This window comes from Shewanella sp. S1-49-MNA-CIBAN-0167, assembly GCF_040310145.1.
Taxonomy (GTDB): domain Bacteria; phylum Pseudomonadota; class Gammaproteobacteria; order Enterobacterales; family Shewanellaceae; genus Shewanella; species Shewanella psychromarinicola.
Window position 1 is genome coordinate 57,672 of sequence record NZ_JBEOPO010000005.1, and the last position, 87,538, is coordinate 145,209.

General features: G+C 41.5%; 68 protein-coding genes, 2 pseudogenes and 2 riboswitches (1 of these 72 running past the window's edge). Of the genes and pseudogenes, 37 read left to right on the forward strand and 33 right to left on the reverse strand.

The annotated features are described in order from the left end of the window. Window positions 1-138: the beginning of a two-component system response regulator ArcA gene (arcA, locus tag AAEZ00_RS03490; RefSeq protein WP_101032909.1), read on the reverse strand. 579 nt of this gene lie to the left of the window's left edge; the window shows 138 of its 717 coding nt (coding positions 1-138); its start codon is at window positions 136-138; its stop codon lies beyond the left edge, outside the window. Between the two features lie 675 nt (window positions 139-813). On the opposite strand from arcA, the gene AAEZ00_RS03495 reads away from it, so the two are divergent. From AAEZ00_RS03495 to AAEZ00_RS03505, 3 genes are all read left to right on the forward strand, one after another. Then, window positions 814-1,257, forward strand: coding sequence for a DUF3293 domain-containing protein (locus AAEZ00_RS03495; RefSeq protein ID WP_351075598.1), 444 nt, complete (start codon window positions 814-816; stop codon window positions 1,255-1,257). 273 nt (window positions 1,258-1,530) lie between these two features. Then, window positions 1,531-1,703: riboswitch (Lysine riboswitch) on the forward strand. A gap of 134 nt (window positions 1,704-1,837) precedes the next feature. After that, window positions 1,838-3,244: a lysine-sensitive aspartokinase 3 gene (gene lysC, locus AAEZ00_RS03500; protein WP_267898630.1), complete on the forward strand. Its 1,407-nt coding sequence runs from the start codon at window positions 1,838-1,840 to the stop codon at window positions 3,242-3,244. 319 nt (window positions 3,245-3,563) lie between these two features. Continuing rightward, complete coding sequence (locus AAEZ00_RS03505) at window positions 3,564-4,679, forward strand: succinylglutamate desuccinylase/aspartoacylase family protein (protein ID WP_124014143.1); 1,116 nt, start codon at window positions 3,564-3,566, stop codon at window positions 4,677-4,679. A gap of 159 nt (window positions 4,680-4,838) precedes the next feature. On the opposite strand, the gene AAEZ00_RS03510 is transcribed toward AAEZ00_RS03505, so the two are convergent. The 10 genes from AAEZ00_RS03510 to AAEZ00_RS03555 all read right to left on the reverse strand — a co-directional run bounded on the left by AAEZ00_RS03510 (window position 4,839) and on the right by AAEZ00_RS03555 (window position 15,457). Next, window positions 4,839-5,975, reverse strand: a complete 1,137-nt coding sequence (locus AAEZ00_RS03510) for a site-2 protease family protein (RefSeq protein ID WP_101032906.1) — start codon at window positions 5,973-5,975, stop codon at window positions 4,839-4,841. Between the two features lie 215 nt (window positions 5,976-6,190). Beyond that, complete coding sequence (locus AAEZ00_RS03515; protein ID WP_124014144.1) at window positions 6,191-6,562, reverse strand: DUF4144 family protein; 372 nt, start codon at window positions 6,560-6,562, stop codon at window positions 6,191-6,193. Window positions 6,563-6,598: 36 nt separating this feature from the next. After that, window positions 6,599-8,266: a flagellar assembly protein A gene (locus AAEZ00_RS03520; protein ID WP_124014145.1), complete on the reverse strand. Its 1,668-nt coding sequence runs from the start codon at window positions 8,264-8,266 to the stop codon at window positions 6,599-6,601. A 185-nt stretch (window positions 8,267-8,451) separates the two neighbouring features. Next, window positions 8,452-9,489 (reverse strand): methyltransferase, encoded by a 1,038-nt coding sequence (locus AAEZ00_RS03525; RefSeq protein WP_124014146.1) that lies wholly within the window; start codon window positions 9,487-9,489, stop codon window positions 8,452-8,454. Between the two features lie 87 nt (window positions 9,490-9,576). Continuing rightward, window positions 9,577-10,869, reverse strand: a complete 1,293-nt coding sequence (locus tag AAEZ00_RS03530; protein WP_372491495.1) for an alkaline phosphatase — start codon at window positions 10,867-10,869, stop codon at window positions 9,577-9,579. Between the two features lie 83 nt (window positions 10,870-10,952). Further along, complete coding sequence (gene gshB / locus AAEZ00_RS03535) at window positions 10,953-11,906, reverse strand: glutathione synthase (RefSeq protein ID WP_124014148.1); 954 nt, start codon at window positions 11,904-11,906, stop codon at window positions 10,953-10,955. A 41-nt stretch (window positions 11,907-11,947) separates the two neighbouring features. Then, the gene (gene rsmE / locus AAEZ00_RS03540; protein WP_101032900.1) at window positions 11,948-12,688 is read right to left on the reverse strand and encodes a 16S rRNA (uracil(1498)-N(3))-methyltransferase; all 741 of its coding nucleotides are present in this window, start codon (window positions 12,686-12,688) and stop codon (window positions 11,948-11,950) included. Window positions 12,689-12,738: 50 nt separating this feature from the next. Continuing rightward, complete coding sequence (locus tag AAEZ00_RS03545) at window positions 12,739-13,440, reverse strand: endonuclease (RefSeq protein WP_232772211.1); 702 nt, start codon at window positions 13,438-13,440, stop codon at window positions 12,739-12,741. A 137-nt stretch (window positions 13,441-13,577) separates the two neighbouring features. Next, window positions 13,578-14,186, reverse strand: coding sequence for a SprT family zinc-dependent metalloprotease (locus AAEZ00_RS03550; protein ID WP_101032899.1), 609 nt, complete (start codon window positions 14,184-14,186; stop codon window positions 13,578-13,580). An 86-nt stretch (window positions 14,187-14,272) separates the two neighbouring features. Next, window positions 14,273-15,457 carry a PA0049 C-terminal domain-containing protein gene (locus AAEZ00_RS03555; RefSeq protein WP_124014213.1) on the reverse strand — a complete coding sequence of 395 codons (1,185 nt, stop codon included), beginning with the start codon at window positions 15,455-15,457 and terminating at the stop codon, window positions 14,273-14,275. Between the two features lie 173 nt (window positions 15,458-15,630). On the opposite strand from AAEZ00_RS03555, the gene AAEZ00_RS03560 reads away from it, so the two are divergent. Further along, on the forward strand, window positions 15,631-15,951 hold the full coding sequence (locus AAEZ00_RS03560) for a hypothetical protein (protein WP_351075585.1): 321 nt from the start codon (window positions 15,631-15,633) through the stop codon (window positions 15,949-15,951). 409 nt (window positions 15,952-16,360) lie between these two features. Here AAEZ00_RS03560 and AAEZ00_RS03565 read toward each other — a convergent pair whose 3' ends face one another. After that, window positions 16,361-17,272: a LysR family transcriptional regulator gene (locus AAEZ00_RS03565; protein ID WP_351075582.1), complete on the reverse strand. Its 912-nt coding sequence runs from the start codon at window positions 17,270-17,272 to the stop codon at window positions 16,361-16,363. Between the two features lie 129 nt (window positions 17,273-17,401). On the opposite strand from AAEZ00_RS03565, the gene AAEZ00_RS03570 reads away from it, so the two are divergent. The 3 genes from AAEZ00_RS03570 (at window position 17,402) to fusA (ending at window position 26,054) form a co-directional block, all read left to right on the forward strand. Continuing rightward, window positions 17,402-21,955 (forward strand): ATP-binding protein, encoded by a 4,554-nt coding sequence (locus AAEZ00_RS03570; protein ID WP_124014218.1) that lies wholly within the window; start codon window positions 17,402-17,404, stop codon window positions 21,953-21,955. A 143-nt stretch (window positions 21,956-22,098) separates the two neighbouring features. Next, entirely contained in the window at window positions 22,099-23,568 is a 1,470-nt protein-coding gene (locus AAEZ00_RS03575; protein ID WP_124014219.1) for a diguanylate cyclase, read from the forward strand. A 392-nt stretch (window positions 23,569-23,960) separates the two neighbouring features. Then, a complete protein-coding gene (gene fusA / locus AAEZ00_RS03580; protein WP_101032891.1) occupies window positions 23,961-26,054 on the forward strand; it encodes an elongation factor G in 2,094 nt (697 codons plus the stop codon). Between the two features lie 108 nt (window positions 26,055-26,162). Here fusA and AAEZ00_RS03585 read toward each other — a convergent pair whose 3' ends face one another. Further along, on the reverse strand, window positions 26,163-27,047 hold the full coding sequence (locus AAEZ00_RS03585) for a LysR family transcriptional regulator (RefSeq protein ID WP_101032890.1): 885 nt from the start codon (window positions 27,045-27,047) through the stop codon (window positions 26,163-26,165). 92 nt (window positions 27,048-27,139) lie between these two features. Between AAEZ00_RS03585 and AAEZ00_RS03590 the strand changes: the two genes are divergently transcribed. Then, window positions 27,140-27,277 carry a hypothetical protein gene (locus tag AAEZ00_RS03590; protein WP_351075574.1) on the forward strand — a complete coding sequence of 46 codons (138 nt, stop codon included), beginning with the start codon at window positions 27,140-27,142 and terminating at the stop codon, window positions 27,275-27,277. Window positions 27,278-27,394: 117 nt separating this feature from the next. Here the strand turns inward: AAEZ00_RS03590 and AAEZ00_RS03595 are convergent. Then, window positions 27,395-27,574 (reverse strand): annotated as a pseudogene (locus AAEZ00_RS03595) (helix-turn-helix domain-containing protein); the annotation flags it as partial. Between the two features lie 106 nt (window positions 27,575-27,680). On the opposite strand from AAEZ00_RS03595, the gene AAEZ00_RS03600 reads away from it, so the two are divergent. Then, window positions 27,681-27,818, forward strand: coding sequence for a hypothetical protein (locus AAEZ00_RS03600; RefSeq protein ID WP_164839409.1), 138 nt, complete (start codon window positions 27,681-27,683; stop codon window positions 27,816-27,818). A gap of 167 nt (window positions 27,819-27,985) precedes the next feature. Here AAEZ00_RS03600 and AAEZ00_RS03605 read toward each other — a convergent pair. Next, a pseudogene (locus tag AAEZ00_RS03605) lies at window positions 27,986-28,126 on the reverse strand (LysR family transcriptional regulator); the annotation flags it as partial. 93 nt (window positions 28,127-28,219) lie between these two features. Here AAEZ00_RS03605 and AAEZ00_RS03610 point away from each other — a divergent pair. After that, window positions 28,220-28,372 carry a hypothetical protein gene (locus tag AAEZ00_RS03610; RefSeq protein ID WP_335687566.1) on the forward strand — a complete coding sequence of 51 codons (153 nt, stop codon included), beginning with the start codon at window positions 28,220-28,222 and terminating at the stop codon, window positions 28,370-28,372. A 135-nt stretch (window positions 28,373-28,507) separates the two neighbouring features. On the opposite strand, the gene AAEZ00_RS03615 is transcribed toward AAEZ00_RS03610, so the two are convergent. From AAEZ00_RS03615 to serA, 7 genes are all read right to left on the reverse strand, one after another. Next, window positions 28,508-28,939, reverse strand: a complete 432-nt coding sequence (locus AAEZ00_RS03615) for a nitrate reductase cytochrome c-type subunit (protein ID WP_124013999.1) — start codon at window positions 28,937-28,939, stop codon at window positions 28,508-28,510. A 98-nt stretch (window positions 28,940-29,037) separates the two neighbouring features. Further along, window positions 29,038-31,521, reverse strand: coding sequence for a nitrate reductase catalytic subunit NapA (napA, locus tag AAEZ00_RS03620; protein WP_101032888.1), 2,484 nt, complete (start codon window positions 31,519-31,521; stop codon window positions 29,038-29,040). Between the two features lie 731 nt (window positions 31,522-32,252). Then, window positions 32,253-33,431 carry a lipocalin-like domain-containing protein gene (locus tag AAEZ00_RS03625; RefSeq protein WP_124014000.1) on the reverse strand — a complete coding sequence of 393 codons (1,179 nt, stop codon included), beginning with the start codon at window positions 33,429-33,431 and terminating at the stop codon, window positions 32,253-32,255. Then, the gene (locus tag AAEZ00_RS03630; protein ID WP_124014001.1) at window positions 33,428-36,001 is read right to left on the reverse strand and encodes an ABC transporter permease; all 2,574 of its coding nucleotides are present in this window, start codon (window positions 35,999-36,001) and stop codon (window positions 33,428-33,430) included. The genes AAEZ00_RS03625 and AAEZ00_RS03630 overlap by 4 nt, the downstream gene beginning before the upstream one ends. Window positions 36,002-36,006: 5 nt before the next feature. Continuing rightward, on the reverse strand, window positions 36,007-36,714 hold the full coding sequence (locus AAEZ00_RS03635) for an ABC transporter ATP-binding protein (RefSeq protein WP_101032885.1): 708 nt from the start codon (window positions 36,712-36,714) through the stop codon (window positions 36,007-36,009). Between the two features lie 183 nt (window positions 36,715-36,897). After that, window positions 36,898-37,860 carry a tRNA-modifying protein YgfZ gene (gene ygfZ / locus AAEZ00_RS03640; protein ID WP_124014002.1) on the reverse strand — a complete coding sequence of 321 codons (963 nt, stop codon included), beginning with the start codon at window positions 37,858-37,860 and terminating at the stop codon, window positions 36,898-36,900. 166 nt (window positions 37,861-38,026) lie between these two features. Then, entirely contained in the window at window positions 38,027-39,256 is a 1,230-nt protein-coding gene (gene serA, locus AAEZ00_RS03645; RefSeq protein WP_101032883.1) for a phosphoglycerate dehydrogenase, read from the reverse strand. A 180-nt stretch (window positions 39,257-39,436) separates the two neighbouring features. Here serA and AAEZ00_RS03650 point away from each other — a divergent pair, with 180 nt between their 5' ends. The 4 genes from AAEZ00_RS03650 (at window position 39,437) to AAEZ00_RS03665 (ending at window position 42,260) form a co-directional block, all read left to right on the forward strand. Beyond that, the gene (locus AAEZ00_RS03650; protein WP_101034750.1) at window positions 39,437-40,057 is read left to right on the forward strand and encodes a DUF2238 domain-containing protein; all 621 of its coding nucleotides are present in this window, start codon (window positions 39,437-39,439) and stop codon (window positions 40,055-40,057) included. A 485-nt stretch (window positions 40,058-40,542) separates the two neighbouring features. Then, on the forward strand, window positions 40,543-41,211 hold the full coding sequence (locus AAEZ00_RS03655) for a helix-turn-helix transcriptional regulator (RefSeq protein ID WP_101032882.1): 669 nt from the start codon (window positions 40,543-40,545) through the stop codon (window positions 41,209-41,211). A gap of 164 nt (window positions 41,212-41,375) precedes the next feature. Next, a complete protein-coding gene (locus AAEZ00_RS03660; RefSeq protein ID WP_101032881.1) occupies window positions 41,376-41,813 on the forward strand; it encodes a PaaI family thioesterase in 438 nt (145 codons plus the stop codon). A gap of 204 nt (window positions 41,814-42,017) precedes the next feature. Then, entirely contained in the window at window positions 42,018-42,260 is a 243-nt protein-coding gene (locus tag AAEZ00_RS03665) for a YgjV family protein (protein WP_101032880.1), read from the forward strand. A gap of 724 nt (window positions 42,261-42,984) precedes the next feature. Here the strand turns inward: AAEZ00_RS03665 and AAEZ00_RS03670 are convergent. After that, a complete protein-coding gene (locus AAEZ00_RS03670; protein ID WP_351088341.1) occupies window positions 42,985-44,469 on the reverse strand; it encodes a CYTH domain-containing protein in 1,485 nt (494 codons plus the stop codon). Between the two features lie 236 nt (window positions 44,470-44,705). Between AAEZ00_RS03670 and AAEZ00_RS03675 the strand changes: the two genes are divergently transcribed. The 4 genes from AAEZ00_RS03675 to putA all read left to right on the forward strand — a co-directional run bounded on the left by AAEZ00_RS03675 (window position 44,706) and on the right by putA (window position 50,993). Beyond that, a complete protein-coding gene (locus AAEZ00_RS03675; protein ID WP_351088342.1) occupies window positions 44,706-45,386 on the forward strand; it encodes a TIGR00153 family protein in 681 nt (226 codons plus the stop codon). A gap of 25 nt (window positions 45,387-45,411) precedes the next feature. Next, entirely contained in the window at window positions 45,412-46,680 is a 1,269-nt protein-coding gene (locus AAEZ00_RS03680) for an inorganic phosphate transporter (protein ID WP_101032877.1), read from the forward strand. Between the two features lie 139 nt (window positions 46,681-46,819). Next, the gene (locus tag AAEZ00_RS03685) at window positions 46,820-47,401 is read left to right on the forward strand and encodes a TIGR04211 family SH3 domain-containing protein (RefSeq protein WP_124014005.1); all 582 of its coding nucleotides are present in this window, start codon (window positions 46,820-46,822) and stop codon (window positions 47,399-47,401) included. Window positions 47,402-47,798: 397 nt separating this feature from the next. Continuing rightward, on the forward strand, window positions 47,799-50,993 hold the full coding sequence (putA, locus tag AAEZ00_RS03690; protein WP_351088343.1) for a bifunctional proline dehydrogenase/L-glutamate gamma-semialdehyde dehydrogenase PutA: 3,195 nt from the start codon (window positions 47,799-47,801) through the stop codon (window positions 50,991-50,993). 177 nt (window positions 50,994-51,170) lie between these two features. Here putA and AAEZ00_RS03695 read toward each other — a convergent pair whose 3' ends face one another. Beyond that, window positions 51,171-51,470, reverse strand: a complete 300-nt coding sequence (locus AAEZ00_RS03695; RefSeq protein WP_335687581.1) for a hypothetical protein — start codon at window positions 51,468-51,470, stop codon at window positions 51,171-51,173. Window positions 51,471-52,018: 548 nt separating this feature from the next. Between AAEZ00_RS03695 and AAEZ00_RS03700 the strand changes: the two genes are divergently transcribed. Together AAEZ00_RS03700 and AAEZ00_RS03705 are read left to right on the forward strand one after the other, a co-directional pair. Then, window positions 52,019-53,362, forward strand: a complete 1,344-nt coding sequence (locus AAEZ00_RS03700) for a Na+/H+ antiporter NhaC family protein (RefSeq protein ID WP_101032873.1) — start codon at window positions 52,019-52,021, stop codon at window positions 53,360-53,362. 497 nt (window positions 53,363-53,859) lie between these two features. Then, window positions 53,860-54,567 carry a pseudouridine synthase gene (locus AAEZ00_RS03705; protein WP_351088353.1) on the forward strand — a complete coding sequence of 236 codons (708 nt, stop codon included), beginning with the start codon at window positions 53,860-53,862 and terminating at the stop codon, window positions 54,565-54,567. Window positions 54,568-54,586: 19 nt separating this feature from the next. Here AAEZ00_RS03705 and AAEZ00_RS03710 read toward each other — a convergent pair whose 3' ends face one another. Together AAEZ00_RS03710 and AAEZ00_RS03715 are read right to left on the reverse strand one after the other, a co-directional pair. Further along, window positions 54,587-56,743, reverse strand: a complete 2,157-nt coding sequence (locus tag AAEZ00_RS03710) for a S46 family peptidase (protein WP_351088344.1) — start codon at window positions 56,741-56,743, stop codon at window positions 54,587-54,589. A 220-nt stretch (window positions 56,744-56,963) separates the two neighbouring features. Next, on the reverse strand, window positions 56,964-58,166 hold the full coding sequence (locus AAEZ00_RS03715; RefSeq protein WP_101032870.1) for an aromatic amino acid transport family protein: 1,203 nt from the start codon (window positions 58,164-58,166) through the stop codon (window positions 56,964-56,966). A gap of 258 nt (window positions 58,167-58,424) precedes the next feature. Next, window positions 58,425-58,536: riboswitch (yybP-ykoY riboswitch) on the forward strand. 95 nt (window positions 58,537-58,631) lie between these two features. On the opposite strand from AAEZ00_RS03715, the gene AAEZ00_RS03720 reads away from it, so the two are divergent. From AAEZ00_RS03720 to lysS, 8 genes are all read left to right on the forward strand, one after another. Further along, window positions 58,632-59,186: a TMEM165/GDT1 family protein gene (locus AAEZ00_RS03720; RefSeq protein WP_124014010.1), complete on the forward strand. Its 555-nt coding sequence runs from the start codon at window positions 58,632-58,634 to the stop codon at window positions 59,184-59,186. Between the two features lie 11 nt (window positions 59,187-59,197). Beyond that, window positions 59,198-60,607: a multidrug transporter subunit MdtD gene (gene mdtD, locus AAEZ00_RS03725; protein WP_124014011.1), complete on the forward strand. Its 1,410-nt coding sequence runs from the start codon at window positions 59,198-59,200 to the stop codon at window positions 60,605-60,607. A 400-nt stretch (window positions 60,608-61,007) separates the two neighbouring features. Beyond that, entirely contained in the window at window positions 61,008-61,388 is a 381-nt protein-coding gene (locus AAEZ00_RS03730) for a SpoIIAA family protein (RefSeq protein ID WP_101032867.1), read from the forward strand. A gap of 475 nt (window positions 61,389-61,863) precedes the next feature. Continuing rightward, a complete protein-coding gene (gene ohrR, locus AAEZ00_RS03735) occupies window positions 61,864-62,355 on the forward strand; it encodes a transcriptional regulator OhrR (RefSeq protein ID WP_124014012.1) in 492 nt (163 codons plus the stop codon). A 328-nt stretch (window positions 62,356-62,683) separates the two neighbouring features. Beyond that, window positions 62,684-63,835 (forward strand): chromate efflux transporter, encoded by a 1,152-nt coding sequence (gene chrA, locus AAEZ00_RS03740; RefSeq protein ID WP_124014013.1) that lies wholly within the window; start codon window positions 62,684-62,686, stop codon window positions 63,833-63,835. A gap of 132 nt (window positions 63,836-63,967) precedes the next feature. Continuing rightward, window positions 63,968-65,632 carry a methyl-accepting chemotaxis protein gene (locus tag AAEZ00_RS03745; protein WP_101032864.1) on the forward strand — a complete coding sequence of 555 codons (1,665 nt, stop codon included), beginning with the start codon at window positions 63,968-63,970 and terminating at the stop codon, window positions 65,630-65,632. 248 nt (window positions 65,633-65,880) lie between these two features. Next, window positions 65,881-66,979 (forward strand): peptide chain release factor 2 gene (prfB, locus tag AAEZ00_RS03750; RefSeq protein ID WP_164839407.1). Its coding sequence is split into 2 segments (ribosomal slippage): window positions 65,881-65,955 and window positions 65,957-66,979, totalling 1,098 coding nucleotides; the frame shifts between segments, so codons are not numbered across the junction. A gap of 55 nt (window positions 66,980-67,034) precedes the next feature. Beyond that, window positions 67,035-68,537 (forward strand): lysine--tRNA ligase, encoded by a 1,503-nt coding sequence (lysS, locus tag AAEZ00_RS03755; RefSeq protein ID WP_101032862.1) that lies wholly within the window; start codon window positions 67,035-67,037, stop codon window positions 68,535-68,537. A 109-nt stretch (window positions 68,538-68,646) separates the two neighbouring features. Here the strand turns inward: lysS and AAEZ00_RS03760 are convergent, their stop codons facing one another. From AAEZ00_RS03760 to AAEZ00_RS03780, 5 genes are all read right to left on the reverse strand, one after another. Then, a complete protein-coding gene (locus tag AAEZ00_RS03760; RefSeq protein WP_124014014.1) occupies window positions 68,647-69,075 on the reverse strand; it encodes a PaaI family thioesterase in 429 nt (142 codons plus the stop codon). 59 nt (window positions 69,076-69,134) lie between these two features. Beyond that, complete coding sequence (locus tag AAEZ00_RS03765) at window positions 69,135-70,844, reverse strand: FAD-dependent oxidoreductase (protein WP_124014015.1); 1,710 nt, start codon at window positions 70,842-70,844, stop codon at window positions 69,135-69,137. Between the two features lie 40 nt (window positions 70,845-70,884). Further along, the gene (locus AAEZ00_RS03770) at window positions 70,885-71,328 is read right to left on the reverse strand and encodes a transcriptional repressor (protein WP_101032859.1); all 444 of its coding nucleotides are present in this window, start codon (window positions 71,326-71,328) and stop codon (window positions 70,885-70,887) included. Window positions 71,329-71,373: 45 nt separating this feature from the next. Next, window positions 71,374-71,655 carry a DUF134 domain-containing protein gene (locus AAEZ00_RS03775; protein WP_101032858.1) on the reverse strand — a complete coding sequence of 94 codons (282 nt, stop codon included), beginning with the start codon at window positions 71,653-71,655 and terminating at the stop codon, window positions 71,374-71,376. Between the two features lie 222 nt (window positions 71,656-71,877). Next, window positions 71,878-72,885 (reverse strand): WD40 repeat domain-containing protein, encoded by a 1,008-nt coding sequence (locus AAEZ00_RS03780; RefSeq protein ID WP_232772084.1) that lies wholly within the window; start codon window positions 72,883-72,885, stop codon window positions 71,878-71,880. A 215-nt stretch (window positions 72,886-73,100) separates the two neighbouring features. Here AAEZ00_RS03780 and pyrC point away from each other — a divergent pair, with 215 nt between their 5' ends. Next, a complete protein-coding gene (gene pyrC, locus AAEZ00_RS03785; RefSeq protein ID WP_124014202.1) occupies window positions 73,101-74,138 on the forward strand; it encodes a dihydroorotase in 1,038 nt (345 codons plus the stop codon). 113 nt (window positions 74,139-74,251) lie between these two features. On the opposite strand, the gene AAEZ00_RS03790 is transcribed toward pyrC, so the two are convergent. Beyond that, window positions 74,252-77,686 (reverse strand): EAL domain-containing protein, encoded by a 3,435-nt coding sequence (locus tag AAEZ00_RS03790; RefSeq protein WP_351088345.1) that lies wholly within the window; start codon window positions 77,684-77,686, stop codon window positions 74,252-74,254. A 587-nt stretch (window positions 77,687-78,273) separates the two neighbouring features. Between AAEZ00_RS03790 and AAEZ00_RS03795 the strand changes: the two genes are divergently transcribed. Continuing rightward, the gene (locus AAEZ00_RS03795) at window positions 78,274-78,717 is read left to right on the forward strand and encodes a DUF2057 family protein (RefSeq protein ID WP_351075530.1); all 444 of its coding nucleotides are present in this window, start codon (window positions 78,274-78,276) and stop codon (window positions 78,715-78,717) included. 209 nt (window positions 78,718-78,926) lie between these two features. On the opposite strand, the gene AAEZ00_RS03800 is transcribed toward AAEZ00_RS03795, so the two are convergent. Beyond that, on the reverse strand, window positions 78,927-80,375 hold the full coding sequence (locus AAEZ00_RS03800) for a DUF4892 domain-containing protein (RefSeq protein WP_351075527.1): 1,449 nt from the start codon (window positions 80,373-80,375) through the stop codon (window positions 78,927-78,929). A gap of 285 nt (window positions 80,376-80,660) precedes the next feature. Between AAEZ00_RS03800 and AAEZ00_RS03805 the strand changes: the two genes are divergently transcribed. From AAEZ00_RS03805 to AAEZ00_RS03835, 7 genes are all read left to right on the forward strand, one after another. Next, entirely contained in the window at window positions 80,661-81,098 is a 438-nt protein-coding gene (locus AAEZ00_RS03805) for a hypothetical protein (protein WP_351088346.1), read from the forward strand. Between the two features lie 83 nt (window positions 81,099-81,181). Further along, on the forward strand, window positions 81,182-81,832 hold the full coding sequence (locus tag AAEZ00_RS03810) for a hypothetical protein (RefSeq protein WP_351088347.1): 651 nt from the start codon (window positions 81,182-81,184) through the stop codon (window positions 81,830-81,832). 217 nt (window positions 81,833-82,049) lie between these two features. Then, complete coding sequence (locus AAEZ00_RS03815; RefSeq protein ID WP_351088348.1) at window positions 82,050-85,061, forward strand: hypothetical protein; 3,012 nt, start codon at window positions 82,050-82,052, stop codon at window positions 85,059-85,061. Between the two features lie 3 nt (window positions 85,062-85,064). Beyond that, the gene (locus tag AAEZ00_RS03820) at window positions 85,065-85,553 is read left to right on the forward strand and encodes a hypothetical protein (RefSeq protein WP_351088349.1); all 489 of its coding nucleotides are present in this window, start codon (window positions 85,065-85,067) and stop codon (window positions 85,551-85,553) included. A 176-nt stretch (window positions 85,554-85,729) separates the two neighbouring features. Next, on the forward strand, window positions 85,730-86,020 hold the full coding sequence (locus AAEZ00_RS03825; RefSeq protein ID WP_351088350.1) for a hypothetical protein: 291 nt from the start codon (window positions 85,730-85,732) through the stop codon (window positions 86,018-86,020). After that, the gene (locus tag AAEZ00_RS03830) at window positions 86,013-86,450 is read left to right on the forward strand and encodes a hypothetical protein (RefSeq protein WP_351088351.1); all 438 of its coding nucleotides are present in this window, start codon (window positions 86,013-86,015) and stop codon (window positions 86,448-86,450) included. The genes AAEZ00_RS03825 and AAEZ00_RS03830 overlap by 8 nt, the downstream gene beginning before the upstream one ends. A gap of 123 nt (window positions 86,451-86,573) precedes the next feature. Beyond that, window positions 86,574-87,281, forward strand: coding sequence for a hypothetical protein (locus AAEZ00_RS03835; protein ID WP_351088352.1), 708 nt, complete (start codon window positions 86,574-86,576; stop codon window positions 87,279-87,281). Window positions 87,282-87,538: the final 257 nt, after the last annotated feature.

Consider the following 87,538-nt stretch of genomic DNA (forward strand, 5'->3'; position numbering starts at 1 on the left):
GTTTTCTTGCATGGCTCTATGCATTTCTGCGCCGTCATTGGCTTCGGTGACAACATAGCCTTCAGCTTCAAAAATACTGCGCAATGTATTACGAGTTACTGCTTCATCTTCAACAATTAAAATGTGCGGATTTTGCATAATATATACCTGATTTTATAAAATTCGATTCTAGCCACGGTGTGCTAATAGATTGCAATAGCGCGTTAACATATGCGCTATTATTCCGATATTTTTGGGTGTTTATCTATGTCTACCCTGAATTAAACACTCTCTATAAACTCGATGACGTAACGCTTAATGCGGGTTACTGAGTCTGCTTGCGTTAACTAATTGCCATTACGCTAAGGTACGCGTTTACACTTATGCATGATGGTGTAAAAAGTGGTGTAAAATTTGTTGCACCTAGGCTTACTTACTATGAATGCCATTTAGAAAGATAGTTCCTTCCTGTCGCAAACTTATTTAATCGTATTAATGTTTTATCAAATGTAGAACAAATTTAGTACGACTGTAAACTTTACATCAATAAATCTTCACGCTCACAACAATATATGCTGAGATTTTCAGGTGTATGTAGCCAACTTTGCTACAATGATTTAATAGTGCGTGATGCTATTGTACTCGTTTTAGGCATTTGTTAACAAATTAAATGTTAAAAAATTAATATAACAGTCAAGTATATAAAAGATTAATATTACTAAGTTGATAATAATAAATGATTTTTAAGTATTAAACTGGTGATTAGATCGCAAATCTTTTCGATATCTAACCTAATTGTTAGACTCATTTTGGCTTAATTAACGAAAAAATATTATGGAAAATGTTATCGATACATTGTGGTATGAATATCAAACGACTCATTTTTTGTTCACCCAACGCCTTTCTAATGATTTCCCATTTGCTATAGTTACCGCTCATAACCCCCGGGGGACTAGCCTCTCACCGAGTCAAAATCGTTTACTTGATCATCAGCTTCAATCTAAAATCCAACAGTATAATCGGCCCTATCGTGCCTTAATCGGTGCGGCCGCTGATTGGTCACATATGGAAAAAAGCTGGGCAGTTTTTATTGATAAAGAACAGGCTGTTGAGCTAGGAAGAGAGTTAAATCAACATGCAATTTATTACGTTAATCAAGGTTTGATATCTCTGGTTGCGTGTCTTGATACCATCAAACCTGACGTTGAAATGGGCGCATTTAATCAGCGATTACGGCTGGTTAATGAACTGCCAGAGATTAGTTTCTATACTGGATGAGCGCTGGGTTAATTTAGAGCGCTTAATCGCTACTGAATGTTTTGAGTCATTAATCGAGACAATAAAATATATATTGTCTCGATTAATTGCGTTATTTGGTTTTTTTTGCGTATATATTGGCTTTTTTCTAATATAGAACAATGACAGATCCGCTATCGCTACGACAGATTATCTAACAACAAAGATATTTTTATCAAAACAGTGTTTTTTTACTGGGTTTGTTGATTGACTTGTTAGGGCATTTGTTGCTATTTTCATCAGCTCTCCTTCGGGAGAAACAGAAGAGGAGCGTTAACTAGGTAGTAAGTGAGAGGATGCCAGTCCGATGACAACTTATGATGGAGATTAGCGCCGAGGTATCAGTTTGTTTGGCGAACATTGATATCGGTCGTTTAGGCTGAATCCTAACGATTGTCACCTTTTTTTGGTGGAGAGCTTCTGGTGATGATTGCTGTTTCCCTTCTATAAGGGTGCGTTATCTTAGCACCAGGCTCTTCGAACGTAGTGTGTTCGGAGCGTATATCATGTTAGTAAATCACGTCTTATTTTCTAGTCTTTGGCAAACTGCGGAGGCATCAGTATGAGCATTATCTCTGAAACTGTTGTTCTTGAAACCGTGGTGCCTGAAATAGCCACATCAGAATTAGTCGTAGCCAAATTTGGCGGTACGTCGGTTGCTGATTACGCCTCTATGAGTCGTTGTGCCAATATTGTCTTGGCTAACCAAGCCACTCGTCTCGTGGTGGTGAGTGCCTCCAGTGGTGTCACCAATTTATTAGTTGAGCTGACTCAAGCTAATGTCAACGATGAACGACGACTAGTACTCCTTAAGCAAATTGCTCAAATTCAATATGCGATTCTCGATGAATTAGGCCGTCCACAAGACGTGGCGGCCAGTATTGATAAAATTCTGAGCCGAATGTCAGTATTAAGTGAATCGTTAGAACTTGATCGCAGCAAAGCGATTATGGACGAATTGCTGTCAACGGGTGAGCAATGTTCATCGATTTTATTTTCAGCGGTTATTCGGGAAAAAGGCACCGCTTCAAATCATTTCGATGTGCGTCAGGTGCTGCGTACCGACAGCTATTTTGGCCGTGCAGAACCACAGATTGAAGTCATTTCAACGCTTGCTGGTGATTTTTTAAAACCCTTACTTGCTCGTTATATCATTGTCACCCAAGGATTTATTGGAGCTGATGACAGTGGCCGAACCACAACATTAGGCCGTGGTGGCAGTGATTATTCGGCGGCATTACTGGCTGAAGCGCTCCGTGCCACAGCGGTTGAAATTTGGACCGATGTCGCCGGTATTTATACCACTGATCCACGGCTTGCCCCTAATGCGCGTCCCATTGCCGAAATTAGCTTTAATGAGGCGGCTGAGATGGCCACCTTTGGCGCTAAAGTATTGCATCCCGCCACCATTTTACCGGCTGTGAGACAAAAAATTCAGGTGTTTGTGGGATCAAGTAAAGCCCCTGAAATGGGCGGAACTTGGATCCGCCATCAAGTAGACGATACCCCAGTATTTAGAGCTGTGGCATTGCGCCGCGATCAAACATTACTTAACTTGCATAGCTTACAAATGTTACATGCTCAGGGTTTTTTAGCAGAAACGTTTGCGACTTTAGCTCGACATAAAATTTCGGTGGATCTCATTACCACCTCTGAAGTTAACGTGGCATTGACCTTAGATAAAACCGGTTCTGATTCGAGCGGACACGGCTTGTTAAGTGAGTCATTATTGCAAGAGTTATCGCAGCATTGTGGTGTTCGCGTCGAAGAGAACTTAGCCTTAATCGCCATTATAGGTAATCGTATTGCATCGACTGCGGGTGTTTGTAGTCGCGTATTTAAGGTGCTGGAAAACCATAATGTAAGGATGATTTGCCAAGGCGCCAGCCCACATAATTTATGTGTCCTAGTGGCAGAGTCGGAAGCGGCGCAAGTGGTTAATGCCTTGCATCAAAATCTGTTTGAGTAATACCAATCCTATTAAATATGCGATCTTTCAGCGGGAGTTCAAAGTGCTGTAGGCAAGGCAGATGATTGAAGCGAATAGTTATTCTCGGTAACAAGCTCCTGCGTTACTCTACCTCCAGCATCCATGCCGTCGTATTTTGAAAATATCTAACGAAGCATAAAGTACTTTGAAACCCGCCAGAATGGAGTCTCTCAGGTATTCCACTTCTGTGTTGCATCGATTTAAAAGGGAACAACCATTTCTACATCAATGCGCCTTGAATTGAAAAACCTGAGAGACTCTGAACTGACCAGATATTTAATGAGATTGGTATCATCATATGACTAAAGCAATACAATCGTCAGTGCAGGTCGGAGAACTGGCGACGGGGCAAGCATTGACCGTGCCGTTATATACATTCTCTGGCAGTGAGTTGTTTTCGCCCAGCGTTTATATTCAGGCCAATGTTCATGGTGCCGAAGTGCAGGGAAATGCAGTGATTTATCAACTGATGACCTTGTTAGAAGGTTATCAAGTACTAGGTGATATTACGCTTGCGCCATTGGCCAATCCATTAGGGATTAATCAAAAGAGTGGTGAGTTTACCTTAGGACGGTTTGATCCGATAACTGGGGTGAATTGGAACCGAGAGTATTTTGATCACAACATCAAGGTGCAAGCTTGGTATACCGAGCATCAACATTTAAACGATAATGAACTGTTTCAGGCTTATCGTTCAATGTTGGTTGGAGCTTGTCAGGCTCGATTGGAGCTCCCTTTTGGGCTCTCTACCGGTCATCGGTTGGCTGTGAGTTTACAAACCATGGCACATCAAGCAGATATAGTGCTTGATTTACATACTGGGCCTAAGTCGTGCAAGCATTTGTATTGCCCTGAGTATGATGCGGATGCGGCGAGATTTTTTTCGATCCCATACACGCTGATTATGCCTAATAGTTTTGGCGGAGCGATGGATGAAGCCACGTTTTGTCCATGGTGGCAGTTAACCGAATATGCCGCGAGCCAAGGTCGTGAGTTTTCGGTACCCGTGTCTGCATTTACCTTAGAGCTCGCCAGTCAAGAACGAATTGATTTAGCCGACGCGTTAGAAGATGCCAAAGGCATATTGGCTTATTTAAGTTATCGTGGTGTGATTGCTGAAAAAGTCACTCCAGCAGATATGCCTCGATTTGGTTGTTACTTATGTGACTACAAAAAGTTTCATGCACCTAAAGCTGGTTTAATCGAATATCGCGCGGTACTGGGTGAGCCGTTAGCAGCAGGGCAACCATTGGTGAATATTTTACGCATTGATCTTTATGGCACTGAACAGGCTTATCAAGCCATTAGTTTACCCATGGATTGCGTGCCAATTTTACACTTTGCTTCAGCGTCAGTTCACCAAGGGACTGAACTGTATAAGGTGATGACCAAGGTGTTTTCGATAACCCACTAATGTGATGTTATCAACCCCCCGTTTTGATACTAAATCCTCTCGGTGTTGCTTTGTAAAACAGCTATAATAATGCCTGCATATTGCAGGCATTATTATTATCCGTTTTGAGTTCTCTGAAATAGAAACGTTGTAATAGGAACTCATTATATGGGCGGTTAATTAGCTGCCTAAAATCTGCAGTGGAATGGCCAACATCTCGTCGCCTGAAGCGGCAAAGTACCAAATAATACCTACTAAGCTTGCCACTGTGAGCAAATACCATACGGTAGAGAAAATTTGTCCGTAACGATCTAAGGGTAATAAATGGCTTTGGTGGCGTCCACGCCATTCGACAATGATTTCGATACTGCCAATAAGCAGCAAAAAGCCGAGAAGCGCTAAGCCTAAGCTATAGCTGATAAAGACCCCTATAGCGGCACCCGCGGCACAGGCGACCAGGCCAATTAAGCTGTTCATGGAGAAGCTAATACTTTTCAGAATATGGCCGCCATCAAGCGGTAAAATGGGCAGTAAATTAAATAGATTTAGCAGGGCATTGAATGCCGCTAACCCAGCAAAGAATATGTTACCTGTTATCCAATAAAGTCCGACACAAATAATTGATAAAATCAGCCCAAAAGTGGGGCCCATAATTGAAATATACACGTCTTGCCAACGGGTGTTGATCCGCTCATCACTTAACGCTAAGCCACCAACAAAAGGGATTAAATAGATACCTTTTGTTTTCATACCGAAATGCTTCATTGCTCGAATATGACCGTATTCATGGAACATTAAGCAACCGATGAGTGCTAAGGCAAATTGAAATGAAAATAGCCAAGAATAGGCTGCAACACTAGCTCCAGCAAAAAGGACTTTAACCACTTTGGCACTTTTTAACAGTTTAAAACCTAATGATGCAAGTCCAACAACACTGATTTTTTGAGTTTTTACCGCGGCGACTTCAGGGGTTTGACGTTCAATCTCTTCAACGGTTCTTTGCCCTTGGGTGATGGTTTCATCATCAATTAATAAGCAGTAATCAAGCTGGAATGGCTGCCAGTTAACATCGATTTCTAATCGTACTGGAAGTGAACCAATACTTGGCTTAACGGTTTCGTCATCGTTAGTATTGGTTTCAGTCGGGACGGATGTGTGCGTTGTCAGTTCAAATGAATGGATATGAAAGGCTTGGTCGGAAGCACTCGCAGACTTTTGCGATACCAGTTGATTGTCCCAATAAAGTTGCTGCCAACCCGCAATCGAGCCTTCTAATCGCAGACGTTTACCTAGACATTCAATATTTAATAATTCCATTAAGGATTCTCTGGGGTTATGGACGTTGAGCATCGGGCATTTTGCCAGAGCGATGTCACTAGCTCAATGGGTTCGACAATTATATTCGTTAATCTTAATTTTAATCTTAGGTTTATGACTGAGTGATTAAGCTAAGCATTACGTCGGTAAGGTTAAGGTTGATAACAGTAAAAACGCTGTGATATGGGCTGTTATCTAAAGCGGAAGTCACGCTTTTAATAAAGCTGTTCTAATTCGGCAACGGTGGCGATACCTTGTTCAACGGTCGTAAAGATTATCTTTGCACTGCAACAATGGCCTTGAAACTGGCCAAATTGACGGACAAGAGGCAACATTTGCAGTACGTTCATTTGCTGGTCTTGTTTCACCAAGTAGGGGAGTTGTGCCACATTATTGTTGGCAACGTCGACTTGTTCAGCGGTTTCAATGTGGTAAATGCAACCTGCGGTGTCGATCAGTTTATCGTGCAAGCAGACGGTAAATTGATTGGCGCAAATAAAGCTTAACCAGTCTTGGTGGTTTGCCAGATACATTAATTCATCATCTTGATCAAATTGCAGTATGGCGGGCCAATGTATGTGTTGCATAGTTACCTGTAAATCAATGTGGGTTGGTTTAATCTGCTAACGGTTGCTGTAATCGTATGAAATTTCTTGATTCACATTTTTAACAACACATGAGGCATGTTCGCGTTGGGTGCGATTAAACGCATTGCCAATATGAATTTCCACGTTATTAAAAATGTATTTTTCTGCTTTGATAAAGTAATTATTATAGTAATTTTCTACTTCAATAAGATTTTGATTATATTCTACTTCTTCCTTTGTTTGCTCCTCGGTCATCTGCTTCTTTTGGTCAAGCATCATTTTGACTTGCTCTACCATACCCGCATCACTTTGCCATTCAGCTTTGGGGGGCAATTTACGCAGTCTGGCCTCGAGTTCTAATCCGGCGACAACCATGCCTTTGATGCCGGCATCCAGTTCTTTGAGTTGTAGCTTTAGTTCACCTTGATGCATAGCACAAAATAGTTCGGTTTTGGTACTGGCTTTAGCGCCAAGCACAATAGCCCTAATCCCCTTTGCCGCGGTGGCTTTACCGCCGACTAAGTCACCGCGTCGTGATTGAGCATCACTGACGGTAATGCAGCCTCCTGACGTTGAATGACTGTGTAACAACTGTTTAGTGACTAAAATATTGCCCTGTGCTTCTAGATGAGAATATTGTACAAATTGGGCACAAATTTGGCCGGTGGCGGTAATCTTGGTACTGAGCTCTTGGTCTTTAATTAACCGACCAATGATGCCTTTGCTGACAATAACGTCACCTTGCGCTTCAATGGTGGCTGAGTCAACAAACCCCATGACGGTAACATCACCACTGGCTTTGACTTCCATCCCTTCATGCACATCGCCGGTAATTAAAATACTACCTTTAAAATTCACATGGCCAAAGCGAACATCAACATCTTTAATTTGCAGTATATCGTCGACTTGCATGCCTTGACGGTTTTCAACCGGTTGGCCTGGAACTGTGGCGATGAGTTTGTTTGGATCCTTAGGGTGTAAGCCGGTGCCTGTACCGGGCTCCATGGGTTTGTCTTGACCTGTGATTTGTTGCAGTACATCACCATGGATATTGAATCCTGGGCTACCAGTGGTTGCTGGGGTCTTAATCATTAATATATCGGTGGGCTTAACGGTAATTAATGCGCCTAAATTACGCATATCGACCGAGCCGTCTTCACGTTCTTGAGGTTGTAATAAACGTTCTCGCGCCAGAGCTACCTTACGGGTTAATGTGGCATTTTCGCCATTCACTGCCGCTTTACCGCAGGCGATAACGCCCTCACAGCATTCCCCTGGTGGTAAAATCGATAAGCGTTGCATTAACCCCATAATGTTAGGTTTACTTAAGCCCATTTTAATTTTTTGATTTTTGAGGGTATTAAGTACGTCTGATAGGGTGATGTCTTTACCGCCCCAAGCTGAGGTGATTTTCATACTAGCTTGCATTTTATCGTCATTGATATTGATGTCCACTGCACCATCTTTACGTTCAGCTATCGCAAAAAACAGTTCGTGATCCCCTAGATTTTGGCCGCAAAGCGCATTGACTTCAGTGACCGCTTTATTAATGGCAGGGGCAATGGGAAACAACATTGCAAAAGTTGCCTGTGTTAGTAAGGCGTTGATATCCTCTTCTAGCACGGGACCATGAGTATTGGGAATTATGCGTAATTCGGCTTTACTTTTATCTGCGCTTAGTGCGATTAGTGAAGGCTCTAACATAGCATCCTTTGTTGTTATTTTTATATCAGATCAATACTGGAAATAAAATAGTAACGACATAAATTCAAAAATGTTTACTATTTTACCTTGCAGTAAATTTAGCCGATTTTAATCTCCATTTCCAGCAGTAAGCTCGCTTTGTTGTCCATAACTGAAGCTGTGTCACGGGAGGTTCGATCTTGGGATTAACGTTGATGGAGATATAATTTGTACTTATTGTTTTCAGCCAACACATTCACTTTACCAAAATGAGTCGCAATGGTATCAGCATAGGGCAGGTGGCGATTAGCAACAATTTGCCAGACGCCTTTAGGCGCCAAACTGATTGCGCTGGATTTAACAAACTGGGTCGCAATGTCGGTGGTGCTGGTTAACCCATCATGAAACGGTGGGTTGGAAATAATGCCATCAAATTTACCGGTAATTTGATTAAATCCGTCAGAAGGATAGATTTTTGCGTGCATATTATTGGCTGCAAGGGTTAATTCACATGACAGCAATGCCATCGCATTGATATCAATACATTCCATGGCTAGCTTTGGATTGGCTTTTAGCAATGCCGCCGTAATGACCCCTGCACCACAACCAAAATCGAGGACTCTGCCGTGTAAGTTGTTTGGTAAATGCAACAGTAATAGTTCGGTGCCCTGATCGAGACGCTTTTCACTGAAGACCCCTACCACATTGCAAATTTGCAGTTTACCTTGTGGTGTATCTAATGAATATTGGCTTACCCAATCACTGATTGATAGCCTGGGTGCTACTTGAGTTAAATAACTGACATACACTAAACAATGACGGGCATTATCTTGTTTGATGGGGGGGGAGTAATAATCAGGCGTGAGTTTATCAATTGATTTAATCCCACCTTTATTCTCACCCACAATCATTAATTGGCCGTCGATACGTAAATGCTGCGCCGCAAGTTGCAGTAAGTAACCCATTAACGGTTTAGCTTTTGCAAAGTAAATAATAACCGTGTCAAATTTTGTATCAACTAATGAGTCAGGCAGCTGATGGCCAAAATAGCACTGCAATTTATTATTAGCATAGGATGACAATGTTAGGTGATGATTAAAATCCAGCGCTAGGGCAGTGACATTCTCTGCAAACTCAAGACATTGATGCGCAAAAGTATCAGCTTCATAGTTGAGCACTAACACATTATGTTTATGAAAATATTTGCTGTTTCTAATTAAGGCTTGAGAAGGATTTGTTAACACGTCGGTTGCTCATAATGCTAGTGATAAAATACCTGCTGATATTAACACAATCCCCACTTTGATAGCGGGGATTGTGTTAGGCAGCAATTAAGGCGTTTGTACCGATTGTGGTAATAAGCTAAACATTTTATTGGCTATATCAACATTGTCTTGATGGCCACTAAACAATCTGGCGCCGGGGCCCGCTGCGAATACCTGAACATCCATGGCGGTATGGCCGCCACTTGTCCAACCGGTATTAGATTGAATATCAATTAATTTTCGCAGTGCAATAGCAAGTGGCTCATTACCTTGCATACGTGCAGTTTGCAATTGACTGTATTCTACTTCGCTTGGGGTAAACCCCAATAGTGTTGCGGTTATGGTCTGCCAATCCTCTGCGGCAATAGCACGCGTGGCAATCACATCTGGGCTAGCTTGAACCTTATGCAGTACTTCAGGATGCCATTCGTATTTGTCGTGTGCGCCCACTGACAACCCACCGGTATTATGATCGGCTGTCACAACCATCAGGGTGTCTTTACTTTGACGAACAAATTGTTCAACCACTTCAATTGCGGCTGCAAACTCATCCATTTCACCCATCGCGGTAGCAATATCGTTACTGTGACCCGCCCAATCAATTAAGCTGCCTTCTACTAATAACACAAAACCTTGCTTATTTTGCGACAGTAAATCGAGTGCCTTTTGCGTCATATGACTGAGTTTATGCGCTTTTTTATCATTAATCCCCCAAGGTAACTGTACATCGGCAAATAGCCCTAATACTTTCGGGTGATGAACCGACTCAAGTTGGGAGAGTTCACTAATGTGTTGGTAACCTTTAGCGGTGAACTGCTCAAGCAATGTTGGGGTGAAATATTGCTGGCCACCGCCAAGGATGACATCAGCATCGGTGGTTAAATAAGCCTGTGCGATATCAATATAATTACTACGACTTTCATTGTGAGCAAGAAATGCCGCAGGTGTAGCATGGTTTACTTGGGAGGTAACCGCTACGCCAGTTGACAAGCCTAATGCTTTTGCTCTTTCCATTAAGGTTGTCAGTGGGCGTTTTTCGGTATCAACGGCAATAGCACCATTATAACTTTTGACCCCAGTAGATAATGCGGTTGCCGATGCCGCCGAGTCGGTTACATAACCACTGACAGAAGCAGGGTAAGTGCTTGCCATACCAACGAGTAAGCGATCAAAAACCGTTTGTTCAATCTCTTCTGTCTCAGGGTTATCTTTATAGTAACGATAGGCCGTGGTGTAAGCAGGTCCCATACCATCGCCAATCATAATAACAATATTTGTCGGTCTTGAAGGACCGACAGTCGGCACATTATTACTGGTTGTGTTGGCCTCAATAGGCGAAATAACGACTTCATCAGCCATTGCACCCGTTACGACCAAGCTAGAGACCAATAATAATCTGCTAATTATTCGTTGGTAGGTAGATAGAAAATGCATGATTAATCCTATTTCTGCTGATTGATACGGGCTTCGATGGCATCCATAAGCATGCCGGTAATGTCAACGTCATATGCGGCTTCAATTTCTCTAATGCAGGTTGGGCTGGTGACATTGATTTCAGTTAACTTATCACCAATGATGTCTAAACCAACAAAAATAAGGCCTCGTTTTTTCAATTCTGGACCAATGGCGCGGGCTATTTTCCAATCACTTTCTGATAATGGCTGGGCTACTCCACTGCCGCCAGCCGCTAGGTTGCCACGGGTTTCACCTTTCATCGGGATACGCGCTAATGCGTATGGAACCGGTTCACCGTCAACCACTAAAATACGCTTGTCACCTTGAGTTATCTCAGGGATAAAGGCTTGAGCCATTGCGAACTGCTGGCCATAACTGGTGAGCGTTTCGATAATGACCCCGACGTTAGGGTCATCTTTTTTCACTCTAAAAATAGACGTGCCGCCCATGCCATCTAATGGTTTTAAAATAATATCTTGCTTCAATTGGTGGAACGCTCGAATACGTTTAGCATCACGGGTCACAAGAGTGTCTGGCGTAAACTCAGAAAACCATGCTGTAAACAGTTTTTCATTGGCATCACGTAAGCTTTGAGGCTTGTTAACGATTAATACGCCTTCTTCTTCCGCCCGTTCCAGCATATAAGTGGCGTAGATGAATTCGGTATCAAATGGTGGATCTTTGCGCATTAAGATCACATCAAGATCTGCCAACGGGGTATCAATTGACTCGCCTAATGTAAACCATTGGTTAGCATCTTGCTTTACCGATAATTCACGCATGTTGGCCATGGCTTTGCCGTTGACCATCGCAAGATCATGCATTTCCATATAAAACAATTGGTAGCCACGTGCCTGTGCGGCTAATAACATCGCGAAGCTGGTATCTTTTTTGATGTTAATGTCGCTAATAGGGTCCATAACAATGCCGAGCTTAATCATGTGTTTATCCTTAATAATATCCAAGATGATATCGGTTTGGGTTAACCAATATCGCCAAATTTAACTTGTAATGCAGTAATAGCAGTCAATGATGCGGTTTCTGTACGCAGCACTCTTGGCCCCAATAAAATATCGGTAAAATGCTCAGTTTCGGTCATGGCAATTTCTTCGTCAGATAAGCCGCCTTCTGGGCCAATTAATAATCTTACTTTGTGGTGTTGATCGGTTAACTGTAAGCCATTAATGCCGTGTGAAGCTCTTGGGTGTAAATTCAGTTTTAAGGCTTCGGTAGATTCTTCACACCATTGCGCCAATGTCATTGCAGGGCGAACAACCGGTACGATACTGCGGCCAGATTGTTCACAAGCACTGACGACAATTTTTTGCCATTGTTGTTGTTTTTTCTCTAAGCGATCACCATTAAGTTTGACACCACAACGATCTGAAAATAAGGGTGTAATCCTTGTTACGCCTAGCTCAACCGATTTTTGGATCGTAAATTCCATTCGGTCACCACGAGAAATTACCTGACCTAAGTGCAAGTCTAATGTTGATTCGTTGTTGTTAGCTTGACAACTTAAGACGTTGACAGTGATGGATTTTTTACTTATTTCAATAATTTCAGCTAAGTAATCATTACCATCACCGTTAAACAAGCTGATGTGGTCCCCCATACCCATTCGCAATACTCGGCCGATATGGGCGACACCATCCTCATCTAATTGAAGCGTTTGCCCTTGTTGTAAATTGTCTAGGGGCTGAAAAATGCGTGGGACTCTCATCAGTGTTGACCTTATTTAACCAATTGTTCAAGGGGGAGCTTGATCGTCAATTAACGAACTAAGCCGTTATTTTGGCATTGTTTGAATACAAAATCATTATGATTACCTTGGTTAGCAGCGATTAAGGTATCACGTTGGCATTCCGTGGCGCTGATTGGTTGCATTTTGTTCCATGCGTTAAACAACTTTTGTTGGCTATTACTGATTTGCAGACCATAGGTTTGTTGCATATAAAGGTAAGTTCGAGCGATAGGCCCTCTTGCTTGTTTGGGGGGTTGTGCTTTGCGGCCTTTAAAGTCGATAATCATTTTACACTGCCCGTATTGATCCGCTTTTCCGCCCCAATCACTAAAACGAAAATTGCTGCGATCACCGTTCACCTCACCTACAGCAGGAACAAGATTGTGTAAATCGGCTGCCATTTTTTTAAATGCAGCATTATTTTTATTGCAGTTTTTTCGACCACCGTCTTGCCAGCATTGCAGTTGATGACCAAATTCCCATGCGGGAACCACATGCTCCCATTCGATACGGTTGGCTCTAATGATTTGTTTTCTAACTTTATAACCACAGCTAGCATGATCCGCTTGCCATAATTTTCCTGCGATGGCGATATCGCAGCCGCAATAGAAGGTGCTGAGTGGTAAGTGTTGTTGGTAAATCTTTTTAGCCATTTTTTTGGCTTGACCGAAACTGCTGGAATGTTCTGCCGCGATAAGTGTGGATGAAAAAATGCCGCACAGAAGCGACACCCAAAAGAACCAAGAGAGTGTGGATGATAAGCGCAAAATAAACCCTAAAATTAACAAAAAACATCATTACAGTGCAGGCTTAGCCTGTCATTTTGGCTGATGTTAATCCATCGCATGCGATGACGCAATTGATAATGTTAGGTGCTAAAAGGGGTTAATGTTTGTTGGCAACGGCGACAGCGATATTGAGTCTGGCCTCGCACAATTCTGTTGTGACGTCTTATGGTTAATTGCACACTGCCACAACCGCAAAAATATTCAAATTGTTGACCACTGACGGACTGGATATTGAGTTGGTGAGTGGTCTTTGGCGTAATACTAAATGTTGTCATCATGACGCTTTGCCATTCTTTACCGTGAGGTTTTACTTTACCAAATAGATGGAAACACACCAAATGGCTAATTTCATGTGGTACCACTTCGTTAATAAAAATATTTGGATTTTCAGTTAGTAAAACAGGATTGAAGCGCAGTTTATTGGTTTGTAAATGCGCCGTCCCCGCGCTTTTTCCGCGTAAGCTAAAATGTACGCTCGGACGAGGAAATTGACGTTTGAAATATTGCTCTGCTAATTGGTAGTCTGCTTCGACTTTGGCCAATATCTGCTGTTGTAACGGATCGCTAACGGCAGTGTTTGGCGATTGGTGGGTTCGAGGCCCTACTGATAACGAAGACCCCTTTGTATGGATGTCTTGCGTTAGCGCTTGGTGCGCGCGCTGGGTGAGATTGAAGATATTTTTAAACATGATGAAATGCTTCACTTACCTACACGAATATTCAATGAGAGACTCAAGCAAGCAAAGCATAGACATTTTATATTAGTCTTTTGACATTACAGAGTGCTCGCCGCTGCGGCTATCATGGCACGAATTTGCTCGACGATGTCTGACTCTACTTGTGAGTCGTAGCCTTTAATACGTGGAGTATGAATGTGTCCTACGGGTAAGTTCAAGTTAAATTGGTCTCGAAGTAAAATACTGCGATAGGAAATTTCATTAGATAAATAGCCCCCACCAGAACCTTCAACTGAAATTTCATTTTGTAATTCAGCCAGTGATGATGCCTTAAATTGCCCCCTAGATAAGGTGTTAATTTGATGATTGTCATTGACGCTCCAATGACCTTTAACCGCTGCCATTGCTTCAACGGGCAGAGAAAATTGCACAAACTCAGGGCCATTTAATTTTCCATCGGAAGAAGTGCCACCGTTAAATAACGGCGCTTTAGGATTGCTGTGACTGGCGCCGGTTAATACATTTAAATTGTCTGGTGCCTCTGCACTGCGGTTACGTCCAGGAAAACGTTCGATATCGAAATTTTCCCGGCCCATGCTAATGGTAAAGACCATGTCGACACTGTTTTCACGATAAAAGGGCGTGAGTAACGATTCGATAATACCATTGTCGAAATCGCTAAATCTCACAGGGATCATCACGGTTTCTATCTGTGCTTTTTTACCATTAATCTCAAAACGATAGCCATCAAATGCTAAAGCCGCTAAGCCTGATGGATTACTTTGGCCAATATTTCTATCAAGAAAAAAGGGATCGAAACCGGTCACTAAAATATTAATTTGGGTATCGGGTAAAAATTCAATATCGCTAAAACCGCGAGACGATTTCTCAACCGCTTTGACCAAAATATCACGTTGCCAGTCGGCAACATTAAATCCGACTCTTTCTTGCTTTAGAACGTTACGCATACTTAGACGGCTCCAGTACAACGAGCGATCGTCACTGTGCCCCGATTGTACATCGCGTACGGCTTGCTGCCATAACCTGTGTCCTTGATGCGCCGCCATTTCGGTAACGGCTAACTCATCATTGGATTGGGCTAACTTGACCTCTAAAGTATCACTGATAGCTTGATAACGATTAACCACCTGCGGCATTGTTTGCCCAGCCTTTGATACACGCATCTCTTCAATGTTTTTTTGGAGTTGTCCTGCATTAACTGCATTCGATAGCGTGGCTAATACCAATGAACTTAACATTATAAAAGCGCTGTGTTTAATCATGATGGTTCCTTTAGGGCCCTAGATATCCATATTGGGGTTATGTTTAACGATGTTACTGCCCGCTAGGCTAGGTAACGGTTATTCTAAGTGACAGTTATAACACAGTTGTTTCGGCTATTTAATAGCACTTTGAATACTTGTACACGTGTAGTTCATTTTTGAGTGGTGGATTTATGTTGATAATTTGTTTGGCCGTTAAACTTTACCGTGAGGTTAATTATCTTGATTACAGCGTGGGATTAGCTTGTGCTGTTTCCGAGCGAATGAGTTTGAGTATGAGCTTTAATCAACGGTTTTACAGTAAAGCTAAACAAAGACCAGAAGGTGGAGAGTGGCGGGAAATTCCTCGAACTGACACCAATACCGCGAATTTGGGTATTGGCGCTACCTTAGCCTTGTCACCTAATTTATCCATGGTGACCTCAATAGGCTCCGGGTTAACTGAAGACTCCCCAGATTATCAAATTAGCGTGCGATTGCCTTATCGTTTTTAATTTAGTAAAAGGAATTGGCATTCTTTATCAGTCAATCGGTATCACCTCAAGCGGCCTATTTTAAGCCGTTTGAGGTGATATACCCAAACGATTTCGAAATGCAGGATTGAGCATGTCCAGAAGTGGCAGCGTTCAAGGTGCTAGGAATAGGGCTCCTACGGCTGCTAGAGCGACCTTAGGTCTGCTAGGCTCTAACAATAGGGGGCCTGCTGCTAGATCCTAGGACCTAAAACCTAGCACCTAGAAGGAGCGAAGCACCGCCCTCTGGCGAGCTTGCGAGTTCCTAGAACCTATAAGTCGCGAAGCGACGTTCTCGGTAAGGTGTCACCATTATCTTATATCACGGCCTGGTTCAGTTATCCTACGGGAGCGCTGAAACGAGTATGCTGAAATGGCTTAGTGTATACCCTTAACTCATCATTGAATGCAATGATTCTTGGCTGGTATAACGTTTGGTGAAAAAGTCTAAAAAAGCACTAATGTTGCTGGCTAATTGGCGCCGACTTGAATAAACCCCATAAACTTTAAAGGTTTCCATTGGCCATTCTTGTAAAATAGGCACTAAGCTCCCCGTTGCGAGTTCTTGCTTGCAGCTCGTGTTAGATAGCATGGCAATGCCATAATTATCCAACGCTAAGCGTTTTACCATACTGGCGCTGTTGACTCGTACTTTTCGTTTAAAGGTCGCCATTATTTTACGATTGCCTTTTCCTAATGGCCAAATGGGGGCCGATAAGGTGGTGCCAAGTAAAATACCGTTGTGCTGGGTTAACTCTTGCGGTGTAGCAGGGCTACTGAATTCTTTTATATAACCAGGGCTAGCGACCAGAATAGGTTGGCGTTCAAATAACAATCGAGCAACAAGATCTGACGACTGTAATGGACCATATTTAATGGCAATATCGTAACCTTCACCCACAAGACCGACATCACTGTCAGTAAATTGAATATCCAGTTCTATATTGGGGTAAAGACGCATAAAACTTGAGCATAAATGGCCAATGACATCTTGTGAAAATGACACCGGAATTGCTATCCGTAACGATCCAGAAATATCATTATGGGTGTTTTCAATAGTGGCTTTGGCGGCTTCAATTTCATTGCTAATGGAATCACAGTGTTGAAAAAATAACGCGCCAACTTGGGTCAGACTTAAATTTCGGGTGTCTCTTTGGAGTAGTCGCACTCCGAGTTGTTCTTCTAATTGAGCAACTTTTCGACTAATGGTTGATTTAGGTTGTCCGATCTCTCGGGCTGCTTGAGAGAATCCTTTTGCTCTAACAACGGCTGCAAACAGCATCATACCGTTCAAATCGGGCATTCAAACCTCACTGTCTCAATTATGGAACAAAGCGTCCAAGCTAGTTTATATGGTAATTTACCCATTAACAAAGTTATATTTACGAGCTAAAAAAAATTTTCAGAGGCTATATAAGCAGAGGATCTAAGGATGACCAGCAAAAAGCAGCCCGCTAACAAGACTCAAGCACTATCGGCTGACCCACTTTTCTTACAAGCAGAACACTTGGCTAAAGATTTTTCATTATTTCCTGCTCATAACAAGCAGAGTGTATCTCAAGAAGTAAAAGGATTATTAACTGAAGATGCAATTCAATCAAACTTAAAAAGTTTGGCATCTTTAGATGTTGATGGTTATGTCAATAAAGTTATTCAACCCACTTTGGATAAAAACCGCCCTGGCGCGAAGCGTATGATCGCGGACTTAAAAGGCAAGATTATTGCTGAAAGTCATATTGGACCGTTTTATCGTGCTGAAGTGGAATTAAACTTTGGCACTCGTACTCGTCGTATCGGTTTTATTGCCCAAGAGCGCACGACCGCAAACGGTGCGTGGATGCCAGAACATCATCTTGCAGCATGTAAGGCGATCCGTCATTTTGCAGAATTGTCGATGCCAATAGTATATTTAATTGATACTCCTGGTGCCGATGCTGGTGAAGTTGCTAACAGCCAAAATCAAGCTCATACCATTTCGAAAGCCATCGCTGAAAGTGCTAACGTTGGTGTACCGACAGTCGGTATTGTGATTGGAGCGGGCTATTCAGGTGGTGCGATTCCATTAGCTGCAGCCAATATTTTATTATCTGTACGCGACGGTATTTTTAATACTATCCAGCCGCAAGGCTTACAAAGCATTGCGCGTAAGTACAACTTGTCATGGCAAGAATGTGCTAAGTCTGTCGGGGTATCGCCAGAAGAGCTTTATACCGCGGGCTGTATTGACGGTATTATCGATTTTACGCCATCAGATAAAGATGAGCGTCAGCATAATTTCCGTCGCGCGATTATCAGTGCTATTGAAGCCGTTGAACGTGCTGCGATGGATTTTGTACGCGAGTCTGCTGATTTAAAAGAACATTATGGTCGCAGTTTACAGCGTTTCTTAGCACCGTCGGCTAATTTACTTACGCTTGAAAATAATACCCGCTTGTCTGTCGCCAATAACCCGACTATGTACCACAATATTTTTGGTAGTGCATATCGATATCTGCGTTATTTGACGTTACGTAGCCGTATTCATTCAATCTCACAAGAACAGTATGGTCGCTTGTCAAAAGTGAGCGTGCCAGAAGGTGATTTGTTAGCGCGTATTAAGCAAGAACAGGAACGCGTGTTCCAAGCGTGGTTAACCAACCCTGACAAGTTAGTTTACGATGAAGAACTGAATAAACTATGGGGTACGTTTAGCGCTAAACGTAAAGATATTTCTGCCGAACGTAACGTGATTACACGTTTTATTTTGGGTGAACCAAAAGAGAACTACAAAAAAGCACGTAAAGCACTGTTATTTAATATTGGTTGGTCGTTATACCATCGTTGGAAAAGTAACGCTGCTAACAATTTCAACGGTTTAATTAAGCATTTAGAGTCATTGCCTAAGTCTACAACACAAGCTCCATGGCCTGAACTTAGTCAGCTTACTGTGCTGGACATTGTCGTTAATGACGAATTACGTGAAGACTTTATTTGGCAGTGTCATAACGTGCTTATCTTCAATGCACTTTATGACAATGTGGTCGGCAGTTTGGCGTCAATTTCCAAAGAAGCCATGATGTCAAAAAGTTTGTCTCGTGAATCAGTGGACAAGTTACTCCACAAATCGATTGATAATGCATTATCTAATAGTGATAACGCTAACGACAAGAGCAAGTTCTATAAGTGGTTAAAATACTTTATGGATCAATCGAATCGTGCTGAATTGTTAACGCGTGTAGAGCAATGGAAGAGTGTCGGTTTCCCACAACTAAACGATTCGCTTTTCGTTATCTTAACTTATTTCTTCGAGCGCTTATTACCAGAGTACTTTGATAGTGAAGACGAGCACGATAAATACACGGGGACGATTAACCCTGTACGTATTGGTCGTCGTAAGGATTTTTGGAACCGTTTAACCATGGGTTACCAAGACTTACTTATCCAAAAAGTACTTCGTGAAGAGAAAAAGCAAGGCAAGATGGGCTGGGAAAATATTATCAAACAGTTCTTTACTCAGTTTGATGAAATTGATGCCGATAAAATGTCAGCTAACTTGCTTAATTTCCCCGGTTTCCGGTTATCGATTGAAGATGCTATTGATAGAAAGATCCGCCCTTGTGGTTTAATTACCGGTCTGGCTGATTTTAAAAATAACGGCAGTAAGTTACGTGTAGGTGTTGCGGTTTCAAATACGGCATTCCAAGCGGGTGCATTTGATATGGCCAGTGCTGAAAAATTCAGTTCACTATTAATTGAATGTGCGAAACGTAAATTACCGGTCATTTGTTTTATCAGCTCTGGTGGCATGCAAACGAAAGAAGGTGCTGCGGCATTGTTCTCTATGGCGGTAGTGAATGACCGTATTACGCGCTTTATTCGTGATAACGAATTACCGGTATTGATGTTTGGTTTTGGTGATTGTACAGGTGGTGCTCAAGCCAGTTTTGTCACCCATCCTTTAGTGCAGACGTACTATTTATCTGGTACCAATATGCCGTTTGCTGGTCAAATGGTGGTACCTGCGTACTTACCATCAACGGCAACATTGTCGAACTATTTATCTAAAGTGCCAGGTGCAATGACGGGGTTAGTCCATAATCCATTTAGTGATACCTTAGACACTCAGTTGTATGGTATTGATCCACTCATGCCATTACCGACGATGAAAATAGACGAAGTGATCAGCAAAGCATTGTCTACCTTAGTGCCTGAAGTGATTGAGTTAGAAAAAGTCATTGAACAAGACGATCCTCGTGCATTGATGAAGCCTATTAATAAAGTGCTGGTGCATGCGCGTGGTTGTACGGCCGTTAAATTAATCCGTAAAGCACACGACAACAACATTAATGTGGTGTTGGTGGCCTCAGATCCGGACATGACATCTGTTCCAGCAGATATGCTTAAAGACACTGATAAGCTTGTATGTATTGGCGGTAATACCTCAGATGAAAGTTACTTAAATGCTTACTCAGTATTAAAAGTTGCTGAGTATGAAAATGTTGACGCGTTGCACCCAGGTATTGGCTTCTTATCAGAAAGTCCACAGTTTGCGGCGTTATGTGTCAACAATGGGGTTAACTTTGTCGGTCCTAGCGTGCATTCAATGACCACTATGGGTAACAAGTCTAACGCTATTCATACTTCGCAAGCGCAAAATGTCCCCGTTGTGCCAGGTAGTCATGGTATTTTGAGTAACGCAGAACAAGCGGTCAACGTAGCGTCTGAAATTGGTTATCCAGTGCTGTTAAAAGCGGTCCAAGGTGGAGGCGGTAAAGGTATTCAGGTCGTTAAACGTCCTGAGGACATGATTGGTTTCTTCCAGAAAACCGCGACGGAAGCCGCTGCTGCGTTTGGTAATGGTGACTTGTATTTAGAAAAATATGTTACCTCATTGCGCCACATTGAAGTCCAGCTACTGCGTGATCAGTTTGGTAATAGCAAAGTATTAGGTATTCGTGACTGTTCAGTACAACGTAACAACCAAAAAGTGATTGAAGAATCAGGATCAACCATGTTGCCTGAGGAGCTGAAACAACGCGTGATGGAATACACTCGTGCGTTAGGTGATGCTACCGATTACATGGGCGCTGGTACTGTTGAGTTTATCTATAACTTAGATGCAAACGAAGTGTACTTTATGGAGATGAATACTCGTCTTCAAGTTGAGCATCCGGTGACGGAAGCGACATCGGGTATTGATATTGTTAGCGCGCAGTTTGATATTGCTGCGGGTCGTTCAATTGAAAAACTACAGCCAGTTGACCAAGGTTACGCTATGGAAGTGCGTGTGACGGCGGAAAAAGCGGCACTCGATAGCCATGGTATTCTTCAGCTTATTCCTAATCCAGGTAACATCACTGAATGTGTATTGCCTGAGCGTGATGATGTTGAAATTATTTCGATTGCAGCAGCTGGCAAAGAAGTATCGCCATACTATGATAGCTTAATCGCACAGATCATTATCCGAGGTACTGACCGTGCTGATGTGGTGGCTAAGATGTATGCGTATCTTGATAGCGTAGTGATTAAAGGGATTGCGACTAACATTCCATTGCTGAAGCTTATCCTTAAAGATCCCACCTTCAATGAAGGGGTGTATGACACTAACTACTTGCCACGTTTAATGGCAGAGTTGGACATTCCAGCACTGATTGCTGAAATGGAAGCGGCTGCAGAAGCGATTAAGGTTGATTCTGAATCATTACGTGTTGGCGAAAGCAACGAATTGAAAGTATTGGCACAAGGTGCGGGAATTTTCTATACCTCCCCAGCACCTGGTGAAGCAGACTTTGTTAAAGAAGGTGACATTGTCACGGTTGAGCAAACATTGGCATTGATGGAAGCAATGAAAATGTTCTCTCAATTGACCCTAGCGGGCTTTAATCGTCAAACGGGTGTGTTATATCCTGAAGATCAAAAGTATCGCATTGAACGTATTCTGAATAGCAATGGCCAGCAAGTTTCACAAGGTGATCTCCTGTTTGTGATATCGCCTATCGAAGCGTAATACGTACGATTGATTGTTGAGTAAAATACCCGCTATTTAGCGGGTATTTTTTTGTCATACTTTTGTATGTTGTATTACACTAAATAGCATATTCACTTTCCTGTTCAACTATATTGTTGAGCCATAATTGTTGGATCATACTATTGAGAAGATTGAGCTGGCTTGAGTTCTCTAGCGTATTATTGGTAACGCTGTTGATATTCATTAATTTGATTAACACTAAGCATGCCAGTGCTTCGGTGCCCGAGAGCCAGTCTTTTACCAACTCAAAAAACCGTAATATCATCCGCTATTGTGTTGATCCAGATTGGTTACCTTATGAAGCCATTATCGATGGCCGTCATACTGGTATTTCATCTGATTATTTAGCATTATTAACAGATTATACCGATTTCACTTTTGTGTTAGTGCCTACCTCGTCTTGGCGACAGAGTTTAGAATTACTTAAAAAAGGTGCATGCGAGTTAACCCCCATTTTAAATCAAACACCCAAACGCGACGCATATCTCTCTTTTAGCGATATTTTTTTTAAATCGCCAAATGTCTTGGTGTCATTAAAATCCCAACCTTTTTTACAAGGATTTGAAAATATTGGTGATCGCTTATTGGCTATACCCAAAGATTATCGTCTAGTGGAATATATCCAACGATTTTACCCCACTATCAACACCATATTGACTGATAATGAGCGACAAGGATTGGAGAGAGTTGCTAACGGTGAGGCGGATGTTTTTGTAGGATCGATGTTTTCTGTTAACGCCTATATTCAACAACACGAGTTAACCTCGCTAAAAATAGCGGGCTGGGGTGGTCCTGAAGATGAGTTACGCATTGGCGTTACTCATGCAAAGCAAGATTTGCTGCCACGAATTAACGCTGGACTGGCAAAAATTTCCCAAGCTGAGCATATTTCAATTTATAAGAAATGGCATAATATTACTGTTATTGAAGACATTGATTACAGCCTAGTGATCCAAGTGGTGACTGCTCTGGGGATGTTTATTTTATTTCTACTTTACCGAACCATGTGTGTCAGCAAGTACAATGTTCATTTAGAAGTAAACAACAAGCAATTACAAAAATTACAATTAGAACTTGAGGAAAAAAATAGTGATCTCGATTTTTTGGCTCAACATGATCCACTGACAAAATTGTATAATCGTCAATATTTTAACCAAACTTTTTTAGAGGATGCGAGGCAACCTCAGGAAAAAACACCTCAGAACAACAATATCAGTTTGATCATCATGGATATCGATTTTTTTAAAGCGATAAATGACATGCATGGACATGCTATCGGCGACAAAATTTTGGTTCAAGTAGCACAAGTGCTACAAGCTTCAGTAAGAGAACTTGATGTTGTGGCAAGGTGGGGCGGTGAAGAGTTTGTGGTCGTTTGTCAGCATGTACAGTTGCACGATGCCGCAGAGCTTTGCCAACGAATTACCGATGAGCTTACTTATTTTCATTTTTATAACAATATTAACGTGACCTGCAGTTTCGGGATTGCCTTGCTGGGTGATAATGAACCGATCCAAGCTTGCTTTGAACGAGCCGATGCGGCGTTATTCAAAGCGAAGCAGTCTGGACGTAATCAATATTGTAGTGCCTAGATAAAAATACCCTATTGATTGATGTTTGTGGCCTTAGCGAAACTCATTTTATGGGTTAATAAATACTTATTTGTTGTCGTGGTATGTTCATTGTCAGCATAATATTGGCCTAAAAATGTCGATTTACCCATTTAGGCTACAATTTTACATTTTTAGTTGAAATTACTGAGGCGATTAAAAAATAAACTATTATTTTTTAATCGTTTGTTTTATATCTTATTACTGGCATTTATTGAGTTTTTTTTTGCTAAAAACAAATAAATATTGCACCAGCTATTTGCGCCCAGCAAGGTTCCAATTTACAATATGCGCCTTAATAACCTGATGTGCGGTGTGTAGGTCCTTTTTCGCATGCTCCGTCTACTTCTTAAACTAATCATTAAAGTTGAATCATGACCGAATTATCCAAATACAGAAACATTGGTATCTTCGCTCACGTTGACGCGGGTAAAACCACGACCACCGAGCGTATCCTTAAGCTAACCGGTAAGATCCATAAGATCGGTGAAGTACATGATGGTGAATCAACCACAGACTTCATGGAACAGGAAGCTGAGCGCGGTATCACCATTCAGTCAGCAGCAGTAAGCTGTTTCTGGAAAGACCACCGTTTTAATGTTATCGACACTCCAGGCCACGTTGACTTCACTGTTGAAGTTTATCGTTCGCTAAAAGTGCTTGACGGCGGTATCGGTGTATTCTGTGGTTCAGGCGGTGTTGAGCCTCAGTCAGAAACAAACTGGCGTTATGCTAACGATTCTGAAGTTGCGCGTATCATCTTCGTAAACAAGTTAGACCGTATGGGTGCTGACTTCTTACGTGTTGTTAAGCAAACTAAAGACGTATTAGCGGCTAACCCATTGGTTATGGTTTTACCAATCGGTATTGAAGACGAATTCATTGGTGTTGTTGACCTACTGACTCGTGAAGCTCACGTTTGGGATGAATCTGGTTTACCAGAAAACTACGAAATTCAACCTGTTCCAGCTGATATGGTTGACCTAGTTGAAGAATACCGTGAAATGTTAATCGAAACAGCTCTTGAGCAGGATGATGCTCTATTAGAAGCTTACATGGATGGTGTTCAACCATCTATTGAAGACGTTAAGCGCTGTATCCGTGCGGGTACTCGTACAATGTCTGTGTTCCCAACATACTGTGGTAGCGCATTCAAAAACAAAGGTATGCAGTTATTATTAGATGCAGTTATTGATTATCTTCCTGATCCAGTTGAAGTTGATCCACAGCCTCTAACTGACGAAGACGGTAACGAAAATGGTGAGTTCGCCATTGTTGATGTTGATGCGCCATTTAAAGCATTAGCGTTCAAGATTATGGATGACCGTTTTGGTGCATTAACCTTCGTACGTATCTACTCTGGCCGAATCAAGAAGGGTGACAACATCCTTAACTCGTTTACTGGTAAAACAGAACGTGTTGGCCGTATGGTTGAGATGCAAGCCGATGAGCGTAACGAATTAGATTCAGCTCAAGCGGGTGACATTATCGCTATTGTTGGTATGAAGAACGTACAAACGGGTCACACGTTATGTGATCCTAAGCACCCTTGTACGCTTGAAGCCATGGTATTCCCTGAGCCTGTTATTTCTATCTCTGTAACGCCAAAAGATAAAGGCGGTTCTGAGAAAATGGGTATCGCTATTGGTAAAATGATTGCAGAAGATCCATCTTTCCGTGTTGAAACTGACATTGATTCTGGTGAAACTATCCTTAAAGGTATGGGTGAACTTCACTTAGACATTAAGGTTGATATTCTTAGACGTACTTACGGTGTAGACCTAATTGTAGGCGAGCCTCAAGTTGCTTACCGTGAAACTATTACTCGTGAAATCGAAGATAGCTACACGCACAAGAAACAGTCTGGTGGTTCTGGTCAGTTTGGTAAAATTGATTACGTTATTCGCCCTGGCGAGCAAAACACTGGCTTCACGTTCACCTCTAAAGTTGTTGGTGGTAACGTACCTAAAGAATTCTGGCCTGCTGTTGAGAAAGGTTTCAAAAGCATGATGAATACAGGTACTATCGCTGGTTTCCCTGTGTTAGACGTTGAACTTGAACTTCAAGATGGTGCTTTCCACGCAGTTGACTCGTCAGCTATCGCGTTTGAAATCGCCGCTAAAGGCGCATTCCGTCAATCTATGCCTAAAGCGGGTGCACAACTTCTTGAGCCTATCATGAATGTTGACGTATTCAGCCCAGAGGACAACGTTGGTGACGTTATTGGTGACCTTAACCGTCGTCGCGGTATGATCAAAGATCAAAATGCTGGTGTTACAGGTGTTCGTATTAAAGCTGACGTACCGTTATCAGAAATGTTCGGTTATATTGGTTCATTACGGACAATGACTTCTGGTCGTGGTCAATTCTCTATGGAATTTGCTCATTACGCACCATGTCCAAACAGCGTTTCTGAGAAAGTTGTTGCTCAAGTTAAAGAGCGTAAGGCTGCTGAAACTAAGAAGTAATTCTCGTTTCAATTGACTAAAAAAAACCGTTGCCTAGGCAGCGGTTTTTTTATGTTTTTTTTATGCCCTTGCTACGATATAAAAACAGTTATGATATAAGAGTAGATGTTATTCATAACTGTTTCTGCTGAGCGCTAATAGCGCTTTTGCTGGCGGGGTTAAGGGTAAGTTTTCTCGCCATATTAATGCGAGATCCCAAGTCATTGCGGGATGCATCGGTTTAAATACCAGTCTGCTATTACTTAATCGTTGGCAAATGGGTTCGGGTAAAATCGCGACGCCCAAGTTTGCTTCAACCATCGCGGCTAAAAAATCCCATTGACCCGTTCTAAAGGCTATATTGAGTTGCACCCCAGCTTCACGGCTTAAACGGTTAATTAACTTTGCTAATGAAAAATCTTCGTTATAAAGAATGAATGGATAAGATTCAAAGTCTTGCCAGCGTATCTCCGCTTTATCTGTGAGTGGATGTCCTTCGGGTAAGCATGCAAGTAAGGGATATTTAGTCAGTGGTTGATTCGATAACTCTGTTTTATGGGTTGTCGGCAGTGCGGTAAACGCAATATCTAGACTGTTGTTCAATAGTGCTTGTTCGCAACCAAAGCCGCCATACTCGTACATCTGTATTTCAATCCCCGGATATTGCTGCCGATAATTGGTCAACAAGCTGGTAATTAAACTGCTCATCATAGGGCAGACGCCAAGCCGTAATAGTCCTGTTTTTAAGCCATTGAGGTTGTTAATATCTTCTTGAAGTCGATGCCAATGACCCAAAATTTCCTTAGCACTTTTTTCGAACAATTGCCCTGCTTGAGTTAGCTCAACCTTTTGATTGTTCCTAATCAGCAATTTCTCACCCATATTGTCTTCTAAACGCTGGATGATTTTTGTGAGTGTCGGTTGAGTCATAAAACATTTTTCTGCCGCCCGGGTAAAGTTTTCAGTTTCAACTAAGGTCAGAAAACTCTGCAAGTTCTTGATTGGAATGTTCATGCTTAAATGGAATCCATATTATGTTATTAATTCATTTTACGGATAAAGCATAAACGATTACTTTGAACTAGTTAACAAAACGGGGAATACCAATGAAATCAATTTCTAATTTATGGGTCGGTGCGTTGTGGCAAGCCGCCATGCCGCTTGAAAATGAAGCGCAAGCATTACCGGTTACGCAGATAGCTCGAACTGTGCCAGAAACGCCATTTCACAAAACATCAAAATAAAAAAACCAGCCTAGGCTGGTTTTTTTAGCTTTTTTGTGATGTTAGTTAACCATGTTAGCGGCCAATGCTGGATCGGTTAACCATGCCACTTCAACAGAAGTGGCATTGCTCAAGTCATCGCCCTGTCTGAGTTAGCTCAACCTTTTGATTGTTCCTAATCAGCAATTTCTCACCCAAATTGTTTTCTAAACGCTGGATAAGTTTTGTGAGTGTCGGGTGAGTCATAAAGCCTTTTTCTGCCGCCTGGGTAAAGTTTTCAGTTTTAACTAGCGTCATAAAGTTCTGTAAGCTACTGATTTAAAAGTTCATGCTGAAATGGAATCCATATTATAGTATTAATTCATTTTACGGATGAAGCATAAAAGATTACTTTGAACTCGTTAACTGACACGGAGAACAACCAATGAAATCAATTTCTAATTTATGGGTCGGTGCGTTGTGGCAAGCCGCCATGCCGCTTGAAAATGAAGCGCAAGCATTACCGGTTACGCAGACAGCTCGAACGGTGCCAGAAACGCCATTCCACAAAACATCAAAATAAAAAAACCAGCCTAGGCTGGTTTTTTTTAGCTTTTTTGTGATGCTGGTTAACCGTGTTAGCGGCCAATGCTGAATCAGTAACCATGCCACTTAACAGAAATGGCATTGCTCAAGTCATTGCCCTGCCTGAGCTAGCTCAACCTTTTGATTGTTCCAGATAAGCCATTACTCGCGGATATTATCTTTGAAATGCTGAATGATTTTGGTCGGTGTCGGTTGGGTTATAAAGCCTTTTTATGTCGCCCGTATAAAGTTTTCAGTTTCAACTAAAGTCAGAAAACTCTGCAAGTTCTTGATTGGAATGTTCATGCCTAAATAGAATCCACTCTATGATAATTATTCATTTTACCTATGAAGCATAAAAGATTACTTTGAACTCGTTAACAAAAATGAGGAATGGCAATGAAATCAACTTCAAGTTTATGGGTCGGCGCATTATGGCAAGCGGCGATGCCTGAGAAAGATGAGATCCAATCATATAATGTATCACAAACTGCAGCAGAACCGAGTGCGCAGTCTGTCCAGCACAAATCTCAAACAATAAAACCAGCTTAGGCTGGGTTTTTTTTAAGCATTTTTTGCTATGCGAGTTGACAGCATTATCTACACATTTTGAATAGATAAAAAAAGCCACTTCAATAGAAGTGGCTTTTTTAAATTGAAGCTAGAAGGACGTTATGCCCTCGTGGCTTACTTGGTTGTAAATGTGTTTTCCACTAGTTCCTGTTTATTGTTTGCTTGGGCAACATGACACTGTACACAGAAGTAGTTCATGCCATTTAATGTGCCTTTGTCATCGACTACGTGTGATTTTGCCACTGGCGTTGCTTTCATTCTTTTGGCTTTGTCCCAAGCATGGCATGTCAAACAGCCGTTTTTATCTGTGGTGATACGATAGCTGTCTTTATGAGGGATCAGCGGCGGTTGCTGGGCAAAGCTGCGTGGGATAGCTTTTCCTCGAGTAGGATAAGTTGCCATAGCATCGGCTGGCGAATTGTCGTTTATGGCGACGTTACCTGCACGAGACTCTACTTGAACAGGGGTGCTGTCTGCTAAAGCTTGCTGTCCAGAATAGGCGTTAAGGCTTAATAGTATAGCCGCGACGCTAAGTAGTTTTTTCATTTTCATCTCCGTTACATCCTAATGAATGTAGAAATTGAGCATCATAGCTGTCATGGCTGAATCACCCAATGACAGCAGCAGTGAATATAAAAGGCGTATTAAGCTTTAAATATTTTCACTGGACACTTCTTGAAGTCAGTTTCTTTTGATAAGGGATCCGTTGCATCTAACAGCAGCTTGTTCACTAATTGCTTGGCGTCGAAGAATGGCATGAATACCACGCCTCTTGGCGGCTTATTACGGCCTTTGGTTTCCACTCTGGTGTTGATTTCACCGCGCGGAGAGGCAACGGTAACTTCATCTCCTTGGGCTAAACCGCGCGCCTTAGCGTCTGCTGGATGCATAAAGACCTGAGCACTTGGCATGGCTTTATGCAGTTCCGGTACTCGAGCGGTCATTGACCCTGTATGCCAATGCTCTAGAACTCGCCCGGTGGACATCCACAGATCAAACTCTTCATTAGGCTCTTCTGCAGCGGGTTCATAAGGCAATGCAAATATAACGGCTTTACCATCTGGTTTACCGTAAAAATTGAAGCCTTCACCTTTTTTGACGTAGGGATCGCTACCTTCAACAAAGCGACGAGTGGTTTCTTTACCATTGACGACCGGCCAACGTAATCCTCGTGTTTGGTGATAAGTGTCAAAGTCGGCTAAATCGTGCGCATGTCCGCGGCCAAATTGAGCATATTCTTCGAAAATACCTTTCTGTAGATAAAAGCCAAAGTGTTCATTTTCATCGTTATAAGTACCTTTACAATCGCTTACTGGGAACTTATTGATTACGCCATTAGCAAATAGCACTTCATACAAGGTTTTATCGGCTAGCTCAGGTTGCTTAGCGATTAACTCTGCTGGCCAGACTTCACTAACTTTAAAGCGCTTAGAGAATTCAACCAGCTGCCATAAATCTGACTTAGACCCTTCAGGCGTTGGTACGAGCTGATGCCAAAAATGAGTGCGACGTTCCGCATTACCATATGAGCCTTCTTTTTCAACCCACATTGCGGTTGGCAGAATTAAGTCAGCAGCCATTGCGGTGATGGTCGGGTAGGGATCTGAGACCACAATGAAGTTTTCTGGGTTACGAAAACCAGGGTAAATTTCATCATTAATATTAGGGCCTGCCTGCATGTTATTTGTACACATGGTCCAATAACAGTTTAATTTACCATCTTTGAGCATGCGACTTTGCTGTACTGCATGGTACCCAGGTTTGGCGGGAATGGTACCCGCTGGGACTTGCCATAGTTTTTCAGTGATTTCACGATGTTTAGGATTTTTTACTACCATATCAGCAGGTAGACGATGCGAGAACGTCCCTACTTCACGGGCAGTACCACACGCTGATGGTTGACCTGTTAGTGAAAATGGACTGTTGCCTGGAGTGGCTATTTTTCCGGTTAATAAGTGAATGTTGTAGAGCATATTGTTGGCCCACACACCACGAGTATGTTGGTTAATACCCATGGTCCATAAGCTCATTATTTTAATGTCAGGATCGGCATAGGCTTTTGCCATAATTTCTAGATTTTCAACCGGAACGCCGCTCATTTCTGACGCGTATTCAGCTGTATAAGTACTGACAAATTTGGCATAGTCTTCAAAGCTAATGGGTGTAGAGCTCCCGTTACCTGAATTTTTGGCTTTCTTTTCCAACGGGTGTTCTGGGCGCAGGCCGTAACCAATGTCAGTGGTACCTAAAGCAAATTTAGTGTGTTTGCTGACAAAGTCTTTGTTCACTGCTTTGTTTTGAATAATGTAGTTGGCAATATAGTTTAAGATGACTAAGTCTGTCTGCGGCTTAAACACCATGGCATTGTCTGCTAAGTCAAAGCTGCGGTTTTCATAGGTAGAAAGCACATGTACGCGGGCATCTTTATGGCTTAATCGACGATCAGTTAGGCGCGCCCATAAGATGGGGTGCATTTCTGCCATGTTGGCGCCCCACAATACAAAGTGATCAGCCGCTTCTAAGTCATCATAGCAACCCATAGGTTCATCAATACCAAAGGTACGCATAAAGCCACCCACAGCAGATGCCATACAATGGCGTGCATTAGGGTCAATATTGTTGGTTAAAAAGCCCGCTTTGTGGAGCTTAGATGCCGCGTAGCCTTCCCAAATAGTCCATTGACCCGAACCAAACATGCCGACTGATGTAGGGCCTTTTTTGGCAATACTGGCTTTCCATTTTTCGGCCATCGTATCAAAAGCAACATCCCAACTTACAGGGGTAAAATCGCCTTCTTTATCATACTTACCATCTTTCATTCTGAGTAATGGCGAGGTTAATCTGTCCTTGCCATACATGATTTTGGATAAGAAATAACCTTTAATACAATTTAAGCCTTTGTTAACAGGGCTTTCTGGGTCACCTTGGGTGGCAACAATTTTACCATTTCGTGTTCCCACTAAAACGCTACAGCCTACACCGCAAAAGCGACATGGGGCTTTATCCCATTTTATTTCACTTTTACCTTCAGCTGCTTGAACGATATTAATTGGAATAGCGATACCCACGGCCGACGCTGCTGCGGCAGCGGCGTTGGCTTTTAAAAACTCGCGACGACTGATGCTCATGGTGTTCCTCACTCTTAGAATGTTGTTCTTGTTTCGTGATAGTCATTGGAGGTGACGTGATAGAGTGAGTCTAGACCTTACTAACGACATGGGTATACCTCCGAATGGGTATAGTGGTTAATAGTTGTGCAAGGTCACATTTTTCAGCGTGATGTAAATCTCATTTCTATAATTAGGGATATGCTGTTTTAGAGTTTGCTTGTAAAGCTTCTCATGCTTGAAATGCAGGGTTTTTAGGTGATGAAAGCTAATATATGCGAGGAGATAAAAAGGGAGTGGGTATATTATATGGCTTTACAGCAGTAAAGGTTATGCTCTTAATAGGTATTAAGCGACTAAAAGCCTAGATTCTAGGACGCTGCGTGGCTAGATCCTATAACATCTAGGTAGCAAGCGATATCGAGCGATGACATACGATAACAAGCGACGTCCAGGGATAACAAGCGATAACGAGCGATAACGAGCGATGTTCAGGGATAACAAGCGATGACATGCGATAACGAGCGATGTCCAGAGATAGCAAGCGATGACATACGATAACGAGCGATGTCCAGAGATAGCAAGCGATGACATACGATAACGAGCGATGTCTAGAGATAGCAAGTGATGACATACGATAACAAGCGAATAAACGAAAAAGCTGAAGCATAGAGCCTATAAAATCTTAGCAGCGAAGCGGTCTCTAGCAGCAAAGCGACACTAGAACCTAGTTGCTAGGACGCTGCGTGGCGTTAGCGATAACCAGTCAACTCCATATATCCCTTTCCTTGGTGACTGCCGGCAATGGTAATAGGGCCTTCCCAATATGAGGTCGACACTAACATGTCACTGTTAGGGTTGAGTGCTTGGGCGGTAATGTCTATTGCTTCACTCTTGATGCCAATACGCCACGCAATAGGATGATAGCCTAATGCTGTTTGTTGCCACTGAGTCGGTTCCATTGAGATATCATTGGGATTATCTTTACTGTTGATATTGCGACCACTGCCATCGGCAAACATTCTTCTGGCACTGTAAAAGTTATCCTTGTTAGTTTGTCCGCGCAGCCTAAACACCATCAGTGTTGAATCATCGTCTAAACGCAGTGAAAACCAGTCCCAGCCCTGTTGGGCTTTGGTTAAAAATTGTGAGCTCCATTCGCGGTCAAGCCAAGCTTTACCGCTGACTTTTTCGGTAACACCATGACGGGTAATTTGGCCTGTGACATCGATAAAGGGCTGGCTGTAGTAGTAAGACGCGACACTTTGGTCGGCACTTTTACTGCTATAACCTTGCTTGCCTTGTAATTGCAGAGGTTGTTGACTGTTTAGCTGTAATTGGTAGCTAAATTGATCATTGTTTACCTTGAGCGTGGCTGGGAATAGGTCGTTAGATTGACTCTGCCATTGCCAGTTTTGTAAATGCACTTGAAATGGTTGCGGTTCAACACCAGCAAGTTGAGGGTGAGCGCGCGACCATTTCTCGGCGATTAAATGTTCAGCTGCAGATGTGACTGCGGCGTGGGCCATATACAGCTGATCCGTTGCCCATGCAGGAGGACGATTCATTGATAACTCGGGGGATGGCAGCGCAGGTGATTGCGCAGTAGACGATGGTGTTTTTGGTGCCAGCGCGATACGGAACTGGGTCCATTGTACCCCTACGTCCTCGCCTTTAGTGGTGGTTAAATTGGCCGTTAAATACCACCATTCAATTTTAAAGCCATCATGGGCTAGATGATCCGCTGGAAACACTAAATTGTGATCGGGTAATACTTGTTGATATCCCGTACTTTGGCTTGCGGTCATATTGGCTATGGTGGATGACGTGTGCTCAGATGACGGGTCTGAACAGCCACTTATCAGTATCATTAAGCCGATCAGCAGTGTGCTAAGCTTGGCATATAAGGTGATCTGCTTGGCGTTATTCATAAGACTTCCTGCTGCAGGCTTGATATCAATGGTTTGCGGGTTTGCCAATACAAAGGCAGGCACACGGCAATGACGCTGCTGGCTAGTGCAATCAGCACTACTTGAGCATAAGCTTGCCAATCCCATACCATGGCTATCGTCCAACCAAAGGCTTGTAGGGTCACTTTATTGATCAACAAATAGCCCAATAGTGCACCTGTGGGCATGGCTAATAAACAGGTTAAAAATACAATGATCAGCATTTGGGATAACACCATTACCCGCAGTTGCTGGCGGTTGACACCTAAAGCGTATAAGCGGGCTAATGGCGCCAGCCGTGCTTGAGTTAACATGATGCACGCGCTAAACAAACCAATAGCTGCGACCAGTAATGTGAGGCTATTCAACACCACAGTAATTGAAAAGGTACGCTTGAAAATCTCGATGGCTTGTGATTTTATGCCTTGCTGGCTATACATTTGAGCGGATGAAATCCCCAAGGTTTGAGTGAGTTGTTGCTGTATCTCGTTTAGCTCGCCAGCATAAATTATCGCTAAGCTGATAGGCTTGATAGGTAGCTTATTCGTTTGCCAAGTGAGGTGATGGATAATGGCTTCGCCCATGGGATTACCATAGTCATAATAAATGGCTCCCACTGTCATAGATGAGGCGGTTAAACGGTCAATTTGTACCTTACTGCCAAGTTGTAGGTTCAATTTAATGGCTAATGGTTCGCTTATCATTATGCTGTTGTTCGCGCCAAAATCTTGCCAGAATTGTGGTATTTGGCCTTTAAAAATAGTGGTGTTTTTGAGCGAGTATATATCACGGCTAATCAGCGAAATAGGAGTATTGGTCGATGTCGGCTCAATTTCTGCAGTAGGCGTCCTTGATGAGCTCAGAGCTGCAGAACTTATTATTGCTGAGGTTTTCCATTGCTGATAAACCCCGGTGACTTTGGGTTGTTGTTGTAAAAAACCCTCCAGTTTACTCATGTCGCTTGGATTAGGTATGATGTATAAATCGGCATGTAAACGGGCGTTTAACCATTGTTTTAAGGTGATTTCAAAGCTACCTACTAAGGTGTTCATAGAGATATTGGCACAAATAGCCAACAACATCGCCATCATAGCTAACGATAATGGAGCAATGATATCTTTAGTTTCAGCAACCCCATATTGCCATAGGCCTTTAGGAAATAAGGGCGTAATAAGAGTGAGCATGCTACCCAATAATTGGGGCAGTAATAAAGGAATCGCAATAGTGACGACACCGAGTAAAGCTAAACTATATCGGTAATTTTCAGTCAGATTAAATAGCAGATACGCGCCAAGTAACATGACGACACCAAGGTAGAATTGTTTACGATGTAAACGACGGTAGTGGCGCTCTTGTTTATGGGTGCCTTGGGCTAAAGGAGTGTTTATCAAGTTGGTTAACATGGGGATGCAGGCGCCCATTGCCGAAGCCAAGGTTAAGCCAAAAGCTTGTAAAAACCATGACCATTGCCATATTCCAGGCATTAATCGAGCGTCGTAAAGTTGTTCTAATGTCAGCGCAACCATGGGCTGCAGCCATTGTGAAAGTTGTAAACCAGTAATAAAGCCAATGATGCAGCCAATCAGTACCAATATGAGTAATTCGCACAAAAGCGCGATCATTAAGCTGAATTTATCAATACCTTGCTGCATTAATTGGACAAATAACTTTTGCCGTTTCATTAAGCTATAACGAACCCCGTTATAGGCAATAAATAACCCAACAACAAATGCTAACATGCTCATGGCATTTAAATTTAAATGAAAGCTCTCGGTCAAAGCGCCTAGTGCCTCACCTGTGTCTACTGTAGTGATATTGATTCGGTTGGTATCGATACCGGCGGCTAATAACGTTTGCTTAATAGATTGCTCAAACGAAGGAGGGTTATCGGGCGAAAGTACCTCAGTGGCCGTTGTCGTAGGAGCAAATACCGCGATATAACTTAATTTTCCCTGCATGTTCAGCAGGGGCTGCGCCAGAGACATATCCATTAATAAGGCGCTACCCAACCCCAATTTGTCGTCGACCTGTAGCACATTAAGCTTAATGTTATTAAGCGTGAAGTCGCCATTAGGGGCGATGCGCTTAGCTTGGCTTTGGCTCATCATAATGGTGGGCTGACCATTAAGCAGCTGGCTTAAATCGATGGTCGATGAGGTTAAACTGGCACTTGAGATTGTGGTGTTTTTTGCACTATGTGCTAGCGCTGACACCACATCGCTACCCGTGACTTGCCACAATTGGCCATCAGGGCTGGTCGCCAATCCTTCTATAATCGCTAGACTGTCTATTCCCGCTTGAGATAGGGCAAAATAAACCTGTTCATTGATATCACTGCTGCTGTTATTGCTCAGGTTAAAACTGGCCCGTTGGCTTAATAATTCGGTGGCGCTACTGTAGCTTTGTATGGCATTTTCGTTAGTTGCTTTGACGCCAATCAGTAAGGTGACGGCGAGTATAATACCGATTAAAATGGCGCTCGCTTGTATGGGTGAGTGCTTATAGTGGCGGTAAAAAACCTGTAAGCAGAGACGGACGTTAATTAGTGACATGGCAATCACTCATAAGCTAATGGGGTGATGTTGCGCAGATGCTCTATGCTACCACCGTGTAAATGAAGGTGAGTTTGCATAAAGTCAGCACATTGCTGGCTATGGGTCACCATCACCACGCAGGTATTAGCTTGCTTGGCCAGTGAGGTCAGTAGCGTCATGACTTGCAATCCGGCTTGTTGGTCTAAATTACCTGTGGGCTCGTCGGCAAGCAATAAAGGCGGTTTATGGGCTAAGGCTCTGGCAATTGCGACACGTTGCTGTTGCCCACCGGATAAATTCTCTACCTTACGTTGAAGTAACGAACTTATGTCCAGTTGTTCGCAGAGCTCATCGCACCATGGCGTCCATTTTTGGCCATTCATTGCCAATGAAAAGATGATATTGTCACGCACATTAAGTGGCGTCAGTAAATTAAATTGCTGAAAGACGACCCCAAGATATTGACGGCGGTATTGACTCCATTGCTTATCTTTCCAGGGCGTTACCGATTGTTTCTGGCCATCGATATGAATGAATAATTCGCCGCTGTCGATAGTCTCAAAGCCGCCAATGATATTAAGTAAGGTACTTTTACCACTGCCACTAGGGCCCATAAGGGCAACGGTTTGCCCTTGGTATAACGTCAGATTGACTTGATTGAGCACAGAATGGAATGACTCGCCATCGCGAAACCCTTTATTAATATTTTCTAAGGTAACGAGAGGTTCCATAGTGACTCCATAACTGATGAATGTAATGAGTTATTTGGGTTTAATGAATTTATTTAATTCGTTAACAATATTAATCATATACCTAATATGAGTCAAATAGATCGCCTTGGCTATAAAAAAACAAAAAGCGAACCCAAGGTTCGCTTTTGTAGATGTATTTAGTCGGTTAATAATATGAGTTAATTAGGCATCTGCTAAAGAATACGGCAACTCGATAATAGATAGCTGTGAGCTTTCATCTCCAGCAAGACGAAGTTGAGCGTTGTTTTCGGTATCATTTGGTAGTACCGCTGTAAGCAGTACTTTATCGCCATATTGGACGCACTCAATAATATTACCGCCACGACGGAAACCGTCATCAAGCGCAATTTCTAACGTAGTGTCAGTGGTGATTTTTTGATTGCTGGTACCGGACAAAATATACAAAGCGCGTTTATTACCACCGCGGTATTTCATTCTAGCAATCGTTTCTTGGCCCATGTAACAGCCTTTAGTAAAGCTGATGCCATTAATGGCTTGTAAGTTACACATTTGTGCTACGTACTGGCCTGAATGAGCGGCATCAATGTTGGGATAACCGGCTTTAATTTCTAATGCTTGCCATGCACTGGCATCAAACAATGTTTGACCCGATTGGTTGATGATTATTTCGGCTGCGGCTGATTTAATAATGGCAATAAAACGATCTCCATCGCGAATGATTACGCCCTGATCTACAAAGTTAAGTGTTTGCGATACATCGCCAAAATGTTCAGTAGCAAAGGCTTGTGCCTCTGCTCCAGCTATGCCGATTATGTGGTAGTCATCACTGACATCAGCCAGTTCAGCTTTACTAAATACCGCGTATTTTTGTAAATGTGGTAAATCTAAACTCAAGGCACTTTTGGGCAGTAACATGAATAAGCTATCGCCCACAGCAAATGTTCGGAAACTGGCAAGCATTTTACCTTTAGGGTCGCAATGCGCGCCCCATTTCCACTCGTATGTACCAAGAGAGGTAATGTCTGTAGTGACTTGGCCTTGAATAAAGCTACGCCCTTGCTCTCCGGTGATTTCGATTAATCCCATATGAGCTAAACTTGATAACATTAATGCAGGAGATGTGGCGATGAAATCCCAATCTGGTTGGTTTACTGAAATAGTCATAACTATCCCTAAGCTGAGAATAAGACGGTATGCTTGGAGTGTAACGGAATAATACAATGCTCAACAGGGGGCAAGGTTTTAAAAGCCAATAAAAAAGCTACCTTTTGAGCAAGGTAGCTTTTCGAGTAAGCCAATTAACCTGAGTTAATCCATTGCGAAGCAAAAGTTAAAATAATACTCGCGCACGGATAGTGCCTTCGATTGACTTCAACTCAACTAATGCTTCTTCGGCTTGGTCTGAATCAACTTCCATTACCACATAACCAATTTGAGCAGTAGTCTGTAGGTATTGTGCGGCAATGTTAATGTGCTTCTCTGAAAACGCTTGGTTGATTTTGATCAACACACCAGGACGGTTATGGTGAATATGCAATAAGCGTGAAGTACCACTATGTTGAGATAATGACACTTCAGGGAAGTTCACTGCAGATAAGGTTGAGCCATTATCTGAGTATTTCACTAGCTTGCCAGCCACTTCAACCCCGATATTTTCTTGTGCTTCTGCAGTACTGCCGCCAATGTGTGGCGTGAGCAATACGTTGTCTAAACCTCGAAGTGGAGTGATGAATTCATCATCATTAGACTTAGGTTCAACCGGGAATACGTCAATTGCTGCGCCAGCAAGATGCTCAGATTTTAGCGCTTGGGCTAGGTCTTCAATATCAACCACGGTGCCGCGGGAGGCATTGATAAAGAAACTGCCTTGGCGCATTTTAGCAAATTCAGCCTTAGCGAACATGTCTTTGGTTTGTGGCGTTTCGGGTACATGCAGGCTGACAACATTGGCCTGAGCCAATAACTCATCCATAGAGCGAACTTGTGAGGCATTACCTAACGGTAATTTATCTTCAATATCAAAGAAAATCACTCTCATGCCTATGGTTTCAGCTAAAATACCTAGCTGAGTACCGATATGACCATAACCAACAACACCTAAGGTTTTACCACGGACTTCAACACTGCCATTGGCGCTTTTTAGCCAACCGCCGCGATGTGAAATCGCATTACGCTGCGGAATACCACGCATTAACATGATGATCTCACCAATCACCAATTCTGCAACACTACGCGTGTTGGAAAATGGCGCGTTGAAGACCGGAATACCCAATTGTTCAGCTGTCGATAAATCGACTTGATTAGTCCCAATACAGAAGCAACCAATAGCAGCTAGTTTTTCTGCATGATGTAATACTTCAGCTGTCAGTTGCGTGCGTGAGCGTAAACCAACAAAATGCGCATCTTTGATTGAAACCAGTAATGCAGCTTCGCCGAGTGAGGCTTTGTGATATTCAATATTGGTGTAACCTGAACGTTCTAGTACATCGACCGCAGTTTGGTGGACGCCCTCCAACAGCAGGATTTTAATCTTATCCTTGTCAAGCGAATGTTTCGCCATGATATGGGTACCCTCTTATCATTAAATGGTGCTTATGCTAATGCTTATACTAACAGTTATGATATAAATGCAGACTTCCGACGCAATACCAAAGTAGCACTTTTTTTAGGGCTTGTGGAGGGCTAGATGGCTGAAGGAATATTTTTAATTGAGAACAATATCGCAGAAGAGGAATTTTCGATGAAAAAAGGTGTGATATGGATAACAATTTATCTGTTGGTATTGTTGTGGTCGCTGATAAACCCTAAAGATATGTTTACTTGGTGGCTGGAAGCCATCCCTGCATTACTCGCATTACCGATATTGTTTTTTAGTCGTAAAAGCTTTCCGCTAACCCCGTTAGCTTATGGCCTTATTCTAGTGCATTGTTGTGTGTTATTTGTGGGAGCTCGTTACACCTATGCTGAAGTACCATTATTTGACTGGCTAGCTCAACTGATGGGCAGTGAGCGAAACAATTACGATAAAGTCGGCCATTTTGCCCAAGGTTTTATTCCGGTGATATTGGCGCGTGAAATTTTTATCCGTAAGCAGGTGATACAAATAGGTGCTTGGTGCCAGTTTTTAGCGGTATGTTTTGTGCTCGCATTTTCAGCTTTTTATGAATTAGTTGAATGGTGGGTCGCCATTGCTACTGGCGAAAATGCGGAGGCTTTTTTAGGCACTCAAGGGTATGTTTGGGATACTCAATCTGACATGTTTTTAGCATTAATTGGTGGCGTGTGTGGCGTATTGTTGCTTTCATCTCTTCATAACAAACAGATAGCGACCAAAATGGCGGTCAATAACCATTTGGTGTGACTGCGCAGGCTGGGCTTATCGTGGCATAAAAGGCATCATAAAATAGCTAAATTTGGCTGCTAGCCTGAGAATTAATTAATGGCTTTAAGCGAATGTAAAGTATGAGGCTTATCAGTCTTGAATTAGTGATAAAGTCTATGGCAAGTCAGTCAAACTTACTATTAATACTTTAGACTTACATAATAGCCATAATAACCAGCAAATTTTTACTATGCTTGCTGTATAGAAAGGTTTTTATCATAACAGTAGCTATTGAGAGTGACCGATTAACCACGATTATCTAATCTGTCGGTTAATCCATTTACAAGATAAGGCGATTAACTAATAACCAAATAAAATGTTCTAAATATAAAGAGATGAAAGTAAACTATCTGCTCTGCCTAGTTCTGAAGGCTAGTAAATGAGTTCCATTTACGTATAGTATATAACCTCAGGATGTGATCAAGGTATGTTGAGCAATAATGTACTTTTCAGGGAGAAGAGTGATGAGTTCGAATATCGATGAGTTGGTGTTCTTGCACCAAATCGCAGCACCTTGCCATTTAGCTATTTTGGCTGAATCTATCGGGTTAAAAACTCGCATTGTAAAACATGCGGCTGAGCTTGAGTTAGAAAAAAAATCCAATAACTTTTATCTTATTTCACAAAAGGGCGCAGCCTTAGACAGTAAAGGTATTCCGTTATTGGTGTCGCGTTTAGTCGAACATGTTCCGGTTGCTTTATATCAAGTTGAACGAGGTTCACTTGATCAAGAGTCTGCACTGCTCCAAGGCGTGCGTGGTTTATTGTACAGTGATCAACGCATGGATTTAATGCTAACGGGTTTGCGTAAAATGGTGGCTGACGAATTGTGGTACGACCGGCCATTGATCAGTAAAATCTTTAGACGTTTAGTTCAGCAGTTAGATACTCGTACTGAAATCCCTGCCGATACCGTTGCCATTCTCCAAAGGTTGACCAATCGAGAAAGAACTATTATTCAGCTTGTCTCTAGTGGCGCGCGTAATAAAGAAATTGCCCAGCGATTGTGTATTAGTGAACATACCGTTAAAGCCCATATCTCCTCTATTTTCCGTAAAACAGAGTCACGCAACCGAGTTGAGTTATTACGTTGGGCACAAACTTATCAAAGTCACTGGGAATTGGTGAGTTAACGTACTGGACGATTTATCCAATAACGACAATAACGACAATAACGACAAAAAGGAGCTTAGGCTCCTTTTTAATGGGGTGGTGTTATCTATCGCGTTTATCTTTTAAAAGCTTAAGCTAATCAGTACACTGAGCTTTCTAGTAATGATAATGATGGATATTAAGAATGAGTATTTGGTTTAAAACGGTCACTTTAGAAGATTGTGCTCGTTTGGATGCAGGGATGCAGGGAAAGGGCACCTTAATGCAAACTTTGGGCATTAAAATCACTGAAATTGGCGATGATTATATGGTCGCCACCATGCCTGCTAATCCCGCTGTGCATAATCCATTAGGGATGGTTCATGGTGGCGCGAATGTCGCACTCGCGGAAACGGTAGCCAGTTATGCTGCCAATTTTGTGGTCGATTTCACGCGCTATTATTGTGTCGGACAAGAAATCAACGCCAATCATTTAAAAGCATCACGTAATGGCGAATTAACCGCGACAGCAAAACCTGTACACATTGGCAAGCGCAGTTCTGTATGGGAAATATTAGTGCACAATAGCGCTGGCAAACTTTGCTGTATTTCAAGAATGACAGCTGCAGTTGTAGAGCGATAAGCTATAGTTAGAACAATAGCGACTAAATCTAAAGTAGATCAACATTTTAGTCTTGCTGCCTATTTATTATGTAGATAACGTTACTGCTTGTTTAATCATAATGAATGTACAAGGGCTAAGGGGAAGTGCTCGGACATTTGTTAGCTGAACAGAGTGTTTTTGGCTTCAACTTGTTTATTCAGCATCGTAATATAAGGAAAATCCATGGACAATATTAACCCTTGGGAATGGGTCGGCTACTTAGCTTCGGTCGTTGTTGCTATTTCCTTGATGATGGCGAACATCAAAAAATTACGCTGGTGGAACTTAATTGGTGCTGGATTATTTGTGGCTTACGGCCTGGCCATAGATGCATTACCCGTTGCTTTGGTTAATTTTTTTATTGTGTTAATTGATGCCTATTATTTGATTAAGTTATACCGTAAACCAACCCCGCCCACAGACTAATCATTCCTTTACTCAATGATTTAATACCAAAAAGGTAAACTGACAACGTTGGCTTTTTTATTGTCATTACACTGTTTTTTGGATTAATTTAAATAGTTTTAATCGCTTTTAACGTATTTGGCTATCTATTTTAATCATTATAATTAATCCTCTTGCGCTTCTATAATGTGTCCATCAAATGGTGGTTTGGAGTAGGAGTATTCATATGGCAACCGTTTATGACTTAATTGAACAGTGGTTAGCCGACCGCGCATAAAGAACAATAAATAACTCAAGTTAATTATTTAACCAGTCAAAACGGTGTATCGTGGCAGATGTGTAAAACGCAATGTCTGCTGGCGAAGGTGGTCCACGACGTTGACAAAATTGGTATTTAATAGAAACGCTGGCCGGCATCGTAAGTAAGCCTCCCTTAGATGTTCAGTAAAAGAGAGTGGGATCATTTCACTACAGCGGAGATAGAGCAACGCAGGATCCGTTGCCGAATAACACTATGCCGTTAAGTCTTCGCCTTGATTAAAGCAATTTGAATTCCCGCTGCATAACCAGATAATTAATACGATTGGTATTAAACAGGCTTTAGCCAAATTACAGCCATTTAGCTAAGCAATAGGCGACCATTTATACCTAAATGCTATAAATTGGTCGTCTATCAAAAACACGATAATAATCATCCTCTTACTGTTTTGCTCACAATCATTTGCTGACGCAATAATGTGTTAACTTACCAATATATAGGCACTTTTAGGGCACTTTTACGTGACTGCTCCATGGCAAACAATAAACTGGTTTCTTTATTGTCTAACCAGGTTTCAATATTAAGTTGATACTGCTCACTAAGGAACCTTAATATTTTATACGCAGATAGCGTGCTGATCCCCAACGCTAAGTCTTGCCACGGTGCACGAAAAGCCTCGCGCTTTTTGGCTTGGTACATTTCTCCATAAGCAAAGCCAACTAAGATACTTTCATCCAGTGCGTCTGCAACGTGTTGGTAATCTACGCTATTCATTTCAGATGTTATCGGCATTAATTTGCCAATACGTTTCCATGAGGCTTGTTGTAATTGGTTAGCAAACAAGCCCAGTTCTGGATAATTGCCCCATTGATGTTGACCACTTTCAGTGGTTAATAACAAATCGACTAAGGCCAATTGTAATTGACCATACTCAGGTTGTTGCCATATGGAGGCTAATTGAGTTGAAATAGACATCGAGCTGATATGGTTTTCTAGTCGTTGGCACACGAGAGGTTTATTATTGATGTTGGCAAGAAGTTTTGCGTCGTCTTGCAACAATAAGCAACAGCTTTGCAGTGGACTAACAAATATTAGCGCCTGTTCAAGATGATCAAATAATGGGCTAGTGTGCTGATTGAGTAAACCAAATTGATCTAGGGTGAGCCTGAGTAAGCGCACACAACGACGTAATTCCCCCCATAATGCTGACTGTTGTTGTTCGTCGTCATTAGAGACAGTTAACATATTTTCAATCAGTTGCCAGCGCTCAAGCCCCGTTTCTAGTATGGCGCTAAGAGTTTGCTGTAAATTATTACTTTTTGACAACGAGATGTAATCAATATTCTCGAGGGTGACGGGTTTTGATTTACCCGCAAGCTGGTAACCTCGCTGAGCTTTACTGGCCTTACCTAACCGCAAGGGCACTGATTTAGCCACTTCAATTGCCAATTCTATTAAGGCTGAAGTATCACCTGCAAGTAATTCAAATTCTAGCTCGCATATGGGATCAAGGTTATTTTTTGCAATGATTTCACCCACATCCAATGCGACCTCAACGAGGCTGTTATTGAGGTAAATATGCCAGGTTTGGCGGTTGAAATTGGTTTCAAAAATACACCCGAGTGATGCGGAGATGTTGTCGATATTATATCCTACCGGCCAAATTTTATTTGGGAAACGTGACAGGATCGGTATTTTTTGATCTATGTTGACATTATATTCGGGACGAGAGTGGATCCCTCCTACGACCCTACCTGCTGTTTTTATGGTCTGTTCGAGTTGGTTATCAAAACCTCTTACGCGTAAGCCCATATCCCAACGACGCAACTGTAAATCGTCTGTATCGAAATATCCGTTGGTGAGGTTTTTCTGGCCTTGAGGGGTCGAATTAGGGTAGTCATTCAATATTTTTTTTAATAAATCATGGTGTTGTGCTTGAATGAATAGTTTTAACTCTATTTCTGCGTCCATTGACTTTATGTTTGCCTTGTCATCAAATGTTCATTAATGCGTCATATTATCTTCATAATGTCACATTGCTGTAATAAAATTATCTTAGTATAGCGTTGCTCGCATCATATATACTGAGTAACGATAACAGAGAAACTGTCGTACGAAATTAAAAAACACAGTTTCATTATGTGTACGCTTGGGTTAACATGCGCCCGCTTTTTCCAAATTGGAATTTATTAAATAGGTAAACGGCAATGCCAGTAAACTCTATTTTAGGTGTGTTTGCAAAATCACCTCTTAAGCCTTTAGAACAGCATATCGACAAAGTACATGAGTGTGCATCACTTCTTGTTCCTTTCTTTGACGCAACTATCTCAGGTGACTGGGATGAAGCGATAAAGATACGCAAAAAAATTAGTTTGCTGGAAAAAGATGCTGACTCACTTAAACGTGAAATTCGCCTGACTCTTCCTGGTGGATTATTTATGCCTGTTGAACGGACTGACTTGCTTGAGTTATTAACTCAACAGGACAAAATCGCCAACAAGGCAAAAGATATCTCTGGCCGTATTATTGGCCGTCAATTAGTCCTTCCTCAGCCTATGCAAAAAGCTTTTGGTGCTTATCTACAACGTTGTTTAGATGCGGTATCACTTGCTAAGCGGGCTATTAACGAACTCGATGATTTGCTCGAAACCGGTTTCCGGGGTCGTCAAGTTGAGTTAGTTGCCAAAATGATCAATGAATTAGATCTTATCGAAGGCGATTCTGATGACTTGCAAATTCAATTGCGTCGTCAATTGTTTGCATTAGAAGCTGAATTGAATCCGATTGATGTAATGTTCATGTATAAAATTATCGAATGGGTTGGAGGTTTAGCAGATCTTGCTGAGTGTGTCGGTTCCCGCCTAGAGCTAATGCTAGCTCGTAACTAATTACAAAGGTTATCAAGGAAACAAAATGGTTGATGTATTAGTCACCAATGGCCCTATGCTTATTATGATAGCGGCTGCATTCGGATTTTTAATGGCATGGGGTATTGGTGCAAACGACGTAGCCAATGCAATGGGGACCTCTGTAGGTTCTAATGCCATTACCATTAAACAAGCGATTATTATTGCAATGATCTTTGAGTTCACCGGTGCATTTTTAGCCGGTGGTGAAGTCACAAGTACTATTCGTAAAGGTATTATCGACGCCAGTTATTTTACTGACGTACCAGAGTTATTGGTATACGGCATGATTGCCTCATTACTTGCTGCAGGTATTTGGTTAGTGGTAGCGTCAGCGTTAGGCTGGCCCGTTTCTACAACCCATTCGATTATTGGCGCGATTGTCGGTTTTGCCGCAGTGGGTGTCAATGCTGACGCTGTTGAATGGGGTAAGGTTGGCGGTATTATTGGCTCTTGGGTTGTGACACCCGCAATTTCGGGTTTTATTGCTTATATCATTTTCCAAAGTGTGCAAAAGCTGATTTTTGATACCGATGATCCGTTGGGAAATGCTAAGCGTTATGTGCCTTTTTACATGGCATTAGCCGGTTTTGTGATGTCTCTTGTGACCATTACCAAAGGTTTAAAGCATGTAGGCATCAATTTTTCAACCGTAGAAGCTTATCTTTTAGCGGCGGCTGTTGCGGCCGTAGTTGGTCTTTTGGGTAAAGTGGCCATTAGCCGTTTAAAAATGAGCGACAAAGCTGACCGTCAAACTCAGTATGGTAATGTTGAAAAAGTCTTCGCCATTTTAATGGTTGTAACTGCATGTTGTATGGCATTTGCACATGGTTCAAACGACGTTGCTAACGCGATTGGTCCATTAGCTGCAGTGGTTTCTGTGGTTGAAAGTGGCGGTGTTATTGGTGCTGAAGCTGTTCTAGCATGGTGGATTTTACCATTAGGCGCAGTGGGTATTGTGTTGGGGTTGGCTATTTTTGGTCAGCGTGTGATGAAAACCATTGGTAAAAACATCACCCATTTAACGCCAAGCCGTGGTTTTGCTGCTGAATTAGCTGCCGCATCGACTGTGGTTATTGCTTCTGGTACCGGTTTACCTATCTCGACCACACAAACCTTAGTGGGCGCAGTGTTAGGTGTGGGCATGGCGCGTGGTATCGCGGCAATCAATATTGGTGTGGTGCGTAACATTGTTGTGTCTTGGGTTATTACCCTGCCAGCAGGTGCTGCATTATCTATTGTGTTCTTCTTCATTATTAAGAGCATCTTTAGTTAATTTAGCCAAGACCCAATGAAGTATTAACAGAAGTGTGAGTGCGAATGCATTTAAGAAGGAAGTCATATGACTTCCTTCTTGCATTCAGAGCATTTAATAAATAGCATGACCATAAGTTTTCTGAGTTTGGATAAATACCGTGTTAAGAGTACTTTCAATCCTTATATTTTTACTTGCGCCAAGTGGCGTATTTGCGGCCCAAGCACCAACGCGTTTTATTTCTGATGATGTGTATACGTTTATTCATGGTGGACCGGGTACAGAATTTCGTATTCTTGGTAGCGTAGAAGCGGGTCAACCGATCACGTTATTGGATAATACCGATGGTGATTTCACTCAAATTATTGATCATAAAGGCCGAGAAGGCTGGGTATTAACCAGTTTAGTGACCGATCAGCCTAGTTTTCGTGAACGTTTTCCAGAGATGGAAGCCCAACTGAAGCAAGCTAATGAGCAATTAAATCAAATTACTCAAAATACTGACAATACTGAAGAATATTTAATTCTGGCTAACGAAAAGGTGACTGAATTAAACGCTGCATTAACGATAGCGGTTAAACAGCGAGATGAAGCCGAGTTAAAAGTGCAGCAAGGGGTTGATAATCGTCGTTATCAAATGTGGCAGCAAGGTGGCTTGATTGGCGGTATGGGTGCATTGATTGGTATTATATTGGTGTACTTACCGCGTCCGCAGCGTCGTAAAAATAGTCGTTGGATGTAATAATATCCGTTGATGATGAGCTTCTATAGAATCAAATCATCTTTTATGCGATTCATATCCTTGCTAAAAAGCCAACTATTCAAACGTTGGCTTTTTTTATTTCATTTTTTTCTATAAGAGTCATTCATTTTTTTATTATGTTAAATAAATATTAATTGTTACTTAACAAGCTGTTAAAAACCTTTACCTGTCAACTTTCACGTCTTATCACATTGCGCACGGATAATGCAGTGATGAAAATCAAACAATTGTTGGCAATTTTTTATCTATAGTGTCCAAGTTCACATTTTGAAGGTATAATCGCCGAAAAATAGATCGTACATTGTATACAAAATAGAATATTTATGAATACTGTGTTCATTTAATAGCCACAACAACCATCCTTAATCTGACCTAGATGGAATCGAATACTATGTTCAAAGCGAGTGAAGTACTGGAAGGCCGCTATGACAATGCCACTCTTGATGAGTTATTTAAAGCCATTACTGATAACTATATTGTCGATGAAGAGCAATACCTATCTGAATTAATCAAGTTAGTGCCTTCGTCTGATACAGACATTGAGCAAGTCACTCGTCGCGCTCACGAACTCGTTAGCAAAGTACGTCAGTTTGAGAAAAAAGGTTTAATGGTAGGGGTTGATGCCTTTTTACAACAATACAGTTTAGAAACACAAGAAGGGATTATCCTAATGTGTTTAGCTGAAGCTCTGTTGCGCATTCCTGATGCTGAAACTGCCGATGCGTTAATAGAAGATAAGCTGTCTGGGGCTAAGTGGGATGTACACCTTAACAAAAGTGGTTCACTACTGGTTAATGCCTCAACGTGGGGGTTAATGCTTACCGGAAGAATCGTTAAGTTAGATCGTAACATTGACGGTACACCGAGTAACTTGCTTAAGCGTCTCGTTAACCGCGTTGGCGAGCCTGTGATCCGTCAAGCGATGTTAGCTGCGATGAAGATTATGGGTAAGCAGTTTGTATTAGGGCGCAATGTCAAAGAAGCGCTCAAAAATAGCGAAGCTAAGCGTAAGTTAGGTTATACCCACAGTTATGACATGCTTGGTGAGGCAGCTTTAACGGCCAGTGATGCGCAAAAATACTTCATCGATTACAGTAACGCTATCGGTGATTTAGGTGCGCAGCAATTTGATGAGTCTGACGCTCCACGGCCAACAATTTCAATTAAACTGTCAGCATTGCATCCTCGTTATGAAGTCGCCAATGAAGATCGCGTATTAACCGAACTATACGACACTGTCATTAAGCTGATTGTTCAAGCCCGTGAGCTGAAGATTGGTATTTCAATTGATGCCGAAGAAATGGATCGTCTTGAACTATCGTTAACATTGTTCAAGAAATTGTATCAGTCAGATGCCGCCAAAGGATGGGGCTTACTGGGTATTGTGGTGCAGGCCTATTCGAAGCGCTGCTTACCTGTTTTATGCTGGGTGACTCGTCTTGCAAAAGATCAAGGTGATGAAATTCCATTACGTTTAGTAAAAGGTGCGTATTGGGATAGTGAGCTTAAATGGGCTCAGCAAGCGGGTGACGGGGGGTATCCTTTATTTACTCGTAAAGCGAGCACTGATGTGTCTTATTTGGCCTGTGCACGCTTCTTACTATCAGATGCCACTCGCGGTGCTATTTACCCGCAATTTGCTACTCATAACGCGCAAACGGTAGCCAGTATTAATGCCATGGCCGGCGATCGCCTTTATGAGTACCAACGCTTACATGGTATGGGGCAAGAATTGTACGACACCATTTTATCTGAAAGTGGTGCTAAAGCCGTGCGTATTTATGCGCCAATCGGTGCCCATAAAGACTTGCTGCCTTACTTGGTCCGTCGCTTACTTGAAAACGGTGCGAATACCTCATTTGTGCACAAGTTAGTAGACCCACATACCCCTATTGAAAGCTTAGTGGTTCACCCATTAGTGACCTTACAAGGTTATAAAACCTTAGCTAATCAAAAAATTGTGCAGCCAGCAGATATTTTTGGTGCAGAACGTAAAAACTCTAAAGGACTAAACATGAACATTATTTCTGAATCAGAGCCATTTTTTGCTGCATTAGAAACGTACAGTGCCACTCAGTGGACTGCGGGTCCGTTGGTTAACGGTCAGACCTTAACGGGTGATGTACAAACGGTAGTGAGTCCTTTTGATACTTCATTAACGGTAGGCACTGTGGCGTTTGCTGATGCTAAAGCAATAGAGCAAGCGGTCGCGGGTGCTGATGCCGCTTTTGGCCGTTGGGCGCGGACTCCGGTTGAGACGCGTGCCAATGCACTGCAAAAACTAGCCGATTTACTGGAAGAAAACCGAGAAGAGCTGATTGTGTTGTGTACCCGTGAAGCGGGTAAGAGCATTCAAGACGGTATCGATGAAGTACGTGAAGCGGTCGATTTCTGTCGTTACTACGCCGTGCAAGCGAAGAAAATGATGGCTAAGCCTGAATTACTTCCTGGCCCAACAGGTGAGCTTAATGAGTTGTTTTTACAAGGTCGCGGAATTTTTGTTTGTATTAGTCCATGGAACTTCCCGTTAGCGATTTTCATCGGCCAAGTATCAGCGGCGTTAGCCGCGGGTAATACCGTGATTGCCAAGCCAGCTGAACAAACCTGCTTAGTGGGTTATCGTGCCGTGCAGCTTGCTCATGAAGCGGGGATCCCTAAAGATGTATTGCAGTTCTTACCCGGTACGGGGGCTGTTGTCGGTTCTGCCTTAACGGCTGATGAGCGTATTGGCGGTGTGTGTTTTACCGGGTCTACAGGTACAGCAAAGCTTATCAACCGTACCTTAGCCAACCGTGATGGCGCCATTATTCCATTAATCGCTGAAACCGGTGGTCAAAATGCCATGGTGGTTGACTCAACGTCACAGCCTGAACAAGTGGTAAATGATGTAGTTTCTTCATCATTTACCAGTGCTGGTCAACGTTGTTCAGCACTGCGAGTGTTGTTTTTACAAGAAGATATTGCCGATAGGGTGATTGAAGTGATGAAAGGTGCAATGGAGCAATTGGTCATTGGCGATCCTAGCTTCGTTAAGACGGACGTGGGCCCAGTGATAGATGCAACGGCTAAAGCAAACTTGAATGCCCATATTGACCATATTAGCCAAGTAGGTAAGTTAATTAATAAACTTGAGTTACCAGCGGGTACTGAGAAGGGTCACTTTGTTGCCCCAACCGCGGTTGAAATCGATTCGATAAAGATGCTAGAAAAAGAGCATTTTGGGCCTATTTTGCATGTAATCCGTTATAAGGCTGCTGATTTAGGCAAAGTGATTGACGAAATCAATAGCACTGGGTTTGGGTTAACATTAGGGATCCACAGCCGTAATGAAGGCCATGCGCTTAATCTAGCCGATAAAGTGAATGTCGGTAACGTGTACATTAATCGTAACCAAATTGGTGCCGTAGTGGGTGTGCAGCCATTTGGTGGTCAAGGGTTATCAGGTACAGGTCCTAAAGCCGGTGGTCCACATTACTTAACCCGTTTTGTGACTGAAAAAACGCGTACCAACAACATTACCGCTCTTGGTGGTAATGCGACATTGCTATCGTTAGGCGACACTGACGAGTAAGGTAATGTGTTTTATCTTTTAAGCCCACTTATGTGGGCTTTTTTATGCCACTAATTGGACGGTTCGCTTTTACGCTTATTGACAGCAAGAGGAGTAAATTCAGAGCCGTATTAATATGTCCTCCCTAAAAATAAGTGAGGCGTTCAGAGCTGCATACAGAGTTGCATACAGAGTTGCTTACTGAGTTACAAGAACGGGTGACAGTTGAATATGATTGCGTTTTAATCCTCGGCCGACGTTTTGGCATAATTTACCAAAGCGGCTGATATCACCTAAAGAGGGCATAACGCCCTGTGCGATTGCCGCTTCCCAGTAGGTGACCTCAGAATCGATAAGATCTAATAGTTTTTTTGGGCAACCCACACAACTGTTAGCGGGCCCACAGCGAAAGAGATCAGGGGAGTCTAATGGGAAGGTTTGTTTTACTTGGGCAATGAGTTGTTTCATTGCAGTGATCCGATCGGGTTTATGGGTCATATTTCACCTACGCTGAATACCCTGCACATTTATCCTTGTACTATTTAGACAAGGCCATAATGCGATGGTATAAATGTGTGAATGCTTATATAGAATAGCAAATCGACATTAGGTTAATACTAACGTAAATCAATTTTTACTTTAAAAAGGGGTGACAAATCGATAAGTTGATCAGGGCTTATGGTTCTTTCGTGATCCCAATTTATTCGAGATAAATAGTGTTGCTCTTTAGATAAACCCGCCGGGTATCAAATCGCCACAAACTGCTGCAAAATTGATCACGAAAGATCAACAGACTCTATATTTATGTAAATTATTTGTAGCATTTTTCAGATTTAAGAATTAAATACGCCAAAATAAAGGAAGTCTAGACGTCTATATTGACAGTGGTGAAGAGTTCTCTTATTCTTGGCACAACTTGTTTTGATATGACTGCAATATATAGCAGCGTTGAACATTTTGTTAAATATTCATTGATGATCGAGATTGAGTCGTACTCGCTTTTCTCATCCGCCAATCCCTATTCGTTAAGATAAAGAGAGACCACTTTGACTAAAGCTACTTCATCAGCCACCTCGGCAGTAAACAGCCCGGCATCGTTTGTGGCATTATTGCCACTTTTTTTGTTTTTAGGATTGTTTATTGGTGCAGGCTTATATTTTCAAAGTCAGGGTGTTGATTATGCGTTCTACCAATTACCCAGTGTTATTGCCATTTTACCTGCCATTGTATTGGCAATATTGTTGTCAAAGCAGCAAATCAATAGTGCGATAGAAACCTTTATTGAAGGTATTGGCCACAGTAATATTATTGCTATGTGTTTAATTTATTTATTGGCTGGTGCATTTGCTGCTGTTGCAAAAGCAACTGGCGGCGTTGATGCGACGGTGGCACTCGGTTTATCGTTTATTCCATCCAATTTATTATTGCCTGGTTTTTTTGTTATAGCCGCTTTTATTGCAACATCGATGGGGACGTCGATGGGCACCATTGCTGCCGTTGCGCCGGTGGCGTTAGGGGTCGCTGATCAAGCTCATATTGACTATGCCATAATGGCGGGTGCAGTAATGTCTGGTGCGTTATTTGGTGACAATTTATCGATTATTTCAGATACCACGATTGCGGCAACGCGAACTCAGGGCTGTGAAATGAAAGATAAATTTCGTGAGAACTTAGTGTTTGCTATCCCTGCGTCGATCCTCACCTTGATTGCTTTTTCATTTGTCGGTCAAGGGCAAGCAGATATTGTTGCTCAGGATATTGAAATCTTAAAAGTACTACCGTATTTAACCATTCTAGTGTTAGCGGTTGTCGGCTTAAACGTATTTGTGGTGCTGTCATTAGGGATAGTATTAGCCGGCGTGACAGGCGTGTTAAGTTCTCACTATACCTTTATCCAATTTGGTAATGACATTTACACCGGTTTTACCAATATGCAGGAGATTTTTATTCTGTCGATGTTAGTCGGTGGTTTAGCGGCACTAATGCAGCAGCAGGGTGGACTAACGTTTGTCAGCAAGCAGATTGAACGTCTAATCAAACGTTTTTCAAAAGCGAATGGCGAAGCATCAAGCCGTGCGGCAGAGTTAGGCATGGCCGCGATTGTTGCCGCTACCAATACATGTGTAGCTAACAATACTGTGTCGATTGTGGTGACGGGTGATATCGCCAAGGAGCTAGCCGAAAAGCATGGGGTTTCCCCCAAACGAGCGGCCAGTATTCTCGATATTTTTGCTTGTATTATTCAGGGGTTAATTCCACATGGCGCCCAAGCACTATTAATTGCCTCTGTGTTTACCATTAGTCCATTAGTCGCAGTGTCTAATGCTTGGTATTGTATGATTTTGGCCGTCATGGCAGTGATTATTGTGATATTTCGTAAACGAGTCTAAATCGGTTATATGATCAATCATTACTTGCTTACCCAGTTTAAGTGGCGACGAATGTCGCTATTTTACGATAATCAAGTAATAGCCAATCAGTAATGATTGGCTATTACTGTTCTTGGTTCTTGGTTCTTGGATATTGGTCATTACTTTTGCGTTTTCCGGGTTAACATGCCCATGCCTGTTTTTGCTTAAGTATCGACCCGTGACCGAGGAGTGTCTGCAATCATGATTGACACCTAATGATTGTGTTCATGTCATTGATGCTATTGGATTAGCGTCAGTTGGATTTTGCCAATTGTTTGATAAATTTTTACCTATGTTGTGTCATCGGCTATATGGTCATTAACCCAGGTGAATATTTTATGCTGCATCTGCCTCGGGTTAAGCATGCTAATAAAAAATAACAATTAACAATTAACACGTAACAAACTAATGTGGACCTATTTCTCGGAACCCGTTATTTTATGTCCATTCTTGCTTGAGTATTGTCTATGACATCGATGCGATTAAGTCATTATTTAGCTGTGTGTGGCGTGGCATCAAGACGGCAAGCTGCGCGACTTATCGATAGTGGTCGAGTGAGTCTTAATCATCAATTAGCCAAGCATACTGATCGAATTAACCCCGCAGAAGCGGTGATGGTTTTGGTGGATGGTAAACCCATTTTGCCCGTGCAAGCTAAACAGTATTGGCTGTACCATAAGCCTGTTGGCGTTGATTGCCGTTTATTAGCTAATGATCCCCATAGTCTGCTCCATTTATTACCCGAGTCACCCAGGCTGTATCCTGCAGGGCGTTTAGATAAAAATTCTCGCGGATTATTACTGCTCACTAATGATGGCCAATTGACTCAAGCGTTAATGCATCCTGATTTTTATCATCCAAAGACTTATGTCGTCCAAGTGGATAAGCCTATTAGCGCAGAATTTTTATTGATGATGGCGCAAGGCGTGCAATATGGGCAAGTGCAAACTCGACCGTGTGACATTCGGCGATGGAGCTCTGTGGCGGATGAAGACAGATTTGAGATCGTATTAACCCAAGGATTAAATCGGCAGATTAGGCGTATGTGTCAGGCGTTGAGCTATAAAGTGATTGATTTAATGCGTACCCAGTTGCTGGATGTGTGTCTTGCGGAATTAGCAGAAAAAACAATGCGGCCATTAACGGCCGCAGAGTTATTGAGTCTTAAATGCGCAGTAAGCTGAGCATTTTGTTAAACAATGATTATTTAACAATGTCCATTTCAGCTAATAAATTGTCAGCATGATCTAAGTACTGCATTACCCAGAGCATATAACGGCTATCAACTTGGATGGAACGATTGCTTTGAGCGTCGTATCCCCAGTCACCAATGATACTTTCGTACACACCGTCAAACAGCAAACCGACTAATTCAGCGCGGCCGTTTAAGGTGGGTGATCCTGAGTTACCGCCGGTTGTATCAAGGGTCGATAAAAAATTAACCGGGACTGAGTCAATGGCTTTGACATAGTAATCGCCGTATTGCTTTTGCTTAATCAGCTCAAGCTGTTTTGCTGGTGCATCAAATGGGTCAACTCCAGTGTCTTTGGCTAAAAGGCCTTCTAAACGGGTAAAAGGGATTGCCACTAGGCCATCTTGTGGTGAGTAACCTTTCACGTTACCTATTGTCACCCGCAGGCTTGAGTTTGCATCAGCATAAACCGGTTTTCCTAACTCGCGATTGTAGGCAATGATCGCGTCCATATATTGTGGACGTACTTTCATTAAGTCTCCTTCTAATTGCTTTTTCTCTTTTTCGCGCGCCATGTCAGCATCAAAGGTTTGTACTGCAAATTGAATGAATGGGTCGTTAGAGGCTTTAAAGTCGGCAACCGATTTGTTCATCCATGCTAAGCGAGTTTCTTTGTTGTTTAGCTTGGTGTTGGCGTACATTTTATCCAATGTGTTCGCTAACGCTTTAGCATCAAATTTTTTGCTAATACCAAAGGCTTTATCTAAAGAGGCTAAATGCTGCTCTGCAGGTAATGCGGCATAGCGCGTCAGTAAATCGGCTAGCAGGGCTTTATCGACACTGGCTGCATAACGGCGATCAATACGTTCCATGCTTGAGGTAAAGTTGGTCATGTCACGTTCTTGGTAACCTGGTTCACGAGCCATATCAGCTAAGGTTTTCTCATTAGCTAAGCGATACAAATCACGTGCGGTGGTGACCATAGTGGTGTAACCGATATAACCTAATAAAGTGTCTCTTTGCTGATTTTGCTGACTCTTAGCAACCAGTTTTTCTAAGCTTGATAGTGTTTCGCCATATTGCTGTTGGCGCTTTTTATCTTTGCCGATCCAGTTTGCTAAATCGCTCTCTATTTTCTCACGATCAGCGAGCATGGTTGATTTACCATAATACTCAATCATCGAGGTAAAATTTTTGGCATAATTGGCTAAACCAGCAATCAAGCTTTCGTATTTAATCCGCTCGTCGCTGCCTTCTGGCGCGGTTTCTTTGATGATCTCAATCATGCGCTCTTGCAGGACTTTCCCTTCAGGATAAGCCCACTCAAACTGATTATTAACTTCATCGGCAGTGCGGTAGCGGTTAGTACTGCCTGGGTAACCGGCAACCATCACAAAGTCGCCATCGCTAACGCCCTTAGCGGATACTTTTAAAAAGCTTTTTGGCTCGTACGGTACGTTGTCTTTGCTAAAATCGGCAGGCTTTCCGTCTTTAGATACATATGCCCGATAAAATGAGAAGTCACCAGTATGGCGTGGCCACATCCAGTTGTCGATATCGCCGCCGTATTTACCTACGCTAGCCGCTGGATTGTAAGCTAAACGCACGTCACGAATTTCTAACTGCTTAACCAGATAATATTCTAAGCCACCATGGAAGCTATACACTTGGCAGCGGTAACCGTCTTCTTTTTCACACTCTGCCACTAAGGCTTTTTCTTGCTGTTCTATGCCTTGGTAAAAATCATTACCCACCTTATCCATTTGGTTTGCTTTAACGTTATCGGTAACATTAGTGACCGTTTCAGTCACAAAAATACGCGAACCCGGTGTAGCAGGTAGTTCTTCTGCGTAAGTTTTGGCTAAAAACCCGTCTTTAAGCAGGTTTTTATCGGATGTTGAGTTGTACTGAATTGAACCATAGGCACAGTGGTGATTGGTGACGACTAAGCCTTTTGGCGATACAAATGAAGCGGTACAACCACCAAGGCTGATCACGGCATTCATTGGAAATTCAGTTAATTTAGAGATTGATTCAGCGCTGATCTCTAAGCCTTTTTCCTTGAGTTCATCGGCCATCGCAGGTAGTTGATGTGGTTGCCACATACCTTCATCTGCCATAGCGCCAAAGCTGGCTGCTATTGCAACAGTTAATAACCATTTTTTCATTATGTAATTCCGTTATTTTTTGGGGAGGAGGTGTTAGCGTGTGATGTATAGTATGGCCAGTCATGTCTCATGCTTGTTTAATTCTTGTTTAATTATATTGGTCGATGTTATTGAAGCGTAAAACAAAAAAGTCAGGCTTAGCCTGACTTTAACAAATGTTTTATCATCTTAATAGGGTTTGTAAAACTCGCTTACAAATCTATTTTATGAGTTATATGGTTCAGGCTAATGCCACCATCAACTGGGCAACAACAATCAAGGTACCGAGTAAGCCCGCGATGATAAGTCCCAAACTGCCACCAGAGACTTGGTAGCCGCCCAATGGCTGTGAACGTTGCTTTAATGCCATTGCAATGGGTAAATAGATAATTATCACCACCAATGGAATAGCTGCAAAACCAAGGACGCTTAAAAAGCCATCTGGGTAGTAAAGTGCACACAATAGCGGTGGTATAAAGGTAATGAGCCATGTTTTAGCGCGACCTGAGGCATCATCCTTGGCTCGAGTGAGTTCGGCAACATAGTCAAACAAGCTCATGGTAACGCCTAAGAACGAAGTGATTAATGCAAGGTTAGCAAATAAATCAATGGCTTGGATTATAATTCTTGATTGAGCTAAGCTTTGTAAAGCTGCAACGAGTTTAGGCAGTGAACCACCAAAGCTATGGACGGTTTCGCCGCCTAAAGACCCTAAGGTCACTAACAACCACAGGATATAGCAAACCAGTGGAATGCTCGAGCCGATCAATAACACTTTTCTGAGTGAAACGGCATCACCTTCTAAGTAGCGCACAATCGTCGCAATACACACATGGAAACCAAATGAGGTAAACACTACAGGAATGGCTGCTAGCCATAATTGTTGTAGCGCTGTGCCTGAAGCAACATCGGTTGAGTAATTGTTTAATGCACTGATTAAATTAACGTCTGGTAATAAAAATGCCACCACAATGACGAGTAACACCACCATAGAAGTAAATAAAATGCGTGATACTTTATCAATCCACTTCACGCCAATGGCAATTAATCCACCAAAGATAACCGTAAACAGTATGATGGCTACTTGGTTGCTCATGTTAATGCCGATGGGTTGTAAACGGGTTTCTAATAGCGATGACCCTCCCATCAGATACACCATGGTTAACGCAAATAATAAGCTCAGGAATGAGCCACCTTGAATGAGCTGGCCAACTTTTCCCAGTGTTTTACCGGTAATGGCATGGACGTTATCGCCGACACCAGAGTGAAGATTAATTTCTAACATCAATAACGAGGTGTAAGCTGATAACCCCCAAATAACCACTAATAAGATTAATGCGGGGATCATACCCAAGGCTGCCGTTGCTAATGGTAGCGCTAACATGCCTCCCCCAATGGCCGTTCCAGCTACAATTGAAATAGAGCCTAACGTTTTAAAATTCACAGAAAATGTCCAGTCTAATTTTTATTTTATTTGTATCGGACATTAGCAGAAGGGTGACAGAGCAGGCAAGGATCTTTGACTGTTAAAGGCTAACAGCGGTGTTTGTAAACAATTACACAACAATAGACCAAACTTTTTTACACGTGATTTTTGCAATAGCGTAGCATTACGGCGTTACTGTTGGGGTGAGGTTATTTTTATGCCGAATTTACACTGTAAAATGAGTCCATTGAATAAAATTATTTAATCGTTATAATGCGAATTGTTTTAGGGGAGTAGCTAATCTTGTCTTGCTGTTATGGCACACAAGATGTCTGTATCAACATAATTGGCCTCACGCCATGGTGCAGACAGTAACTCACTGTTAATCAGTGGTTTTACCAAGCGAGACCTAAGCACAGTAACTGCATCAAGGGGTATGCGGTGGCTCGTGCTTAGTTGTCATTTACCCCTAGGAATATCACATTGGAAGCTTTATTCGCCTCAACTCTTACTGTTGCCATCGCTGAAATAGGCGACAAGACTCAATTATTAGCCTTGCTGCTCGCGGTGAGATTTAGCAATAAAAGCGCTATTATCTCAGGTATTTTACTCGCCACAATATTGAATCATTTCCTTGCTGCATGGCTTGGCCAGTGGGCAATTACTTGGATTGATCCACAATGGGCGACTTATCTGGTGGCCGGTTCATTTTTTGCTATTGCGTTATGGGTGCTTATACCCGATAAAATCGATGATGATGATAACCGTTTCTATCAACTCGGTGCTTTTACTGCGACGTTTATTTTGTTTTTTATTGCTGAAATAGGGGATAAAACTCAAATTGCCACTGTAGTCTTGGCGGCAAAATATCAATCACTCACCTGGGTTGTGATCGGCACGACATTGGGAATGTTGATTGCCAATGTCCCTGTTGTACTCGCTGGACATTTTAGTGCTAATAAATTACCCATGAAGCTTATTCATCGAGGTTGTGCTGTATTGTTTGCACTGCTTGGCGTGGCTACACTCATGTGGTAAATGGAGGTTTAATGCCTGATAGCCAACTTCTCGATGCAGAGACTGCCCGTGGGTTACCTTGGGTCGTCGCGATTGCCTTTTTCATGCAGTCGCTTGATGGGACGATCCTCAATACAGCACTCCCGGCGATGGCCAGCGATTTAAATGAAGATCCACTGCGTATGCAAGGCGTGATTATCGCTTACATGCTCACCGTTGCCTTGTTGATCCCTGCTTCTGGCTGGATTGCTGATCGCTTTGGCACCAAAAAAATCTTCTTTGGTGCCATCTTATTGTTCAGTGTTGGATCATTGCTTTGTGCATTGTCCTATTCATTAGACATGCTCATTGGCGCTCGGGTTATTCAGGGGTTGGGCGGCGCGTTAATGTTGCCTGTGGGGCGACTGGTGGTGCTTCGGACATATCCGCGTTCGGAATTAGTACGGATCATGGGTTTTATCACCATTCCGGGTCTACTCGGTCCGTTGATCGGTCCAACGATGGGCGGTTGGATGGTGCAATACCTGACATGGCATTGGATCTTTTTGATCAATCTGCCCGTTGGCGTGGTGGGTTGTTATGCCGTGTGGCGGTTCATCCCTGATCTCCGTGGCAAGGAAAAGTTGCGTTTCGATAGTCTGGGTTTTTTGCTGTTTGGTGCGGCGATGTTGTTGATCACCATTGCCATGGAAGGGCTAGGCGAACTGCATATGCCACACCTACGGGTGATGTTACTGTTATTTGGTGGTATGGCGTGTTTGATAGCATATTGGTTACGGGCAGGGCGTATTGAGCATCCGCTGTTTGCGCCATCATTATTTCGGACGAGGACGTTTGCTATTGGCCTATTTGGTAATCTGTTTGCTCGCTTGGGCAGTGGCGCGTTGCCGTTTCTGGTGCCATTGCTGTTGCAAGTGGCGCTGGGTTATTCGCCATCTCAGGCTGGGATGAGTATGTTGCCATTAGCGGCTGCGGCGATACTGGCCAAGTATGTGGCACGACCGATTATCGAACGTTTAGGCTATCGCTTCGTACTGACTACTAATACGTTGGCGCTGGGGCTCATGCTAATGAGCATGAGCTTGGTAAGCGAACAGACTCCATACTGGTTATTGTTGGGAATGCTGGCTATTCTGGGCGCAATCAACTCGTTGCAGTTCACGGCGATGAATGTTGTAACTCTAATAGACCTCGATGATGCCAGTGCCAGCAGTGGCAACAGTTTGTTGTCGGTGGTAGGGCAATTATCATTAAGTCTGGGGGTTGCCTGTGCAGGGGCTTTACTTGGCGGTTTTAGCACTGATGTCGACAGTGATGGAGTGGGCACTGTGCTTAGAGCTTTCCAACTGACGTTCGTTACGGTTGGCATTATGACGATGTTAGCCGCAACGATCTTTTCGCAATTGTCTAAAGAAGATGGACGTCGAGTAAAGCATCCGTAGAGTAAATCACGTCTTAGGCGCACCCGTCGGAAGAATACCCTAACGCTATTGTTGTTTTATCGATGAGTCGCCTGATGACCATTGATCCTGTTGTTCATCACCGTCGTGGCATACTGCCACTGATAATGGTGTTCATGCCACTGATGCATATTAACAGAATGTTAACCTCTCATTTGTTTGCATGTCTTGGCTATTCTCATATTACGCCGCTCTAGAGAGAGCGTTTGCTGTGATCGTTAAATGGTTAATATTACCCATTACACCATAAGTACTCTAACGTTTATTTTGTGCACTCCGGCATACATTTCCTCGTATCTGTGGCTAAAATATAAGCATGCACAAACATTATATGGGCGCGCGTGCATTTAATTGTGTAAAAGCATAGTAAAGGAGTCTCGATATGGATATGAAGAAACATGGTTTATCGATTGGCATAAACCGAATTGAAAATGTGTTTTTTGTGACATTAAAAGCAACGGGCACATTAACCCACCAAGATTACCTCGTCATTACCCCAATGCTAGAGGGGGCATTAAGCCAAGTTGATCAACCTCAAGTGAGTTTATTTCTCGATGCGACTGAGCTCGACGGTTGGGATTTGCATGCTGCTTGGGATGATTTAAAGCTGGGGTTAAACCATAAATCAGAGTTTGAAAGAGTGGCGATTTGGGGTAATAAAGGCTGGCAAGAATGGGCGGCCAAAGTAGGTAGTTGGTTTATTGCAGGTGAGATTAAATATTTCGAAGACCAAGATGACGCCTTAAAATGGCTTCGATATTAACACTGATGCCCAAAATAAGCGGATGTGGATTGATCAATATGTCGTTCGCGGTATGAAGCGTTGATTTTACCTTAGTGATTTTATAGAGACTATTCGCTAGGGTTTTGATGCTGTGATAATCCGTTTATATGGCCACTGTTAGCTTATTGCTGCGGCGCAGGTCGTTGCGCAGATAGTTGCGCTGCAGCGATAAGTTATAATGCCATTTGTCCTTCAATTTTTTGCTGATAGTTAGCCATAACGGCAACTTTTAAGCTGTTGCCTGAATCAATCGTGGTGGGCATTGAAGAAGGAGAATTAACGCTAAGTGACATGGTTAACCTTAATGTAAAACTGAATGTTAGTCTTCTATAGACCAAGGATCGCCGCGCTTGATGCATTTTTATCAAAAAGTGGCTTACTGAATTTTTAATTATAGGTTGTGCACAACCAATGTTATCATTGACTCATATTATTGGTTAGCGGAGTAAAGCCTATGCCTAGTAAAGCGTCTACTGGATCTCAATTCCCTACAGCAAAAAATCCGCTAGCACTTGAAAATCAGGTGTGTTTCTCATTATACAGCGCGACCAATGCTTTGATCCGCGCATATCGACCCTTATTAGATGAGTTGTCGCTGACGTATCCACAGTATTTGGTGATGATGGTGCTTTGGAAAGAGCCGGGGATAAGTGTCAAAACCTTAGGTGAGAAATTACATCTTGATTCTGGAACGTTAACCCCGTTATTAAAACGCTTAGAAAGTAAAACGTTAGTGACTCGAGGTCGCAGCGAGTTAGATGAACGCGTGCGTGTGTTACATGTGACTGAGCAAGGCCAGCAATTATACCAGCAAGCATTGAGTATTCCTGAGCAAATGCGCTGTAAAGTTGGTGGCAGTATTGAAGATTTACAACAATTGAAGCAACTGTGTGATCAGGCATTTTTTATGCTTAATTCTGGCGCGGGAAGCAGCTGTGAAAGATGATTATTTTGAGCGTGGTGATGGTCTGTCATGCCGCAATATTCAGCTCTCAATGGTTGAGCAAGTCAGTATAAAATAACAATAGTAACCGATTTGTTTGATATGTTTTCTCATGTCGATCATTTGAAGTATTGGTCATGTTAGAACCGCTGCATTACTCTTTTTGTAAAGTAAGCGGTACTTGAGTCGTCATTCAACACTCGTTTTGAGTTGATCACTTATTGATAAGGTTTAGTATAAGAGGCTACTAGAGAAGGGTGTTTTTTGTCGTCATAAAAATGTCACCTCAATGTCATAGTATTGTTTACCAACACAAAAAGGTACCAGGACGATGTGGCAAATATTCAGTCGCTTTTTAGCATTAGGTTTGATCAGCTTTGGAGGACCTGCGGCACACATAGGCTATTTTAGAAAAGCCTTTGTGGACGAACTGCAATGGCTAGACAATAAGCAATATTCTAGTTTTGTTGCCCTGAGTCAGTTTATGCCAGGGCCTGGTTCAAGTCAGGTCGGTTTTGCGATTGGTTATCACCGTGGCGGTTTACTGGGGGGATTAGCCGCCTTTTTGGGGTTTACCTTACCATCGTTTTTACTGTTGTTTTTATTTGCGGTTACCAGTGCGCAATGGTTGCAATTAACAACCGTTGCGGGGGCTATTCACGGCCTAAAGTTACTTGCTGTAGTGGTAGTAGCTGACGCAACCTTGTCAATGTTCACTCAATTTTGCCAACGAAAAACCGCAAAAATATTAATGGCAGCAACAGCTGTTGCTATTATATTAATGCCTTCATTATTGATCCAAATAGCCGTGTTAATTGTGGCGGCTATTGTTGGGGTCACGCTGATGACTAGGGGTGACAGTATTACACCGGACTCTCCTGCTATTGAGCTTGATTATCGTTGGTTAGCATTATTTATTATAGGAATAGCGGCATCTTTATATCTTATCAATCAACCCGATAGCCTTGGACAAATTTTTGCGCAGTTCTATCAAGTCGGTAGTTTAGTGTTCGGTGGTGGGCATGTGGTATTGCCCTTGCTTGAAACCAGCGTCGGTGAATACATTACCCCAGATCGTTTTTTGACCGGTTATGCGCTTGCACAAGCCATTCCTGGACCTATGTTTACCTTAGCCACTTTTTTAGGGGCTGACTTATGGTTAGAGTCGCCGATCCTTGGGGCTATAGTGGCGACGTTAGCTATTTTTCTCCCGGGTTTTTTACTGATGCTGGTGGGCTTAAAAAGTTGGCATTCAATAAGCCAACGTCCGGCCATAGCAGGCGCTATCGCGGGAGTGAATGCGGCTGTTGTCGGACTCTTACTTGCGGCACTTTATCAACCGGTATTTACCAGTGCGGTGATCATGCCGTTGGATATGGCTTTAGTGATTATTGGCTTTAGTCTGTTAAAAGTCTTCAAGCCCAGCTTAGTGTGGTTGGTGATAGGATTTGCTGCCATGGGCAGCGGATTATCAATGTTATAAAAAAGTTACTATATTGTGCTTTTTTGAGACCGGTCTCACTTTATTGGGAGGTATATAGTTAGTTAGTTTAAGTATCTATAAAAAATAGATTAGTATGCTAAATCGATTATTACCCTCAAAAGGCTTGCCACTATGCTGAGATCTTCACTACGCAATAAACTCCTGGGCTTATCATTAATTCCGCTTTCGTTGATCCTCACCGTATTACTGAGTATTTTTTATGTTAATGAAGAGTCATCTTTAACCAAAGATATTGATAACTTTCGCAGTGAATTAATTTCAGAGCGCCAAAACCAACTAAAAGAATCAGTCCAGATTGCTCAGGGCGTTGTTGAATATGAACTTGCTTTGGGTGACAAGGGAAATGTCAATGCAGCATTAAGAGATTTACGTTTTGGCACTGCAGGCTATTTCTATATATATGATGATGCTGGGGTCAATATTTTTCACCCGACTATGCCTGAACTTGAAGGCCAAAACAAAATAGATATGGCCGACCCTAGTGGCACCAAAATTATTGTTGGCTTATTAGAGGCCGCTCAAGCGGGTACTGGTAATTTTTCTTATTACTACCAAAAACCGGGTAGTAGCCAGCTTATTGAAAAACTCGGCTTTGCGGTAATGATCCCCAACACCCATTGGATGTTAGGCTCGGGTGCCTATATTGATGATATTGAAGAGTCCATTGCGGCTTATAAAACCTATAAAACGGAAGAGATGGGTCAAAAAGCACTGATGTTTTTACTCATTGCTATAGGTCTTACAGGCATAACGGCTTTTGCCGTGGTGGTGATGGCACATAAAATGGTGGTGCCAATCCAGAATATGGCTACCTCGTTAAATGATATTGCCAAAGGTGAAGGCGATTTAACCAAACGTTTAGATATCACCAGTGAAGATGAGATTGGACAGTTAGGCAGTGCATTCAATCTGTTTATCGACAAATTACAGCATATTATTAGTGATGTGGCTGGCGCAACGGACAGAGTTAAGCATGCTGCTCAAAGCATCAATGGCCAAACGGTGTCGATGACTGAGCAACTCAACCACCATAATAGTGAAGTTGATCAAATTGTTACTGCCATCACTGAAATGTCGGCTACGGCTAATGATGTGGCACATAATACCAATATGGTTGCAGAGGCAACACACGCAGCCTCTGATAACGTAGGTAAAGCACAAGATTGTGTTGATACCTCACTAACGGAAGTGTCCAATTTAATGACTCAAATTGACAATGCCGCTGGCAATGTGAAGTCATTAAGTGAACAATCGAAAAAAATTAACTCTGTACTCAGTGTCATAGGCGGAATTGCCGAACAAACCAATTTACTGGCTCTTAATGCGGCGATTGAAGCTGCCCGAGCTGGCGAACAAGGTCGAGGTTTTGCCGTTGTTGCCGATGAAGTGAGAAATTTAGCCAGTCGTACCCAAGCCAGTACGGTCGAGATTAATGAAATGCTGTCTGAACTGCATAAGTTAGTCACCAAAGCGGTACAAGCCATGGAAGAAAGCCAAACCAGTTGTTTAAGTTCGGTTGAGTCCTCGCGGGCGATTTCTGAAAGCTTAGGTTCAGTAACCTCATCGGTGACCAGTATTAATGACATGAGTACCCAAATAGCCACCGCCGCTACCGAGCAAAGCTCAGTGACTGAAGAAATTAATCGCAATATCAATTCAGTACAAGAGATTGTGAATACGTTACTAGCAGCCAGTGAAGAGGCATCTGATATGAGCAAAACCGTGGCGAATGAAGGTCAGACCTTAGCTCAGTTAGTAGGTCAATTTAAAGTATAATTTTTACCAAACCGATCGTTAAAAATGAACCCGAAGGGGTTCATTTTTTTTAATCATTTTTTAATGATAACAATAGGTCCATTTAATCTGTTTATTACAGGTTAATGATTTTTTTGATGTTGTTTCTGCGCAATATATTCGTCATTTGTTTATTAATAATCGCTCTTCTGGTCTAGGTTTAGCGCCTCTCATGGGGTAAAATACGCCGTTGCACCTTTCGTTAACGGCTAAATTTAAGTTGAATATTCATGTTTGAAGTTAATCCGGTAAAATTCAAAATCAAAGAGCTCGCCGAACGCACTGAGCTACTTCGGGGGTATCTTTGACTACGCTGCCAAAAGTGAGCGGTTAGAAGAAGTCAGTCGAGAGCTTGAAAGCCCTGAAGTGTGGAATGAGCCTGAACGTGCTCAAGCATTAGGTAAAGAGCGTGCTGCGTTAGTCTTAGTGGTCAAAACCATTGATGATATGGACTCAGGTCTAGAAGACATTGAAGGGTTACTTGAACTGGCCATTGAAGAAGATGACGAAGGAACCTTTAATGATGCCGCTTCAGAACTTGAGTCGTTAGAGACTCGTTTGGCTGATCTCGAATTCCGCCGCATGTTTTCTGGTAAGAATGATGCATCAAATTGTTACTTGGATATTCAATCTGGTTCAGGCGGCACCGAAGCACAAGACTGGGCCAATATGGTTCTGCGCATGTATTTACGCTGGGGTGAGGCACATGGTTTTAGCCCAGAGTTAATTGAAGTGACTGACGGCGATGTAGCGGGTATTAAAGGTGCAACGATTAAGTTCACCGGAGAATATGCTTTTGGATGGATGCGAACCGAGACCGGTGTTCATCGTTTGGTGCGTAAATCACCATTTGATTCATCAGGTAAACGTCATACCTCTTTTTGTTCCGTTTTCGTTTACCCAGAAATTGATGACGAGATTGAAATTGAAATTAATCCGTCTGATTTACGTATTGACACTTATCGCGCATCTGGCGCAGGTGGTCAGCACGTCAACAAAACAGATTCAGCGGTACGTATTACGCATTTGCCAACCAATACTGTGGTGCAATGTCAAAACGATCGCTCGCAACATAAAAACCGTGACGCTGCCTATAAACTGTTAAAGGCGAAGTTATACGAGTTACAAATGCACCAGCAAAATGCCGATAAACAAGCTGCTGAAAATGCAAAATCAGACATCGGCTGGGGCAGTCAAATTCGTTCATACGTATTAGATGACGCCCGTATCAAAGATTTACGCACGGGGGTTGAGAACCGCAATACTCAATCTGTGCTGGATGGTGATTTAGATAAGTTTATTGAAGCCAGCCTAAAATCAGGACTTTAAGTAAATTAATTTTTTCGCCATCACAAAGTGTGGCGAGTAAACGCGAGAATATAATATGACTGAACACGTACAAGATGAAAACAAACTGATTGCTGAACGTCGCGCTAAATTAGACCACATCCGCACCAGTTGTCCTGCTAATGCTCATCCAAATACCTGGCAACGTAGCCATAAAGCGGCTGAGTTACAGGCGCAATATGGTGAGCAGACCAAAGAAGCGCTAGAAGTGTTAGGGTTTCAAACCAGTATTGCCGGCCGTGTTATGGCAAAACGAGGTCCATTTTTAGTCATTCAAGACGTGTCTGGTCGTATTCAAGCTTACGCTGGTAAGCCAGTGCAAGGTGATTTAAAAGAGCGTTATCAAGGTTTAGACATCGGTGACATCATTGGTGTTAAAGGTCAGCTGCATTTATCGGGCCGGGGCGACTTGTACGTTAATATGGAAGAATATCAGTTACTGACTAAAGCATTACGTCCGTTACCTGAAAAGTTCCACGGGTTAACCGACCAAGAAACGCGCTATCGTCAGCGTTACGTTGATTTAATCGTTAATGAAGAGTCTCGCAATACCTTTATTATGCGTTCTAAAGTGGTTTCCGCTATTCGTCACTTTATGGTCAAAAAAGAGTTCATGGAAGTTGAAACTCCTATGATGCACGTTATTCCTGGTGGTGCTACTGCACGTCCATTTGTCACTCATCACAACGCGTTAGACATGGCCATGTACTTACGTATTGCGCCAGAACTGTATTTAAAGCGGTTAGTGGTTGGTGGTTTTGAGCGTGTGTTCGAAATTAACCGTAACTTCCGTAACGAAGGTTTATCGCCACGTCATAACCCAGAATTCACCATGATGGAATTCTATATGGCGTACGCGGATTATAAAGACCTAATGGATTTAACTGAAGAAATGCTCAGTTCAATTGCGATTGATTTACTCGGTAGTGCGCAAATGCCATACGGCGAGGACACAGTAGACTTTGGTGGTCCTTATGCCCGTTTAAGCATGTTAGAAGCCATTCAGAAATACAATCCTGATAACGCCACTATACAAGCGATGACGTACGAGCAAGTTAAAGACGTAGACTTTATGCGCGACTTGGCCAAGAGCCTAGGCATCAAGCTAGAAAAATTCTGGACTTGTGGCCAGTTGCTGGAAGAAATTTTTGGTGAAACCGCTGAAACTAAACTGATGCAACCTACTTTCATTACTGGCTATCCCGCGGATATTTCGCCTTTAGCACGTCGTAATGATAACAATGATTTCATCACCGACCGTTTTGAATTCTTTATCGGTGGCCGTGAAGTGGCTAACGGCTTCTCTGAGCTCAATGATGCTGAAGATCAAGACAGCCGCTTTAAAGCGCAAGTTGATGCCAAAGATGCCGGCGATGACGAAGCCATGTTCTACGATGCAGACTACATCACTGCACTCGAGCACGGTTTACCGCCAACCGCGGGTCAAGGTATTGGTATCGACCGTTTGGTGATGCTATTCACTAACACGCATACTATCCGTGATGTGATTTTATTCCCAGCGATGCGCCCACAAGCTTAATCGCTAGTCAGCTAAGCCAATAAAACGAAACCAGCCATCAGGCTGGTTTTTTTTGGCTAGATTTAAATGAAAATATAGACTCGTCCTTGTTGCTGAGATGGGTTCTAAGCTAGCCTATGACTCCGTTCCTAGGTTGAATAAACTTCGCCTTAGCCGTCACGCAAGCTTTATTTTCTACATAGAGTACGGCTTCTAGTTGGTACATTCCTAAGCGTTTGCTCACCAGATGACCGACAATTTTGATGGCATCGCCAACTTTTATTGGGGCAACAAAGCGTACTGTCATTTCTGCAGTTAAGGCTTTAATGCCTTGCATAAGCAAACAATGAGTCATGGCAGCATCGACTAAGGTGCTTGCTACGCCGCCATGTAAGAAGTGAGTGTAGCCTTGAAGCTGCTGACTTGCTTTATGATAACCAACAACTTGATTTTCACCGTCTGCAAAAAACTTACATTGTAATGACAATGGATTTTGTTTAGCGTCGCCACAGACAACACATTGACTGTGGCTTTGTTTACAATCTTGATAACTACTCACACTAAGCCTTGTTTATTAATAGGGACAGATGGCTGTTAAGGTTTTTCTTAACTAATGTACTAAAAACGCGCATTGACCATTTGGTAAGTTTTATAGCCACCGCTGAGGTTGCGTGCTTTAAAACCATGCTGGACTAACATGCGACAGGCGACATGACCGCGCAACCCTACCTGACAGAGCAGCAATAATTCTTTGTCTTTGGGAAGTTCATTGAGTCGGTCTCGAAGTTGCGGCAGCGGAATATTAATCGCATTATCAATCGCACCCACAGCCGTTAGTTCGCCAGGATTACGCACATCGACAATAATTTGTGTCGCAGTCAAGGCCTGTAGATCTTGAGTGTGACAAGTCACTTCATCGCCTAATAACACATTAGCCGCGACCATACCTGCCTGATTGACCACGTCTCGCGCAGAGCCAAAAGGAGGCGCGTAAGTGAGCTCAAGGTCGGCTAAATCATATACCGTCATCCCCGCGCGTTGCGCTACCGCTAATACGTCAATACGCTTATCGACACCATCAATCCCAGCAGCCTGAGCACCTAAAATGCGGCCATTATCAGGACAAAACAACAGTTTTAAAGTAATAGGGTGAGCCCCAGGATAATAGCTGGCATGGCTTGCTGTGTGGACATAAATTTTTTCAAATGGGATAGCTTGCCTTAGCAAACTTTTCTCATTTAATCCCGTCGAGGCGATGGCCATATCAAACAACTTACAGATTGCGGTCCCTTGGGTAGCGCGATATAACCTATCACCACCCAACATGTTATCTGCGGCTAATCGTCCCTGACGATTAGCCGGTCCAGCAAGTGGAACAAGTGAAGGATTACCGCTGACGAAATCAGCGGTTTCAATGGCATCGCCGACAGCATAAATATCTGCATCGGAAGTACGCATCCCGGCATCTACACGAATACCACCGAGCGGGCCTAATACTAAGCCGCACTCTGATGCCAAGCTAGTTTCAGGTTTAACGCCGATGGCGAGGATGACTAAATCTGTTGCTAAGGTGCTGTTATCACTCAAGGTTAATTGTAAATGGGAATGGGGCGGTACCGGTTTATCATAGTCATCGGTAATATCGGCTTCAGCAAGTTGAATTTGGCACTCATTGACGGCGGTTAAGCCTGTTTTTAAGCGTAAATCAACCTTATTATCAACTAGCTTTTGATGCAGTATATTGGCCATTTCAATATCCACAGGCCCCATAACTTGGTCGGCAAGTTCGAGTAAGCTCACCTCTAATCCTCGGTGGCGCAGCGCTTCCACCATTTCTAAACCAATAAACCCACCCCCTACCACAGTGGCATGTTTCGGCTTATGCAGCACAAGGTTCGCCAGTACTCTATCCATATCAGGAATATTACGTAGACTATGGACGAACTGGTTATTGATGCCGCTAATGGGTGGTTTTATTGGTGATGCCCCCGGGCTTAGTAGCAACTTGTCATATGACTCTTGATATATTTCATGGGTAATATGATTACGTATGTTTAGCCTTTTAGCTTGCCTATCAATAGCAATCACTTCATTAAACACCCGGACATCAACATTGAAACGTGATTTGAAGCTTTCGGGTGTTTGCAACAATAATGCATCTCTGGATTCAATTTCACCACTGATATGATAAGGCAAACCACAGTTGGCAAATGAAACAAACTCGCCCCTTTCTAACATGATAATTTCAGCCGTTTCTGATACACGTCTTGCTCTTGCTGCTGCTGATGCCCCACCGGCAACCCCACCGATAATTACTATTTTAGTCATTGTTTTCTCCGATAAAATTTAATATTAACCTAGCGGCTATCTAGTCGACTTTCTGTCTAGCAGACTGGCTATTAAGTGCTTGTTGGCAATCAAAGCAGTGACCATACATATTGAGGCTGTGGTGGTGAATAATCATACCGTGATGTTCTGCTGCTAAGCCTAAACGAAGCTCAATCAAGGGGTCGGTAAATTCAGTTAACTTGCCACAGGTTAAGCAAATTAAATGATCATGACGCGGTTTATTATTGAGTTCATAAACAGCATTTTCAGACTCAAATAGTCGTCGTACGACTATGCCTGCTTGCTCAAAATGCGCCATAATTCGATACACAGTATTGAGACCTATGGTCTCTCCCTGCGCATTTAAGCCTTGATAGATATTTTCTACTGTTAAATGCTGCTCATCGACTTGAGTTAGAAACTCAAGCAACTTACATCTTTGAGTGGTTATTTTGAGGCCAGAGTCTTTCAATACTGCTTGCATTAGACTTACCTAAACACGTCAATACGTGTTACCAGTGTTTAATTTTTAGTTGATATTTTTTGTCATCAAGGCTTTGCTATTGATTAAACTATCAACCACCTTATATCGAGCCCCTTTAACCAAGTTAGCTAACGTTTGGCGGGATATTCCCATTGACTTAGCGGCTTCTTGTTGCTGCATTCCGAGCAAATCAACTAAGCGCAAAGCCTCTATTTCATCTTCAGCAAGTGGCACCTGTTCTAACTGTGCCATCGGAATCCCATTGGGTTTAAAACAAATATTGGCTGCTTGGCCACATATGGTTCGGGGAATTTTTGGTCTTGCCATGTAACACCTCATTATTGGCATATGCTATATATACTGAATTTAGTTCGCACTTGCAAGATCTATTCTTTTTTTTACTGTGATATGTAAACTGATCTTTGACATGACCAATGACATTTAATGATATCTATTATGTCACCGTAGGTAACTCAGATAATGATAAAGGCTAAAATTAATGTGCATAGTCGTTAACGCTTGGGCTTATTATTCCAAGCTAAGGTTAACTCACAAGCTCCATGTTTCAAGTGCGCCGTCTGAGCTTAAGGTCAATAGCTTACCATTAGGTTTGATCACCATTGAAAATACCGTTGTGCCAGCGTTATAGGCAGTGATATCCCAATGAGAAAGCTCCTTTCCCGATGAGGCATCCCAATAGATAACACTTTGCTTTGAGGTTGCGGTAATTAAGTTGTTGCCATGGTTGGTGAATAAAGCCTGTCGAAAATAGCGATAACGTTCAAGGTAATCAAGATGGCTCACTGGCTGCGTAGTTTGGGTATCGATAATGACATTATTGTCGAGTGCATCAGCAATAAATAAGCGTCGATTAGTTTCATCAAAACTCACGCTGGTGATCCGTTGAGGGCGGGAAAAACTGCTGATGAGCTCACCGTTATAAGTGGCCCAAATGTGTACATCACCATCAAGCCCAGTCGATAATACCTGTTGTTCAAAATTAGAGAGCTCAATATGATTAACGGCAGCACTGTGTTGTTTAAACAATGACATCGTCATGCTGCTTCTTTGTATCACAGTAATTGAACCATCATTCATCCCCACTAAAATAGTGCTGCCTGTTTGGCTCAGAAAAAGGCTCGAAATACTGGCATCGGGATTAAACCCCTGCGCAGGCCAACGTATATCTAATTTGCCCGTTTCAAGATTGAAAATAGAAATTTTTTGTTTGCCTGCAGTGGCAAGGTATTGTTTGTTACCTGACAACGCCAGCAGATAATTAGTGTCATCAAAGTCATCGTCAGACCATTGGTGTAATAATTGGCTTGTTGCTACATTCCATATCGATAATGTGCGGCTTCTGCCTAATGTAACCGCCATACTGGCATCCGTTGACAGTATGCCATCAACGAGCGTTTCGTTAACGAGTCGCTGAATGTTATCGGGTCTTTTCATGACCACAGCTTGATTGCAGCCTGAGATAGCCATCATCGTCACCATGATTGCACTAATAAGGCACACATTGCGCGGTAAGCTAGATCTGGCGTTGGCTAACAATATAATTCCTTTATAAAAAATGATACTTTCAACATAATAGCATAGTGCCATACCGCTGGTTTTATTCACTGCTTATGCAACATCTCACTCTATTTAGCGATAAGCTAGGACTTTTTGATATAGCAAAGTCTGCGTTCAAATTATGCATCTATTAAGAAAAAGCGATTTCAGGCACAATAACACTAACAACCTGTTATTTAAGCCAAGGAACCCACATGACCCAAATTACCTTAACGACTCCCGATGATTGGCATCTTCATTTTCGTGATGGGGATATGCTCGGTGAGACGGTTCCTGCTACGGCTCGTTTGTTTCAACGCGCGATTGCGATGCCTAATTTAGTCCCGCCAGTAACGACAGCGGCGATGGCGGTTGCTTATCGGGATCGTATTTTAGCGGCTCGCCCAATCGGAAGTGATTTTCAGCCGTTAATGACCCTATTTTTAACCAATAATACCTCAGCACAAGACATTATCGATGCTAAAGCGGCAGGTGTTGTCGCGGGGAAGTTATACCCAGCAGGTGCCACTACAAACTCAGATGCGGCGGTAAAAGCATTGGATGAGTTGTTTCCGATATTTGAGGTTATGGCCGAGCAGGGCATGTTGCTATTGGTTCACGGTGAAGTGACCGAAGCGCATATCGATATTTTTGATCGCGAAAAGCTCTTTATTGATCGTTACTTATCGCGCATTGTCGAATCAATTCCCAGCCTCAAAGTGGTGTTTGAACATATCACGACTAAAGAAGCCGCTGAGTTTGTTGCGGCCGCTTCAACCAATGTTGCCGCCACTATTACCCCACAGCATTTACTGTTAAATCGCAATGACTTGTTAGTCGGTGGCGTACGCCCGCATAACTTTTGTTTACCGGTACTGAAACGTAATATTCACCAGCAAGCTTTGCAAGCGGCTGTAGCGACTGGTTCAAGTAAGTTCTTTTTAGGCACCGACTCAGCCCCCCATGAGAAACACCGTAAAGAGTCCGCTTGTGGCTGTGCAGGCTGTTACAGTGCATGGAGTGCATTAGAATTATACGCTCAAGTGTTTGATAATTTAGGTGTTATAGATAAGCTCGAAGGGTTTTCCAGCTTATACGGTGCCGATTTTTATGGTCTCCCTCGTAATACCGGAACCGTGACATTAGTGAAACAAGAATGGGTTGTGCCAGAAGAGATTATTTTACCTAACGGTAATCCTATCGTGCCATTTTTTGCCGGACAAAAAGTGAATTGGAAAGTGAAAACGACTTAGTTTAATCGCTAAGTCGCTAAGCGTGCTTATTTTCAATAGCGCGTGGTTAACCGAGAACTCTTATCGCGAAGCAGATTTATTGATGCCTGTCAGTTTGCTGATAGGCATTTTGATCAGCGCCTTAATAAGGGCTTCTTATTCGGTCTTTTATTTTTTGCCTGTGTCTTTAACAGCTCTTCAAATGCAGCTCGAGGTAATGGCTTACTAAATAAGTAACCTTGGCCGTAATCACATTTCAGTGCATTGAGCAGATGATACTGCTCTTCTGTTTCAACACCCTCTGCAACGACCGTTAAATTGAGCCCATGTCCCATTGCTATCGCCGCGCCGACCAGTTCCAGATCGCCCGGATCAACCGTTATATCGTGAATAAAGCTCTTATCTACTTTCAAGGTATTAAAAGGGTAACTGCGCAGATAACTGAGTGACGAATATCCGGTACCAAAATCGTCCATCGAGATACTGACACCAATATCGTTAATCCAGCTTAAGTTACTGTCTATAATAGGATCGCCACTGAGTAGTACCCCTTCGGTGATTTCAAGTTCTACAGAAGTAGCATTAATTTGGTGTATATCTAGCTGAATTTTAAGCATATCAACAAAGGTATTTTCTCGGAATTGTTTGGGAGAAACGTTAATGGCTATTTTAAAATGAGGATTAAATTCGAGCTGCCATTTTTTGGCTGCAGTAAATGCGTTCTCGATAACAAATTGGCCGATAGAGACAATCAATCCCGTTTGTTCTGCGATAGGAATAAATTCATCAGGAGTGACTTGGCCAAGTAAATCACTATTCCATCTAAGCAGCGCTTCTGCGCCAATGATTTTACGACTTCTAATGTCTACAAAGGGTTGAAAATAAACCTCGAGCTCTTTGCGCTTCAATGCACTTCGTAATTGCTCTTCAACCCTAAGGCGTCGATTCATATCGTGGTTCATTTGATGGGTATAGAAGTTATAGGTATTTCTGCCGCGGTCTTTTGAATAATACATGGCAGAATCTGCCTGTCTTAGTAATTCTTTAGGGTCTTCACTGTCTAGCGGGTAAAGTGCAATACCAATACTGATAGTTGACACTAACTCACGGCTTTCGAGTCTAAAAGGAATGTGAAATTTCTTGAGCAGTTTAGTGGCAATGATCTCAACGTCAGCGGGATTATTGATGTTGCTCAGTATAATGATAAATTCATCACCTCCTAACCGACCCACTACATCATTGTCTCTAATGGAGTGTTTTAACCTTGCAGCCGCTTTAATTAACAATTCATCACCAACAGAGTGGCCCAAGGTGTCATTAACCTTTTTAAAATCGTCTAAATCTAAAAACAGTACTGCCACACTGTTTTTTGCACGATAAGCGTCTTTGAGCATTTGCGACAATCTATCAAGGGAGAGCAGTCTATTTGGCAAGCCTGTTAAGCTATCGTAATGAGCTTGATGGAGGATTTTTTCTTCTTGCTGTTTGTAATACGTTACATCTTGTTTTAGTGCCAAATAGTGTTTGGTGATGCCCGCATTGTCAAAAATGGGTGCGATATGAGCATGTTCCCAGAAAATCTCACCGTTTTTCTTTTTATTTTGCAGTTCACCCTGCCACGCATGTCCTTGAGAAATCGAATCCCATAATTCTTTATAAAGTGATTTAGGGGTTAACCCCGACTTTAACATGCTAGCTGGTTGGCCAATGACTTCACTTGCGGTGTAGCCAGAAATTTTTTCAAATGCACTATTAACATATTCAATTTTGCTGTCGATACTGGTTAATATCATTGAGATAGGGCTTTGTTCTATTGCTTGTGACAGCGTGAGGGCTCGTTCCTCAGCCTTTTTTTGAGCGCTTAAATCAATGTCGATGCAGTACATTTCCACTTCGTTGTCTGTGTTATTGATTAACGTATGGGATGAATAAACCGCGACACTACTACCATCTGCACGTCTAAGGAGTAACTCTCCAGCGGGAATGGGGATACCATCATTAATCCATGCATTGATGTTGTTAATTACGTGGTTCTTATAAGGTAATGGAATAATTAGATTTTCGAGTTGTTGACCTAATGCTTGCTCTTTTGAATAGCCATAAAGGCTTTCACTGGCTTGGTTCCAAAAAATAACCGAACGGTTTTTATCATAACCCTGGACCGAAATCGAGGGGATTTTTTCGAAGATTTGTCTGAATTTAGATTCACTGTTTAGCAGCTTTTGCTCTGCATTAATTCGCTCTGAAATATCTTTAACAAAGCAGAAAAACATACTGTCATCACCATCCCAAAAGCTGATATTCACGTCAACATGAAACAAGTGCCCCAGCTTATGTTTGTGCAGCGAAGTATAATTGATGGTTTTAGTTTGCTTTGCTGTAAGGATATTTTGGCTTGAAAACTGATGTTTTTCACTGGTTTCAATTTGATTAATAGGCTTATCGAGTAATTCATCTAGAGTATACCCCGTCATATTGGCGAAACTCTGATTTGATTCGATTATCCTGCCATCGACCGACACAATGACAAAACCATCTTGGGCAGTCGTTATAATGTTGCGATAAGTGATTTCACTGCGACGTAATTGTTTTTCGATATGCTTTTGAGCGGCCAGATCTCGGCCTACGCCAACAATGCCCTGAATTTTGCCGGATAAATGAGTAAAAGGTGTTTTTTGGGTTCTAAATATATGCTCAACTCCATCTGGTGTCGTGATCCATTCTTCATCCATCCACGACTGATTTTCTTGCAACACAAACTGATCCGCTTTGATAAATTTATCCGCCTGTTGGCAATCAAATAAGTCATAATCGTTATGATATTTTATTTGCTCTGATTTGAGTTGCAACAGATTAGAAAAAGCCTTGTTACAGCCCAAATAAATGCCATCGGTTGATTTATAAAAAATAATATCGGGAATACCATCAATAATGCTTTGTAACAGGTTTTTTTCGGCTTCGAGGAGCGATTTATTATGATGTGATTCTTGTGCTAATTGTTGCCTTTGTTGATGTTTTTTAAGCAGTAATCCAAGTAGCATAGTGCCACAAGTGTAAACGGTGAGTAATGTAGGACCAATGGTAAGCATGATGTCGTATTTATCTGCTATAGGCATTAATAACCAACTCGATAAAACGGCAAGCTCGACCACAATCCCCATAACCAATAGGTTTTGCCAATTGGGTTGTTTGTTTGAATGTTGCATCCAGTATCGCCAGCCTAAACCAATGGCAGAACTGATGAAAATAACCAATGTGCCAACGTATAAACCTGCTCCGCCCTGATAAATACGAAAGCAAGCCGCGAGGATAGTGGCAATTAATGTCGGAATAAAACCGAAAAATAAACCGCTCAAGCTTAATAATATCCAGCGAGCATCAAAAACAATCCCAGGCCTAAGCTCCCAAGGATTATTCATTACACTGATCGCAATCATCCCGATAAAAATGCCACTCAAGACATTTTTATATTTATCGGGCGTTAGCCTTTGTAAGGTAATGACGTCATAAATGACCACAAGAGCCAGTAACAATACGGCGTTGCTCATCAAACTGAAAAAACTATCCATTTTTTCTCCACATAATAAGGGCGTTGCCTTGCTTAACTGTAGCTCAAGTTGGGTAATAATAAAAAATTAGTCTATTTTTATCATTATGTTAATAATATTGTGGCCGAGTATGGCACACACTGGTCATGGTTGGATCTAGATCAGATTATTTTATCAAGCCACTAGTAAAGTCAAGTCATTAAACGGTGGGTTTTCAACTCATTCTTCATATTCGGATTAGATCTGCAATATGAATATCTGGTTTCATCGGCAGTAGCCGTTGGTAAAGGAAAAATCTATGCTGTGGATAAATAACACGTTATTGAAAGACCCGTATGTTATTTGAATTTGGCTCTGTTGATAAGGAGCTGTCAATAGCCTGGTATTATCATTACGGTTGACTCATTTTGTCTACGTAATATTATCTCTGTATTAATCTGAGTAATAAACCATTATTAATACAATAAGATAACCATTAATGAAAGGCACTCATTTTTGTTAAGGTATTTTTAATATAAAAAATTGAAAGTTATTGGCATATTTCGAGGTCTATTAAATTATGACCAACATACTTAATCGTTAAGTATGAAATATGGATGAATATGACTATGACGACTTCATTTTCTGCTAAAACGCTACTCAGCTCTATCACAATCGGCTTAGCATTATTATTCGGCGCGTCAGCTCAAGCGTCTAGTATTACTGTACCGGACTCCATAATAGTCGAAACTATTAACGGTAAAAACGTGAGTTTTGAACATACCATTGGGCTTAACCATGGACAACAATTGGTTGAAATTAACTATCGAGATATTTTTCAAGACAATGCTGATGATTCAGGAGGTTGGGTTCGTTCTGAACCCTTATACTTAACATTAAATGTGGATCATAATCAGCGTTATGAGCTCGCAACGCCTGTTATTTATAGTGAGGAAGACGCCCGTGAGTTTTTAGACAATCCGCAAGTGACATTAAGTATCAATGGTCAACATCATAAAGATGTCGCATTAATGACTCAGTTGCAGTTATTAACTAAATTGGTATTAAAATAAATTTTATAATGATTCCCAATCATTGATAATGTCGAGCACAATAGCAATGTCCATAAAAAATCCGAGTGTGTTAAATTCACTCGGATTTAGACGGCTGTATTAGGTAGATTAGCCAATAGTTTGTTGTTAACTAAACGGCATTACCGTCAAGGCTACTTTTTTATGACTGCTTATTCAGTTTTATCACTGTTAATTATCCTGAATTGATGCTATTTATTGTCCGAACGAATCACTAACTCAACTCGTCGATTCTGCTTTTGGCCTGCGTCATCAAAGTTATTAGCGATAGGTGAATATTCACCAACCCCTTTTGCTTCAACTTGTTGTGCAGAAATAGAGAACTGTTTGATCAAACGGGATTTAATTGCCGTTGCACGTTTTTCTGACAAGGTTTGGTTATAAGCCTGTGAGCCCTGGTCGTCTGAATGTCCTACCACATAAAATAACTGTTTAGGGTGTGTTTGTAGGTATTGAGCCACAAGTTCTACAATCGGATAGGCTTCTGGTAATAGTTCATCGCTATCATATTTAAATAGCAAACCGTCTAGCGCCACATGGCCCGTTTTAGCTATCTCGTCGGTTAATCCCTGCAAATCAATACCCACGCGATCATTGTTTAACGTGGTTTCTTCAATGATCCGGACTTCTGCTGATAGTCGACTAGAATAGCCAATCACATATACCATGACATAAACATTACCTTCCGGTCTTTCTAACTTGTACAGACGATAAAACTGGCTGTCGTCCATACCGTTGGACATTAGTAATTTTAGGGCGTCATACATTTCTGTTTTTTTGCCACATTGCTTACCTGTACAGGCATAAACTTCGTTAAAGCCGAGCTTATTTAACGCATGTTGATAATTTGCGTTAATCTCGTATTCAGAATAAGTTCGAGGTAACACGTAGCCAATATCGGTGATTTTACCATCTAATATTAGCGTCTCAAGTTTGCTACCATTCTTACCCACTAATACGGCAATTTCCCCAAAACTATGGGTGGTATACTCATCGATATATGCGCCAGGAATGCGAGTCAACATAGGGTGATCAGCGGAGTTTTTTTCATCTTTGTTGCTATTGTCTTTTACCGCTATTTCACTCACTTCTTGTGATAAATAACCTTGATTAGTGGTGACTAAATCTAATGGTTCGTCGATGACTTCTACAATATCTAACTCTAAATTGGTGTAACGAGCCCAACTAGCCGCATATATCGATACGTAAACTTGTTTTTTAGGTGAGGTGATTTTTGCTGTTAACACTGATGGAGATTTTCGTGAATTTGTTTCTAGCGGTTTAATAAATTGCTGTAACTTATCTTCATCGCCACAACTTGCTTGCTCGCATTCAAAGAGGATCTCGGCATTTAGCGCGTTGAGCTGATTTTTATAGTTATTGATTAAATGAGCTGGCGTATAAGACGGCGGCAGTTCATAGTTGGTTCTGGTCAGTTTGCCTTTCACTTCTTTGGAAAAAATTTTTTTGTCTTCAATTGATGTGATCAATTGCACCGGCGTGAAATGCCGAAGTTCATTCTCTGTTTTTTTAACCTCTTTAGGCTCAGAAAACAATTCATGTGTTGTCGCCGAATAGGCATTCATTGCTGGCATAGCCGAAATGATGATTGCTAATGACATTAACGCGGGTTTTAACATATTAACTCCCTGTTGAAATAAAGTATCCCGTTAAGAAATAACGTTAAGTGCACATAAGATATTCAAACTTCATCAGGGTGTAAATGAATTACGATTATAATTACAGGGCGGTTATTACTTGTGATGTTTATTTTTCTATTAATAATCTAAAAGGGTGTGTTTATTGATTAATAATTGAGTTGCATTGTTTTTTAGGTGACAGTGGACAATAAATTGTGAATGATAAAGGGAATGTTAATAATGATTGAGAAGTCATTAGTCGGTTAATCTTACAAGGAAGTGACTATGAATAAATTATTTTTTATAGTGGTATGTTTATTACTAAATAGCAGTGTTGCAGAAGCTAAGTTTGATGAAGATTTACAAAAAAGGTGCGTTAACATTGTAAACTACAAGCTAGCAGGGGATGTAGACTCATTAATTCACTACTTTTACCCTAAAACAGGAAATAATCCAAAATTTGTTAAGTTTTATGAAAAAAAACAGATAAAAGATGCTAGAAGACATGCTGAAAAAGGAGCAGTTGATAGTGTTTCTGTAGTCGACACTAACGAGCTTCCTAATCCGGCAAGCGATAGTAAGCATGCAGGATTTAATATTGTTGAACAACGCTCAATTCTAACTCATGTTAAGTTTTCTAAAGAGGATCGACCCGTAAGCTATGAATGTATATTTGGTCGTGAAAAAGAGTCAAATGAGTGGTTTATTTTAAACGCGATTTAGACTTTAGATAATAAAAACAAACTAAAACGACTAACATTTGTTAGTCGTTTTATATATAAATACAAAACTACAGTGATTTTTTTATGCCTTGGTTAGCAAAGAAACTCCGCCAATTTAACAATGCTTCCTCTTTATCAGACAAATTAACAGAACAGCATAAGGTCATTTTAACATCAAATAGAATAGTGTGGCCCTTATCTAACTTCACTTGGGCGCTATTTATGATTTGCTTAGTGGGTGTCCCATTGGGGTTATATGCATTGGATTATTATCAATATGTATTAGAGGCGACGTTTACTGCATTAGCCATCATTCTCGTTAGCCATTTTATTCTCCATTTTAAAACAGGTTTTAAAGCGACCTTAACAAAAGATGCCATTGAATTACCGACTGTATTAATTGGCCAGCATTCGACGGGATACGTGCCATTTAGTCGGGTTGAAGAAATTCGTATCCAACGTTTTTATCATATTTACCGCTATGTTAAACTCGGCGCTATTTTTAACTCGCCAGCCAAAGGCGAGATATACACCCATGCACATCTAATGTTAAACAATGGCGAAGTTGTTAATTTGTCTCGGGCAAACCTCGTCTCATTACCTGAAATTGTCGAATACATACAGCAGCGTTACTCTCCCAAAATCAGTTATCGTTATCCAATGCCACTGACATTTTTAGGTGGGATGTTTCTGTTATATATCGTGTTACTTATGACACTGATAATGATGACTTAAGTGTTCGACGGGGCAATATCCCAGCTTGGTGTTTTTAGGCCTAGAACAACTCGTTTGCAACGCGCTTGGGCAAGCAACAGGTGATAGTTATTTAGCAATGGTTTCGCAAGGGTTAATGCGAATGCAAACACCTTGTAGATTGTAATTGAAATAAAGATGAACTTGACATAACAGTCAATAAAAATTGAAAAAATGGATTTATATAGGGATATATTCAATGAAACATAATGCACTTTGGTTAGCTATTTTATTAGCTGCTAGCGTAGGAATGAGTGGTTGTAATAGTGAGTTAGAGGAAGGGGAAGGCGTTGGCGTTGTGGTGCCCACGCCAGTAGATCCGGTTGATCCAACAGATCCTATCGACCCAACGGATCCGGTTGATCCAACTGATCCTGTCGAGTTTGTCGGTACCTGGGAAAATAAAGATGAAGATGGTGATGGCGTACCAGATGAGCAGGATGATTATCCGTTTGATGCGAGTCGATCAAGTTACTCTACTACTATCGAAAGCTCTTTTAACGATAATCCTAGTGCCGCAACCGTAATTTCATCTATTTTTCCTTTTAAAATAGAAGGTGTAATTGAAGAGAATGGCGATGGTGATGTGTATAAGTTTCAAGTAACTGAAGAGACTATAGAAGCAAATATTCCAATTACATTTTTACTTTTAATGGAAAATCTCAACTTTATACCTACCATGAGTATTTTGGATGAAAATGGTATTGCTATTTTTGAAATTAAAAATAATTCTGAGCAGCTCGGACAAGTTGGAGCCATTTCATCAATTATATTTACTTCACCAGGTACTTATTATGTTGCTATTGCTGAAATAAATTTAAAAGGTGACGCTAGTGCCAGTTATATATTAAAAGCTTTCAATGATACAGATTTTGATGGATTGTCTACTACAACAGAAAATGCTTTAGGAATGAATAGTGAACATCCAGATACTGATGGTGACAATATTCATGATGGTAATGAGTTTTATGTACAAAATTTTGGAAAAATAGATCTTGATTTTGATGGTGATAATATACCTAATTGGTTCGACTTAGATTCCGATGGTGATGGCTTAAGTGATGAATTTGAGGGCATTAATGATGCTGATGATGATGGTTTAGGTGCATTCGTTGATATTGATTCTGATGGAAATTCAATCGAAGATAATATTGAGGCTGGTGATTTATCTAAACCGATAGATACAGATCGTGATGGTATTGCTGATTTTCTCGATTTAGATGATGATTCTGATAGATTATTTGATATAAATGATAATGATAGGTTAACTAAATTAAGTATCGATAATAATTTTCAAGTTTTTGCTTTGCGATATAATGATGAATTAGGCATAAGTTTTATAGATAGAGCTTTTCCTGGAACTAAAGTATTTATTCAAGGGCAAGATATACCTCAAAGAAATGCCTATTTTGTTATAAACAATGAAGGTAAAGTATATAATATAAAAATTTCAGACTTTGTAGATGATGGTTTTTTTGTTTATTTACCAGAAGACATAGATGATGAAAAAGAGTATGAGTACTTCATTACCAATGGAGAATATAAAAGCAGTTCAGAGTATTTTAGAGTATCTTCTTCTTTAACTCCTATTATCACGGAATTGCCGAATGAAAAATATAACCCTGGAGATGTGGTTTCGTTAAAAGGGCGTAATTTTCAACCAAATATGTCTGTGTATTTTGGTGGGGAGATCATATCGCCAGATTCAGTTTTAGATAATGAAGCTATTATCACAATTCCTGAAAATTCTACATCGGGGTTTATTTACATAGAGTCATTACAATTATTTAGCAATAAGATTTATATTGAAATTAATGAAAGTGTTTCCTTGTCAATGTCTTCTGATTTTAAATTCGAGAGTTTTTATATCTTAAATGAAGAAACAAATGAATACGATAATCTAGAGGTAAACAAAACGATAGAATTTGTAAATAAAGATAAAGTTAGTTTTGTTGATATGTTTAAGTTCAAAGATGGCTATGTACCCTATGCTACTATTGCAATTTTTAATGATGAAAAACATGTCGAAGTTAATAATCAAAGATTAATATTGTCTAACCTACTATTGATGCCTTCAATTGAGAAGTTTATACCAATAGAACAAGGTGATATTAAATTATTAAATGCTAGTATAGTTTCGAATGAGATCACAAAAAATAACTTTTTTGATACATTACCACAAAAAAAAGAATCGATTATTAGGGTTATTCAAGATTTAGAAAATATGGATGTAAAGAGCTATTCCAAAAGTATTGAAAAGATTAATTCTTCAAGTGACGATTCAATAAAACCTTCCATAAACCCAGAAGGTAGCTACTGGGACGAAATATCTTTAAGTCCTACAAAAAAAGCTTTCGAAGAAGAATGGTATAAAGCCCTAGAATATGATGGAAATATCGAGGTTCAAAATCGTTCTCAACTTCTTTTGAGCCTAGGTGTTCATCCCATGAATGAAGATCTTGAAAAGGGAGATGGATTCGTTACAGATAAAAATGGAAAAACTCATGATCATATTCAAGATATGTTTGATAGGGATATTATCGGTGCCCAATATCTGCAACTATTTGGGGTTGACATTTGGTCGCAAGATGTGACATATAAAGCATGTGCTTATACCGATTGTGTGTATACAGTTTTGAGTCCTGGTTATGCAGAGCCTTATGCAACAGAAGCTGGACAAGTAAGTATTCGCTCTCAACTCTACTTACGATCTTTAATTGAAAGAGGTATTTGGCCATCATTAAAATTAATGCTAGATGTAGTTGGTTTATCTAAAAAAGTGCCTAGCGGACCAATGACCAAACTTAAAAGTGGTAAGAATATAATAGAAATTATTTTGACACATGGGTTTAATGATATAGATTTTATTAGAGATACAATTGAAAAAGCACAGTCTGATGGTCAATGGAGCCAAGCTGTAGAAGCTATCGTATGGGGGAGGCTTAATCTTATGCTAGATTTAGAAAAAGCTTCTTTGGCTGAAGGTAAGACAGGCCCATTACTAAACGCACTTTTACATGAAATGAATATAGACCCAATTAGTATTGGCGAGGCGGTTTTAAAAGCTGTTGCAATAAGATTAGTTCCTGTTATCGGCGAAGTTGCCATAGTCTGGGATGTCTTAAAAGGTGTAGATGCTGGTGCAGATATAACAAAGTTTTGGTGGAATTTGAACCATGTGGGTGGGAAGTATGATTTTTATGTTAATTGAGGAATGAAGATAATCACTCTTAACCCCGGTATTGTGAGTGCAGAAGAAAAAGATGTTAATCTAACAATTAGAGGTGCAGGTTTTAAGCCTGTCGATAACTGGTGGCCATGGGCTGATGAGCATCCCTTAGTTACTATTTATGATCAAGGCAATAATGATAAAAAACTCGAAATATCAAAATATCAAGTTAATGAATCAGGAACAGAACTAATAATTATTATTCCTGGTAGTTATCTAAAAGATGCAATAGGGGGGGGTAGAGTCGAGGTTATGCATAGAAATCAAACCACGAAATCAACAGATTATAGCGACCCCAAAATAATAAAAATTGGGAGTGGATTTGATATTGACAAGCTCTATCCTAGTGAAGGATTTCCTAAAGATGTAATTACTTTAAAAGGAATTGGTCTCGATAAAATACTGAAGTATGGTTTAATTCGGCAACAGGACAAGAGAAGGCTGTTATTACAAAATATAATACAGATTCTCTGACACTAATAGCTCCAGAAAATGCAAAAACAGGTAGCGTTACAGTTAAAAGAAATACAGAATTTAAAATTATCCCTTTTACGCTTCTTGAAAATAGGGTCGATATTAGATTTGGAGATAATGGCAATAATGCAGATGATAAATTTGCTCTTTGGATAAACAACAAGCAAATAGGTTTGATGTCTAGTGGGGCGAGAGTTGTCAATATCAGTGAACAATTACAACCTGGTAGTTATACTGTGGAGCTAAAGGGTATTGAAGCTCCTGATGATATTGGAACCTATTATATTTGTTTTTCTGATAATGTAACTATAAACAGTGGTAGTAATGCACTTTCAGGCCGGGATTTAGTTCGAGATGCCACAAAATTATTTAAAATCACTGTTGCTAAAAAGGTTAATGCAAGTATCTCAAATTGTGCTTATATTAACAATTCAACTAATAAAGTAAGGATTTTACAAAATGGTTAATGTTATTAGGATTTTATTTTCATCGTTATTGTTTATTGTATGGAATCCTACTTCAGCAAGTGAGATTGAAGACGATCCCTTAGCAAAACGTTGTTTAGCTTTATTTGAAATATATAAAAAAAATGATTTAAGTTCCTTTTTGAATGAATTTCCTAGCCAAGTTGTAACTATCATAGGCGAAGAGACACTCAAGAAACAACTTAATAAAAAACATAATAAATTCAAAGAAGACTACAATAGTTCACCTAAAGAAATATTAATAACGGGTATTGAAAATATACAGTCTCACCCAAAAGCCATCGAAAGGATAGGTGTTGAAGAGTCGAAAGAAGTTAGCATATACATTGAAGGTGTAAATATTAGTAGAGTAGATGGATGCAAGTTCGATCGCATCAAAACTAAGTGGTATTTTAGTGATACTCCTCTTTAGGTTTAATGATGAATTAAAGTGAGCTTTCTGTTTAGAAAGCTTACTTTTTTACGCTAGAATGAATAAAAGTTAACACGGCTAGTCAAAAAGTTCGGCTCGAAATTAAGATAGGGAAATGTGATTTTGAACGATTTATATTATTTACTCACAGATAAACGTTGGTTTGTTGGTCATATTAGAAAAAAATATAATTGTATTAGTAAAGACCAAATTGTGCAATTACCAATAACTTGGGGGCTAAAGAGGTTACCATTAAAAGATGAGGTTAAGTTAGCTACGCTGCTGTTGATATTATTATTGATCTTTTTCGCTATGCTGGTGTTTACTGATGGTGCTTTGGCGGACGAATTCCCAATATTGTTCAAAATGAATGGTAAGCAATTTTACAGCCTAAGTGTCCCTTTAGTAACACTGTTCTGCCTCGGAGTGTATTATAAGTTAAGAGTTAAATTTTCATTAAGAAACAATGGGATTAGGCTGTCTGAACGTCTATATAATAATCATATAGGTATATCTGTAGACCAGTTGGTATTACCACCATTCATTCGTCAATTTAGTGTTCAAGAAACATTGAATAATACACCACCGTTTTTAAATTCAATCACGTTAAACAACAGTCAGATACACCAAATAGACGTTAAATGGTATCAATATTACACTTCGGTAAATGACACTTCATTTAGACAGAATCAGATCGACGCTATTGAAATTAAATTGAATGATGGCCAAGTTTACATCCTTAATAGTTGGGCGTTCCCGTATTCAAGTTTGCTTTACTTGTTCATTAAGTTTAATTACCCAGTAAACCTAGAAGATATTGGTACTAGATAAAATTAACATAGTCATTCATCTTGACAAACATGGCCAATAGCATGGCCACCCAGAATTATTGGCCAAATATTAAACACTCAACTACGCTTTATTTACCCTTCCTAAATGGTATTTGAAGATGGCCAGACCAAGACAAACTATCGTTAGCTTAGAAGACACGCCTTACTATCACTGTCCAATTAATAGCATGGCCACCCAGAATTATTGGCCAAATATCAAACAATCAACTACGCTTTATTTCCCCTTCCTAAATGGTA

Excerpts from the sequence above, each read along its gene's own strand:
- AAEZ00_RS03495 (WP_351075598.1), top strand. The coding sequence starts at position 814 with ATGGAAAATGTTATCGATACATTGTGGTATGAATATCAAACGACTCAT.
- lysC (WP_267898630.1), top strand. The coding sequence starts at position 1,838 with ATGAGCATTATCTCTGAAACTGTTGTTCTTGAAACCGTGGTGCCTGAA.
- AAEZ00_RS03505 (WP_124014143.1), top strand. The coding sequence starts at position 3,564 with ATGACTAAAGCAATACAATCGTCAGTGCAGGTCGGAGAACTGGCGACG.
- AAEZ00_RS03510 (WP_101032906.1), bottom strand. The coding sequence starts at position 5,975 with ATGGAATTATTAAATATTGAATGTCTAGGTAAACGTCTGCGATTAGAA.
- AAEZ00_RS03515 (WP_124014144.1), bottom strand. The coding sequence starts at position 6,562 with ATGCAACACATACATTGGCCCGCCATACTGCAATTTGATCAAGATGAT.
- AAEZ00_RS03520 (WP_124014145.1), bottom strand. The coding sequence starts at position 8,266 with ATGTTAGAGCCTTCACTAATCGCACTAAGCGCAGATAAAAGTAAAGCC.
- AAEZ00_RS03530 (WP_372491495.1), bottom strand. The coding sequence starts at position 10,869 with ATGGCTGATGAAGTCGTTATTTCGCCTATTGAGGCCAACACAACCAGT.
- gshB (WP_124014148.1), bottom strand. The coding sequence starts at position 11,906 with ATGATTAAGCTCGGCATTGTTATGGACCCTATTAGCGACATTAACATC.
- rsmE (WP_101032900.1), bottom strand. The coding sequence starts at position 12,688 with ATGAGAGTCCCACGCATTTTTCAGCCCCTAGACAATTTACAACAAGGG.
- AAEZ00_RS03550 (WP_101032899.1), bottom strand. The coding sequence starts at position 14,186 with ATGTTTAAAAATATCTTCAATCTCACCCAGCGCGCGCACCAAGCGCTA.
- AAEZ00_RS03555 (WP_124014213.1), bottom strand. The coding sequence starts at position 15,457 with ATGATTAAACACAGCGCTTTTATAATGTTAAGTTCATTGGTATTAGCC.
- AAEZ00_RS03560 (WP_351075585.1), top strand. The coding sequence starts at position 15,631 with ATGTTGATAATTTGTTTGGCCGTTAAACTTTACCGTGAGGTTAATTAT.
- AAEZ00_RS03565 (WP_351075582.1), bottom strand. The coding sequence starts at position 17,272 with ATGCCCGATTTGAACGGTATGATGCTGTTTGCAGCCGTTGTTAGAGCA.
- AAEZ00_RS03570 (WP_124014218.1), top strand. The coding sequence starts at position 17,402 with ATGACCAGCAAAAAGCAGCCCGCTAACAAGACTCAAGCACTATCGGCT.
- fusA (WP_101032891.1), top strand. The coding sequence starts at position 23,961 with ATGACCGAATTATCCAAATACAGAAACATTGGTATCTTCGCTCACGTT.
- AAEZ00_RS03585 (WP_101032890.1), bottom strand. The coding sequence starts at position 27,047 with ATGAACATTCCAATCAAGAACTTGCAGAGTTTTCTGACCTTAGTTGAA.
- AAEZ00_RS03590 (WP_351075574.1), top strand. The coding sequence starts at position 27,140 with ATGAAATCAATTTCTAATTTATGGGTCGGTGCGTTGTGGCAAGCCGCC.
- AAEZ00_RS03600 (WP_164839409.1), top strand. The coding sequence starts at position 27,681 with ATGAAATCAATTTCTAATTTATGGGTCGGTGCGTTGTGGCAAGCCGCC.
- AAEZ00_RS03610 (WP_335687566.1), top strand. The coding sequence starts at position 28,220 with ATGAAATCAACTTCAAGTTTATGGGTCGGCGCATTATGGCAAGCGGCG.
- AAEZ00_RS03615 (WP_124013999.1), bottom strand. The coding sequence starts at position 28,939 with ATGAAAAAACTACTTAGCGTCGCGGCTATACTATTAAGCCTTAACGCC.
- napA (WP_101032888.1), bottom strand. The coding sequence starts at position 31,521 with ATGAGCATCAGTCGTCGCGAGTTTTTAAAAGCCAACGCCGCTGCCGCA.
- AAEZ00_RS03625 (WP_124014000.1), bottom strand. The coding sequence starts at position 33,431 with ATGAATAACGCCAAGCAGATCACCTTATATGCCAAGCTTAGCACACTG.
- AAEZ00_RS03630 (WP_124014001.1), bottom strand. The coding sequence starts at position 36,001 with ATGTCACTAATTAACGTCCGTCTCTGCTTACAGGTTTTTTACCGCCAC.
- AAEZ00_RS03635 (WP_101032885.1), bottom strand. The coding sequence starts at position 36,714 with ATGGAACCTCTCGTTACCTTAGAAAATATTAATAAAGGGTTTCGCGAT.
- ygfZ (WP_124014002.1), bottom strand. The coding sequence starts at position 37,860 with ATGACTATTTCAGTAAACCAACCAGATTGGGATTTCATCGCCACATCT.
- serA (WP_101032883.1), bottom strand. The coding sequence starts at position 39,256 with ATGGCGAAACATTCGCTTGACAAGGATAAGATTAAAATCCTGCTGTTG.
- AAEZ00_RS03650 (WP_101034750.1), top strand. The coding sequence starts at position 39,437 with ATGAAAAAAGGTGTGATATGGATAACAATTTATCTGTTGGTATTGTTG.
- AAEZ00_RS03655 (WP_101032882.1), top strand. The coding sequence starts at position 40,543 with ATGAGTTCGAATATCGATGAGTTGGTGTTCTTGCACCAAATCGCAGCA.
- AAEZ00_RS03660 (WP_101032881.1), top strand. The coding sequence starts at position 41,376 with ATGAGTATTTGGTTTAAAACGGTCACTTTAGAAGATTGTGCTCGTTTG.
- AAEZ00_RS03665 (WP_101032880.1), top strand. The coding sequence starts at position 42,018 with ATGGACAATATTAACCCTTGGGAATGGGTCGGCTACTTAGCTTCGGTC.
- AAEZ00_RS03670 (WP_351088341.1), bottom strand. The coding sequence starts at position 44,469 with ATGGACGCAGAAATAGAGTTAAAACTATTCATTCAAGCACAACACCAT.
- AAEZ00_RS03675 (WP_351088342.1), top strand. The coding sequence starts at position 44,706 with ATGCCAGTAAACTCTATTTTAGGTGTGTTTGCAAAATCACCTCTTAAG.
- AAEZ00_RS03680 (WP_101032877.1), top strand. The coding sequence starts at position 45,412 with ATGGTTGATGTATTAGTCACCAATGGCCCTATGCTTATTATGATAGCG.
- putA (WP_351088343.1), top strand. The coding sequence starts at position 47,799 with ATGGAATCGAATACTATGTTCAAAGCGAGTGAAGTACTGGAAGGCCGC.
- AAEZ00_RS03695 (WP_335687581.1), bottom strand. The coding sequence starts at position 51,470 with ATGACCCATAAACCCGATCGGATCACTGCAATGAAACAACTCATTGCC.
- AAEZ00_RS03705 (WP_351088353.1), top strand. The coding sequence starts at position 53,860 with ATGCGATTAAGTCATTATTTAGCTGTGTGTGGCGTGGCATCAAGACGG.
- AAEZ00_RS03710 (WP_351088344.1), bottom strand. The coding sequence starts at position 56,743 with ATGAAAAAATGGTTATTAACTGTTGCAATAGCAGCCAGCTTTGGCGCT.
- mdtD (WP_124014011.1), top strand. The coding sequence starts at position 59,198 with ATGCCTGATAGCCAACTTCTCGATGCAGAGACTGCCCGTGGGTTACCT.
- AAEZ00_RS03730 (WP_101032867.1), top strand. The coding sequence starts at position 61,008 with ATGGATATGAAGAAACATGGTTTATCGATTGGCATAAACCGAATTGAA.
- ohrR (WP_124014012.1), top strand. The coding sequence starts at position 61,864 with ATGCCTAGTAAAGCGTCTACTGGATCTCAATTCCCTACAGCAAAAAAT.
- chrA (WP_124014013.1), top strand. The coding sequence starts at position 62,684 with ATGTGGCAAATATTCAGTCGCTTTTTAGCATTAGGTTTGATCAGCTTT.
- AAEZ00_RS03745 (WP_101032864.1), top strand. The coding sequence starts at position 63,968 with ATGCTGAGATCTTCACTACGCAATAAACTCCTGGGCTTATCATTAATT.
- lysS (WP_101032862.1), top strand. The coding sequence starts at position 67,035 with ATGACTGAACACGTACAAGATGAAAACAAACTGATTGCTGAACGTCGC.
- AAEZ00_RS03765 (WP_124014015.1), bottom strand. The coding sequence starts at position 70,844 with ATGACTAAAATAGTAATTATCGGTGGGGTTGCCGGTGGGGCATCAGCA.
- AAEZ00_RS03770 (WP_101032859.1), bottom strand. The coding sequence starts at position 71,328 with ATGCAAGCAGTATTGAAAGACTCTGGCCTCAAAATAACCACTCAAAGA.
- AAEZ00_RS03775 (WP_101032858.1), bottom strand. The coding sequence starts at position 71,655 with ATGGCAAGACCAAAAATTCCCCGAACCATATGTGGCCAAGCAGCCAAT.
- pyrC (WP_124014202.1), top strand. The coding sequence starts at position 73,101 with ATGACCCAAATTACCTTAACGACTCCCGATGATTGGCATCTTCATTTT.
- AAEZ00_RS03790 (WP_351088345.1), bottom strand. The coding sequence starts at position 77,686 with ATGGATAGTTTTTTCAGTTTGATGAGCAACGCCGTATTGTTACTGGCT.
- AAEZ00_RS03795 (WP_351075530.1), top strand. The coding sequence starts at position 78,274 with ATGACGACTTCATTTTCTGCTAAAACGCTACTCAGCTCTATCACAATC.
- AAEZ00_RS03800 (WP_351075527.1), bottom strand. The coding sequence starts at position 80,375 with ATGTTAAAACCCGCGTTAATGTCATTAGCAATCATCATTTCGGCTATG.
- AAEZ00_RS03805 (WP_351088346.1), top strand. The coding sequence starts at position 80,661 with ATGAATAAATTATTTTTTATAGTGGTATGTTTATTACTAAATAGCAGT.
- AAEZ00_RS03810 (WP_351088347.1), top strand. The coding sequence starts at position 81,182 with ATGCCTTGGTTAGCAAAGAAACTCCGCCAATTTAACAATGCTTCCTCT.
- AAEZ00_RS03815 (WP_351088348.1), top strand. The coding sequence starts at position 82,050 with ATGAAACATAATGCACTTTGGTTAGCTATTTTATTAGCTGCTAGCGTA.
- AAEZ00_RS03820 (WP_351088349.1), top strand. The coding sequence starts at position 85,065 with ATGAAGATAATCACTCTTAACCCCGGTATTGTGAGTGCAGAAGAAAAA.
- AAEZ00_RS03825 (WP_351088350.1), top strand. The coding sequence starts at position 85,730 with ATGTCTAGTGGGGCGAGAGTTGTCAATATCAGTGAACAATTACAACCT.
- AAEZ00_RS03830 (WP_351088351.1), top strand. The coding sequence starts at position 86,013 with ATGGTTAATGTTATTAGGATTTTATTTTCATCGTTATTGTTTATTGTA.